Genomic DNA, 114469 nt, shown 5'->3' with positions numbered 1-114469 from the left:
TCGGGTGGGCATTTGTGAATCTAGTCGGTTTCGTGAGCGGAGTCGCTTTCATTGTATTTGCCTTCGTTGAACTGAGGCAATTGGGTGGATTGGGGCAATAAGCAGATGAAACATGTATTTTTGATAAATCGGTCTTGTGCCGCTCTACAAAAACCCTTTCGAATGAGGGCTATGTAATGCTCCGCCGTCTTCACCCCGAACAACCTGAAAGCTTTGCCTTCACCTCTGCCAACCAGCAATGGGCCGAAGCGCAGGTTACCAAGTACCCCGAGGGTCGTCAGGCCAGTGCGGTGATCCCGCTGCTGTGGCGCGCTCAGGAGCAGGAGGGATGGCTGAGCCGTCCGGCGATTGAATCCGTCGCTGACATGCTGGGCATGGCCTATATCCGCGTGCTCGAGGTTGCCTCTTTCTACTTCATGTTCCAACTGCAGCCGGTTGGATCGGTGGCGCATATTCAGGTCTGTGGCACGACCTCCTGCATGATTTGCGGGGCCGAGGATCTGATTGCGGTCTGCAAGGACAAGATCGCCGCCAAGCCGCATGAATTGTCTGCCGATGGTAAACTGAGCTGGGAAGAAGTCGAATGCCTTGGGTCCTGCGCCAATGCGCCGATGGCGCAGATCGGCAAGGATTATTATGAAGACCTGACAGCTGAAAGCTTCGGTAAGATCATCGACGATCTGGCCGCGGGCAAAGTGCCAACACCGGGCCCTCAGAACGGGCGTTACGCAGCCGAACCGCTGGGCGGGCTGACCAGCCTGACGGACCATGACGCAGGCAAACCGCAGTACAATGCCAGCGTGGCCTTGGCGACCGATCTGGGCGATACGGTCAAGCGCATCGACGGGACCGAGGTTCCGATCCTGACCCCTTGGCTGGGCAAGGATGGTAAGGCCGCGGCGACCAAGTCGGCCCCGAAACCGCCCAAAGCGCCGAAACCGGCCAAACCCGCTGCGAAGCAGGCGGAGGAGGCGAAGGTCGCCAAGGAAGCGCAACCTGAGACGCTGACTGACGCGCGGGATGGCAAGGCCGATGACCTGAAAATGCTGAAAGGCGTCGGCCCGAAACTGGAGCAGACGCTGAACGAGCTGGGTTTTTACCATTTCGACCAGATCGCCGCCTGGACGCCCGAGCATGTGGCTTGGGTCGATACACGGTTGAAGTTCAAAGGCCGGATCGAGCGCGATGGATGGATCGCACAGGCGGCTAAGCTGGCAGCGGGAGAAGAGACCGAGTTTGCCAAGCGCGCCAAGAAAGACGGTAAGTACGAAGACTGAGATGGACGCGGATAAGGAACAGGCCATCGCCCGCAAGGGCCGACATATTGGCATCGTCATTGCTGTGACGATGGCGATCTGGCTTGCCATGAACCTGTTCATCGGTCCCGCTTTGGGGCTGACGACGCGCCACGCATTGTTTTTTGACCTCGCCGCATTGGCCGGGTTCATCTATGCGGGCGTCAACATATTTCAACTCTGGCGCATGCGTCAGGAAAGCCGAAGGTAACACGCGATGCTGAAGGATCAGGACCGGATCTTTACCAACATCTACGGGATGCATGAGCGTACGCTTAAGGGCGCGCAAGCTCGCGGGCATTGGGATGGTACGGCTGGATTGATCGAAAAGGGCCGTGACTGGATTATTCAGACGATGAAGGATTCCGGTTTGCGAGGGCGCGGTGGCGCGGGTTTCCCGACCGGTTTGAAGTGGTCCTTCATGCCCAAGGAAAGCGATGGTCGCCCGGCCTATCTGGTTGTGAACGCGGACGAATCCGAGCCAGGCACCTGCAAGGACCGTGAGATCATGCGCCACGATCCGCACACGCTGATCGAAGGCTGCCTGATCGCATCCTTCGCGATGAATGCACATACCTGCTACATCTACCTGCGCGGCGAATACATTCGCGAGCGTGAGGCTCTGCAGGCCGCGATTGACGAGGCTTACGACGCCGGGCTGTTGGGCAAGAACGCCGCTGGTTCGGGCTGGGATTTCGATCTGTTCCTGCATCACGGGGCCGGGGCCTATATCTGCGGCGAGGAAACGGCTCTGCTGGAAAGCCTTGAGGGCAAAAAGGGCATGCCGCGGATGAAACCTCCGTTCCCGGCGGGCGCTGGCCTTTACGGGTGTCCGACCACAGTGAACAACGTGGAATCCATAGCCGTTGTGCCCACCATCCTACGCCGGGGCGCGGACTGGTTTGCGGGCTTTGGCCGTCAAAATAACGCAGGCACCAAGCTGTTCGCAATCTCGGGCCATGTAAACACCCCCTGTGTGGTCGAAGAGGCGATGTCGATCCCGTTTGAGCAGCTGATCGAAACCCATTGTGGCGGCATTCGCGGCGGTTGGGACAATCTGTTGGCGGTAATCCCGGGTGGCTCATCGGTTCCTTGCGTGCGCGGTGAGAACATGCGCGATGCGATCATGGATTTCGACCACCTGCGCAACGATCTGGGCTCGGGCCTTGGAACGGCGGCGGTGATCGTGATGGACAAATCCACAGACATCATCAAGGCGATCTGGCGCCTTTCGAAATTCTACAAACACGAAAGCTGCGGGCAGTGTACGCCCTGTCGCGAAGGCACGGGCTGGATGATGCGCGTGATGGACCGTCTGGTGCGCGGCGAGGCCGAGCTGGAAGAGATCGACATGCTGTTTGACGTGACCAAACAGGTCGAAGGCCACACGATCTGCGCCCTTGGTGATGCAGCGGCCTGGCCGATCCAGGGCTTGATCCGCAACTTCCGCGACGAAATCGAAGATCGCATCAAGGCCCAGAAATCGGGCCGTTCAAGCGCGATAGCAGCGGAGTAAGAAATATGGACCTATTTGCAGATTACTCTCATGCTGTTGCTTCGGTTGTGATTTTCACACTGGTCGTGTTGTTGTTGTCGCCCCTCACGGCGATGGCCAAACAAAGCAAAGGGTTGGCACCAGGTGCGACGCCTGATCAGGACTATGCCGACCGGGCCTATCGCCTGAACCGGGCCTATCTGAACGGAACAGAAACGCTGCCTGCTTTCGTCGCGGTAACAATTGCCGCGATTTTGCTGGGGGTGAGCCCGTTTTGGGTGAACCTGTTGGCTTCGGTCGCTCTGGTTGCGCGGTTGGCGATGCTGGTTGTCCATATTCGCGGAACTGGTAAGCCAAATTCGGGCATCCGTTCGATCTTTTATGTGCTGAGCTGGGCCTGCATGTTTGTGATTGGGGTCATGGCTTTGGCGGCGGCGTTTTGATGAGGAGCAAGGATAAAGTGAACTGGTCGACGGTTGGGCGCATTCGTTCAGGTACCTGCGTTGTTATTGCAGCCTTAGCGCTTGTGTCGGCCTGTGGTACGATCACAAAGTCAAGTGATCGGGTTCAGTTCGAAGGCAATTTCTTTCGTGCCAAGGCCAAACCTGTAGACAAGAAGAAGGCCCCGACTGATTTTACCGTTGTCGTGAACGGCGTCTCCCAGTCCTTGAACGGCGCGCGTGAAGCCGGGCGCTATGAGGGCACGAAGTACTGTATCGAGCAATTCGGCTCCTCCCGTATCGAATGGAAGGTCGGGCCTGATACCGAACCGGATCAGCTTCAGATCAGCGACGACAAGCTTTCTTTTGCAGGAACATGCCAGCGACCATGATCTGTGTTTTTGCATATCAGCGCATGATTAGGGGTTTGCTATCGCATAGCAGACCGTCAGGCCTTTGTTTTGGGGAACCCAAAACAAAAGGAAAGAACATGTCTGTAGCAAAATCCTTAGGTCTGGCCGTTCTGTTGACATTACCAATCGCAGCCGAAGCCAAACCTCCCCTGCGCGATGTTCATGAGATCGACAACGAGCTGTACTATATCGCCATCGCAAATGAGATTTCTGAATATTGCCCTTCGATCAGCGGTCGACGTCTCAAGGCGATCAATGTGATGTGGGGGCTGCGGTCCAAAGCCCACAAATTAGGATATTCCGACAAGGAAATCCGCGCCTATGTGGAATCGGACTCGGAAAAAGACCGGATGCGTGCCAAGGGCGAGGCCTATCTGGCGCAAAACGGAGTGTCTTATGACACACCGAACTCATTTTGCGCACTGGGGCAGTCCGAAATTCAAAGAAACAGCGCCATCGGCGTCTATCTGAGGGCGAATTGACGATGCGTTTCAGGGCAGTGCAAAAAACTCTTCTCGGCGGATTGCTTCTGCTTGTTGTGGCGGGATGTCAGACCACCGCCAGCGAGTCGCCTGAGGTGGCGGCCGCACGTGCGCCGTTCCGCACCGAAATGCCGGAAAACCTGTACAATGTTGCCTTCGCCAATGCGATGGCCGAACAAATCTCAATCGGATGCCCTTCATTGTCGATGAACCGGCCACAGATCGCGAACAGCATGAAAGCGGTGGCTGACGATCTTGAAGCCGAAGGGTATCAGGAAAGCGACTTTAAATATCTTGAACAAAATCTGCCTCGGAAACGGATTCAGGACGATGCAATCCGGTACATCCAAAGCAACGGGATCGTCATCGGTGTGCCGGAAACCATGTGTTCGGCGGGCCGACGCGAGATCGCCAAAGGCTCTGCCATTGGCACATTCCTGAAAGGGTAACGTCACAATGTCTGACCTCCGCAAGATCAATATCGACGGCCAAGAAATCGAAGTCGATGGCGCGATGACCCTGATCCAGGCTTGTGAACAAGCCGGGGTCGAGGTGCCGCGCTTTTGCTATCACGAGCGTCTGTCAATTGCCGGGAACTGCCGCATGTGCCTGGTCGAGGTTGTCGGCGGACCGCCGAAACCTGCGGCCTCTTGTGCGATGCAGGTGCGCGATCTGCGCCCCGGTCCGGAAGGGCAGCCACCGGTGGTCAAGACCAACTCGCCGATGGTCAAGAAGGCGCGCGAAGGGGTGATGGAGTTCCTGCTGATCAACCACCCTCTGGACTGTCCGATCTGTGACCAAGGCGGCGAGTGCGACCTGCAAGATCAGGCCATGGCCTATGGCGTATCGGGTTCGCGCTTCAAGGAAGCGAAGCGGGCGGTGGATGATTTGGATCTGGGGCCGCTGGTCGGCACCGCGATGACACGTTGCATCAGCTGCACCCGCTGTGTGCGCTTCACGACCGAGGTCGCCGGGATCACCCAGATGGGTCAGACCGGGCGCGGGGAAGATGCCGAAATCACCTCTTATCTGAACCAGACGCTGGAATCGAACCTTCAGGGCAATATCATCGATCTTTGCCCGGTTGGGGCACTGACCTCGAAGCCTTATGCCTTTACGGCCCGTCCTTGGGAGCTGACCAAGACCGAGAGTATCGACGTAATGGACGCTCTGGGCTCGAACATTCGCGTGGACACCAAGGGCCGAGAAGTAATGCGCTTTTTGCCGCGCAACCATGATGGCGTGAACGAGGAATGGATCAGTGACAAGACGCGGTTCGTCTGGGATGGTCTGCGCCGTCAGCGTCTGGATACGCCTTATATCCGTGAAAACGGCAAGCTGCGGCCTGCGTCCTGGCCCGAGGCGCTGACCAAGGCGGCTGAGGCGCTCAAGGGGGCTGACAAACCTGCCGGTATCATCGGCGACTTGGCCCCGGTTGAGGCCGTATTCGCCCTGAAACAGATGATCGAAGGGCAGGGTGGCGTTGTCGAATGCCGCACCGATGGGACCAAACTGCCTGCGGGCAATCGCGGTGCCTATGCCGGAACGGCCAAGATTGAAGATATCGACACCGCTGAACGCATTCTGCTGATTGGCACGAACCCTCGCGATGAAGCCCCGGTTCTGAACGCCCGTATCCGCAAGGCCTGGGCGCATGGGGCCGATGTGGCGCTGGTCGGCTCGGCTGTTGATCTGACCTATGAATATCACCATGTGGGCGATGATCGCGCGGCGTTGCAAAAAGTTGCCGACATGGGCGGCGATGACCAGATTAGGGCCAAGCGCTCTTTGGTCATTGTCGGGCAGGGCGCGCTGCAAGAAGCGGATGGCGCCGCTGTTTTGGCCGCAGCGCAAGCCATTGCCGCGAATACGGAAAGCGGTTTGATTCTTCTACACACCGCAGCCGCGCGCGTCGGTGCGATGGATGTGGATGCCACCAATGAAGGCGGCATGGAGGCGATCAGCGCGGCGGATGTCATCTATAACCTCGGCGCGGATGAAATTGAAATCAGCGACGGTGCTTTTGTGATCTACCAAGGCAGCCACGGCGACCGGGGCGCGCATCGTGCCGATGTGATCCTGCCGGGCGCGGCCTATACCGAAGAAAACGGTCTGTTCGTGAACACCGAAGGCCGCCCACAACTGGCGATGCGCGCCGGGTTCGCACCGGGCGACGCCAAGGAGAACTGGGCCATCCTGCGGGCTCTTTCCGCAGAATTGGGCGCAACGCTGCCCTACGATTCACTGGCACAGTTGCGAACGGCCTTGATCGAGGCGGTTCCACATCTGGCCCGCATCGACGAAGTGATCGAAAACGAGGTGCAGCCGCTTGAGGCTGGCGCATTGGGCGACGCGACATTCCGCAATGCGGTCAAGGATTTCTACCTGACCAACCCCATCGCCCGCGCCTCGCAACTGATGGCCGAGCTTTCGGCGCAAGCCAAAGCTCTAAAAACCGACAGGATCGCCGCAGAATGATCCGAACCGCTGACATATCCCCGACGACCCACGGTGTGAGGACCAATGGCTGACTTCTTTAACACCCCAGGCGGCATCGCCCTGATCATCCTGGCCCAAGTGCTTGCGGTTGTGGCCTTTGTGATGATCTCGCTGTTGTTCCTTGTCTATGGCGACCGCAAGATTTGGGCCGCCGTCCAAATGCGCCGAGGCCCTAACGTAGTAGGGGCTTATGGCCTGCTGCAAACGGTGGCGGATGCGCTGAAATATGTGGTGAAAGAGGTCGTGATCCCGGCGGGGGCGGATCGAACGGTATTCATCCTTGCACCACTCACGTCCTTCGTGCTGGCCATGATCGCCTGGGCGGTGATCCCGTTCAACGATGGCTGGGTCCTGTCGGATATCAACGTCGCCATTCTGTATGTTTTCGCCGTCTCCTCGTTAGAGGTTTATGGCGTGATCATGGGTGGTTGGGCGTCGAACTCAAAGTATCCGTTCCTTGGCTCACTCCGCTCTGCCGCGCAGATGATTTCTTATGAAGTTTCAATTGGCCTGATCATTATCGGCATCATCATCTCAACCGGGTCAATGAACTTTGGCGATATCGTCCGTGCGCAAGATGGTTCCTTCGGCTTCTTCAGCTGGTATTGGCTGCCGCATTTCCCGATGGTCTTCCTATTCTTCATCTCGGCGCTGGCCGAAACCAACCGCCCGCCATTCGACTTGCCCGAGGCGGAATCGGAACTGGTTGCAGGCTATCAGGTCGAATACTCGGCCACGCCTTTCCTGCTGTTCATGGCTGGAGAATACATCGCCATCTTCCTGATGTGCGCCCTGACTACGCTGCTGTTCTTTGGCGGCTGGTTGTCGCCGATCCCGGGCCTGCCCGATGGCGTGCTGTGGATGGTCGCCAAAATGGCGTTCTTCTTCTTCCTCTTCGCGATGGTCAAGGCAATCACGCCGCGCTACCGCTATGACCAGCTGATGCGGCTGGGCTGGAAAGTTTTCCTGCCCTTCTCGCTGGCTTGGGTGGTGTTCGTGGCCTTTGCGGCGAAGTTCGACTGGTTCTGGGGCGCGTTTGCCCGCTGGAGCGTAGGAGGCTGATATGACACAAATCGACTATACTCGCGCCGCCAAATACTTCCTGCTGCAAGACTTCTGGGTCGGCTTCAAACTCGGAATGAAGTACTTCTTCGCCCCCAAGGCCACCGTGAACTACCCGCACGAAAAGGGCCCTCTGTCTCCGCGTTTTCGCGGTGAACACGCCCTGCGCCGCTATCCAAATGGCGAAGAACGCTGCATCGCCTGCAAACTGTGCGAGGCGATCTGCCCGGCGCAGGCCATCACCATTGATGCCGAACCGCGCGAGGATGGCTCCCGCCGCACCACGCGCTATGACATCGACATGACCAAGTGCATCTATTGCGGCTTCTGCCAAGAGGCCTGCCCGGTCGATGCCATCGTCGAAGGCCCGAACTTCGAATTCGCCACTGAAACCCGTGAAGAGCTGTTCTACGACAAGGAAAAACTGCTGGACAACGGCGAACGCTGGGAAGCCGAGATCGCCCGCAATCTGGAAATGGACGCGCCATACCGATGACCTTGACTGATCCACAGACCAGCACCTACGCGCGCGGAAAGGCGTTGTCCGAACAGGTCAATCCCGGCATGGAGGACGCTCTGCGCGCCCGCTATGATGCGCTGGTACCGGGCCTTTCGCGCACGGTTGTGGATGTGGCCTATGGCCAATTCTATGATCGCGGAGTGGTAGACGAAAAGACCCGATTGTTGGCTACTATCGCAGCGCTGACTGCACTTGGCGGGCAGACCCGACCGCAGCTCAAGGTCAATATCGCTAGCGCGCGCGCCGTGGGCGCGTCGCGCGAGGAGATCAGCGAGATTATCTTTCAGATGACACTCTACGGTGGATTTCCGGCGATGATCAATGCAATGAACGCAGCGATCGAAGTGTTTGAGGCGGAAGAGGCGACAGATGACTGACGCTCCGACAAATCCGTTCGAGCTGATGATGAAGCAGGCTCAGGACATGGCCAAGGCGATGAACCCGGCGATGGAGAATTTCTCGCCCAAGGGGTTCGAGGCGCTGTGGCCGACCATGCCGAAAGAGGTCATGGAGATGATGTTCGGCAACACCGTCAACAAAGACGGGCTGGATGCCAAGACCCGCCTGCTGCTGACGCTGGCCGGGCTGACCTGCCAGGGCGCTCAGGCGGATGCGGCCGTGCGTCAGACCGTGCGCCACGCACTGGAGGCGGGTGCCAAGAAACAAGAGATCGTGGAAACGATCGGTCAGATGTCGGTCTTTGCCGGCATCCCGGCCATGACCCGCGCGCTGGATCTGGCGCAAGAGGTCATGGGCGACAACGAGGATGAGGATCAATGACCGTCTTTGCCTTCTATCTGTTTGCCATCAGCGCCATCACCGGCGGGCTGTTCACAGTGATCAGCCGCCAGCCGGTGCACTCGGTGCTGTGGCTGATCCTGTCCTTCCTGTCCGCGGCGGGGCTGTTCGTGCTGCTGGGGGCCGAGTTCGTGGCGATGCTGCTGATCATCGTCTATGTGGGCGCGGTCGCGGTTCTGTTCCTGTTCGTGGTGATGATGTTGGACGTGGACTTTGCCGAGCTCAAGGCCGAGATGGCGCGCTATATGCCGCTGGCCCTGCTGATCGGTCTGGTCATCCTGATGCAGTTCGTCATGGCCTTCGGCGCATGGGACAGCGCGCAGGGCGCGGCGGCCAATCTGGCGCAGCCGGTCCCGGCGGATCGCCACAACACCGAGGCGCTGGGTGTCATCCTTTATGATCAATACTTCCTTCTGTTCCAGCTGGCGGGCCTGATCCTGCTGGTGGCGATGATCGGCGCCATCGTGCTGACCCTGCGCCACCGTCAGGACATCAAGCGTCAGGACATCATCGGCCAGATGATGCGCGACCCGGCCAAAGCGATGGAGTTGAAGGATGTGAAACCGGGGCAGGGGTTGTGAGAGTACCAACCACAATATTGAGTCTTGCGCTGGTGCTTTGTGCGGGGAGCGCAATGGCGGAGTGCGGACTTCCAAACTGGTTTAGAGATGCGTTAGGACGCGCTCCGATGACCACTGGCGACTATTGCCGGTTTGAAAACGCGGGTAATTGGAGATTGACTAAGGAAGGTGGGCCTGTCACCGCATTTGGGGATTCACTAGTTGCACAAAAGCTTACCGGTTTGGGATGCGGCAAAGATGAAGAGATTTGGGTCGCCGACTGTGAGACTGGGGAAGTTGTAACTTTTTTTGGAACAACTTGTGGTGGGCCTGTCCTGACTATCCCTTCCAGCACCGTTGAGTGTTTTGATGGAGCGGACGGTCTTCTACAAATGTCTCAGTCTTCAACATTGTCGCAACTGACTAAGGCAGCGGACCAGAATGGAATAATTTCTAGGTCTGGAACTATTGCCGAGCAGTTCAAGGACTTTCCGTTAACTCGTAGGCCAAAAGCTAGCTGCGGCTGCAAACTTTACTACCCCGACTCGCCAGGAGCGAAGCTATGATCGGACTTGAACACTATCTTACGGTCGCGGCGACGCTGTTCGTCATCGGCATCTTCGGTCTCTTCCTGAACCGCAAGAACGTCATCATCCTGCTGATGAGCATCGAGTTGATGCTGCTGGCGGTGAATATCAACCTTGTGGCGTTTTCCAGCTTCCTCGGCGATCTGGTCGGGCAGGTGTTTACGCTGTTCGTGCTGACCGTTGCGGCGGCCGAGGCGGCGATTGGTCTGGCCATTCTGGTCTGCTTCTTCCGCAACCGTGGCACCATCGCGGTTGAAGACGTTAATATGATGAAGGGCTAAGAGAACTATGGAAACCACCATCCTCTTTGCCCCGCTGGTGGGTGCGCTGCTCTGCGGGTTCGGCTGGAAGTTCATCGGCGAGAAAGCCGCCATGTGGACCGCCACGGGCCTGCTGTTTCTGGCCTGTCTGCTGAGTTGGATTGTCTTCCTGACCTTCGACGGCCAGACCCAGCAAATCGAGATTCTGCGCTGGATCGAAAGCGGCTCGCTGTCGACAAGCTGGGCGATCCGTCTGGACCGCCTGACCGCGATTATGCTGATCGTGGTGACGACCGTATCGGCGCTCGTGCATCTGTATTCCTTCGGTTACATGGATCACGATCCGCAATGGCGTGAGGGCGAGAGCTACAAGCCGCGTTTCTTTGCCTATCTCTCCTTCTTCACCTTCGCGATGCTGATGCTGGTGACAGCCGATAACCTCGTGCAGATGTTCTTTGGTTGGGAGGGCGTGGGCGTCGCCTCGTATCTGCTGATCGGTTTTTATTACCGCAAGTCCAGCGCCAATGCGGCGGCCATGAAGGCGTTTATCGTCAACCGGGTGGGAGATTTCGGCTTTGCGCTGGGGATCTTCGCGATCTTCTTCCTGACCGACAGTATCAATTTCTCGGACGTTTTCGCCTCGGCCCCGACACTGGCCGAAACGCAACTGACCTTCCTCTGGGGTGAATGGAACGCGATTGAGGTGATCTGCGTGCTGCTGTTCATCGGCGCGATGGGCAAGTCGGCGCAGTTGATCCTCCACACCTGGTTGCCGGACGCAATGGAAGGCCCGACCCCTGTATCGGCCCTGATCCACGCCGCAACCATGGTCACAGCTGGCGTCTTCCTGGTCTGCCGCATGTCGCCGCTGATGGAGTTCGCACCGGGTGCAACTGCGTTCATCACTTTCCTCGGGGCCTCGACCGCGTTTTTTGCGGCGACCGTGGGATTGGTTCAGACTGATATCAAACGCGTCATCGCCTATTCGACCTGTTCGCAGCTGGGTTACATGTTCGTGGCCGCAGGCGTCGGCATGTACTCGGCGGCGATGTTCCACCTGCTGACGCATGCGTTCTTCAAGGCGCTGTTGTTCCTTGGCGCGGGTTCTGTGATCCACGCAATGCATCATGAGCAAGAGATGACGGAATACGGTGGTCTGCGGAAGAAGATTCCCTATACATTCTGGGCGATGATGATCGGCACGCTGGCCATCACCGGTGTTGGTATTCCGCTAACGACCTTTGGTTTCGCCGGGTTCTTGTCAAAAGACGCCATCATCGAAAGCGCCTTTGCTGGCGGCACAGGATACGCATTCTGGATGCTGGTGATCGCGGCGGTCTTCACCTCGTTCTACAGCTGGCGTCTGATCTTCCTGACCTTCTACGGCGCACCGCGTGGGGACAAACATACGCATGATCATGCGCATGAAAGCCCGATGGTCATGCTGGTGCCTCTGGGCGTTCTGTCGCTGGGCGCGGTTTTTGCCGGGATGCTCTGGTATAACAACTTCTTCGGCCACACCGATAAGGTGGGCAAGTTCTACGGCATTCCGGTGGCTGAGGCCTCAGCGCATGGCGACGCCCACGCAGATGAGGGTCACGCCGACGATGCACATGCTGACGACTCACATGGCGACGATGCGGGTCATGGCAAGAAAGATGATCATGGTGACCATCACTATGTGTTTGCGGGTGAGCCGGGTGAGGGTGCGTTGTACATCGCGCCCGACAACACGGTGCTGGACGATGCCCATGCAGTTCCGAAATGGGTCAAGGTCTCGCCCTTCGTGGCGATGCTGCTGGGCTTTGTCGTGGCCTATTGGTTCTACATCGTGAACACCACGCTGCCAGCCCGACTGGCCGCAAACCAGCGCCCGCTGTACCTGTTCCTGTTGAACAAATGGTACTTTGACGAAATCTACAACGCGATCTTCGTCAAACCCACCATCGCCATTGGCCGCTTCCTGTGGAGGCGCGGCGACGGCAACACAATCGATGGCTTCCTGAACGGAGTAGCAATGGGTGTTGTTCCCTTCTTCACCCGCCTCGCAGGCAAAGCGCAGACCGGGTATATCTTTACCTATGCCTTCTGGATGGTGCTGGGCATCGCGGCCCTTGTGACCTGGATGTCGATCGGCGGAGGGCAGCAGTAATGGACAATATCCTTTCCATCGTTACCTTCATCCCGGCGATTGCAGCTGGCATTCTGGCGCTGTTTCTGCATGGCGATGATGCGGCGGCACAACGGAATGCCAAGTGGATCGCCCTACTCGCGACGACCGTAACCTTCCTTGTATCCATTGGCATCTACACCGGCTTTGATCCCTCGAATACCGGCTTCCAGATGGTGGAAGAGGGTGAATGGCTGATGGGCCTGAAATACAAGATGGGTGTCGACGGGATCAGCGTTCTGTTCGTTCTACTGACCACCTTCATCATGCCGTTGACCATTCTGGCCAGTTGGAACGTGACCGACCGCGTCAAGGAATACATGGTCGCATTCCTGCTGCTGGAAACGCTGATGCTGGGCGTGTTCATGGCGCTGGATCTGGTGCTGTTCTACCTGTTCTTCGAGGCTGGCCTGATCCCGATGTTCCTGATCATTGGCATCTGGGGCGGTGCGAACCGGGTCTACGCCAGCTTCAAGTTCTTCCTTTACACCTTCCTCGGCTCGGTGCTGATGCTGGTGGCGATGGTTGCCATGTACGCAGACGCAGGCACCACGGATATCGAGGCGCTGATGACCCATCAGTTCTCGTCCGATGGGTTCAGTGTGCTGGGTGTCTATATCGTCGGCGGTATGCAGACGCTGATGTTCCTGGCGTTCTTCGCCTCCTTCGCGGTGAAGATGCCGATGTGGCCGGTGCACACATGGTTGCCGGATGCACACGTGCAGGCCCCGACAGCGGGCTCGGTCGTTCTGGCGGCGATCCTATTGAAGATGGGCGGCTATGGCTTCCTGCGGTTCAGCCTGCCGATGTTCCCGATTGGATCGGCTGTGATGACCGATCTGGTGCTCTGGATGTCAGCCATCGCGGTTGTTTACACCTCGCTTGTGGCGCTGGTGCAGGAGGATATGAAGAAGCTGATCGCCTATTCTTCGGTCGCGCATATGGGCTTTGTGACCATGGGCATCTTTGCGGCGAACCAGCAGGGTATCGATGGCGCGATCTTCCAGATGCTCAGCCACGGGTTCATCTCGGCCGCGCTCTTCCTGTGTGTTGGCGTGATCTATGACCGGATGCATACCCGTGACATCGAGGCTTACGGGGGCTTGGTCATCCGCATGCCCGCCTATGCGCTGGTCTTCATGCTGTTCACCATGGCGAATGTCGGCTTGCCGGGCACGTCCGGGTTCATCGGAGAATTCCTGACCCTGATGGGCGCTTTCCAGGTCAACACCTGGGTGACCGCAGTGGCGGCGACCGGCGTGATACTCTCGGCCGGATATGCGCTTTGGCTCTACCGTCGGGTGGTCTTCGGCGATCTGATTAAGGAAAGCCTGAAGGCGATGACCGACATGAGCTCGCGCGAGCGGTTGATCTTTGCTCCGCTGATCATCATGACCATCCTGTTGGGCGTCTACCCATCGCTGGTGACCGATGTGATCGGGCAATCCACCGCCGCGCTGATTTCGAACTATGACACGGCTCTGGCCGCGGCAGAGGCCGCGACCCAGTCGGCCGCCTCGCATTAAGGGAGCTTTGGAGACATGATCCAGGCTGATCTGACAATAATCCTGCCGGAAATTGTTCTGGCCGTGTATGCGATGGCTGCTTTGATCGGGGCCGTCTACACCACCAAAGACGGGCTGGCTCCGGTTCTGGTCTGGACAACAGCGGGCCTGATGGCGCTGCTGTCCTTCTGGATTGCCACCAATGGGGACGGTACGAATGTCGCCTTCAACGGCATGTTCATCGACGATGGGTTCTCGCGCTTTGCCAAGGTTGCGATCCTGCTCTCTGCCGCTGCTGTTCTGGTCATGAGCCAGGACTACATGGCCCGCCGCGACCTGCTGCGGTTCGAATACCCATTGCTGGTCGCATTGGCCGCTGTTGGCATGATGATGATGGTCAGCGCAGGCGATCTGATGTCGCTGTATATGGGTTTGGAGCTGCAGTCTCTGGCGCTCTACGTCGTAGCCGCACTGCGCCGCGACAGTGCGAAGTCAACCGAGGCAGGTTTGAAATACTTCGTTCTGGGCGCGCTCAGCTCAGGCCTGCTGCTGTATGGTGCGTCGCTGGTTTACGGTTTCACCGGAACAACCTTGTTCTCGGGCATCATCGGAACCGTACAGGCCGGAGAGGTCTCAATCGGTTTGCTGTTCGGTCTGATCTTCCTGATCTCGGGGCTGGCCTTCAAAGTCTCTGCCGTGCCGTTCCATATGTGGACCCCGGATGTGTACGAGGGCTCTCCGACCCCGATCACCGCCTTCTTCGCCACCGCGCCCAAAGTGGCCGCCATGGCACTGTTCGCGCGCCTGTTGCATGATGCCTTTGGCGGCATTGTGAAGGATTGGCAGCAGGTGATCGTGCTGCTGTCCGTTCTGTCAATGCTGTTGGGTGCAGTCGCGGCCATAGGTCAGCGCGACATCAAACGTCTGATGGCGTTTTCGTCGATCGCCCATATGGGCTATGCGTTGATCGGTCTGGCCGCAGGGACTGAGCTGGGCATCAAGGCTATGCTGATGTATCTGGCCATCTACGTGACCATGAATATCGGCACTTTTGCTTTCATCCTAATGATGGAGCGGGACGGAAAACCGGTCACAGATATTGATGCTCTGCGCCAGTATTCCAAACGCGAGCCCGGCAAGGCACTGGCGGTTTTGATCCTGATGTTCAGCCTTGCGGGCGTGCCGCCGATGCTGGGCTTCTTCGCCAAATTCGGTGTTTGGCAAGCGGGTGTCAGCGCGGGTCTGACCGGTTTGGTTATCGTTTCGGCGATCGCCTCGGTCATCGGGGCGTTTTATTATCTGAGGATCGTGTTCTACATGTATTTTGGCGAGGAAAACGAAGAACCGATTGAGACGCATTCGACGCCTGTTCTATGGGTGGCGCTGATGGGCTCGGCCGCTTTGATGCTGGTGGGCGTGTTCTACCAGTTCGGGGTTGAGGGTGCAGCGGCTGCCGCTGCGGCGACGCTTGTCAACTGATCCGCTCCGCTTAAGCGTGAAAGGGCTCGGTCGCATGATCGGGCCTTTTTGACATGAGCAGTTGGCCAGATGGATATGGCCTGCACATTGTGCAGGAGGTCGACAGTACCCTGAACGAGGCGGCCCGTCTGGCGCCGCAAGCTCAGGGGCCTGTTTGGATCATGGCGCATCACCAAACCGCCGCGCGCGGTAGGCGGGGTCGGGCTTGGACGCACCCAAAAGGTAATCTGGCGACGACGCTGCTGATGAGCCCTGGTGGTGAACCCGAACAGGCCGCATTGCGAAGCTTTGTGGCCGCGTTGGCGCTGTTTGATGCCTGTGTTGCGGTTACTGGTCGTGCGGCCGGCCTGGCATTGAAATGGCCCAATGACGTGTTGCTGAACGGGGGCAAACTGGCCGGTATCCTGCTGGAAAGCACAGGGCAGGGGCGCTGTGTCGAGCATCTGTCGATTGGGATTGGCGTAAACCTTGTGGATGCTCCGGGTGCGGATATGGTCGAGCCCGGCGCGGTGCGCCCCGTCTCGCTTTTGTCCGAGACCGGAGCGCAGGTTTCGCCCGAAGATTTCCTGACCGAACTTGCCGCCGCATTTGCGCGTTTTGAGGCGCAATTTATGTCCTATGGGTTCGAGCCCATCCGCACCGCATGGCTGTCCCGCGCGGCCCGCCTGGGTGAGGTCATCACGGCCCGTACCGCGACGTCCGAAACCGTGGGCACCTTTGAAACGGTAGACGCGGGGGGCAACCTTGTCCTAAACACCGCGAAAGGCCGCGTCAGCATTCCCGCGGCGGACGTGTTTTTCTGAAGGGGGCTCAGATGCTTCTGGCCATCGACTGCGGTAATACGAACACTGTGTTCTCAATCTGGGACGGCGAGAAATTCCTGTGCACGCTGCGTACCTCGACCCATCATTCGCGTACCGCTGACGCCTATTTTACCTGGTATTCGACGCTGGTGAAACATTATGGCATCGAGGCCGAGATCAGCGATGTGATCATCGCCTCGACTGTGCCGCGTGTTGTCTTCAACCTGCGTATCTTTGCGGATCGGTTCTTTGGCTGTCGTCCGCTGGTTGTTGGCAAACCCGATTGCTTGTTACCGGTGCCGCCGCGTATTGACGAAGGTACGGTCCCGGGGCCGGACCGCCTGGCCAATGCCGTTGGTGCGTTTGACCGCCATGGCGGCAATGTTGTTGTCGTGGATTTCGGCACGGCCACCAATTTCGATGTTGTGGCCGCTGATGGCGCCTATGTTGGGGGCATCATTGCACCGGGTGTGAACCTCAGCCTTGAGGCCCTGCACCAGGGCGCTGCAGCCCTGCCGCATATTGACATCACGCGCCCGGACAAGGTGATTGGTACGAATACGGTTGGCTGTATCCAATCGGGCGTGTATTGGGGATACTCCGGTCTGATCGAGGGGCTGATCGCCCGTATCAAGACCGAATACGGAATGCCGATGAAAGTCGTTGGAACCGGAGGGCTAGCGCCCTTGTTCGATCAGGCCGACGTGGGGTTCGACGCAATCGAAGATGATCTGACGATGCACGGCCTGACCGTGATCCATCGCTATAACAAGGAAAATGGCTCGACATGAGCAGCGAAAGACTGATCTACCTGCCGTTGGGCGGGGCCGGCGAAATTGGCATGAACGCCTATGTGTATGGCTATGGCGAGCCGGGCAAGGAACGCTTGATCCTGGTCGATCTGGGTGTGACCTTCCCGGATATGGACACCACACCGGGGGTGGATCTGATCCATGCCGATATCTCGTGGTTGCGGGACCGAGCCGACCGGCTTGAGGCCGTGTTCGTCACCCATGCGCATGAAGATCACGTAGGGGCCGTTGCGCATTGCTATGAGGCGCTGGGAGCGCCGATCTATGCGCGCGCTTTCACCGCCAATATCGCCCGTCGCAAGATGGAGGAGCACGGCCACCCCGAGGACGCCGTGCACACGGCTTCGGCGTGGCCTGAGCAAGTGTCGGTCGGTCCCTTCACGGTTGGGTTCCTGCCTGTCTCTCATTCGATCCCCGAAAGCGCTGCACTGGTGATCGATACACCTGCGGGTCGGATCGTGCATTCGGGCGATTTCAAACTGGATGCGAACCCGGTGGTCGGCGAGCCGTTTGATCCGGACCTGTGGGCCGAAGTCGCCAAATCGGGCGTGAAGGCGCTGGTTTGTGACAGCACCAATGTGTTTTCAACCCATGCCGGGCGCTCGGAATCCGAGGTCGGACCCGAGATCACCAAGCTGGTCGAAAGCGCCGAAAGCATGGTGGTCGCAACCACCTTTGCGTCGAACGTGGCGCGGGTGAAGACGCTGGCCGAGGCGGGGCAGAGGGCCGGGCGTTCGGTTGTTTTGCTGGGCCGCGCCATGCGTCGGATGATCGAAGCGGCGACAGAAACCGGCATTCTTTCAGACTTTCCCAAAGTGATCAGCGCCGAAGAAGCGGTGGACCTGCCGCGCCAGAATCTGATGCTGATCGTGACCGGCAGTCAGGGCGAACGCCGCGCCGCCAGTGCGCAGCTGGCACGTGGCAAGTATCGCGGGATCGAGTTGAAAGAGGGCGATTTGTTCCTGTTTTCGTCCAAGACTATCCCCGGCAATGAGCGTGGCGTGATTTTCATCATGAACCAGCTCAGCGAAAAGGGCGTTGATGTGGTGGATGACAGCTCGGGGCTCTATCACGTCTCGGGTCACGCCAACCGGCCTGATCTTGAAAAGGTGCATGCGTTGGTTGATCCACAATTCGTAGTTCCAATGCATGGGGAACACCGCCATCTACGCGAACATGCGAAGTTGGCCGAAGCTGGCGGGCGGACAGGCGTTCTGGCGGTAAACGGAACCATGCTGGACCTGACGGGCAATGCACCAAAGGTCGTGGACTATATTGAAACTGGACGCACCTATCTGGATGGCTCCGTCAAAATCGGGGCGCTGGATGGGATCGTACGTGATCGTATCCGGATGGCGTTGAATGGCCATGTGACAGTGACCGTCATACTGGATGAAGAGGGCGAACCGCTGGGTGAGCCCTGGTGCGATACCATGGGTCTGCCTGAGATTGGAACATCACGCGCGGCGCTGGTCGAGGTGCTGGAAGAAGACCTGAACCAGTTCCTGATGCGGGCCGAGGCCGGGACTTTGCGAGATGACGATAAGCTAGAAGAGGCGATGCGTCGGATCGTGCGCCAGACGGCAAAAACCGATATCGGCAAAAAGCCCGAAGTAACCGTTGTGATCAGCCGAATGAAGTAAGACGGGCGTCAGTCGACATCTGGCATTGGAACGCCTCTCAGACGAAAAAACAGGCTCGCCTCGTCATTGTTGCTGTAGAATGGCACAGATGCTGGCGGGCTGGGGTCCGCGACACGGGTTTCGATTTCGGCCAACACGACCTCGGTTATGAAGGGCAGATCCAGATCGCGGGCGCGGTTGAGTTTGACCCATTGCAGATGCGACAGCTCATCGGAGGCACGGCTAAAATCGTCCAGATCTCCTTGGATCTGATCCGCATCCACCAGAAAGAACCGCGCATCGAACCTGCGGGGCCGACCTGGTGGGGTGACGGCGCGAAACACAAACTGCAACGCATTGGCCGTTGGCAGGAAACCTGACCTGGCAAAACCGGACCAGTCTGCTGGGATCTCTCCTTGCCATTTGCCGGGTCGACCAAGGATCAGCCCGGTTTCTTCCCACAGCTCGCGGATCGCTGCGGCGGCCAGTGCCGATTGCATGCCCGGTTCGGAATGCTCGGCCAGGCGATCATGGCAGAGGGCGGGCAGGGCATCTGAAAGCGGGATGTCGGCGTCCGCCGGATCAACCGCACCACCTGGAAACACGAACTTGTTCGGCATGAACACCGCATTCTTGCCGCGCTGCCCCATCAGAATCGACGGATCAGACAGCCTGTCGCGCAACACGATGACCGTTGCGGCGTCTCGTATCGCGGTCTTGTCGATGCTCATGCGTGGGTGGTTCCGGCGGTGGGAGGCATCAGGCCTTTTCAAACCCGTTCATACGACGGGCCCATTGATAGGCCACAACAGCCCCTTTCAGCCGGGGCAACAGGTACAAGGACAGCGCCACACAAGCGATCGAGAGGCTGATCGCCATGGTCCAGGGATCCGGTCGCCAATGCACATACGAGACATGCAGAACAGGTGCCAGCAGGTGACCAACCAGCAGAATCGTCAGATAGGCCGGGCCGTCATCGGCGCGGTGATGAAACAGCTCTTGCCCGCAGTTTTCGCAGTGGTCATTCACTTTCAGATAGCTGTGCAGCAGCTTGCCTTCACCGCATTTGGGGCACTTGCAGCGAAACCCTTTGACCAGCGCGGGCCAAGTCTCGCGCTCATCTGCGGTTTCGGTCGATTTGTCGATTGTTTGGTCCATAGCAATACTCACGCGTTCGCCTTTTGCAGATATTGCGCCCGAATGGTGCGAGTTAAAAGGGGGGTGCGTCGCTTTGCGTCGATGCGCTTTTTTTCGGATCGGACACAAAAAAATTTGATCGAAGCGACGGAAATACCTGCGGGGGACGTTTGAATAGGTATGAGCAGCGGCAATGAGGCCGCGTCAACAAGGGGAAAGACCTATGAAAAACTCAAAATTCATCTCTGGGATTGTTCTCGCGGCGGTCGCGATCACCGGTACATCAACCCTGGCGGCAGGCCCCAAGGATCGTCAGCCGCCCTCGTTTCAGGAACTGGATGCAAACGGGGACGGTCAGATCACCAAGGATGAAATGACGGCCCATCGCAACGCACGGTTTGCAACCGCTGATACCGATGGCGATGGTCAACTGAGCGTCGATGAAATGCAGGCCGCAGCGCAGCAAAAAGCCAGCGACCGGGTTGCCAAGATGTTCGAAAAGCATGATGCGAACGGGGATGGTTTTCTGAGCGATGATGAGTTGCCGAAACCGCGCCGGGCTGACAAGATGTTTGACCGGATCGACGCCGATGACAGCGGCAGCATCTCGGAACAGGAATTTGCCGATGCAAAAGACAAAATGGGCCGACATCACAAGAAGCGCCAGAAAGCGGACGCCGACGATAGCTGATGCGGGATGGAGGATCTGACCTCCCACTCCCAGACCGGTTGCGGTGGCACGTCCGCCGCAACCGAGCTTGGCGACGATGCGTTGCTAAGGCGCTTTGCTGATGGCGATGCGGGCGCGGCGCGGATTTTGACCAACCGGCTTGGCCCGCGCTCCTATTCGGTCGCGTTGCGGGTGTTGGGAAACCGGGCGGAGGCTGAGGATGTCACGCAGGATGCGATGATGCGACTGTGGCAGATGGCGCCCGATTGGGTGCCCGGCCAGGCCAAGGTTTCTACATGGCTCTATCGGGTGACGCTGAACCTGTGCACAGATCTTCGGCGCAAGAAACGACCTGAGCCGTTGTCAGATGTGCCGGAGCCAGAGGATGACAAAGTCGATGTTGTCGATCAAATGCAAGACGCGGCGCGCAAGGATGCGTTGCAGGCAGCTTTGGATATGTTGCCAGATCGACAGCGGCAAGCAGTCGTGCTGCGCCATATCGAGGAATTATCCAACCCCGAGATTGCCGGGATCATGGAGATTTCGGTAGAAGCGGTTGAAAGTCTGACCGCGCGGGGGAAACGCAGTCTGGCCACGCTTCTGGCCGAACGACGAGATGAACTGGGGTACAAGAATGGCTGATAAGGATATGGAACTGGATCATCTGTTCGCCGAGGCCCGACAGCGCCGGGATGCGTTGCCGGATGATCTGGTTGTGCGGATACAGACTGACGCCGAAGCGGTTCGGCTTGAACGCCTTTCGAACCAGTCGAGGCCGACACAAGACCTCTGGTCTCGAATCACGGGCCAGCTTGGCGGATGGCAGGGCTTGGGCGGCCTGATTGCCGCAAGTGCCGCCGGGGTTTGGATCGGATTTTCAGCCCCTGCATTTCTGCCTGATCCGGCCAGCTTTCTTGGGGGGCAGGATACGGCCTATCTGGTCTCGGATCTGGGATTTGACACAAGTTTTCTGGAGGCTTCGGAATGAACGCGAAAGCCAAACCAAAGTGGCGTTGGATGCCGATTGTTCTGGTCATCTCGCTGGCCTTGAATTTGTTGGTCATTGGAATGGCCGCAGGAACCGCCTGGCGCTTGAAAGGAAGCGATCACGCCAAGGCGCCGCCGGGCTTTGGGCCTGCTCTGTATCGCGCATTGCCGAAAGGCGAGCGCAATGCCATGTGGCGGGAACTGTCTGTGCTGCACAGGAAGGGTGCCAAGGATCGGGCCGAGGATTTCGCCACCATGTCGCAAGCCTTGCGGGCTGTTCCGTTTGACCCGGCTGCGGTTGAGGTTCTACTGCAGCAACAGACCCGCTCGATGGTTGAAATTCAGGACGAGCTGAAAACTCGCTGGCTGGCCCGTGTGGCTGCGATGACGGATGCCGAACGTCAGAAATACGCCGATCGCCTGCAAGAGGTGGTCGCGCGCGGCCAGAAGGATAAAAAGAGGGGAGGCTAGGCCGCGCTTTGCCTGATCCGGACCTGGTTCCGCCCAGCCTTCTTTGCAGCATACAGCGCTTTGTCCGCCGATTTCAGAAGCCTGTCCACAGGTTCGGGCTGTGTGCCCCCGGACAGGTCTGCCGGCAACGCATGTTTAAGGCCGATGCTGATCGTGACTGAGACCGGGTGCTTGTGGTCGGGCAGGTGAAAGGGCCGGTCGCAGATACTGTCGCACAGGGCTTCGGCAAGCTTAAGCGCGCGGGCGCGCGACATGTTTGATGCGCCGATCATGAATTCCTCGCCGCCGATACGGGCGACAAAGCCTGCGTCGCCCAGCACCTGCTGCATACGCTCGGCAGCCTGCGTCAGTACCAAATCACCGCTGGCATGGCCAAAACGGTCATTAATGGTTTTGAAATGATCAAGATCGGCCAGCATCACGACAAACCCGCGCCCGGATTTGGAACATTGGCGCGCCATTTGCGCCATCGCGTGCATCCCGTAGCGGCGGTTGTGCAAGCCGGTCAGAGGATCGATCCACGAATCCGCAATCCCGCGTTTCAAAGAGGCGCGCATTTGGTCAATGCGGGTTTTGCGAGCCAACTGATTGGCAAGTCGCAGCTGAATCTCCTGCGCGCAATACCCTCCGAGGCAAACGGCATCTGCCCCGCGATCCAGCGCATCGGATGCCATGGCCGCGTTCTTGTCGGTCAGAACGCCGATCAGAACCGTATGACGCGTCGCACTGCGTGATCTGAGATCAGCCAGGATGTTCAGCCCCGATGGGTTGGTATCCAGTTCAATGATAATTGCGTCAGAGGGTGGTCCGGACAAGAGCGTCTGCAAACTTGATTGCGTGTGCCAGGCAACGGAATGCGGTGACTTATCAGAAAGGTCTTTGCACCACGAAGCGCCGGTTTGAGCGGTCAGGGACAGGATATCAACCCGCGCTTGTTTGAAAGGTGTAATGAAGGCGCTCGCTTCTTCCGCAAATCCGATGCTCTGCGTCCCGTGATTAACGCGCAGATCCTGCGTATCCGCGCGCGCGCGTAACAGGCTGCGAACGCGGGCCAGTAGCAGGGTGTCCTTGAACGGATGGGTCATAACATCATCCAGGCCGTCCTCTAGCGCGCGCAGGCGGGCGGCTTTGTCATTCTGTGGGGCAAGGGCAATCACCGGCACATCGCCCAGGTCAGGTTCGCTTAGAATCCGTTTCTTAACATCTGCCGCGGTCCCGTCCGGCAAGGATTGTGCAGTGAGCACCAGATCAGGCCGGGTCCGCCGCAAGAGCGCCCCTAGACCCTTAAGCCGTTCCCCCTGTACCACATGGTACCAGGCCGCCGTCAGCTGAACCTTCAGCATGATGCGGTTGGTTGATACCCCGTCGAGGACAAGGATGGTTCCCTGCACGGACATTGTTGCTCACCCATTGATTGCATGCGTCAACAAAGTGTTTATGAGTCTGGTTAACAAACCCTTTCCAAGATCGTTTTCAGGGCCTGTTCATGTCACTTTCCGCCGATTCCGCCGAAACTCTGGCCCTGACCGCCCTGGGGTGGCTGGTCGGAAATGAGGAGCTTTTGCCCATCTTTCTGGGCTCAACCGGCGCTGCATCCGAGGATTTGCGTGCCAGTGCGGGCGATCCGGCCTTTCTGACGTCGGTGCTGGATTTCCTGCTCATGGATGATTCGTGGATCGTGGCGTTTTGTGACGCGCATTCAATTCCCTATGACCATCCCGCCCAGGCGCGCGCTGCGCTTGCGGGTGGTGAAATCCACTGGACCTGATCCCATCTCTGCAGGAGCATCTGATGCCAATTGACGCCATTGTCTTCGACAAAGACGGTACTTTGTTCGATTTCGCCAATACCTGGGGGGCGTTTGGGCGATCTCTGGTGATGCGTCTGACCGACAATGATGAAACGCGGGCGGCTGCGCTGGGGGATGTGATCGGCTATGATCTGGCAGAAGGTCGATATGTTGAAGACAGCATCGTGATTGCCTCAACCGTCGAAGAGATTGCGGAATTCATGCTGCCTCATGTCAATGGCTTCAGCCTGGGCGGGCTCATCGACGTCATGAATGTCGAAGCCGCCGCTGCCACACAATCCCCTGCGGTGCCGCTTAAGCCGTTTCTTGACGGCCTGCGGCAATCGGGCCTGAAACTTGGGGTGGCCACAAATGACAGCGAGCATCCGGCCATGCAGCATCTGGCGTCTGTCGGAATACAGGATCATTTTGATTTTGTCGCTGGCTATGACAGCGGCCACGGCTACAAGCCAGGGCCGGGCCAATTGCTGGCCTTTGCGGCGCATGTGGGGATCGATCCATCGCGAATCGCCATGGTGGGCGACAGTTTGCATGATCTGCAGGCCGGGCGGGCTGCTGGTATGGTGACAATCGGCGTTCTGACCGGGGTTGCCACAACCGAGTCGCTGGCCCCCATGGCAGATGTGGTCTTGCCGGATATCGGGCATATCCCGGCCTGGCTGGCACAAAGCTGACGGTTCCGACGAGAGTTTCGGCGCATCGGGATTAAAAACCGACAAATTCTGTCGCAGACAGAGCGGCTGACGTCCGATCTTCGGGGCTTGCTTATGAACAAGCAACGCAGGAGTGGATGATGGACGACACCAATAGCCGCAGACGTCGGGGCGGAGGTCGCGCAGGTGCAGCGGCTCGTCGTGGCAGTGCCGTGATTGATCAGATGCCATGGAACCCGCCGGTCAATATCGACCGCCCGACCGAACCTTTGGGTCCCGAGGGCGTCGAAGCGATCCATGATGGGGCGATGCGTATCCTCGAAGAAATCGGGATCGAGTTCTACAATGAAGAAGCCATCGGCATCCTGCGTGAAGCCGGGTGCACAATTGATGGTGACAACGTGCGCATGGGCCGTGACTTCGTCATGGAGATGATCGCCAAGGCCCCCAGCCAATTCTCGATCACGCCCAGAAATCCTGACCATACAATTCAAATTGGTGGCAAGAACCTTCTGTTTGGCAATGTATCGTCCCCTCCAAACTACTGGGATATGGAGATCGGGAAGAAGGTTCCGGGCAATCGGGAAATGTGTCGAAATCTGCTGAAACTAACCCAGTATTTCAACTGTATCCACTTTGCCGGAGGGTATCCGGTTGAGCCGGTCGACCTCCATGCCAGTGTTCGGCACCTGGATGTGCTCTATGACAAGCTGACGATGACGGACAAGGCGATGCATGCCTATTCGCTGGGTAAAGAGCGGGTCGAAGATGTGATGGAGATGGTGCGGATCGCAGGTGGGCTGAGCCACGAAGAATTCGAGGCGACCCCCCGGATGTACACCAACATCAACTCGACCTCGCCACTGAAACACGACCATCCGATGATCGACGGGTGCCTGCGTCTGGCACGTCGTGGTCAGGCGATTGTCGTAACGCCCTTTACCTTGGCCGGAGCGATGGCCCCGGTCACGATGGCGGGTGCGGTGGCGCAGTCACTGGCCGAGGCTTTGTGCGCGATTGCGTTGTTCCAATATGTTCGCCCCGGTACGCCTTGTGCGATTGGAACTTTCACATCCAATGTCGACATGAAAACTGGTGCACCTGCTTTTGGGACACCGGAATACATCCGTTCAACCCAGATGACGGGGCAGATGGCCCGGTATTACAATCTGCCGATGCGCTCATCGGGTGTTTGCGCCGCCAACGTCCCGGATGGGCAATCGGTTTGGGAGACGTCGAATTCCCTTTGGGCGGCTGTGCAGTCGGGCACAAACATGGTCTATCACGCGGCAGGTTGGCTGGAAGGGGGGCTGATCGCCAGCCCCGAAAAATTCATCATGGATTGTGAGGTTCTACAGCAAATTCAACGCTATATGGATCCGCAACTTGTGGCGACCGGCCCGGATGAGATTGCGCTGGACGCCATTCGCTCGGTTGGGAATGACGGACATTTCTTTGGCATCCAGCATACCCAGGATCGCTACACCACGGCGTTTTATCAACCCTTCCTCAGCGATTGGAAAAACTACGAAGGCTGGGAGGTCGCCGGAGGCATCTGGACGGCTGAACGCGCGCATCACATGTTCAAAGAGATCATTACCAGCTTCGAACCCCCGGCTTTGGACGATGGCATCCGGGACGAACTCGCCGATTTCGTTGCTCGTCGTAAGGCCGAAGGTGGGGCGCCGACTGATTTCTAACCTTAGAACTATCGCTTTGATACTCAGTTGCATTCTCCGCAACCGGCGGTGGATTTTGGGTAATTGTTAAGATTTATCCGACCAAAGTGAGATGGAACCAAATGGGGCATCTTATGCATGGTCTGATAAATCGGGCGATCCAGTCTTTTGTTTGCGCGACCTATGGTCAATCGTGCTGGCTGCGGGTGACCGAGGTCGCGCGGCTGGGCTTTGTCGAGTTCGAGGCCATGCTGACCTATGAAGACGATGTCCTGTTTCGGGTGCTGGAGGCGCTAAGCGCTGAACTTGGCCGTCCGCAACTTGAAATACTCGAAGATGTCGGAACCTACCTGGTCTCGCATCCCAATATGGAAGGGCTGCGACGTCTGTTGCGATTTGGCGGTGTCAGTTACGTCGAATTCCTACACTCTCTGGATGATTTACCTGACCGCGTTCGCCTGGCCGTCTCGGACCTGACGCTGCCTGCGCTGGAGTTGCGAGAGATTTCGGTGACCGAATATCGACTGCTCTGCCATCCCGGTCTACCGGGCTATGCCAGCGTCATGGTCGGAGTGCTGCGCGCTATGGCGGATGACTATGGCGCATTGGTGATGCTGTCGGAAGACGGGCAACACGATAGCGCTGAGGTCATTTCGATTATGTTGGTGGAGACTGCTTTTGCAGAAGGGCGCCACTTTGATCTGGGGGCGCGAAACGGATGACAAAAACTCAGGATCTTGCGCAGCTTCTGGAAACCCTTTGTCCGATGTTCATGCTGCTGGATGATCAGGGTGTTATCGAACAGGCGGGGCCTACATTGCAAAAGCTGCGGCCGGATACGCCTATGATCGGCAAAAGCTTTCTGGACGTGTTCCAACTGATCCGGCCTCGGACCGTTACGACCCTTCCGGCGCTGATGTCCATGGCGGGTGCAAAGCTGCACCTGAAGTTCCATGATGAACCGCGCACCGCCCTGAAGGGACTGGTCGCCCCTCTGCCGGATGGTGGCGGTGCTGTGATCAACCTGTCCTTTGGGATTTCGATCCTGGATGCGGTGCGCGACTATGCCCTGACCAGCGCCGATTTCTCTGGCACCGATCTGGCCATCGAATTGCTGTATCTGGTCGAGGCAAAATCCGCCGCGATGGAGGCGTCGCGCTCGCTGAACCTGCGGTTGCAGGGGGCTATGTTGGCCGCCGAGGAACAGGCCTATACGGATACGTTGACGGGCCTGAAAAACCGCCGCGCGATGGATCATATGCTTGCGCAGCTCAGTTCGGCCAATTCGACATTCGCGTTGATGCATCTGGATTTGGATTTCTTCAAATCCGTCAATGATCGTTTGGGCCACGCGGCCGGGGATTATGTTCTACAACAGGCTGCTCGTATCATGGTCGAGGAAACCCGGTCGAACGACACGGTCGCGCGGGTTGGAGGTGATGAGTTTGTCATTATCTTCAAGGGGCTGACACAGGAAGAAATCCTGTCATCCATAGCAGACCGTCTTATCAAGCGGCTGAATGAACCGATGATGTTCGAGCAGCAAGCTTGTCGCATATCGGTCAGTATTGGAACCGCGCTGTCGACGCAGTTTGAAACGGTAAAGGCGGCGGATATTCTGCACGCCGCCGATCTGGCCCTGTATCAGGCCAAGCGAGAAGGGCGGTCACGCCATCGGTTGTATTCCAGCCTGTCACAGGCCCGCACCTGATCTGCGTTAAGCCGCTGCAAAGGCCGCGTCGAGCTTGCGGGCGATCTGGCGTTGAATGGGCGGAAGCTCTCCGACTACCGGAAGGGTTGCGCCTTTAAATCCTGCGCGTTCCAGCTCCTGTGGGACATCTTCCAGCACATGACCTCCGGTGCAGGCGAAGAAGGGCAGGCAAAGGGACTGCGCACCCGCGTCGCTTGCCGCATCTGCGATAGATGGGGGTTCTTCGACAAACCCGACTTTCAGGGATTTGAACGGCAACAGGCCACCCAGCGTTTCGGCGAACGCCAATGTCACGGCGGATGGGTTACGGCTGCGCCCCGATCCATGCGCTGCAATCACCAGATCGGTTTCTTCGGTGACCCAGCCCTTTGATGTCAAAGCCTCGCGCAGCGCGGTGCACACCAAAGTTGGAAGATCAGGATCGACGCCAAGCGGGTCCAAAATCCGAAGTCCACGGTCGCCGACGCGTTTGGGCAAGGCGCTGGTTACAAACCATCCTTTGGCCATGAACAATGGGTAGATCACCGCATCAGATGGCAGGTCGTCCATCACCGCCTCAAGCCGGCCAGGGGCTGCCAACGTTGCCGAACGCACCGATACATTCTGGGTCAGAGCGTCAACCTGAGCCGCAAACCGAGCAAGCGAGGCCTCTGCCGGATCCGGGTCTGAGGGCTGACCATGTGCAACGATAATGGCGTGCGGCATGTGTGGTTCCTTCTGTTTGCCCGATAGGTGTCGCGCCGGGCGCGTAAGTCAAGGCGGGGATTATCCCAAAAGGGTCAGCCAAAGCCAGACGGTCAAGATGGATGCGGCGGTTCCGATCAGCACAGATGACGCTGCGACCCGCTTGGCCCGGCCATACATATTGGCAAAGATATAGGCGTTGAAACCTGGCGCCATGGCTGCATTCAACACGCCCGAGCGAAACAGGTCCTGTGGCAGGCCCGTGGACACACCGAAGATCCATACCAGACTAGGATGCAGCATAAGGGAAATGCCGCAAACGTAAGCAATCGTCCTTAAATCGCCCTCGGGTTTATACTTGACCAACACGCCCCCCAGCGCAAACAAGGCTCCGGGCAGGGCCGCACGGGTCACAAGACCAAGCGCCTCATCGACCACTCGAGGTATGACAAGACCCGACAGGTTCACGATAAACCCCAACGCAATACCCAGGATGAGGGCGTTCTTGAACATTGCAGATAAAACCGAACGCGCCATGCGTATGCCGCCATGACCGCGATTTCGAACAATCTCCATCACCGTGATGCCGACGCCGTAGCAAAAGGGCGAATGGAAGGCGATGATGGCGTAGTTGCCGGTCAGGTTCTCAGGCCCATAGGCGCGTTCCGTGATGGGCAGGCCCAAAAGGACAGAATTCGAGAACAAACAGCAGAAGCCGATGGCAACGCAATCCTCCCAATCGCGCCCAAAGATCAGCCGCGCGCCGAACAGCCCGATGGTAAAGCATAGCGCAGCGGCGGAATAAAAGCTGATTAGCAGGCGGGGGTTGAAACTGGCACTCAGGTCCAGATGCGCAATGGCCAGAAACAACAGGCAGGGGATGGCAAACCCTTGCGTAAATTTCATCAAACCGTCGACATGAATTTCTTTGAAATAACCAGACCGTGTCGCGGCATAGCCCGCGCCGATGACCAGAAACACCGGAAGGATGACATCGATCAGGCTTTGAAGCATATCGCCCCCAGGCTTGGCGATATCTGGCTTGCGCGGGGCAGGGGCTTACAGTGCCTGTTCGATCACCATCCCGTCATAAGCGGGGGTGATATGGTCGGGTGTTTCGGCCTCAACCGTCGCATAGTCCAGATCGATATGCATGTTGGTCAGAACCGCGTGTTTTGGGCTCAGTCGGTCGATCCAACCCAGTGTCTTTTCCAGATGCGCATGGGTCGGGTGCGGTGTTCTACGCAGGGCGTCGATGACAAGGCAATCCAGCCCTTCCATCGCCCGCCATGCATCATCATAGATTTCCGCGACATCCGGCAGGTAGGCGAGCTTGCCCATTCGAAATCCGAGAGAGTCAATTGAGCCGTGATTGACCTTGAACGGTTCAAACGGGATCGGGCCGCCAGGACCGTCGACTTCGAAAGCGCCGTCAATGGATTTCAGATCCAGGATCGGTGGATAGGGTGAGCCTTCGGGCTGGATGAATGCATACCCAAATCGACCCAGCAGGGCGTTTTGCGTATCACCATCAGCCCAGACCGGGACGCGGGTTCGCATGTTGAAAACGATCATCCTTAGATCGTCGATCCCGTGCATATGATCCGCGTGGGAATGGGTGTAAACCACACCGTCCAACCGCCCGGTACCAGTATCCAGCAACTGGCTGCGCATATCCGGCGTGGTGTCGATCAGAACCGATGTGGTGCCATCCGGCCCATCACGCTCCACCAGCAGAGAGCAGCGGCGGCGAATGTTGCGCGGGTTCGCTGGGTCGCAATCGCCCCATTGCCCGCCAAGACGCGGCACGCCGCCTGAGGAGCCGCAGCCCAGAATGGTGCAGCGCAACAGGCTCATGCAGCGGCCTTGTACTGGCCGACCTTGGAAAACAGGCGGTTGAAGTTCAACTGAGTTTGTGCGGCGAATGCGACGTAGTCCATGCCAAACACCTCGGCCCCTTTGCGGGCTGTATGCGCGGTATAGGCGGGTTCGTTGCGCTTGCCGCGATAGGGTGGCGGGGCCAGATAGGGCGCGTCGGTTTCCACCAGAATGCGATCCACCGGAGCTGCGGCGAAGATATCGCGCAACTCCTGACTTTTGGGGAAGGCAGCGATGCCGGACATGGACAGGTAGAACCCCAAATCCAGTGCGGCGCGGGCCAGTTCAGCCGAGGATGAAAAGCAATGCATGACGCAGGAATAGGGCGCGTTTCGGTATTCCTCGGTCAGTATGCGGGCCATGTCATCATCGGCGGCACGGGCGTGGATGATCAGCGGCAGGCCCGTGCGCTGTGCGGCCTCGATATGGATGCGCAGTGATTGCTTCTGCACCTCGGCGCTGTCGGCGGTGTAGTGGTAATCCAGCCCGGTCTCGCCAATACCAACGAATTTGGGGTGCTGGGCGAGCGCGACCAGTTCATCAACTGTCGCCATCGGCTCATCCGCCACGCTCATCGGGTGGGTGCCCGCGGCGTAGAAAACCGGGGCGTGAGCCTCGGCAATGGCGCGAACCGAAGGTTCATTACGCAAACGGGTGCAGATCGTAACCATCCGGGTCACGCCTGCAGCAGCGGCATTGGCGATGATCTGGTCCAACTGCCCTTCGAAATCGGGGAAGTCCAGATGGCAATGGCTGTCGGTGATTTCGGGCGTATTGCTCATCTGCTCTGACCGGCGGTTTCCTGTATCTTGAACACCGTATCTAGAACCAAAGCGGCAGGGTCAAGGTTCACCGCCTGACCATGACGTGCGCGAGCCGTGATTGTCGCGGCAACCTCAGCCCAGCGGCGGGCCTGATGAGGCGAGGCGGACAGGCGGGCAAGTGTTTCGGCTTCGTTTGGGGCGGCTTCGGGCACGGGTGGCGCACCGGTTGCGCCCGTCAGGGCAAGGCGAGACAGGGCGACGTCGATCAGCGTTAACAACAGTTCGAACCGCTCGGCCGCGCCGCGCTGGGCGGCGGTTTCGGCCAGCTTCAAAGCGCGTTGGCGATCCATACGGGGCAAGGTGCCCAGAATGGCGATCAGTTCTGCATACAAATCCAATCCGCCTAGATTAATCAGACGCACCGCATCGCCGACCGATCCAGCGGCCAGTGCGGCCAGATGATCCGCCTGCGATGGCGGTTCTGCCCCGGTTTGGGTCAAAGCGTCCTGCATGTCCTCAGGCCCCAGAGGTGATAGGCGCAAGGTTCGGCAGCGCGACCGGATCGTAGGCAACAGGCGCGAAGGCTGGTGCGAGATCAGCAGCAGCGTGGTTCGCGCCGGCGGCTCCTCCAGCATCTTCAGCAGCGCATTTGCGGCGCTGACATTCATCTCATCAGCAGAATCGACGATGACCACGCGCCGACCGCCATCTGCCGAGGACAGGCCGAAAAACTTGCCCAGTTTGCGGATGTCGTCCACGACAATCTCGCCGCGCAATCGCCCCTGATCATTCAACGAGCGTGTGATGGCCGCCAGACCGGGTTCAGCGCCTGCTGTGATGCGATGCGAGACAGGGTGGTCAGGGTCAATTTCCAGCGTTTCGGGGGCCGCAGGCGCACCAAAAAGCCCGCCGTCATCAGCAGGAGGTGCTGCCAGCAGAAACCGTGCAATCCGCCACGCCAGTGTCGCCTTGCCAACCCCGCGCGGGCCAGTCAGAAGCCAGCCATGATGCAACCGGTCCGAGGTATAGGCGGTCAGAAATGCCTGCTCGGCGGCGTCCTGTCCGAATATTCGGGTGGTTTCGCGTGGATGCGGTGCGCCGGGGGCCTGATCTGGGGGCGGGGTGTCGTCACTCATCGTCTATCGCAAAGCTGCCATGACGATGTCTCTCACATCTTGCGCAACGCTGTCCATGTCGCGATTGCCATCGACGACGCGGAACCTGCCGGAAAACTCATCTGCCAGCGCCAGAAACCCGGCGCGCATCTGTTTTTGCAGGGCGGGGCCGAAATCTTCAAACCGCTCCTCGGTGCCTTGGCGGCCTTTGGCGCGGGACAGGCCGGTTTCCGGGTCCATATCGATCAGCAGGGTCATGTCCGGCTCGCGCCCGATCATGAGGCTGTGCAACTGATCGACAATGCCCCGCAGATCACCGCGCGAGAGGCCCTGATACATGCGGGTGCTGTCGGCAAAGCGGTCGCAGATCACCACCTTGCCATCGGCCAGCGCTGGTTCAATGGTGCGTTCTAGGTGGTCGCGGCGGGCGGCGGTGAACAGCAGAATTTCGGTTTCAGCCGACCAACGATCCGGGTCGCCTTCCAACACCAGCCTGCGGATTTCCTCAGCCCCGGGTGATCCCCCGGGTTCGCGTGTCAGGATAACTTGATGGCCCGTCTCGCGGAGATACTCGGCCAACATTCGGGCCTGAGTAGACTTGCCTGATCCGTCTATGCCTTCAAAGGTCAGGAACATCCCGCGTTGCGTCACATCGACTCCAGCGGGTTATTGATCACGTCTTTCAGAACAATGCCGCCCACTGTCATCATGCGCACCAGGAACCCGCCCAGGGGCACATCCTCGGCTGCAACCAGCGGGCGGCGAATTTCGGGCAGGCCTTCGGGTTTGATGACCAGCTCAGCCAGTTGATCGCCCTTGGCAACAGGGGCGTTGACAGGACCGTCGTAAACGACCTCTGCCTGAACATTCTGAGTGCCCAGAACCGGGAAAAGCACGTTCAGGTCGCCCTGGGGCACCAACCCCACGGTCTTCTTCTCGCCCATCCACAGCTTGGCTTCGGCTATCGGCGTTTCTTCGGTGGCAACTGTCCTCTCGACAAAATTTCGAAACGACCAGTTAACAACGGACTCAGCCTCCTCTGCCCGCTGTGCGGTGCTATCGAGACCGGTGAGGACAAAGATCACCCGGCGGTCGCCCTGTTTGGCCGACCCGACGAGGCCATAACCCGCCTCTTGCGTGTGACCGGTTTTCAGCCCGTCGGCCCCGATGTCCAGCCGCAGCAAAGGGTTCCGGTTGCGTTTGTTCGACGGTGCGCGCCCGTCAAATTCGAACTCTTCTTCTGCAAATAACGGGTAGTATTCCGGGAAGTCGCCGATCAGACGATCCGCAAGAACCGCCAGATCATGCACTGACATCATATGCCCTGCGGCGGGCCAGCCGTTTGAATTGGCAAAGTTGGAATTGTCCATGCCCATCTGCTTACCGCGTTGGGTCATGTAACGGGCAAATCCCGCCTCGGTCCCATCGGGGCTAAGCGCTTCGGCGATCACCACGCAGGCATCATTGCCCGACAACACGATAATACCGCGCAACAGGTCCTCGACCGTTACGCGATCTTGCGTGTTCAGGAACATGGTCGAGCCGCCATAGCTCATCGCGTGTTCAGATACGGGCAGAGTTTCCTGCAAAGTCAAACGCCCATCGCGCAGCGCTTCGAACGCGACATAGAGCGTCATCAGCTTCGACATTGACGCAGGCGGCAGCGGTTGATCAGCGTCTTTCGACAGCAGTACGGTTCCGGTTGTCTGATCGATCACATAGGCGGCCCGCGCCGTGGTATCAAACGCTTGTGCGGGCAGGGCCAGGACAGCCATCCCGAGGGTAAGTACGGATGTGCGAATTGCGGATAGCACGGGGCGCCTCCTGTTATCAGTTGGACACGGTGAATGCGTCGGTAAAGCCCAGATCTTTGACATCGGTTTGAATTGCCTTGCGGTCGGCGCGTGTCGCGGCAGGGCCGACCAGAACGCGCCATACGGTTTTGTCTTCGGTCTTGAGCGCGCGGACCTCGGCAGTCATACCGTTTTTGCGGATCTTTTCTGCGGCGGTATTGGCATTGGCTTCAACACTGAACGTGCCGATCTGGACATACGGTTTCGTCAGGTTCGATGCGGCAGGGGCGGCGGCTGCGGCCGCTGCCGGCGTGGCCTCGGCCGCGTCAATCGCGGCGGCTGCCCCTTCGATCGGGTCCAGCGGTGTGGCCGTTATCTCTTCGGGTTGCTTTTTCTGCCACCACTTGCGCTTGGCTGGTTTTTCAGTTGGGGCTGCAACGGGGGCGTCAGACAGTCCCGGTGCGGCGGCCCCAGCGGCTGAGGCACTGTCTACCGCAGCTTCCGCAGCCTCTTCACTGGCCGAGCCAGCCGCCGCTGCAGCAGCGCCCGCAGCGGCAGGTTCTTTCTTTTGCCACCACTTGCGCTTGGCCGGCTTTTCCGGTGCAGCAGCCTCGGTCTCTGCTTCAGGTCCAGCGGCTGCTACTTCGGTTTCTTCTTTCGGAGCCTCCGCTTCGGGTTTCTGTTCTTCGGCGGGCGGCGCCTCTTTGGGTTCTTCCCGGCGCAAGGCCACAACACTCACGCGCGTTGGCGCACCGGCCAGCATTCCAAGCTTTTCTGCCGCAGCAGAGGAGACCTGCAAGGCAGGCCCAGGCAAGTTCGCCGGTCGCCGGAACAACGCGCCCGTGACGCTTTTGTTGTTCGCGGTGTTCTTGATCAAAACGCGTTCAGGCTGGTTGACATCGGGATGCGCCACCCAGATGCCGCCTAGCGAAGGCCGCCCATCCCAAAGTCCGGCTTCAGTCAAAGAAAACACATCGGGCGCTTCAACGTCACGCTGCGAGCTGTTGGTTACCTGAGGTACAAGTTCGATTGTCGAATTGTCAGCGCTGTCGCTCTTGGGTTTTGCGGAACCGTCCTGAGATTGAAGAACCTCGTCACACCCGGACAAAACTGTGAAAGTCACGGCCAAAACAGCCAGTCCTCGCGGTTTTGCGCGTGTCTGCGTCGCTCGCTTCATCATTTATTCCCTTGCCTGAAAGGGCTTCATTATTTCTAGCCCCACCGAACGACCGGTTCTGAGCGCCAGTCTGCTACGATCTTAAGGCCAGATCATAACGTGGCTGAAGGGCCAAGGAAAGGCTGCTGCGCAGGCTTGAGCAAGATTTCCCGATTTCGGCTTGCCTCTGATCTCAGTTGGGCTTAGACCGGGCCCCCGACGGGGAGGTGGCAGAGTGGTCGAATGCGGCGGTCTTGAAAACCGTTGAACGTGAGAGCGTTCCCAGGGTTCGAATCCCTGTCTCCCCGCCACTCATACCTGTCTCACTTCAGTTGTGTTTTCTGACCCGAAATTTTGCCGCAATTCCCGCGCGTTGGCGCATGCGCTTTCAATCAGAGACGAAGCAAACCGTACATTCAGAGGACAATTCAGGCGCAAGTCTCAGTGTCGCATTTTGGTGGGGTCGCTTTGGGCTGGATTTCCCTGATAAGCGGCAATTTACAGGGAATTTTCGCAAACCGGGACTGATTTCCGTCATTTCTCCTATCAGAACTGTATGTTTTTCAGAGGTTTATGCTGCAAATTCCCTAAAAGGTGGAACAGGGAATTTTATCGCGGGAACAGGGAGTTGTTCCGCCGGATCAGGGAGGGTGAGCCCTTTATCAGGGACGCAGGATCTGGAGATGTTAGAAGCCGAACAGGCGTTCCTGTTCGATCCAGTCAAGTGGGTGGGTCACGCTGACCAGACGCTTGAGTGTGAGTTCGGGCGGCTGAGTGCCGTCGAGAATCGCGGCTTGAATCTTCGGAGAGAGAAATGCGAGCTGAGCACGGGTGCGGATGAAGGCGCCGGGGACGCTTTCGCAGCGTGCGATCTCCATAAGTTGAATTCCGGCTTTTAGATCGCGTGCCCAGCCATGGGCGCGGATCAGCATGGACCGGAGGTGGGGATCAGGTTGGGGTGCCATATCTCCGGCGATGACCTTGGCCTCGACGCCGCGGCGGCGCAGATCGAAAGATGTGGTGATGTGTGTGAGATCTGGGTGCAGATGATCGACCGCGATGCCAAGTGCGCTTGCCAGGGTTTTGGGGTTCAATTCGAGGTCAATGTGTCCTCGTGCGATTCCGCCACTGGCCAGAATATCAGCGCCGACCTGACAGCCTTGGCCTAGAAGCCGGGTTACTAAATCCGCAACTGAAGTCTGAACCGCTTCCGCTGACCCGGCTTCCGGCTGCGCCAGAACTCGATGCGTGATTGCGGCGTCTTGCAGATGTCTGACGATGACATCGATGACCGCGTTTTCGAGCGCAGGGCCGGGCAGTCGCCAGCCAGAGATATCCTTACCACCCGAGATCAGTCTGTTGGAGATATAGTAGCGCAACCGTCGGCCTTTGCGGGTGGTGTGGGTCGGCGTCAACCGATCACCAGTTTCGTCATGCAGCAGACCGGTGAGCCAGGCCCCGGGGTCAGTGGAGTGTTGGCGCGCATCGGAGTCGCCGCGTGCCCGCGAGCGGTTGGAGGCCTGTCGCATTTTTTCCTGCACCCGGTCCCAGATGTCCTGATCGATGATCGCCGGATGTTGTCCGTCCCAGATCTTATCCTTGTGGCGGATTTTTCCGAGATAGACCGGATTGCGCAGCAGGTAATAGATTTGACCCCGTGACAGCGGACAATCCCCCTTCACACTGCCATCTGTCCGAACAAACCGTTTTGACCGCAGCCCTTCTGCCGTTGCCCGTTCTTCTACTTTGCGCAGGCAACCCAGCTCGTCATAAAGCCCAAAGAGATGCCGGACCGTTCTGGCCTCCTGTTCATTTATCACCAGCGTTCTTGCTTTTGGATCGGGGTGGCGGTCATAGCCGAGAGGCAGGTTGCCACCCATCCAAAGCCCCTTTTTCTTGGAAGCTGCAATCTTGTCACGAATACGTTCAGCGGTGACTTCCCGTTCGAACTGAGCAAAGGACAACAGTACATTCAGGGTTAACCGACCCATGGACGAAGAAGTATTGAAGGCCTGCGTGACGGACACAAAGGAACACTCGACCTGTTCGAGCCGTTCGACGAGCTTGGAGAAGTCGGGAAGCGATCGGGTCAGCCGGTCGATCTTGTAGACAACAACCATGTCGATACGTCCGGCATCGATCTCTTCAAGCAGGCGCTGAGGGCAAGGTTTATCTGCCTGCAGATGCACCCTGGCTGCCGGTGTTCAAACGAGAGCTTCAATCCTTTCCACGCGGACGCAACGACGATCAGGTCGACAGCTTTGCCCACTTTGTGAACTGGTCCAAGGGAGTGGGGTTCTATCGGGCGCTAGGCCATGATCATCAGATAAACATCGAACGTCGCGAGCGCCGTCGCGAGCGGATCAGACGGCGGTAGAACCTCAGCGTCAAGCTTGAAAACTCGTTGAATAGTTCTGGGAGGGCCGATGTCGGACCAATCCTGAGAGCGGCCCCAATGACCGCTCGCAACCACAAACCGGTCTAATCGCTAATGCCGTCGGATGACGGCTTTGAGCCCAACCCCGTCATTGTGAATTTGTGCTGCGCGCGCTCGCAGCACGAAAATTGCTGCAGGCGCACAGTTTTTGCCTCTGCGCGTCGGTAGAGTTAGCCGCCATTCGATCATGGCGCAGAGAAGATTGTGTCGGTAATGCACAGTTCGCGAGACCGTCCTGCCTTTACGCAGTTGGTGTTCAATGTCTGCATTGGGAAAGTGGCAACTTAAGGAATACTTGGACACTTAAAGATCGTTTCGAAACACGCGTTGACCTTGCCCCGCTGTAGGCTCCTGAGGATCAAAGAACCTTCCAAAGGAAATCAGCGGCCTGATCTGAAGCATCCCCTACGATAGCAGGATCATCGTAGATGTCAGTTTGACCTTTAGAAAACAGTGATGCTCTTTGTTTTTCGCCTGGAACCGCCCTGAAAAACTTGTCCGCCCACGCAGGGTTCAACGCATTTGGGCCGTGTAATTGCAGGAATGGCAAGCGTAGGTCAGGTGCTGCATTTTGAACATCAAACTGCAAAAAATGCTCTCGCGACATCACGGCAAAAGCGTTCGCATAGTTCGGATGTGCGGCTCTCTCCGCATAGTAATCATATGTCGATTGCAAGGTCATCGCAGCATCTTGCTCCAGCGACACCGCTGGGATCATCGTGACTTCTCCGGTGGCTTCGTATTCTTCGCGGGCTTTGCGTCCTTGCTCGATCCGGTCGTGAAAACCTTGTGGGTCTGCGGCCATCATCGCGGGGACGTCCCGGTAATATCCGGCGATGGCGACGAATGCCCTGACATCAGAGCGGGCTTTGATCGCATGAGCGAGGTATCCGGACCCCAGGCAAATTCCGACGGCTACGAGCCGCCCTTCGTCAACTTCAGGCTGTTCAGCCAAGGCATCGATGGCTGCGTTTAGGTCCTCTATTTTGTGCGGATAGAATTCATATTGGCGGGGTTGACCGCCGCTTTGGCCATAGTGTCGATGATCGATGGCAAGTGCTGAAAACCCTCGATCGGCCAAAGCAGCAGCATAGGTGCCGGTCACCTGTTCCTTGACCGAAGTCATCGGCCCGCCGGTTACGACAGCAGGAAAAGGTCCATCTCCGTTCGGCAGGTGCAAATCGCCCACAAGCGTGTCGCCCGCGACCTCGAATTCAATGCGACGGATCGGCATTAGTGTCGGTGATAGAAGAACGCTGCATTCGTTTCTCCACCCTGCCCAAGTGCCAGTTCGATATTGAGATGCGCTATCCCCTCCAGGTACCGGGCTGCTGCGAGCTTTGTGATCGTAACCGGATCAAAGCCCATATCTGCCGCGATCTGAGCGACTGTAGCCACGGCATCAGTCTTGTCGCCTGCAACAAAGGCCGTCACGGGTTTTCCGTCCCAACCTTGCTCGGCATGCTCCATTACGTCCGCAAAAATCGTATTGAAGGCTTTGACCACGATTGTGTCTGGTACCATTCCGGTAACAGCTTCAGCAGCCGAGATGCCGCTGTCCAAAACCAAGGGGGACCAATCATCGTTCAGAGGGTTGGTCGCATCGATTAATATCTTTTGTTTCAGGACATCCGACAGAGGTGCAAGGACCTCCTCAACCACAGCATAGTGTACCGCCAAGATGATGATGTCTCCGCCCGCCGCAGCATCTCGGAATGTTACGGGCCCGCTTCTCCGACCCACAACAACTTCATGCCCGGCTTTCTCTGCCAAGGCTGCCAGTTTTTGACCGACATTTCCGCCGCCTAAGATTCCGATTTTCACAACACGCTCCACAGTAAGGTTGACCGTTCGATTGACATCGGACATCAGGTTACCATCGTCAATTAGGTACCCAGGGGTAAGTATGGAACAAGTTCACCCAAACGCGTTCATTGCCGACTGTCCGACACGAGAGATACTGTCCCGCCTGGCGGAAAAATGGACGATGCTGACCTTGGCCGCTTTGTCAGAGGACCGAATGCGGTTTGGGGACCTTCACCGACGGATTGAAGGCGTCTCCCAAAAGATGCTGACCAAGACCTTGCGGAAACTGGAAGAGGACGGACTTGTACACCGAGAGGTCTTTGACGAAATGCCGCTTCGCGTTGAGTACGAACTGACCGAATTGGGTCAGGATATTGCACGGCTTGTTGTAAACCTAAAAACTTGGCTGGAAGATAGCTTGGATCGTATCGAGGCCGCTTCCAAGTAAGTCTGTTGAGGACCATTCTGTCCAACGCATGGTGCGCGGGAATGGTCGACGCAGATCCTCGAACACAGCCTTGAGCCAACCTTGATAGGTTCCGCCCGACCAAGCACCTAATCTGACAAAGCGGACATTCCCATCAAGCAGAGTCAGGCGGAATGGGCCGCCCTTTTGCATGTGTTCAGGATTACACCGATCATGGTTGGAATGATCACGACTTTTTATCCCTTCCGTCGGGAAATCGGGTGATCAACCAAGAGCGAACTCTAACCAGTCGAGACACCTCCGAGCTGACACGTTGCGCCGCTTTTTCCGAGTGGTGCTAAGTATGTGCGGCACATAGGACCGCACTATTGGCGTATTTGGAACTGGTTTAAGTCGCCTTACAGAACTACTTGCCAAGCACGTCTATCCCCGCCTAGACGATATTTCCTGAAGATGTTCGTATGCCGCGCGGAAACGGATTTTTGCCGCGTTGAAAGCCTCTGTCATATTACTGTCCTGAAGCACCCGCTCACCGATTCTGGGAGGTTTGAGGATGTCCTCTGGCGACGCTCCGGATCCAGCGATCATTGCAAGTCGAGCTGCCCCAAGTGCGGCACCGAACTCACCATCCTGCGGCAACTCTATGGGCACATCCAGAACGGTTGCGATCAGTTTTACCCAGTACCGTGATTGCGCTCCACCGCCGATGCCGATCAGACGGTCTATGCGGGCTCCAGTCTGCACCAGCGCATCATACGAGTCGCTCAAACCGTAGGCGACACCTTCGAGCACCGCACAGGTAAGGTCGTTCTGGTCGGTATCCTTTCCCAGCCCGGTAAAGCTGCCGCGAATGCTGGCGTCGTTATGGGGTGTGCGTTCTCCGGACAGGTAGGGGTAGAACTGCACGCGACCGGGCGTACACAAAGTGTCGCCCAGATTGCGCGTCAGGTCGGATGGAGTCTTGCCAGTGATCTGACCCAGCCAGTTTAGGCTGTCTGTTGCCGACAACATGACACCCATCTGGTACCAGCGATCAGGAACTGCGTGGCAGAACGTGTGCAGTGCGGAATCAGGGGCAGGGTAGTAACCATCCCGCGCAGCCAAAAGAACGCCTGAGGTTCCGAGAGACAGAAAGCCATCAGCCTCATTCAAAGCCCCTAGGCCACAGGCAGCTGCCGCATTATCTCCCGCACCACCCGCAACAACGACGCTGCCACTGACGCCCCAGTTTGCCGCTAAATCGGGCCGTAAGGTGCCTGCTGGCTGGCATCCTTCGACAAGCCGCGGCATCTGTGTTTCGCTCATCTGCCCGGCGGTCAACAAGGTGTCGGACCACGCGCGGCCCGACACGTCCAGCCAGGATGTTCCGGCACTGTCCGACATATCGGCGACATAGTCGCCGGTCAGGTAGTAGTTCAAATAAGCCGCAGGAAGCAGGACCTTGGCCACGCGGGCGAAACTTTCAGGCTCATGAGCCTTGACCCAGAGCAGTTTGGGCGCCGTGAAACCGGGAAACACGATGTTGCCTGAAATCTCACGAACGCCGGGCATGGCATCCAGATGCTGTGCCTCAATATCCGAGCGCGTGTCATTCCACAGAATGCAAGGCCGGATCACGTCGCCTGCAGAATCCAGCAGAGTTGCGCCATGCATATGTCCTGCGACGCTGACAGCGCGGAGGTCGGTAAACTCGGAGTGACTACCGCGCAATTCGCCAACCGCCATTTCAAGCGCCGTGATCCAATCCGCCGGGTTCTGTTCGCTCCAACCGGGGTGTTTGTGTTCAGATGAGTAAGACTGCTCAGCAGATCCGATCACGCTGCCATCTTCTGCCAGTAGCAGGGCGCGAAGCCCGGATGTTCCCAGATCAATGCCAAGGTAGCTCATGCCACGTTGCCTCCCATTGGTGCCTGTAAATCGTTTACTTTTTTTGCCCGCTACCTGAATAGGGCGGGCGCAAGTGATTCATAGGATGATATGATCAGATCAGCTCCTTGCTGACGAAGAAACTCGCCATGCTGGTCTTCAATACCACGTAGATGCGCCCCACCCACAAATCCGGCACAATACATGTTAGCCGTCTTGGCAGCGCGCACGCCATAAGGTGAGTCTTCGATCACAAGGCATTTTCTGGGGGGAACACCGACCTGAGCAGCGGCGTATAGAAACAAGTCTGGTGCTGGTTTGCCGTGTTCAACCTGCTCGGCGCTGAAGATGTTATCAAACAACGCGGTCATCTGCATCGCCGTCAGGGCAACACTGATCCGTTCGAACGTCCCGCTGGAGGCGATGCAATACGGAAGGTTCAACGTAGTCAACACTCCCAAAAAATCTTTGACATCAGCAATAGGTGAGAGTTCCCGCTTGAAACGTCGGAACAACTTGGCCTGCCATGTATGCGCAAAACCTCTGGCAGAGGTTGTGCTGTGCTCAGTAACAAAAGCTTCAATTGTCGAGAGAGATTTGCCCAGAAATAGGCTTCGGACCTCTTGTGCCTGCAGGTCGATACCATACTCTGTCAGAGTTTCTTTTAATGTGGACAGCGAGATGATCTCGCTATCGGCAATAACTCCATCAAAATCAAAAATAATCAGATCGAACGCCTCAAGCGATATAGGAGGCTGCGCATCCGGCTTGGAACCCTTGGCGTTGTCGCCTGCCATCGCGCGCACCGTTACAATGCGCGCCCGTCGGCACTAAATTGATGCAGTCGATTTTCGGGGACTCGAACACCTACGGTTTGACCAACAGGTGTATCGTCGTCACCGCCGACGCGCGCTACGATCTCGCTATTGTCAGGGAGTGTGAGGTATAGCAAGCTCTCGCCTCCCAGCTGTTCCTTGACCCTGACCGTGGCGTCGGTATTGCCCGCGTCTTGTTGCACCAGCTCAAGATGTTCGGGGCGGCAGCCGACGAAAGCCGCCTCCGGCTTGATGGTCAATCCGCTCACTGTGTTACTGGGCGCAAACACATTCATGGCCGGGGAACCGATAAACTCGGCAACAAAGCGTGATCGGGGTGAATGATACAATTCCATCGGAGTTCCAACCTGCTCGACGCGTCCGCCATTCAAAACAACGATTTTGTCGGCCATTGTCATGGCTTCAACCTGGTCATGGGTCACATAGATCATCGTTGCGGCGAGTTGTTTGTGCAGGCCTTCCAGCTCGACCCGCATCTGCACCCGCAGTTTTGCGTCCAGATTGGACAGCGGCTCGTCAAACAGGAAGACCTTTGGATTTTTGACGATGGCCCGACCAATGGCCACACGCTGGCGCTGACCACCCGACAGCTGTGAGGGCTTGCGATCAAGATAGTCTTCCAGCTGTAGGATACGGGCTGCTTCGGCGATCCGTTCCTGCCGCAAGGCAGGCGCAAATCCGTTGACTTTCATGCCGAAATCCATGTTCTCGCGCACGCTCATGTGCGGGTAGAGGGCATAGGACTGGAACACCATCGCTAGCTCACGGTCGGCAGGTTCAGCATGCGTCACGTCCAGCCCGTCAATCTCGATACGCCCCGAGTCGGCACCCTCCAATCCAGCCAGTGTTCGCAAAAGGGTTGATTTGCCACAACCCGATGGCCCTACGAATACAACAAACTCCCCGTCCCTGATGTCCAGACTAACATCGAACAGCGCCTGTGTTTCACCGTAAAATTTGTCGAGCCCTTCAATTCTGATGCCAGCCAAGGCAACCCCTCCCCAACGGCGAACGCTGCGGTCCGCAAATTATCTTTTGTTTATCAGTAGAAACAAATGTATTGACTTTCAAGTCGGAAAAATACTTTTGTATGAACTAGTATGCAAAAGAATTTTGAACTGGGAGGAGACCTGAGAATGAAAACTCTTAGAAACTTGCTGGGTACCGCAGCCGTCGCCAGCATCATCGCGACCGGTGCGGCCGTTGCAGATGATGACTGGAGCCTAAAAAAGGCTGCCGAACCCTATGCGGGCACAACCATTGACGTCGTGTTCCTGCTGCGCCCGGGGTATGAGGCGATCGAAGCCATGCTGCCCGAGTTCGAAGCGGAAACGGGAATAAAGGTAAACGTCATCAAGCATCCCTATGAGAACGCTCTGGGTGAACAGGTGCGGGATTTTGTGGCTGGCGGTGATCTGGATATTGCACTGATTGACCTTGTTTGGATAGGCAACTTTGCAGAGAACGATTGGATCATTCCGTTAGCGGATGTGCAGGCAAAGTTCCCTGACGCAGTTGATCCAGATCTGGATATCGATGACTTTTTTCCTCTGGTGCTGAATGCCTTTGGTGGCTGGAACGACACGCTGTATGGGCTGCCGTTCGACAACTATTCAGGCCTGATGTTCTATAATCGCTGCATGCTGGAAGAAGCCGGGTTCGACGGCCCACCGGAAACTTGGCAAGAGCTGAAGGACACATATGGCCCGGCGCTGACAAAAGACGGAAAATACGCCTTTGCGCTGCAGTCCAAGCGGAATGAAACCCAGTCTGCTGACAGCTTTGCACGGATGCTGTGGCCCTTTGGCGGTTCGTTCCTAGACGATGAATTCAAGTCCAATCTGATGAGTGACGAAAGCCAGGCAGGACTAAAGTTCCGTCAGGAACTGATGGAATACATGCCTGACGGTATCGTGGCATATGACCATGCCGAAACCGTGAATGGGTTCAGTCAAGGCGACATCGCAATGATCACCGAATGGTCGGCCTTCTATTCGTCGGTCGTCTCGCCCGAGACATCGAAAGTGGCGGATTGCGTTGAAATCGCACCCGAGCCCACAGGCCCTGCGGGCCGCAAGCCAGCACTTGGCGGGTTCTCTCTGGCAGTAGCTTCGCAAGCAGACGAAGCCGAACAAGCGGCAGCCTATTTGTTCATCCAGTGGGCAACCTCGAAAGCCAACGCGCGGGAATACCTTGAGCGCGGTGGTGTTCCGGCCCGTCAGTCTGTCTATCAGGAAGACGGTTTGGAAGACTTCAAGTTTGTGCCCGCACTGGTCGAGAGCTGGCAAGACGGCGTGCCGGAATTCCGCCCCCGTTTCGCGGAGTGGCCCGAGATCACCGAGATCGTTCAGGAATGGGGCACCAAAATGATGCTGGGTGAGGTTTCGACCGAGGAAGGTGCACAAGAGATCGGCACCCGGATGGAGGCCGTCCTGGACGCAGCCGGATACTACTCTGGCGACAAACCGCTGGCACAGTGAAACAAAGAAGCGGGGGCGCATATTTGGCGCCCCTGCACCCTGTTCGAGAGGGTCAGCTGGAGGACGGACATGCGCGGCCAAGTACCCCGCAGAACAATACTTGCATTCATCGGTCCAGCGGTCATCGGTCTTGCCGCGGTGGGCATCGCGCCATTGCTTTACGCGGCTTGGACTTCAGCGCATTTCTACAACCTTACAAAACTGAAGCGGGTCGAATTCATAGGTTTTGAAAACTATTGGACCGTTCTGACGGATGAAGTGTTCTGGCAGGCGATGGGCCGCACGTTTTTCTTGCTGGGTACGGCCCTGCCGCTGCAAATCGCACTCGGTCTGGGCATTGCGTTGGTGTTGCATCAACCTGGTCTGACACTGGTAAAAACAATGGCGCGCCTAAGCCTCGTTCTACCGATGGCCACGACCTACGCGGTTGTGGGCCTGCTGGGTCAGGTGATGTTCAACCAGAAGTTTGGCGTAGTGAACCAGCTTTTGGGCGGGGCCGACATAAACTGGATCGGCGATCCCCAGAATGCTTTTGCCATGATTGTGTTCTGGGACGTCTGGCAATGGACACCGTTTGTAGCGCTGGTTCTTCTGGCAGGTCTGACCATGGTGCCGGGCGAAGTGGAAGAGGCCGCGCGCCTGGAAACCAAGTCCAAATGGATTGTTCTGCGCTATGTGCAACTGCCCTTTCTGGTGCCGGGTCTGGTTGCGGTGCTGATCCTGCGAACAGCGGATACTTTGAAACTGTTCGACATGGTGTTCACGCTGACACGTGGCGGGCCGGGATCGTCGACCGAGTTCATTTCGCTTATGATCCAACGGGTCGGTTTTCGCGGCTTCGATCAGGGGCTGGCCTCGGCGCAGGCCATTATCCTGCTGATAATCACCATTGTACTGGCGCAAATCTACATCCGCGTCTTCTACAAAGAGGTCTGAGCCATGATGACGACCCGCTCATACTGGTCTCAGATTGCCTTGCTGGCTTTGATCATTCTGGTCTGTGTCTTCCCGTTTTACTGGATGGTCACGACTTCCCTAAAAACGCAGGTGGTAGCGCTTGAAGCGCCCCCCGTGTGGCTATTCGAACCGACACTGGCCAACTATCGTGAGGCCCTGTTCGAAGACGGGGTACTACGTACACTGATAAATTCGCTGATCATTGCTATCTCTACGACGTTGCTGGCGCTAGTTCTGGGCGTTCCTGCCGCCTTTGCGCTGGCCAGGTTCGAGTTTCGCGGAAAAAAAGACCTTTGGTTCTGGTTCATTACCAATCGGATGGTTTCCCCCATTGTTCTGGCTCTTCCGTTCTTTCTGATCGCCCGTAACCTGTCGCTGCTGGATAAACACATCACGCTGATCCTGATCTACCTGACCTTCAACTTGCCGATCGTAATATGGATCGTGACAGATCAATTCAGAGGCATACCCTATGATCTGGACGAGGCCGCACGGCTGGAAGGGGCCTCGCAGTTTACCATCATGCGTAAAATCTGCCTGCCATTGGCCATGCCTGGTGTAGCCGTATCGGCGATCTTTTCTTTCATATTCTCGTGGAACGAACTGATGTTCGGTCTGATCTTGACCAGAACCGAAGCCAAAACGGCCCCCGCAATGGCCGTGTCTTTCATGGAAGGCTACAATTTGCCGTACGGTAAGATCATGGCCACATCGACGCTGATCGTGATCCCGGTTCTTATCTTCGCGCTCATCGCCTCCAAGCAATTGGTGCGTGGCCTGACGATGGGAGCCGTGAAATGAAGTCTTCGACCACTCCCTTTCCCGTTTCGTTGCGTTAGAACGAAACCAAAAGGAAAGGACACCCATGTCACGCTATATCAAACTTGACCAGATCGATCCGGAAGAACAGCTATTGGTGCGGCTGTGCTGGGCCTGCGAGGTCGAGGGCATGACACAGGCCGACGCGGCCGAGCGGTTTGGAACAACGCGGCTGCGTGTAAACAAAGCGCTCAGCGAGGCGCGGCGGCGTGGCATTTTGCGTGTCAGTGTGGATTCCGTTTTTGCGGCAGCGGCGCAATTTGAATGGGAGCTTGAGCGGCAGTTCAAACTGACCCGCGCAGTTGTGGTGCCTTCGCCCGAGGACCGTGTGTCAGTCACCCCGCTGGTTGCTGCGGGGCTGGGTGCGCATTTGGGCGAAGTCTTGAGCGACCCGAACCTGACTCATTTTGGCATGTCCTGGGGCAACACTTTGAACCTCGCGACGCGCCACATGCAGCCGCTCGACCGTCCTGATCTTGAGATCGTGTCGATCATGGGCGGCGTCTCGCGCGGATCGGACGTGAACGGGTACGAGATCACAACGCGGCTGGCTGATTTATGCAACGCCGAACACAGCTTTTTCACCGCGCCGCTTTATGCGGGTAGCCCGGAGAGTCAGGCACTGTTCATGGATCAGGACGTGATCCGGGATATGCTGGAAAAGATTCGATCTTGCGGTGCAATTGCGCTGGCTACGGGGGATCTGGAGAGTTCGCTGCTGGTGCGTGATGCCTTGCCAAACCGGGTCGATCCGGCCGATCTGATCGCCAAAGGCGGAGTAGGTGATATCACCGGGCACATCTTGAATGCGGATGGTGAGCTGATTGATCATCCGTTGAACCAATGTGTCATTGGCCTGTCGCTGGATGAGATGGCCGAAATAGACAATGTCATTCTGGCCGCTGGTGGCCTTCATAAAACGCCGATCATTGCTGCGGCCCTGAAGCGCGGTTTTGTCGACACGCTTGTTACGGATGAGAACACGGCAGCCGCTTTGCTTGAAACCAACAGAACATAAGGGAGGTGTAGGATGGCCAAAGCTCTGGTTCTGGAAAAAGCCCGCAGCCTTGCGCTGCGCGAGATTGAGCTGGCCAAGACATTGGGCCCTGAGGATGTCCGCGTCGCGATAGATACGGTTGGGGTGTGCGGCAGCGATGTTCACTACTACACCCATGGCAAGATTGGGCCCTTTGTCGTGAACGCGCCTATGGTGCTAGGACACGAGGCTGCAGGTGTGATTACCGAGGTCGGGTCAGACGTAACGGACATCGGTGTCGGTGATCGGGTCTGTATGGAGCCCGGCATTCCCAACACCCGGTCCAAGGCCGCAAAGCTTGGTGCCTACAATGTGGACCCATCTGTGCAGTTTTGGGCCACGCCTCCGGTGCATGGCTGCCTGACCCCCTCGGTCGTACATCCTGCGGCGTTCACCTATCGCTTGCCCGACCACATCAGCTTTGCCGAAGGGGCAATGGTCGAACCCTTTGCAATTGGCATGCAGGCAGCAACCAAAGCGCAGATCAAACCGGGTGATGTGGCGCTTGTCACCGGTGCAGGGCCAATTGGCATAATGGTGGCTCTGGCCGCGCTGGCCGGTGGTTGCGCCAAGGTCTATATCTCTGACCTGGTTGAGGAAAAGCTGTCGGTTGCTGCACAATATGACAATATCGAACCTGTTTTGATCGGACGCGATGACCCCTCAGCCGTTGTGCGCGACGCGACCGAAGGATGGGGCGCGGATGTGGTTTTCGAATGTGCCGGCGCCGCCACCTCAATTCAAAACGCTCTCGATGCCGTAGCCCCTGCGGGCTGTGTAGTCTGGGTAGGCATGCCGGTCGATCCTGTGCCGGTCGACATTGTTCTGGCTCAGTCCAAGGAAATCAGGATGGAGACGGTGTTTCGCTATGCCAATATGTATGACCGGGCCATAGCATTGCTTGGGTCGGGTAAAGTGGATGTGAAACCTCTGATCTCTGAAACATTTGACTTTGAGAACAGCATCGAAGCGTTCGACCGTGCAGTTGAGGCGCGACCAACAGATGTCAAAATCCAGATTCGGTTGGACCGAACATGACCGACGTTTTGGACAATTTGGCCGAACAGGTCCTGTCTGAACTACGACCGGGCTTGTCCGGTCACGTTTTGAAACAGATCGCGCCTTTATCTGAGGCTCTTGCCAATTCACGGCAGATCCTTTGCTACGGTGTCGGTCGCGAGGGCCTGATGATGAAGGCGCTCGCGATGCGGTTGTTTCACTTGGGCTGTGACGCCCATGTGGTCGGCGACATGACGGCGCCACCGGTCGGGGCATCGGACATCCTGCTTGTCAGCGCAGGACCAGGGCATTTTTCGACTGTGGCGGCGTTGGTGGGCGTTGCGCGGGAGGCCGGTGCCAAAGTTGTCTGCATCACTGCAGAACCCGAGGGTGCCGTGCCACAGGCTGTGGATCTGACCGTTCACCTTCCCGCGCAAACCATGGCCGCAGACCAAGGTCCCGATGCCACGTCTGTGCTGCCGATGGGGTCGCTCTATGAGGTGCTCATGCTCCTGTTCTTCGAGCTTCTTGTGCTGGACCTGCGCGACAGGATGGCCGTCACGCCCGAGGATATGCGCGCCAATCACACGAATTTGGAATAGCTCATGCCCTGGGAAACCCGTTTCAGTTTGAAGGGAAAGAAAGCGCTGATCACCGGTGCATCTTCAGGGATTGGAACCTCAATTGCACAGGTTTTTGCGGATGCAGGAGCGGACATCGCGGCGCATGGCCGCGACAAGGACCGGCTTGCGCAATTGGGAACTGAGGTTCAAGCATTGGGGCGAGATTTTGCAGCAATAACCGGAGACTTGGCTGATGCCGAAGAAACGGCCTTGGTCGCAGCCAGGGCATTGGAGGTTTTTGGACGGGTCGATATTCTCGTAAACTCTGCCGGAATTGCCCTGACCGGGCCGGTTGTTGACTATGATCTGACGGATTGGCAGCGCACTTTGGCGGTAAATCTAACAGCGCCCTTTATCCTATCCCGCGCGGTACTGCCTGGCATGATGGAACGGCGACAGGGCAAGATCATCAACATTTCATCGCAGACGGGCGTTATTGCCTTAGCCGATCACGCGGCCTACGCCACCTCCAAGGGGGCGCTCAATTCTCTGACGAAATCGCTCATGACCGAAGCGGCGCCGTACAACGTTCAGGTCAACGCGATCTGCCCAACCGTCGTGCTAACCGAAATGGGGAAAGAGCTGTGGTCGGCGCCGGAAAAGAAAGATCCGTTTATCGAGAGAACGCCTTTGGGCCGTTTTGGCGAACCTGTCGAGATCGCAGATATGGCCCTATATCTGGCTGCCCCCGCATCCGATCTGGTGAACGGTGCGATCATGATGATCGAAGGGGGGTATTCAAGCATATGATGCGTTTTGCAAACCAACCCTCTGGGTTTGGGGTTGGCCCGTCGATCTGTTTTCGGCACTGCGGAGACTTCCCGGAAGGTGAGGAAAAACGGTACAGTTTGATGTAGAGGAGGCAACTGAATGGTTGATCTGGCGGGCAAGGTGATCGCGATAACGGGCGCTGCGTCGGGGATTGGGCTGGCTTGTGCCAAAGAGTGTATCGCGGCAGGGGCCACGGTTGCTTTGGTTGATCGGAATGAAGCGGCACTAAAGACAGTTTGCGATGACTTGGGGGACGACGCTTTTTCAATCGTTACAGACGTTGCGAGTCCTGACAGCGTGGACCAGATGCTGCCAGAAATCCTCGGAAAAGCGGGGCGTCTGGACGCGTTCCACGCCAATGCTGGCGCTTACATTGGTGGGGACGTTCTGGAAGGCGATCCGGATGCGTGGGATCGTGTTTTGAACCTCAACATAAATGCGGCGTTTCGCTCGGTGCAGGCGGTTTTGCCATATCTGGCCAAACAGGGGTCGGGTGATATCATCATGACCAGTTCCATCGCAGGTGTCATTCCCGTCGTGTGGGAGCCCATCTATACAGCCTCAAAACATGCGGTGCAGGCCTTCACCCACTCTGTCAGACGGCAGGTTGCCAAGCATGGTGTGCGGGTTGGCGCTGTTTTGCCAGGTCCTGTAGTGACCGCTTTGCTGGATGACTGGCCGAAGGAAAAAATGGAACAAGCATTGGCCGAGGGGAGTCTGATGCAACCCAAAGAAGTGGCCGATTGCGTGGTTTTCATGCTCAGCCGCCCCGCGAATGTCACGATCCGGGATCTTGTCATCCTGCCAAACGCGGTGGACCTATGAGCTGTTTTGTAGGCGTAGACGTTGGGACCGGCAGTGCCAGGGCGGGTGTTTTCGACAGCAACGGCACATTGTTTGCCAGCCGAAAGCAAGACATTCAAATGTGGCGCGACACCGGCGATATAGCCGAGCAGTCTTCGACAGACATCTGGCAGGCTGTGTGTGCCTGTGTTCGAGGCGCGGTTGAGGAGAGTGGAATCGAGGCCTCGCAGGTCAAAGGTGTTGGTTTCGATGCGGCGTGTTCAATGGTCGTCCTGGACCAGACCATGCAACCGCTGAGCATCAGCGCCTCGGGTAAGGCCGAGCGCAACGTAATCGTTTGGATGGACCACCGGGCCAAGGATCAGGCCGAGCGTATCAATGGACTGGGCCACCCCGTTTTGGACTATGTTGGCGGGCGGATTTCTCCTGAGATGCAGACGCCCAAGCTGCTGTGGATTAAAGAGAATATGCCGGACTCCTTCCGCAGCGCCGGCCAATTCTTTGACCTGCCGGATTATTTGACATGGGCCGCAACAGGGTCACTGGATCGCTCCGCTTGTACGGTGACATGCAAATGGACTTACCTGGCACATGAACGTCGGTGGGATGACAGTTATTTCAACCAGATTGGTCTGTCAGAATTGCCATCTGAGGAGTATGCCCGTATCGGGCAGGAGATCGTGGCCCCCGGGACACCTCTGGCACAGGGATTGACCGCTCAAGCCGCATCGAGCATGGGGTTGCTTGAAGGTACACCCGTTGGCGCGGGTTTGATTGATGCTCATGCCGGGGGTATCGGCACCGTAGGCGCTAATCCCGAAACAGGACCCGAGTCGACGATGGCCTATGTATTCGGAACGTCCGCCTGCACGATGTCGACTTCAAAGACTGCGCACAAGGTTCCGGGTGTGTGGGGGCCATACTATTCGGCCATGGTGCCGGGAATGTGGTTGTCAGAAGGGGGGCAATCCACGGCCGGGGAAGCGATCGCGCACCTAATCACGAGCCATCCATCAAGCAGCGACGCAACCTCCCTCGCGCAAGCAAAGGGCATGTCGCTGCAATCGTTTCTTTTGCGCGAGGTCGAACGGCGCGTGTCAGATGCAAGCGATGCGGTCCGACTGGCAGGGTCCCGGATAATTGTCCCGGATTTTCTGGGCAACCGGGCACCTTATGCCGACCCGGACGCAACCGGAATCGTTTCTGGCCTAACGCTGGCAAATGATAGCGATGACCTCATTGCAACCTATGTCGCTGCAGTGCTTGGGGTAGGTTATGGGATGCGCCAGATTATGGAGGCGCAAGCCGCACATGGTGTTCATCCTTCGACCGTCGCGATTAGTGGTGGAGCAGGGGAAAGCGCCACGATCAAGCAACTTTTGGCAGATGCTAGCGGCGCTCCTGTTCTATCGACAACTTCACCTGAGCCGGTTCTGTTGGGTGCAGCCATGCTAGGTGCTGTGGCAAGCCAGCCAGAAACGTCTCTTGAGGAGGCAATGGCGAGGATGTCGTCAGAAAAGGATCGGTTCTCACCAAAATCTGGCGTGACCGCACAACTACATGATGCCCGTTACGAGGCTTTTAAGGGTCTGCAAGACGTTGAACGGCGTCTACGTCAGGAATTGGCAGCACCTTAAGGGCTAAGTACATCGCGTTCCGGAAATAGTTTTTGAACTTCTTCGGCACAGCATTTGAGCCCAAACGGCGAACTGGGAACTATTCGCTAAATCTGTGACGAGGAGGCGGTGTCGCAGCCTGTTTTGTCAGATATGACAATTGGCGCAATCTGGATGATTTCAGGTTCATGGGGTGGTTCACCATCAATAATCCTGAACATCGTGTCCACCATCGCCGAGACATCCTGTCGAACGGAGAACAGATTCTGCGCCATATACTGAGCAAACGGATCCCAATCAAAGCTTCCAAACAGAATTGTGTCTAGTGCGGCCCTGTCATTCTGCGCCAACCAATCAAATACACCCTCCAACGATATCGTCGAGTTTACGAACATCGCAGTCGGCATTCGGCCCGTTTCTTTCAACTTTGCGGCAAATGCGGCCTTAGACTTGGCGGCTGCGTAGCCGCAGGCCAGTATGTTCTCGTCCAAAGGTCTAGCCCCTGCGTCCGAGACCGCATCACGGAAACCGCGTATTCTTTCGCTTGTGTTGTGATCGGTCGGGCGGCCGCCCAGGAACAGAAACTCGTTCTGCCAATCCCGACCTTTTGCTTGCGCATGTTTTATCAGGGCTGCAGTCAATCTATATGCGCCTGTGTAGTTGTCGGAAATGATAGAAGTCGCTACTGTACCGGGCAGATCAAGGTTGATCGTTGGAACGCCCTGCGCCTTGCAAATCCGGGCGATGGTATCGGGGTCAGAGGCACCGGCACAGACGATCCGGTCTACATTGTACGACAGCATCTGCTTGACCGTCGCAAGTTCCAGCTCTGGTTCACGATGTGTGCAAGAGGTCATGGGCAAAAGCCCTCTGGCACGGGCCGCCATTTCGAAACGTTCGGCGATCGCGCCGAAGTAACGGTTGTCGTACATCGGAATAATCATGCCAATCATGCTTGACCTGACGCTGCGAAGGGCGCGGGCCTGCATATTGGGTGCATAGCCCATTTCGTTTGCGATTTGCTGAATCGTCTTGGCGCGCTTTTCACTGATGCGTCGATTGCGCCATGAGCCGTTCAGAACAGCACCAACAGTACTGGCCGAGGTGCCAGCCCGGTCGGCGATGTCGTAAATCGTGACCTGTTTCTTAGTCTCGGTTGTCGACACCGAAGATTCCCCTTTGACAAGATTAGTGTGTTCCATATAGCCTTTGCACCATCGATTGCGCAACAAAGAACAACCGATGGTGCAGTTTGATTTTTGCTGTGCGCTGTCTTTTCGGCGCTGGCCAACCTGGGAGGAAACTATGAAACTTAGACCGATACTCGCAGCCTCAGTCTGCGCTTTTGCTCTTGGTGCAACCAATGTCGCTGCTGAGACTACTATGGGAATCGTCGTCAAAATTGGAGGGATCCCTTGGTTCAACGCTATGGAAGAAGGAATCAAGGAACGTGCCGGTGAGCTGGGTGTCAGCGCCGAGATGATCGGACCGACCTCAGCCGACCCGGCCCTTCAGGTTCGTGCGATTGAAGATCTCATTGCGAAGGGTGTGGATGTCATCGGCGTGGTGCCCAACGATGAGGCGGCGCTTGAACCCGTGTTGCAGAAGGCCATGGACGCCGGGATCAAAGTGATCGCGCACGAAGGGCCCGGGTTGAACAACGTGGATTGGAACTTCGAACTGGCTTCTGCAGATGGATTCGGTGAAGCGCATGCCAAGCTTCTTTGTGAGAAAACCGAAGAGCCGGGTACTTATGCCGTTTACGTGGGTTCACTGACTGTACCGCTTCACAACGCTTGGGCGGATGCCGGCATCGCATGGCTGGCTGAGAACTGCTCTGACAAGTTGCAGCCGGTGGGTGATCGTTATGGCGTTGCAGAAAGTGTTGATGACAGCCGTTCAACCGCACTTGACCTGATCGCAGCCAATCCTGATTTGCGTGGCTTCCTTGCCTTTGGCAGCCAAGGTCCGATCGGGGCAGGGCGCGCGATCGAGGAACGTCGCTTGGGCGGCAAGGTCCATGTGCTTGGGCCGTTCTCACCCGGTCAGGGCCAGAAGCTGCTGAAAGAAGATGTCATTTCTGGCGGGTTCATGTGGAACCCAGCTGAGGCGGGCCGCGTGTTTGTCACTTTAGGCGACATGCTGGTGAACGGCGAAGAAATCTCGGAAGGAACCGAGATCGAGGGATTGGGTGTTGTCAGTCCGGATGCCGCAACCCGCAACATCATCACCGATAACCTCTTGGAGATTAACAAGAGCACTGTTGACGAGCTGGCTGCCAAGGGGCTCTGATACGATTTAATGTTGATTTGGAGCTCCGCGCATCGCGGATCTCCATTCAGACTAAGAACACACATGAAAACTGATCCAGACAAAGCCCCGGCGCTGAGGCTTCGAAACGTCTCGAAAACCTTCGGCGGCGTAAAGGCGCTGCAATCCGTTGATTTCGAAGTGCGTTCGGGAGAGGTGCATTGCCTTGCCGGAGAAAACGGTTGTGGCAAGTCCACACTGATCAAGCTTGTTACTGGTGTGTATACAGCTGACCCTGGCGCGGAATTGCAACTGTTTGGTCAGCCAGTTGACACGATTTCCCCGACGAAAGCCCGAGCGTTGGGGATCGCGGTTATTTGGCAGGATCTTGCGCTATTTCCGCATATGACCGTCGCGGAAAACATCGCTTTTGATGAGATGGTTGGACTGGTGCCGCGCCTGACGTTCGGACGTCGCTATAAGACCCGCGTACAGGCAGTGCTTGATCGCCTGAAGGTGCCGTTGAACCTGGATACACGACTGGGTGATTTGCCAATTGCGCAACGTCAGATCGTTGCGATTGCGCGGGCGTTAATGGGCGACGCACGTCTGGTGTTTATGGATGAGCCGACGGCGTCGCTAACCCAAAGCGAAACGGATTCATTGCTAGAGGTCGTTCGCACGCTGTCCTCACAAGGTATTGCTGTCGTCTTCGTCAGCCACCGATTGGCAGAAGTGATCGACATTTCAGAGCGGGTCACAGTCCTGCGCGATGGCAAGCTTGTCGGCGTCTATCCGACCGAGGGTATGACGCAATCCCGTCTTGGCGAGCTTATGACCGGGGCGCTTTTGGAGAACACGGTCAGCGCTCAGGACCGTTCTCAGGCGGAGCCGGTTCTGGAAACCGTTGGGTTAAGTCGGCACGAAGAGTTCTACGATGTTTCCCTTACCATCCGGCGTGGTGAAGTTCTGGGTTTGACGGGCTTGATCGGAGCCGGCCGCACGGAACTGGCCCTTGCACTAATTGGTATGAAACCACCCGATGCGGGTGAAATCCGGATGGAAGGGTCGTCTGTTCGATTTGCCTCGATCCGCGACTCTATCGCGCGCGGTGTCGCTTATGTTTCGGAAGACAGGCTGTCCTTGGGGCTTATCCAGCCGCAATCAATCGCGGATAACACGTCTATTTCAGTGCTTGATCGCATTCTCAATGGGTTCGGATTGCTATCCCCCAAACGCCAAACCGATCTTGTTTGTCACTGGATCGATGAACTTGCCGTCAAGATTGGGCAGCCGGAGGATGCTGTCTCGACGCTGTCAGGCGGCAACCAGCAACGGGTTGTACTGGCAAAATGGCTGGCAACCGAGCCGCGGCTTTTGATCCTCGACAGCCCAACCGTTGGTGTGGATGTCGGGGCCCGGGCGGGCATCTTTCGCATCGTACGACATTTGGCCAAAGAAGGGCTGGCGATCCTCTTGATCTCGGACGAGGTGACCGAAGCGATGTTCAATGCGGATCGTGTGCTGCATATGGCGGATGGGCGTATTGTGGGCGAATACGATCCACGGGCGACCAGCGTTCCCGAACTTGAGGCACGTATCTATGCGTGACTTCTTTCGTGATCATCCCGTCGAGGCGCGCCTCAGTGTTGTGTTGCTTTTGATGATCATTGGTTTGTCGCTTGGTACGGACACCTTCCTGACGTTGGGCAACATCACGTCGTTGTTGAACAATAACGCGGTGAACCTGATCTGGGCGGTTGGCCTGCTGGTCGTCCTGATTGCTGGTGGCATCGATATTTCTTTCGCGGTCGCGGCTTCGGTCGTTCAGTATGTGGCCGCGCAGGTTTTCATGGGCATAGGGGGCGGAAACTGGGCGGTGGGTTTTTTGGTCGCGGGTCTGCTTGGGATCGGTCTTGGAATGATCAACGCCCTTCTGATCCACGGGTTTCGGGTGATTTCTATTGTTATCACCATTGCCACCTTCAACGCGTTCTTTGGGTTGCTGATGTTCTTCACGAAAGGTCGAAACATCTACAACCTGCCGGATTGGTGGACTGATCGTATCTTCATCTTTGAACGACAAGCTTCGGATGGAACCTGGTCGGAACTGAATCTTTCAGTTGCCGTCATGATCGGCTGCGTCGTCGCGACTTGGGGCCTCATCCGTCTGACCACACTGGGCCGCCAGCTTTATGCATTTGGCGACAACCCCGAGGGAGCAAGGCGCGCGGGCGTGAATATCTGGCAGATGCAAATTGTCGCCTTTGGATGGTGCGGTATGATGGCCGGCATAGGGGGGCTGATGCAGGTGAACATTGCCCAAGAAGTTGTTCCAAATGCGCTATACGGTCGAGAACTGGACGTGCTGGCTGCCGTGGTCCTCGGTGGGGCTCGACTTGGTGGTGGGCGAGGCACTGTTCTTGGGTGCATTCTTGGGGTGATGTTTGTCGCGATTACGCAGAACGGTCTGAACCTTGTTGGAATCTCGCCCTTTGCATTCCAAATGATCATCGGCGCGGCGATCCTGCTGGCTATCTCATCATCGAACCTGAGTTTTGGGCGGCTCCCACGCGATACCACAGCTGTCGCAAAGGTGGGAACAACATGAGCTTGCGCGAGAAATTGAACGCGGCATTTGGTGCGGAAACCTTGCCCCTTCTTGTCTTTCTCGGCTTGGTTTTTCTGACGTTTTCCTTCGCTACCCCTTTGTTTCTAACAGGTGCCAACCTGCGCTCGATGGCGTTTCAGATGCCGGTCTTGGGGTTGCTGACACTGGCAATGCTTGTGCCGATTCTTTCGGGTGGGCTGAACCTTGCCATCATCTTTCAAGCCAACATTTCGGGTCTCGCACTGGCTTGGGTTTTGATACAATTCGGAGGGCCTGATGCTGGACTGGGGGCTTTCGTGCTGGGTGTGGTGCTTGCCTTACTGGCGGGTGCTGCTTCGGGCGCTGTCATGGGCGTCGTCGTGGCTTATGTCGGTGCACATCCCATTCTGGTATCGCTTGCCATGATGATCTTCCTTCGCGGGTTGGGTGAGTTCCTAACCCGTGGAGGAGACATATCGGGATTTCCAGAGTACATGAACGTACTGGGCCACGGCAGCGTTATGGGCGTTCCAGTTCCGATGATCGTCTTTCTGGTGGCCGCGCTCATGTGGCATATCATGCTGAGACGATCACGACACGGGTTCTCGGTCTACATGATCGGTTCGAATATCCAGGCGTCTGAATATTCCGGCCTGCATACGCGCCGGACACTTGTCTTGATCTACGCGATTTCGGGCGTGATATGCGCCGTTGCCGGGATTTTGATGGCGGCGCGATTCAATTCTGTCCGAGTTGGCCATGGCGAGGCCCTACTGCTGGTGACAGTGCTGGCTTGTTTCCTGGGCGGTATCGATCCATTTGGCGGGTTTGGGCGTGTTCTACCGGTGGTTCTGGCCTTGATTATCCTGCAAGCACTTTCATCAGGTCTGAACCTGATCGGTGCCAACCAGCATTTGTCCACCGCTGTCTGGGGATTGTTTCTGATTGGCGTGATGGCGCTGCGCTGGGTTGGTGAGCGGTGGCGAGACAAACGACGAAGAGGGACATGATCATGGAAGGTTTCGGCGTACATACCAGCATGTGGACCATGCATTGGGATCGTGATGGGGCCGCGCGGACGATACCCGCTGCGGCTGCCTACCAGATGGATTTCATCGAGATTGCCTTGCTGGATACCGGCGTTGTGGATGCAGCTCACACGCGCGACTTGCTCGAAAAACACGAAATGCGAGCAGTCTGCTCGCTCGGACTGCCTGAAAAAAACTGGGCATCAGTTAATCCAGACGGCGCAATCGAGCACCTTGTCGACGCTATGAACATGGCCAGTAAGATGGGTGCCGAAGCCCTTTCCGGCGTCACATATGGCGGCATCGGAGAACGCACAGGGGTCCCACCCACGCAGGCAGAATACGATAATATTGCTCAGGCTTTGGAGGGGGCCGCGAAACATGCCAAGACCCTTGGGATCGCCTTTGGTATCGAGCCGGTAAATCGTTACGAAAACCATTTGATCAATACAGGTTGGCAGGCGGTCGACATGATCGAAAAGGTGGGGGCCGACAACATCTTCATCCATCTCGACACGTATCACATGAATATCGAAGAAAAGGGCGCGGGCAACGGTATCCTCGATGCACGAGAACACTTGCGCTACATTCATTTGTCGGAAAGCGACCGCGGCACACCGGGCGAGGGGACCTGTGACTGGGACGAAATCTACGCCACTCTAGCCGCGATCGGCTTCAAGGGGGGGCTTGCGATGGAAAGTTTCATCAACATGCCCCCTCAGATTGGGTACGGTCTTGCTGTGTGGCGGCCTGTTGCCCCTTCCTTCGAAGACGTTATGGACAAGGGGTTGCCGTTCCTCAGGAACAAAGCGGCCCAGTACCGCCTCATATGATGACAGCAGCAGATTCAGTTGGGGATGCAAGAGGCGGTGTAATTGCTGACGTGCTAAGCTTTTGACCGGAAAAGGTGATATCGCTGTTATCGATGTTGGCAAGACCAACATCGAGCTTTGGGTTGCCAGCAAAGACGGCACTTTGCTCGAGAGTCGGTCGACCCCTAACTCGGTTCTGGACGGTCAGACCTGGCGATACCATGACTTGGAAGGCACTTCGATCTGGTTGATCACAACGCTTGCAGAGCTTTGCAAGCGGTACCCAATCTGGACGATTGTTCCGGTCGGGCATGGGTCAGGCGGGGTACTTGTGGGCTCGGACCCAGACGGAGCCGGTGCGGGACAAGCCTTGCCGATGATCGATTATGAGCAGGCATGCCCTGCTGACATTGATGCAGAATATCGCAAAAAAGCGGGAACCTTCGAGGATCGCGGTAGCCCGGTGATGATGGCCTCCACGCATGCAGCGCGTCAGTTGCTTTGGATGGAACGCATATACCCGGCAGAGTTTTGCAACGCTCGGCACTTTCTGAACATCGCGCAATTTTGGGGTTGGTGGCTGACCGGAGTCGCGGCCTCTGAATACTCGGCAATGGGGGCGCAGTCGCATCTGTGGAATGTACCGCAGCGACGGTGGACGCCGATTGTTCTGGAGCAAGGTTGGGAAACACTTATGCCAGAATTCAAGGCGGCCTGGAACCCTCTCGGACCGGTGCGTGAGGACCTTGTGCAGCGATTTGACTTACCTCAGGACATGGTGGTGTTGACCGGAGCACATGACTCCACGGCCAACTTTTTCCGCTATCTGGCCGCGCAGGTTAAAGATTTTGCACTGGTTTCTACGGGAACCTGGGTTGTCGCTTTGTCACGTGAGGTTGAAACCAGAAAACTTGATCAGTCACTTGGCACCACGATTAACGCAGATATGGATGGCAACCCGATCGGTGGGGCACTGACGATGGGTGGGCGAGAGTTTTCCACCATTGCCGGAGCAGATACAATCAATGAAGTTGCCGAACAAAAGGTCGTGGCGCATCTGATCGAACGGGGCACGATGGCCATGCCGAGTTTTGGTGACAATGACGGGCAGTTTCCCGGCTCAGCCAGACGAGGTCATATTGTCGGTGCTCCTCCAGAAAACCAAGCTGAGCGCGCGGCGCTTGCGGTTCTGCATTCTGCATTGCTGACAGTCACCTGCACTGATGTCTTGGACGGAGGCTCAACGCTCATCTTGGATGGCACGTTTCTGAAGGACCCAATGTACGCGCAAATCGTCGCGGCCTTGCGTCCGGGCCTTCGCACAGAAGCGTCGCATGAAACTCATGGTGTTGTCGCAGGTGCGTTGCAACTCGCACGCAGGGCGTCGGGTAGCCCATCGACGCCTCTGACGCTTGAACCGGTCGTACCCATTGTACTGCCGGGCCTGACGGAATACGCGACGCAATGGCGCGAGGCCGCAAATCGACAAGGAGGCCAATCTTATGACTGAACAAGATCTACGCGAGCGTATGGTTGAGACATGTTTGAAAATGAACTCCACGGGGATTAATCAGGGCACGGCCGGAAATCTGTCGGTCCGTTTCGAGGATGGGTTCCTGATAACACCGTCGTCTTTGCCCTATGACAAGATGATTCCCGACGATTTGGTGGAAATGGATTTCGAAGGCACCTATGTCGGGCGCAGGCCATCATCTGAATGGCGTTTCCATCGGGATATTCTGAAAGCCCGCCCGGATATCGATGTCGTGTTGCATTGCCACTCGGTTTACGCGACGACACTTGCCTGCCATCACCGACAGATTCCGGCTTTCCACTATATGGTCGGAGTGGCTGGCGGAACGACCATCCCTTGTGCCGAATATGCCACCTTTGGAACGCAAGAGCTGTCTGAGGCGGTGCTGGATGCGCTCAAAAGCAGAACGGCGTGTCTGCTGGCTCAACACGGGCAGATCGCGATCGGCAAGACATTGGACAAGGCTCTTTGGTTGGCGACAGAGGTCGAGACTTTGTCGCGACTTTATGTGCAGGCGCTACCGCTTGGGGAACCGCCGGTTTTGTCGAATGAAGAAATGTCACGTGTGATCGATCAGATGCACCGAATGGACTATGGCGTTGGACCAGAGCCTGAAGGCAGCAACGACATCGCACTACCACGCGGCTAGTGTTTGCGGACATCATTGTAGCGCCCTTGTGAGAAGGACTTCATTTGTGACGTGTAGGGGGCTTTCTTAGCCTACGTATGTAAGAATACAGTCGGTATCTAGGATACCGATACCAGGTCAGCCCGTCCTTGGTTCAAAAAGCGGCGCGCCCACTATGGCTCTGCTCGGAAGGCACCGAGGGCACTGGGCAGCAGGCGCAGCACCATACCGCGATCAAGGCCGTGCGGATTGTGGCTCGCGGAACCAGACAATGATTGTTGGGTCTTGTCAGAAGAACTTTGGTTGAGCGGGGCAGGGGTGTTGCGTAGCTTTTGCCCATGACCAACCCTGCTTCTTTCAAAAACTTCAAAACCAGTCCCAAGATCATTCGCCTTGCGGTGATGCTGTACATTCGTTTCCCGCTCTCGCTTCGGAATGTCGAAGATCTGTTGCACGAGCGAGGCATCGACGTGAGTCACGAAACTGTCCGGTATTGGTGGAACAGGTTTGGCCCGGTGTTTGCCGTTGAGATCAGACGGAAGCGTGTTCAGAAGCTACGCGCATTTTCGAAATGGAAGTGGCACATGGATGAGGTTTTCGTGAAGGTAAATGGCAAGCGTCATTATCTTTGGCGGGCTGTTGATCACAAAGGCGAGGTGCTGGAAGCCTTTGTCACCAAACGCCGAAACCAAGCTGCATCACTGAAATTTCTCAGGAAACTGATGAAGCGACACGGCAAAGCGGAAAACGTCGTCACGGATCGCTTCGCATCGTACCGGGCTGCTCTCAGAGAAATGGGCGCGCTGGAAAACAGCTGACAGGAACGTGGCTCAACAACCGCGTCGAGAACTCGCACCTGCCGTTTCGACGACGCGAACGCGCGATGCAACGGTTCAGGCGCATGCGAAGTTTACAGAAATTCGCCTCTGTCCATTCCTCTGTCTACAACCACTTCAATCAGGAAAGATCGCTAGCCAGCCGAGACACCTTCAAGCTGATCCGCGCCGCCGCTCTTGCCGAGTGGCGTCAACTTTGTTCCGGATAGGTTCGCGGTTTCCGCGGCAAACTGAGACTGGTTCGAATTCGTCTGACAGCACCGCCACCCATACCCGTCTAACTTCAGTTGTGCTTTCTGACCCGGAATTGTGCCGCAATTCCCGCGAGTTGACGCATGTGCTTTCAATCAGAGACGGAGCAGACTGTACATTCATAGGACAATTCAGGCGCGGGTCTCAGTGTCGCATTATAGCGAGGTCGCTTTGGGCCAGATTTCCCTGATACCCGGCAATTTACAGGGAATTTTCTTTAGATGGGTTTAGAACTTAGAGTTTCACATGTCAGAACTGTATGTTTTTCAGAGGCTTATAATGCAGATTCCCTAAAAGGTGGAACAGGGAAATTTCTCGCGCTAACAGGGAATTGGTCCGCCGGATCAGGGTGGGCGAAACCTGCTTCAGGGACGCAGGATCTGGAGCTATCAAAAGCCGAACAGGCGTTCCTGTTCGGTCCAGTCAAATGGGTGGGTCACGCTGACCAGACGCTTGAGTGTGAGTTCGGGCGGCTGTGTGCCGTCGAGAATCGCAGCCTGAATCTTCGGGGAGAGAAAGGCGAGATGGGCGCGGGTGCGGATGAAGGCGCCGGGGACGCTCTCACGGCGTGCGATCTCCATCAGTTGAACTCCGGCTTTTAGATCGCGCGCCCAGCCATGGGCGCGGATCAGCATGGACCGGAGGTGGGGATCAGGTTGGGGTGCCATATCTCCGGCGATGACCTTGACCTCGACGCCGCGCCGTCGCAGATCGAAGGGTGCGGTGATGTGTTTGAAATCTGGGTGCAGATTATCAGCAGCAATGCCAAGCGCGCTTGCCAGGGTTCGATGGTTCAATTCGAGGTCTGAAGCACAGGAAACGCTCTCTCATGCCGTGGACCCAGGAAACGCTCAGCTCGACACCGCCAATTGAGCGGACCGGAGGGAAACTGCTGACGCGTTAGTCGGCGCCTCTCATCGGAATGGGCGCATCAGGGTCTGGATGGAAGAGGCGCTGCACAAACCACGTCACGACAGCCAGTCCGACGCCAATCAGATCGGTCAAAAGCCCCCCAGATATCAGGAACAGTGCGGCGATGATCAGGAGGCCGCGGATGAACCAGGCTGAGCGCGCCCCGACGAACCACCCCTGCACGCCGCTGGACAGCAGGAACACACCGATGACGGCCGTCACACCTGCGCGTAGGATTTCGAGCGTCGTGCCATCCATCAGGAGCGCCGAGTTGTAGAAGAACATGAACGGCACAATGAAAGCGGCGATGCCGATCTTGAACGAGGCTACCGAGGTTTCTATTGGGTTGGCACCAGATATCCCTGCGGCCGCATAACTGGCCAGTGCAACGGGAGGGGTGATCGCGGAGAGAACCGCGAAGTAGAACACGAAGAAGTGCGCCGTGAGCTGGGGGATACCAAGTTGCACAAGGCCAGGTGCAACCACGCTTGCTGCGACGGCATAGGCCGCGGTCGTGGGCATACCCATACCGAGCAGGATTGCAATGCACATCGCAAAGAACAAAGCCAGAAGCTGGGACGCAGCGGCAAGATCAAGGAGGACCGCAGAGAAACGCGCGCCGACCCCTGTGAGGCTGATGACGCCGACAATTATTCCTGCGCAAGCGCAGACCGCGATGATTTGGATCGACATGACGCCCGCGAGTTCGAACGCCTTAAGTATCGAGCGCAACCCCATACGGTATGGGGTCAGCCAACTGACGACCACTGCCGCAACGGTGGCGAGCGTCCCGGCGCGGATGACTGAGTAGCCAAGGAAGAGCGCATAGATAAGGATGATGATCGGGATGAATAGATAGACCTGACGGACCATCTTGTTAAATTTGGGCAGCTCATCCTCGCGCATGCCGCGCATACCGAGTTTCGCAGCCTCAAAATCAACCATGAGGTAGACGGAGACGAAATAGAGCACCGCTGGGATGATCGCCGCGATCGCGATCTCCTGATACGGGATACCCGTGATCTCAGCCATGATGAACGCACCCGCACCCATGATCGGTGGCATGATCTGCCCCCCTGTTGAGGCTGCCGCTTCGACTGCGCCAGCGGTCTTCTTATGGTAGCCGACCTTCTTCATTAGCGGGATCGTGAGCGACCCGGTCGCCACCACGTTGCCTGCCGAAGTGCCGTTGATCATGCCCATGAGACCAGAGGCAAAAATGGCAACTTTCGCGGGACCGCCCCGCGCGCGCCCCGCCGCGGCAAAGGCAAAGTTGACGAAGTAGTCGCCCACTTTGGAGGCCTGCAGGAACGCAGCAAAGATAATGAAAAGGATGATGTAGGTCGAGGAAACCGCTGTCGTTGGCCCAAGAATACCGGCATCGGAATAGACATGGCCGAAGAACCGCTGCCAGCTATAGGCGTTTTCCACTGCGAGGATGCCGGGCAACAGGTGGGCAGTGAAGGTGTAGATCAGGAAAACGCCCGTAATGATCACAAGCGCAAGACCAGTCACGCGGCGGGTCAATTCCATGACAAGCGCAGCGCCCGCAGTGGCGGCAAAGGCCACACCAATTGGTACTTCTGCCGTGCCCACCGAATTGCGAGCGGCAGTGGAGTAGACCACGACCAGATAGGCGGCAACGATCAGACCGCAAAGAGCCAAAACAATGTCGGACAGAGCGAAACGATCGCGCTCCACTCGATCGATCCAACCAATAACAATCGCTGCAAAGGTTGCCACGAGAAGTGGCACACCGAATTGCCAAATCTCAGCTTCGAAGATGCCTTCATAACTGGGAAACGCACCAAGGCGTTCGCTGCCTTCAGGCAGAGACATCCAAATCACGCGTCCTCCAACTTCGGCCGCGTCGCCTGAGCTCAGGAAATTGGCGAAGCCAATAACAGTATATGCTGACCAAGCAACCGGGATGAGCAGGGCGGCAGAGACCATTTGCAAGCCCGATCCACGTGCAACAAAGCCTGCACCAAATTGCCCAGAGGCGAACAGCAAGAACCCAAGCGCCAGGGCTCCGCCTATGTGGAGGATGCGGAAATTCCATGTCTCCAGTGGGAATTGCGGCAAGAACCATAGTCTCTCGGACCACGTTGTGCGCACTGCTCGCGCCTTACGCGTTAGAGCGGCGGCTTGGTCCCGTGCTGTATCTAGTGCGGTGATGCTGATGGCTATGTCGTCCGCGTTTTCAGCCGTTGACATAGTCTCATCTGCGAGCGCCTTGAGGCGGCGCACCGAATTCCCTTCGAACGCCTCTCCGGCCGCGCCAAGCGTTGCACGTAAATCGGAAAACGCCGCATCGGCGGCTGCATCGGCGCGCTCTGCTTGAATTGTCGTAGGCAAAGCAATGAGGTTCGACAACGAAACGCCGTTCAAGGCGATCATGTGCAGCGCGGCATAAATCGTGGCCACCGCAGCGACGATGAAAAGACTACGGCCTTCAAACAGACGACGGTTTCCTTCGATGGGCTCTTCGTCCACCCCATCTGCAATCAGGTGGTCGTCATCTTTTGCCGCGTCTTTCTGCGTCATCGTTCTGTGCTCCGCGTGTCCGTATGCCCGCAAAGTAACCGCGCCCTGAAAAGAGCGCGGATTCGTTTGTTTAGACTTGCCTCAGTAGCAAAAGTACCTAACCGCCGTGGACCATATCCGCCGGGATGTCAGCGCCCGCGTTTTCCATGAACCACTTTGCGGCACCGGGATGCCATTTCATCACACTGTTGCGGTCCCAGAACTCAGGCAGCGTCGAACGTGCCGCCTTGTGCGTGGCGACCATCCGTTCGTTGTCGGACATGACTGCATTCACGACCTCGAAAACGAAGCTTTCGGGGAGATCGCAATTTGCGATTGCGAAGTTCCACATCGATACGGAACGCGCCGGTGCATCGAGAGTTGTGTAAGTGTCGGCTGCGATATCGAACTGTGCCACCGGGAAAGCAGCGGTGATATTTGCCTGCTCCTCTTCGGTGAACTCGATGATGTTTACATCGGTTTGCACTTCGAGCTGCGACACGGCAGGGACAGGAACGCCAGCGGCAAAGGCGATCACGTCAAGCAGACCGTCCTGCAACTGTCCACCCAAATCAGACCAACCACCATTGCGGCGTTCAAAATCCACACCCAGCTCTTCCATCATACGCGGGAAGTAGGTGTCTGATGTCGATCCTGCCGGACCAAAGCCGATTTTCGCTCCGGCTGGAATGTCAGCGACGCTTTCGATGCCTGAAGACGACAGTGCGGTGATCGAGAACGGCGTCTGGTACATCGGGAACATGGCGCACGCGTTGGTCATTTGAAGACCCGGCGCGATTGGGTTGTTTCCAGCAATGGACTCGGCGGCGGGCCCCATAGTGGTCATGCCGAATGCCAGATCGCCCGCATGAACAAGCGACATGTTTTGCATGGGTCCACCGGTGACTTCCGCACCGCCAGCAACGCCGGTCGCCTCAGAAACGATGCCGCCCCAACCGGAGCCGTATCCGAAATATGTGCCACCCTGGGAGCCGGTCCCGATGGTGAAGCTTTCCGGCCAACCTGTGCGGTCCTGCGCCGAAACGTTGCCTGCAGCCGCCAACGTGATCGTCGCTACAACTGCAGCGGCCGTCGTATGTCTAATATTCATGTATTTCCTCCCGAGATCTGAACTCATGCAGCTGCAACGGTGCTCAAGCCGCATGTTTCGAATTGTGCAGAAGTTTTAATACGTCTGTTTTGCTTGACACCAGCACCTAGGATGCATCGGAGGTTATACAAATTATTGATATAATGCGCCTCAAGCGGTCCGTGAAAGCTCCAGCAAATTCTCTTGAAGAACTCGCAAGAAGGCGTCACGAGATTCATGTCGCGTTTCTTTGAGCCAAACTGCTGACAACGCAAGGCTCTGTTTTGCAATATCCGTCGACCCGTTCAAAGTAACAAAACTGACGCCCCCAACCGCCAGGCGCGAGGCCCACTTGGGAACAACTGCGAGTCCGACGCCTGTGCTGACTAGGCTGACGATCGTTTGTTTTTCTTCGGCGATTTGGGCGATCCGGGCTGTGTATCCTGCCTCGAGCAACAACTTTATCGTCAAATCGTGGCTATGCGGCCGCGAGCCGCGATCCGGAACAATCAATGGCTCATCGGCAAGGTCCGTCACGCTCACAGCTTTGCGTTTTGCGAGGCGATGATCCTCTGGCATGGCGACAACCGTTGTTTCCGAAAAAAGAGGCAAAAAATCGAGCCGACTGTCCGGCGCGTCCGGGGGACGCACGATCGCTATGTCCAAGCGGCCCGATAGCAGTCTCGGCAAAAGACGAATTGTTTTTTGCTCTAAGAGCTCAACGTCGATCTCGGGATAAGTTTCATGGACTTTCGGGAGCAGTTGCGGCATCAGCCCAGCAGCGGCACTGTCAATTGCGCCGATCCGGAGAATTCTCGATTTTCCGTGAGTGCCTTCACGAAAAGTGCGCTCCATCTGATCAGCTTGCTCCACCAAGTCGCGGGCCTGAGCGACGAACTCGCGCCCTGCATCCGTCAACGCTACATGTCGCGTTGTTCTGACAAGAAGTTGTCCACCGAGCCCCTCTTCCAAAAGTTTGATATGCCTGCCGAACGAGGCTGGGAGCATGCCAAGTTTCTGGGCGGCTCGGCCGAAATGCTGTGTCTCGGCCACGGCAATCAAACATCGAAGTTGGCGCAGTTCCATCTGGGTCTCATTATATCAATTTTTTATATGATACAGCTACGATTGCTTGTGGTCCAACAAACAAAGATACACTCAACTTCAACGCTTCTCACAGCGTTCCGAATGACGAAGCGTCTAAAGGGGAGTGATATGAAGACGTACAGAATCGCCGCTATTCCCGCTGATGGGATTGGACCGGAAGTCATTGCGGCGGGTGTCCAAGCCCTTGAAGCGCTTTCCAAGCGGGATGGCAACTTCCAGCTTGAGTTTGCCCATTTTGATTGGGGTTCGGAACGCTACAAGCGCGACGGCGCGTTGATGCCCGAAGATGGGACGGAGACGCTCAAAGCCTTTGACGCGATCTTTTTCGGTGCAGTTGGCGCGCCTGATGTTCCCGATCACTTGACGCTCTGGGGTTTGCGGTTGCCGATTTGCCAAGGCTTTGATCAATACGCAAACGTACGCCCAACCCGCATTTTACCTGGCATCCAGGCCCCTTTGGCGAATGTCGGGCCAGGGGATCTAGATTGGGTGATCGTGCGCGAAAACTCCGAAGGCGAGTATGCCGGGATGGGGGGGCGCGCGCATCGAGGCCTTCCGGAAGAGGTTGGAACAGAGGTCGCAGTTTTCACACGAGTCGGTGTCACCCGCATTATGCGTTATGCGTTCAAACTGGCCCAGTCACGCCCCCGAAAGCTGCTCACAGTGGTGACCAAATCTAATGCTCAGCGCCATGGTATGGTCATGTGGGACGAGATCGCTGAGGAAGTATCAAAAGACTTTCCTGATGTAACTTGGGACAAGATGCTTGTGGACGCGATGACCGTGCGGATGGTGAAATCACCTCAAGGCTTGGACACAATTGTCGCTACGAACTTGCATGCCGACATATTGTCCGATCTTGCAGGTGCACTGGCCGGGTCTTTAGGGGTTGCCCCAACGGCCAACATCGATCCGGAGCGGCGGTACCCTTCCATGTTTGAACCGATCCATGGATCTGCATTCGACATCACTGGTAAAGGCATTGCCAATCCTGTGGCAACATTCTGGACAGGAGCACAGATGCTCGAACATCTTGGTGAAACGGATGCAGCGCAAAGGCTCATGCGGGCCGTGGAGAAAGTGTGTTTGGACGGTGTCATGACACCTGATGTCGGCGGCCGATCCAATACACAAGAAGTGACGGACGCTGTCTGCGACGCAATTAGGGGCGATAATATTTAGTGCGAGTTCCACCAAGATACGTTGAACTCTGCACTATGTCTAGATTTCTGACAAATATTGCGCCGCTCAGCCCTATTCACTGATGTTCGACCAGAATCTGCCTTCTGTCTTTGGCGCAGATGGCGCGCCTTTAGCCCTTCTTCCCAAAGCCTCACGGCAAACCCCGCTTCGATGACCGGCGTGTGTTGAGTGGAATAATCTATATCAATCGCAATGGCTGAAGGTGGCGCGAAGCGCCGAGTGAATACGGCCCACACAAGACGCCCTACAACCGCTGGAAACGATGGAGCGACAAGGGCGTCTTCGCCCGAATGATGGAGGGTCTGGCTGCCGAGCAAGGCGAGGAGCAGACTATGATGATCGACGCTACGTATCTAAAAGCTCACCGAACAGCGGTCAGCATAGGCGTGAAAAAGGGGAGCGTGGACGCCTGATTAGTCTAACCAATGGCGGCATGAACACCAAGCTGCACGCCATTTGCGACAGCCAGGGCCGACCGCTCAACTTGTTGGTCACCGCCGGTCAGGTCAGCGACTATATCGGCGCGCGGGCATTGTTGAGCAGCCTGCCGGAAGTCGATCGGCTTCTCGGTGATCGTAGTTGTGACGCCGACTGTTTCAGAGAAGCGTTGAAAGACAGAGGGATACGCGCCGGCATCCCTGGCCGGAAACAGCGGAAGAAACCAGTGAAGTACGACAAGCGTCGCTACAAGAGGCGCAACCGCATCGAGGTCATGTTCGGAAGGCTTAAGGATTGGCGGCGCGTAGCGACCCGATACGACAGCTGCCCGAAGGTCTTCCTATCAGCCGTCGCCCTCGCTACGCTCGTTATCTACTGGCTTTGAGTCCTGACCCTAGTAGTTGCTGATGCCGGGTGCAGTGAATGACCGCATTGAGCCTAAAACCAATGTTGTTTGATAGTAGTCGATTATCCTTTCGTCCCGAAGCCCGGTCCGCGTACGCTCGGGACGGCAACCCAGTCAGGTCGCTGGCGTTGGCGGGAGCCAGCGTTGGGGTTCTCGATACTGTGCAGTTTGTGAGCGCTTTAGCAGTGACCCAATGAATCAACACCGGTTAGTGTCGTTTGAACAACGCTCAGCGCTTTTCCAGTGGCTAAGATCATTTGCGGCAAGATCATCCATTCCAGCATCCAAGCTGCTCCAGACCGCTCTTGCTCGTGCACTAGTGCTTGGTGGATACCAGACAATTGTGTGGCGTTGAAGCGAGCGAGTGTTTCAAGCAGTTCGGCCTGCACGGGGTTCTGTTTGTGGGGCATGGCGGATGAACCTCCACCCCCGACGAGCTTGATTTCCGAGATGCCTTGCTGCGACATCAAGGCAAAGTCTTTTCCGATCTTGCCCAAGGACCCTGTTGTCAGGGACAACCAATTCGCAAACTCAGCAATTGTGCTTCGGTCCGTGTGCCAGCAGTTTGCGGGATTTGTTAGGCTAAGTTCATTCGCCATGTAAGCCGCAATTCTGTCTCCATCTAAGCCAAATGCCTTGCGATCACCGACCGGCCCGCCAAGCTGAAGGCTAAGCAGGGAGGACTTAAGTTGACCCAAACGAGACAAGTTCTGCGACAGCGGACGCCTCCAACTGCCCAACCTGTCCTTGACGGAAATGGGAAGTGCGGCTTGCATCCGCGTGCGACCCATAAGGGCGTTGTCGCCATGGTCTGTGATGAGTTGATCAATAGCTTGGATCGTCTGCCTGAGCCGCGACTGCATTAAATCACAAATCGGCTTGAGGCCCAGAACAAACGCCGTGTCGACTACGTCCTGCGATGTCATGCCATTGTGCAAGGCTGAATGGTATTCTTCGGAAAGCGTTTCACGTATTTGTTTCACCAAAGAGGGTAGAACCACGCCATCTTTTTGTGTGCCTGCGGCCAATTTGGGCAAATCGGGCGAAAACGCCGCAAGTGACGCAAGGACTGCGTCCACCGCCTGAGGCTCGGCTTGTCCAACATGCCCAAGCGCGCGCGCGTAGGCGGCCTCGACGGCAAGCATATATTTCAGCACTGTTTCGGCAGACAGCAGCGTTTCCACTTCGGCGTCGCCAAACAGACCGCCAAGCCAAGGATGGGAAAAAACATCAGGCATAGTGGGCGGTCTTTCTAGTTATTTTTGACGATCGAATGATTACACGATCTGGGGCGTTTTCAACCCCAGCATTTCACGGGCCTGTTGCCATGTTGCGACGGAGCGTTCGTACTTGTCACAGAGTTCTGCGGCACGTTTAACTAGTGCAGCATTCGACGGGGCAAGTGTATCGCGATCAAGGCGAACATTGTCTTCAAGACCCGTACGTGTATGCCCACCTGCCGCGATGGACCATTCATTCACGACGATCTGATTTGCCCCAATTCCTGCGGCACACCATTCAGCGTCGGGCGCACGGTCGGTCATGATCTTGACATAAAAATCAAAGACTTCTTTGTCGACCGGCATCGCGTTTTTTACACCCATGACAAACTGAACGTAGAGTTTGCCGGGCAAAGCGCCGGTTTTGTTCATATGAATGGCCTGCAGGATGTGGCTTAGATCAAAGGCTTCGATTTCCGGGGTGACCTCGTATTTGTGCATCTCTGATGATAGCCAGGCGACCAGATCAGGACTGTTGGGATAAATACGTGTCGGAAAGTTGACCGAGCCAACCGACAAGGACGCCATATCTGGACGCAGGGGCAGCATTCCGCCGCGTTCTTTTTCGGCACCTGAGCGGCCACCTGTCGAAAACTGGATGATCATGCCGGGGCAATGCTTTTCTAGCCCTTCTTTGAGACGCGCAAATTTTTCCGTGTCCGACGTGGTTGTCTGATCGTCGTTACGCACATGTGCATGGGCAATAGTTGCCCCCGCCTCAAAAGCTTCGTACGTGCTTTCGATCTGCTCTTCCACGGTGATTGGAACAGCCGGGTTGTTTTCCTTACGTGGCAGAGAGCCGGTGATGGCGCAGCAGATGATGCAGGGCTTGGTCATGATGGGCTTTCACTTTGGGTGCCCGCCAACCCATGGCTGGCGGATAAATCAGTCAGACGTCGAAGAAAACGGTTTCGTCTTCACCTTGCAGCTTGATGTCAAATCGATAGATGATCTGGCCATCACGTTCACTACGTTTGGCCAACAGGGTGGCACGGCGACGTTCCCATTCGATTACGTTGAGTACAGGATCTTCAGCATTGGCCTCAGCCTCATCTTCAAAATAGATGCGAGTATTCAGACCGACATTGATCCCGCGTGCAACCACCCACAGGTTGATATGGGGTGCCTGCTGTCCAACGTTGCGAGCGCGTGTCCGGCCCGGTTTGACCGTGTCAAAGGCCCATTCACCAGTTTCAAAATCGGTTATGACACGCCCCCATCCTCGAAAGCCGTCTTCGACGTCTCCTTCGTCTTCCGGGTGGGCGTAAACCCCGTCGGCATTGGCTTGCCAAGCTTCCAGCAAAACGTCTTTGATCGGGGAGCCGGTGCCATCGATCACGACACCTTCGATGCGGATGCGTTCCCCTTTGGCATTGGGGCCGGCGATGTCCCACCCTAGTTCTTGCTTGTAGATGTCAAACCCAGCAGCGCCCGGTGCCAGTCCAATATGGACGTAAGGGCCCGCGGTTTGAGACGGGGTCTCTTTCAGATAATTCAGTTCCTGAGGCATCAGTTCCCCTCCAGACGGTTTTCAAACAGGGTTGATCGGCGTCCACGAAGGATGATGTCGAACTTGTAGGCAATGGTATCAAGCGGGATGGTTGAGTTCATATCCAGCACGGCAACCAATTGCTCGATCGCATTCGGGTCGTGAATGGTGTTCACGATCGGGCATTTCGGGATCAGTGGATCACCTTCAAAGTAACACTGTGTGATCAGGCGTTGCGCGAAACCGCTGCCGAAGATCGACATATGGATATGCGCGGGGCGCCAGCTGTTCACCCAGTTGCGCCAGGGATATGCCCCGGGTTTCACCGTTCGGAAATAGTAGTAGCCATCTTGGTCCGTAATCGTGCGGCCACATCCCCCGAAATTTGGGTCGATCGGCGCCAGATAAGTATCTTTTTTGTGTCGATAGCGGCCACCCGCATTTGCCTGCCACATCTCGACTAGCGTATTCGGAACAGGGCGTCCGTTCTCATCCAGAACCCGGCCATGAAGGATTATCCGTTCACCAATCGCGCTTGCACCGGGTTGGGCGTAGTTGTAGATCAGGTCGGCATCCAACGGATCGACGTCATTGTGACCAAAGACCGGACCGGTGATTTCACTGACCGAATTCTGCAAGGAAATCAGCGAATATTGCGGTGAGCGCGCGACGCTGGTTTTATAATCCTTGGTGTAAGCGGGCGGGTGCCATTCTCGGTCTCTTTGGTAGAATTCGCCAGGCTTGTTCATCGGCGGTTCGCCTCCTTGGGCTGGGATGTTCAGCGCGTTTCCCAGTGTTATTCGTTTTCCATCTCTTGGTAAGTCTGTTTGGCAAGCTTCAGGGCATGATTGGCGCGCGGAACTCCAGCATAGATCGCGACATGCTGAAACGCTTCCAGAACATCCTGCTTGCTTGTCCCGGTCCGGGCCGTCGCGCGGATATGCATAGGTATTTCCTCAAAATTCCCTAGTGCTGCCAGCAAGGCGAGCGTCAGCATCGACCGTTCGCGATCACTGATACCGTCCGAAGCCCAAACGGTGCCCCATGCGCCTTCGGTGATCAAAGCTTGGAAGGGCTGGTCAAATTCGGTCTTGCCGTTTTCGACGTGATCAACATGCGTATCTCCAAGGATACTGCGGCGTACGGCCATACCTTTTTCGAAACGGTCGCTCATAGGCATGTCTCCTTCAGGAATGTGGTCAGGTGACCGGCAAAGGCCCCGGGTTGTTCCACGCAAGGCAGATGACCAGCGTTTTCGATTTCGACAAAACGGGAATCTGGCACAAGCTGCGTCATTGCGCGGACAAGCTCAGAAGGGCTGGCCCCATCTTCTCTGCCACCAATTCCCAGCACCGGCACCCGCAGTGTCGATGTTGACTCCGACAAATCCGTTTCGGCGATCGCGGCGCAGCAGCCGATATACCCTTCAACCGGCGTTCCAATCAGCATATTGCGCCAAGCCTCTGCTTCCGCAGTTGCAAGGAAATCCGATGCAAACCAGCGGTTGAGAATGGCATCGGCAAGGCTTTCGGTCCCGCTCATGCGGATGGCGCTGATACGATCCTGCCACATTTGGGCTTCGCCCATTTTGGTGGCTGTGTTCGATAGAACCAGTGCCTTGATCCTCTGAGGTCTTTGCGCTGCAAGGGATTGGCCTATCATACCACCGATAGACAGCCCGACAAACACACAGGTCGAGACTTCCAGATAGTCCAGCAATGCAGCTGTGTCATCCGTCAGATCCGCCATGCTGTATGGGGCTGGTGGGCAACTAGACAAGCCATGTCCGCGCTTGTCAAATCGTATGATCCGCAGACCATTCGGAAGACGCGACACGATCTTGTCCCAAAGACGCAAATCTGTACCCAACGAGTTTGCAAAGACAATGGGAAAACCATCTGGATCCCCATCCTCTTTCCAGTGCAAGCGCACAGTATTGAGGTCAGCCATTAACATCAGTATGGCAGTCCAACATAGTTCTGGGCAAAGACTGACTGGGCCTCGCGATTATCACGCAAGAAATTGACATCTGCCTGCTGCATTTTCAGGTCAAACGCGTTCTGCTTTGGGAAACGATGCAACAGATTTGTCGTGGACCAACTGAACCGTTCGGCTTTCCAGATGCGGGCAAGGGCTTTTTCCGAGTATCTGTCAATGCCATCGCTCTCGCCATCTTCGTAGAATTGACGCAATCCGTTGTAGAGGTAGTGAATATCGCTAGCGGCCGTGTTCAACCCTTTGGCGCCTGTTGGAGGTACGATATGAGCGGCATCGCCGCACAAAAACAAACGTCCCCAGCGCATCGGTTCAGTAACGAAAGACCGAAGGGGCGCGATGGATTTTTCGATCGAGTCTCCGGTCACGAGTTGATCAGCGAATTCATCCGGTATGCGACGCTTTAGTTCCTCCCAAAACGCAGTGTCCGTCCAATCATCGGGCGAATCCGAAAGCGAGCACTGAATGTAGTATCGGCTGAGGTTCTCGTTACGCATCGAGCACAGTGCGAAGCCGCGATCAGAACCAGAATAGATCAATTCTTCATGCACAGGAGGGGTTTCCGACAAAACGCCGAGCCAGCCAAAAGGATATAGTTTTTCGTACTCCTTGCGGACGGTTAGGGGGATGGTCTGGCGGCTGACTCCGTGGAACCCGTCACACCCCGCGATAAAATCGCAATCAAGCCGGTGTTCTGTGCCCTCAACTGAATAGGTCACATAAGGCGCTTCACCATCGGCATTATGGATACCGACGTTTTCAGAATTGAAGACAATTTTGCCATCCATCGCCTCGCGTGCGTCATACAGGTCGCGAGTTACCTCGGTCTGGCCGTACACGACGACATGTTTCCCGGTCAGTTCACTAAAGTTGATACCAAACTGCGTGTCTTCGTATGTGATGACCGTTCCATCATGAATGAAACTTTCCTTTTCCATCCGATCGGATACACCCGCCTCGCGCATCAGGTCTACAAAGCCTGTTTCAAGAATACCTGCGCGAATGCGACCTAGGACATAGTCCTTGGTCTTCCGTTCAAGCACCACAGATTCGATCCCTTTGCGGTGCAGCAACTGGCTGAGCAAAAGGCCAGACGGACCCCCTCCGATGATGGCGACCTGAGTGCGCATGAGCTCCTCCTCTTTCCCTGCTGAAACACATCTTGATTGCCAAGGATTGCAATGTAAAATGAAGATACGTTCGGTTTGGTTGTCGAAAGAGGAAAGTAAGTGATCGACAGGCGCATCAAGTTTCGCCACATTCAGTGTTTTGTTCAGATTTGTCGGGAACAAAGCCTCAAAGTTGCGGCCGAGAAACTGTTTCTGACCCAGCCAGCCATTTCAAAGACGCTGAAAGAGCTGGAAGAGATTATGGGTGCCACCCTGCTGGTGCGGAACCGATCAGGTGTGTCCCTAACAAGGCAGGGAGAGGTCTTTCTTCATTTCGCCGAAATGTCACTTGCAGCGATTCAGCAGGGTTTTACGGGCGTTGAACAGGTTGGGGCGCAGGGGAAAACACGATTGTCAGTCGGTGCGTTGCCTTCGGTCGCCGCGCGCCTGATGCCGGATGTAGCGACAGAATTTGCAGAACTGGCGCCGCAGACAAGTCTGCGAATTATGGACGGCCCACATGGATATCTGGTTGAAAGATTGCGGCTGGGAGATTTGGATCTTGTGATTGGCCGCTTGGGTCAGGCTGACACGATGCAGGGAATTTCGTTTACGCAGCTCTATGAAGAGAGGGTAGAATTTGTCGTCCGCGCCGGGCACCCGTTGTTGTCCAATCCCGATGTAAAACGTATTGGCGAGTGGCAAGTTATCTATCCCCCAGAAGGTTCTGCTATACGATCTCTGGTAGATCGGTTCCTTATTGCCCATGGTGTCGGCGAGATTGAGCAGCGTCTGGAGACCGTTTCGGGGGCCTTTGGGCGTGTTTACACACGCAGGACGGATGCGGTTTGGGTTATCTCGGCAGGGGTCGTAGCTAACGAAATCGCGGATGGCCACATGGTTGCTTTGCCTTTCGAAACATCCATTACGCGCGGCCCTGTGGGGTTGATGCATCGGCCGGATGACATTCTGTCTCCGCAGGCTCAGGTGTTCAGCCTTGCAGTAAACAACGTGCTGGATCGGTTAGGGTTGAAATCGAGTTAGCAGGGAACCTGGGCGCCCTCTGCAATGGTCGGAGGCGCATCATTCAATGCATCCCGCGCAAAACCAGCAGCGGCCTTGTATTTGGCCATGAATGTAGCACGTTCGTCCGCTGGGATAACGTCGTCGATGCTATCGAAGTCTCCCCCACAGCGGTCATTGACTATGTTCAACAGCCCAAAAGGCCCGGCCCCACGATTGCGTAGGATCAATTGGGAAACAGGTTCGCACAGTGTTTTGTTATAGTCTGCAAGCGCGTCCAGGTTCAGGCCATGCTCCAAGAATTTTGCGCCAAGCGTTCGCGCATCAATGATGGCTTGGCTGGCCCCGTTCGAGCCGGTCGGATACATCGCGTGTGCTGCATCACCCATCAAGGCAACCGGACCGTCCACCCAGCTTGGGATAGGATCGCGATCGATCATCGGGTTTTCGTATGTGGCATCTGCATTGCGTATCAGTTCGGGCACGTCGAGCCAGTCATATCTCCATCTGTCAAAGTGATGGGCGAAATCCTCGGTGCCTACCTGTCTGAACCATCCGGTGGTCTCGTGGTCAGTAGGATCATCATATGTGACTTCGGCAATCCAGTTGATCAGGGCCATCCCGGTTTTGGGATCAGGATGCGAGATCGGGTATATCACCATCCGGTGCTTATGCGTGCCAAGCCCAACAAAGGATGAGCCCGTTCGTATGGGTTGCGCCAAGGTCGTCCCGCGCCACATGATGGCCCCGCCCCAATGGATCGGAGGTTGTTCGGGGTGCATCTGAGCCCGAATTGCTGAATGGATACCGTCTGCACCGATCAAAACGGTTCCGGTTTCCCGGATTTCTCCGGCATCGGTCTTCAGTATGGCCGTGACGCTTCCATCCGGGTTGATCTCGTATCCTGTGGCCCGTGCGCCCAGACGAACATACGCGGCCCCAGCGCGTTCAACAAAACAGCGATACAGGGCCATGTGGAACTCGCCACGATGAACGGCGTATTGGGGCCAATGGTACCCCGCATAGGTTCCACGGGGTTCGGCGTAGATCTCTTGTCCTTTAAGACCCAATAGCGCCCATTCTTGTGCGGGGACTCCAAACCGATCAAGATCTTCTGGTGCAATCCCAAGGTCAAAAAGCTCACGCACCGCGTTGGGTTGTAGATTGATTCCGACGCCCAACGGTTTCAATGTGCGTACGCTTTCAAACACCACACATTCCACCCCGATCTGATGCAGGGTCAGCGCAAGAGAGAGTCCTCCAATTCCGCCGCCAGCGATGAGTACGCGTCGATCAGTCATGCTGCGTTAGCCTTTTCTGAGGAGTCATCTGGTGAAAGCGTTTAGTTCCGCTGTTTATCGGTGCCAAACGTCAACCGCAGATCCGCGCGATCCGTTCCGGTTCAGGATGGTGCTCTGCAGCGATACACAAACGGGCACGCAGACAGGCCAGTAAGGTTTCGGTGGTCGCCTGCATGAATGAATGGGCAAGTCCGGATGGATCACTTCTAGACAGCTCTGCGCGGCCCTGTCGCCAGATTTCATAAGTTAAAGTGATTTTGGAAGATTGCCATCTAGCGCTCTCTTTCTCAACAAATGCTTCAAAGGCATCACCTGCCGGTCCTTGGGCGAGTCGTGTCGCCAGCATGCGCGCATGTATTCCGTTGGCCCCCTCATAGATTGTCGTGACCCGTGCATCGCGATAGGTCTGTTCGATCCGATACTCGCGCAGATAGCCATAACCCCCTAAAACCTGCATTCCCAGTTCTGCAGCGCGCGTACCTGCCTCGGTGCAATAGACCTTGGTAACGGGCGTCAAAAACTCGACCAGGTCAGGATTGCTGCCATCTTCCAGCGTGACGAAGGCAAGATGCGCCATTGCCCGACCGCTGATTGCCAGCCAGTCAATTTCGTCCAGCATGCGGCGCACGTCTGCATGTTGCTCCAATGTGACCTCAGCCCCGTCTGAACCCCGCCCCTGAATGCGTTCGGCTGCATAGTTGCTGGCTATGTCATAGGCGCGCGCGGCATGGGCAACCCCCTGCAGGGCAACATCTGCGCGGGCATGGTTCATCATCGTGAACATTGCCGTCAGGCCCTGACCTTCTTGCCCGATCAACTCAGCCTGCGCCTCGTCGAACGCCAACTGACAGGTGGGAGAGGCGTGAAGCCCCATTTTCTCTTCAATCCGGGTCACGCTGACCGCATTTCGGCTGCCATCGGGCAGGGTGCAGGGGCAAAGAAACAGCGATAAGCCTTTGACACCATCATTAGAGGTGCGTGCAAGAACCAGATGTAGAATCCGCTTGCTGATGTTCTGATCCCCGCCCGAAATAAAGATCTTCTCGCCCGTGATGGACCAGCATTCGTTACTCTGTTCCGCTTTGCATCTTACGCGTGAAAGATCAGATCCCGCACCAGGTTCGGTCAGACACATCGTCGCCAGCGTTTCCCCGGAGGCAAGCGGCGGCAGGTGGCGGTTTTTCTGATCTTCGGTGCCAAAGCGCAGCAGCGTTCGCGCCGCGCCGGGGACAAGACCCGTCACCATCTGCATGCTGTGATTGGCGCCGGAAAAGATCTCGGACGTGATCGCGTGCATCAGCGCGTCCATGCCCTGACCGCCATAGGATTCGGGCACAGTCAACGACGGCCAACCCTGTTCTGCATAAGCGGCGTAGGCGGCACCAAATCCATCGGGCATCGAGACGCGACCGTTGCGCAGCGCGCATCCCTGCATATCACCGGGTTCGTCCAAGGGCGCAATTTCGCCTTCGGCGAAAGCTGCGAAATGCCCCCCGATCTCGGAGGCAAATTCGCTATCCCAGTTAGCCAAGGCGCCTGCCTCGGCAATGTGGTTGAGCGAAAACATAATGTCTTCAAGAGGGGCCTGGTACGGTTTCATTCAGTGTCTCCAATACGGAAGAACGTCAGGTATCATTCGTTCTAGGATGGGACCGGTGCTGCTGTTCCCATCTTCTTGATTTCGGTGGCTTAGGGCGGGTTAGCAAACCCGGTGATAGGCGATTTCCGCGGCATGAGACAGGCGGATTCCAGCGCAGATGAACAGGGTATTGTTCACCCAGCGGTATCGTTCGTCGCCGGTTTCCAGACGAGCAGCGGTACGCATGTAATACTGCGCAGGGTCCACATCTTCACCCTTGGCAAGGCGGTCCATGACTTCGGCTGGTCCGTGCCGCGTGCCGATGTTGACGATTTCGATTACAGCGCCGTCTCTGGTGCGCAGGGCATATCGCGTGTCCAAATGGGTTGCGCCGTCTTCGAATATCGTTTGCCAGTCAGCGCCGAGGTTTAGAACGTCACCTGTAATGTCAGGTCCCAGCGCCGCACCCCCAACAATTGGGATGATGCGGCGTTGACCAGCCCGTCCCTGCCCAAGCGAAAGGGGTGAGGACAGCTCGACCCGAAGGGTAAAGCTATATTCGAGAGTAGGGACGGGGATCTGCATTAGTCCATCAGCCCTAGCAGGCGTGCGGCATTGTTCTTGATAATGTCCTCGCGCAGGTGGTTCTTGATATCGATTGCTTCGAAATCAGCCAACCAGCGTTCCGGCGTGATCATTGGCCAGTCCGAGCCGAACAGCACCTTTTTCCTGAGGATCGAATTGCAATACCGCACGAGGAGCGGGGGGAAGTATTTTGGCGACCAGCCCGACAGGTCGACATAAACGTTGGGCTTGTGCTGCGCGACTGAAAGCGCCTCTTCCTGCCAAGGGAAGGACGGGTGCGCCATAATGATCTTCATGTCCGGGAAGTCGACGGCAACATCGTCAAGAAACATGGGGTGCGAGAATTTCAGGCGCATCCCATTGCCTCCAGGCATGCCGCTGCCGACACCGGTCTGTCCAGTGTGGAACAGGCCAATGCAACCATGCTCTGCCAACAAATCATAAAACGGATATGCCATACGGTCATTGGGATAAAAGCCCTGCATCGTCGGATGAAATTTGAACCCCTTGACGCCGTGGTCTTCGATCAAACGGCGGGCTTCGCGCACTGCCATTTTGCCTTTCCAGGGATCAATTGATGCAAAGGGGATCAGGATATCGCTGTTGCGGCTTACCTGCTCAAGCACTTCGTCATTCGAAAAGCGGCGATAGCCGGTTTCGCGTTCGGCATCGACCGGAAAGATCACCGCTGCAACGTTCTGCGCGCGAAAATGAGCTGCCGTTTCATCAATGGTCGGTTGCACGATCTTGGCGTTGAAGTATTTCGCCATGGCCGCTTGCAGGTCATCATAGCCATCGTCGCTGTGGCACCCGCAAGGTTCTTCGGCATGCGTATGAATATCGATTGCGCGGACTTTGGAGATATCAACCATATCCGTGTTCCTTTCTTAGATCGAAACAGTCACTGGATCGGCATTGTCGTACAGCCGTTCCAACAGGTCTTTGCGTCTTGTAAGCACCTTTCGGAAATTGAGGTTTCCCTTGGCCGTCATCTCGCCTTCGGGCATCGAAGCGGGCTCACTAAGAACGATCGCGCGCGAGATCAGCGTCGAACTGCCCGAGATTTCCCGCGCCCGTTCAGCAAGACGGCGATGGATTTCCCCTTGCAGCAATTTGCAGACATAGGCGCCATCCTGGTCTTTCACATCAAACCCTTCGCGTTTCAGCTCAGCCACGTCTGGGAAAATCATCACGCCGATCTGATCCCGGTCGGCTCCAGTTATCACCAGATCGGTCGCCAGCGGCGCAAGGCAGGTCAGCATATCCATACGCAACTGGGCTGCACGGACCCATGTACCGGTCAACAGTTTGAAGTCTTCTGAAATGCGGCCGTCAAACTTCATGCCTTTGTTGACGTCATTCTTGTCGATGAACTGCATTGCGTCGCCAGTGATAAAGAAACCTTCTTCGTCAAAAGCGTCTTTGGTCTTGTCAGGTGCTTTAAAATACCCCGGCATCAGGTTCGGGCCTTTGACCCGCATTTCACAACGCATGTCTTCATCGGGGATAAGTTTGAGCGTCACACCGTTCATGGGCACGCCAACAATGCCCGACCGATCGATCGGTTCGCTTTGCATCATAGTGGCGGGGGCCGTTTCGGTTAGCCCCCAGGACGATGTCATCAGGGGAATTTCACCCTTGACCTCCATGGCCATGCTCTCGAAGCCCGTCCAGATTTCCTGTGGAAGAGACGCGCCAGCGTAGAATACAAGATCGAGGTCCTGGAAAAAGCGTTTGCGGAGATCGGTATCGTTCTGCAGCGCGCCCAGCAACATGGAATACCCGACAGGGACGTTAAAGCTGAGTGTACCTGTTACCATCGACAGGTTTTCAAGCGTGCGGTCGAACAGGCCTTTGACCGGTTTGCCATCGTCGATATAAAAGCTGCCCCCATTGGCGAGCATCATGTTGAAGTTGTGTGATCCGCCAAACACATGGTTCCATGGCAGCCAATCGACAACGCGCGGCGGCCGGGTGCGCAAAAAGGGTAGGGCGTCTGCCAACATAGTCTGGTTGACGCACATCATACGTTGGGTGGTCATGACGCCTTTGGGTGCCGAGGTTGATCCACTGGTCATCAGAATCTTGGCTACACTTTCAGGGCCAACTTTGGCGTAGGCGGCTTCCAGATCAACGCTTGCATCACCCTTCAGCAGCTCCTCGAACGGAGTCACATTGGGTTTTTGTCCCGTGCGCGAGGCGATAATCTCGATACCGTCGAGCGCATCCAGAGCCAATGCTTCGCCATATTGATCCGCATCGATGGCATACGCCATCTTTGGGCCCACCAGTTCGATCGCGTGTCGCAGTCGACCATGTGCTCCGTGGATCAGTGAATATTGTTCGGCCACCGGCGCTGTAGGTATGCCCACATATTGTGCTGCCAATGACAGCAGCCCGTGGTCAACACCGTTGCCCGACATGATGATAATCGGGGTGTCAGGACCCATGCCGCGCGCCAGCAATGCGCTGGCGATTGCGCGAACTTTTTGCAAGGTGCTCGCATAGCTTTCCTCGCGCCAGCCTGCGCCGCTGCGTTCTGCGATGAAGGTGCGGTCCGGTACCTTCTTTGCCCAGTCCTGCAGCCAGACGCCGGTCTTCTCAACAACCGGGCCCAATGCATAGTTGGAACGCAGCAGGATGGTGCCGTCGGGCCGGTCTTCGCGAGCAACCGAGTGGGCCAGAAACTCTGAGGTGCGTTTCAATTTCCTGTCTCCTATCTGGATTTCTCGATCGCTTTCATCGCGGTCAAAACAGTGTCGAGTGTGTCTTGATCGATTCCGCGCAGCAGCTGTTTTTCATGTGCAGAAACTGCGGCAACTGCCTTGTTGTAAAGCTGCCGACCGGCCAGCGTCGCCTTGAGAGCGTAGGCGCGGCGGTCGGTCGGCACGCGGTCGCGCACGATCAACTCGCGGCGTTCCAGCTCGTCGATGATGACCACAAGGTTTGGGCGTTCGATGTCCATCGCATCAGCCAGCTGAGACTGGCGCAGGCCAGGGTTGTCGACGATCATAACCAGCGCGGTGTAGGTCAACATACGCAGATCAAAGGGCTTTAGCGTTCGGGTTAGATCGTTTTGGACAACGTTGAAGGCACGTTTCATGTGGTAGCCGATAAAGCCACGCAACGTGCTATCGTCGACGTCTATGACTTCAGCGGCTTCAGTTGTGGAAGATACAGTTTTTTTCATCGTCCTACCTGAAGTTTGGGGCGCGCTTTTCAAGGAAAGCGTTTAAGCCCTCCTGTGCGTCGGGAGTGGTTTGTGAGAGGGCAGCGGCAAGAGATTCTGTGTACAGCCCATCGGCCTGAGACATGTCGTTGATCCGGGAGATCGATTGAACCATCAGATAGTTTGACAAGGGGGCGTTGCGGGAAATCTTACCGGCCAGTGTTCGCGCCAACTCCATCGCCGTTCCATCTGCGACTGAGTAATGCGCAAGGCCCAATGAAAGCCCTTCGTCCGCACCGTATTTGCGACCGGTGAGCATCATCTCGGTCATGCGATCCGGTCCTAACAGGCGACCAACGCGCGCCGTGGCGCCACCGCCAACAAAGATACCACGCCGACCCTCGGGAAGCTGAAAAATGGTGGATGCTTCTGCAATTCTAACATGCGTAGACGCGGCCATCTCCAAGCCGCCACCGATGACAGCGCCGAACATTGCCGAGACTGTGATCAGCCCCCCAAACTGGATCTTCTCCATGACTGTATGCCAGTGGCGCGAATGATGCAGGTTGTCTTCGGCGGAGCGGTGGACATGCTCGGACAAATCCAGACCCGAACAATAGTGGCCCTCCACGCCAGTCAGGATAACAACGCGAACATCTGCGGGTGGATCGAAGTAGAAGGCTTGTAGCGCCTCCAAAAGCTCTTCGCACATTGCATTGCGTTTGCCCGGACGATTCATGGTCAAAGTCGCGATCGGGCCTTCGACCTGGATATCGAGAATGGGTTCAGACATAGGGGGCTCCTTAACGAGGCGGCAGACGCACTGCACCATCCAGACGTATTGTGGTTCCGTTCAAGAAAGGATTTTCAACGATTTGTTCGGCCAGCAACGCGAATTCATCGGGTTCACCAAGACGGGCTGGAAAGGGAATGTTCGCAGTGATTTTTGCTGCAATATCCTCGGGCAGACCCTCCATCATCGGCGTGTGGAATAATCCTGGTGCTATCGCCATGACGCGAATGCCGTTTTGGGCAAACTCGCGTGCAGCGGGCAGACACATCGAGGCAATCGCGCCTTTCGACGCTGCATAGGCTGCTTGGCCCAATTGACCATCTTGCCATGCAACCGAGGCCGTATTGATGATCACGCCACGTTCGCCGTCGGATAGCGGTTCCAAATCGAGCATGCGTTTGGCCGCATAGCTCATGACGTTATAGGTGCCGAACAGGTTCACGCGCAGGGTTTTCTCAAAGACATCGAATGAGAGTTTCCCTTCACGCCCAACTATGCGTGCGGCCATGCCAACACCGGCACAACTGACTGCGATGCGAGGCGCAGAGCCTAGGGTCCCAGTGACTGTGTCAAATGAAGCGGCAACTGCAGCTTCATCGGCAACATCCGTTTGTACGGCAACACCATCAATCTCCTGCGCGACCTGGCGAGCCGCTTCGATGTTGAAATCCAGGATGGCAACCTTTGCGCCCTGGGAAGCAAAGCGACGCGCGGTGGCTGCTCCCAGACCGCTACCACCCCCGGTGACCAGAGCAACATTTCCGCTTAAGTGCATAAGGGAACCTCCATTTTTGTATGATCAATCATTGTTTTGTCTCATATCTATTTTTTTGGATAGACGGCGCACCGTTTACTAAGTTGTTTCGTTTATGGAATTAGAAAGAGCGTGATGGCGGGGAAAAGCACCAAAATGATGACCCGGACAATGTCAGAAGTGACGAACCACATTACAGCCTTGTAGGTTTCAACCATTGGGGTGCTGCGATCCATTGCGTTGATGATAAAGAGGTTCATCCCAACTGGAGGCGTGATTAGTCCGACCTCCACAACAATTAGAACCAATATCCCAAACCAAATGGCGACATGTTCGGGACTCATTCCAAAATCTAGAACGCTGATGACCGGAAAGAAGATCGGGATCGTCAGCAGAATCATTGAAAGGCTATCCATTAGGCAGCCAAAGACCAGGTAGAACGCTAGGATCAAGGTTAGTACCATCCACGGGCTCAGACCCAGGCCAACTACCCAATTGGAAAGCTCCTGAGGCACCTGAGTCAACGCAAGGAAGCTGTTGTAAAGGCCCGCGCCTAACACAATGAAAAAGATCATTGCGGTGCTGGTTGCCGTAGCAATGATGCTTTCCACAAAGACTTTCCAGTTCAAATTGCCCGAGACCAGAGCGATCAACCCTGTACCCGCAGCCCCTACTGCAGCGCCTTCTGTGGGTGTAAACCAACCCAGATAGATTCCCCCCACCACAAGGCCGAACACCAAAAGTACAGGCCATACATCCAAAAGCGCGCGCATGCGCTCTGCATATGGGATGGCCTCACGCGTTCCAGCAGCGTCAGGGTACAGCCGGACGTAAATTGAGATTGTGATTATATAACCGATCGCGGCCAGAATGCCTGGTACAAAGGCTGCAAGGAACAGCTTTGCGATGTTTTGTTCGGTCAGTATTGCGTAGATTACAAGGATCACTGATGGCGGGATGAGAATCCCCAGGGTACCACCGGCCGCCAGCGTCGCAGTCGAGAAACCACCAGAATAACCATACTGACGAAGCTCTGGTAAGGCGACCCGGCTCATGGTTGCTGCTGTCGCCAGCGATGATCCGCAAATTGCACCAAATCCGGCGCATGCACCGACTGCGGCCATCGCAACGCCACCCTTGCGATGCCCAAGCCAGCTTTCGGCCGCTTTGAATAGGGCCGACGACATGCCGGAAAGGGTGGCAAATTGGCCCATCAACAAAAACATCGGGATGATGGTCAGCGAGTAACTGGAGAACGTCGAATAGGTTTCGGTCTTTAGCTTGGCCATGAACATATTGGTTCCGCCCATAGCAAAAAAAAGTCCGCCGATACCGCATAGAAACATCGCAAGGCCAATCGGCGCGCGCAGAAAAATCATAGTCAGAAGGATTGGAAAGGACAGGTAGCCCAACTCAAGCATGCTCAATGCACTGCCTCCCCGGCATAAGGCAGTATGTGACGCCCGGTAACCAATTCAACGACTCGCGCGATGGCGCAGTAGATGGCAACCATTGAGGCGACGACAGCAGCGAGGAAGCTCAGCCCATAGGCCCACCACACCGGGAATTGCAAAAGGAAGGTGGTTTCACCGTAGGCCATCTTGCTTTCCATTCCGACGTACAAACGCCATGTTATAAGAACGATCACGGCTGTGAGGACCAATTCCCAGAAGGTAACTAGGGCCTTGTTTGCTTTGATTGGAAGTGCGTTTGTGAATACATCGACCGTCGCGTGGCTGCTGTAGAGCTGGCATATCGGCAAAAAAGCAAAGATCGAAAAGGCGACACCGGCCTCCACTAGCTCAAAGTCCCCGTTTAGTGGACCAACACCTGTCGCAATTAGTGCACTGGCAGCAGAGTCAGAGATGGATTTCAAAAACTCTGAATGACCAAGCGTATTCAGCCCGCGTCCGATGACGCTGACGCATGTCAACACGACTAACAGGGTTAGGACCAGTCCACCTGTGATGGCCATGAAGCGCGCAAAGCGTTCCACCAATCTCTGCATGTTGATCTCCGGATAAGTATCCCCAGAGCTTTAGATCGCTCTGGGGAGGAAGTCGCTTAGTTCGAGTGTTGCTCGATCAGTTCAAGCGCTCGGGAACGGAGGCCAGTACCGTCCATTCCTTTTTCGTCCATTTCGGCAATCCAGGCATCAGTGGTGGGCTGCGCGGCAGCTTTCCACTCGGCAACCTGTTCTGGCGACAACGTTATTATATTATTGCCGCGATCCACGGCCTGCTGTCGTGGGCCTTCGTCGTCCATTTGCATTTGTTTGCCAGCAAATGCCGAGAACTCAAGGCCAGAGTTTGCATCAATGATTGCTTTCAGGTCGTCAGGCAGAGCATCCCAGCGGTCCTTGTTCATCGCGAAGATGAAGGTCGTTGTGTAAAGCGAGTCATCGCCAAAGGTGGTGTGGTTGTCGACCAGCTCATTCACTTTTAGGGCACCGGTGACCTCCCAAGGGATGACTGTGGCGTCGATTACCCCTTTGGACAGTGCTTCAGGAACCGCTGGGACGGGCATGCCGACCGGCGTCGCTCCCAGCGAGCCAAACATACCATTGGTCACGCGCGTCGGTGCGCGAAGTTTGACACCATTTAAGTCTCCTACACTTTCAATTGGCTTCTTTGAGTGGATCAAACCTGGTCCATGTACCCAGAGACCAAGAACCTTCAATTGCTTGAAGTCTTCATCCATCATCGTCTCTTCCGCTAATTCCCAATACGCACGGGACATGGCTTCGGCATTTGTCATGGTAAAAGGCAGCTCAAATACCTCGGTGCGCGGGAATCGACCCGGCGTGTATCCCGCAACAGTCCAGACGATGTCCGCCACTCCGTCGATGGCCTGATCAATCAGTTCAGGGGGTTTCCCGCCGAGCTGCATGGCCGGGAAGCGCTGGATTTCGATGCGCCCGTCGGATTCGGCTTCGATCTTATCCGCCCAGACATCGAGAATGTTTTTGGGAACATTTGCCTGCGCGGGCAGGAATTGATGCATGCGCAAAGTAACGTCTGCCGCGAATGCACTCGTGGTCATGGCGCTAAAGGCAATTGCAGCTACCGCAGTCTTGAGAATGGTTCTGCGAGTGTTCTTCATGGTCTCCTCCCTTGATGACCTCAAAGCCGTTGTGTCATCGACAGCAATTGGCCTCTATAATGGTTATATCGCATAATAATATGCGTCTATATTTTCATTTTTTCATTTTTTCGTTTCTTGCAGTTGGCATTGGCTGGGATGCAGTGTGTCTGATTCTTGCGCGAATCAATAACAGTGCATTGCTTTTTGTATGGCTTTTAGGCGCCGGGTGAGCCGGTACTAAATCTGCTTAGATCTCCACCAACCCTCGCAGACAGCAAGCTATGCCCGCAATATGAACTCCTCCAGAAAGCAGTTTGCCTGTACATTCCCAAAAGGTAAATTGATGATTTATAGGTTATGGTTTCCAATTTTGGAAACTATACCGCGGTTTTCCAAGGGGTGATCGGGATTTAAAGCTGGTTCGCTAAGTGCAGCATCAGCATCAATTTGGCGATCTAGGCCTTATCTTCTCGCAGGGCGGTTTCAATCAACTTTAGAAGTACACCACGGCTTACGTCATCCAGCCCGTCCAAAATGTCATTTTGAAGATTGCTTACGACTGGAAGCGCCTTTTGAAAAAGCTCATGGCCTGCTTCTGTCAGTCGCACTTCGCGTGCACGTCGGTCTACGGTGCTTACTGTGCGTACTACCAATCCCTTCTTCTCAAGCCGATCGATAACGCCTCCGATGGTGGCGCGATCATAAGCAATGAGAGTCGCGATCTGAGCCTGATCTAATCCGGGTACTGAGCGAATGGCGTCCATTGCTGAAAACTGGACAGGCGTTAGATCCAACCCTTCTTGTTGAAGTTTGGACGCAAAAACCTGTGTGGACTTCTGGTGCAAACGCCGGATCAGGTGTCCGGCCATGCGAGTCGCTTTCATAGAGGCCTCAAAGGTTGGGTCTTCTGGTTTCGGCAGTCTCCTGCAGAAATATGCAGGATGCAATAAGATATGTATGCATATTGTTTTTGCATTTTTTATTTAATAAGTATACATACTACTTTGGACTTTCGTTCGATGTGCACAGTAAGGGGGATGACGATGCAATTTTACCTGGACGGCTTTCGTGGTGGTGACCCAGACATAAAAAATGCGTCGCTCAGGCGGCGAGACCGGTCAGAGCACGCTCCGCTACCCGAAAAGGTTGATGTTCTTATCGCTGGAACCGGACCTGCAGGATTGTGCCTATCGGCGCAGCTGTCGCAGTTTCCCGAAATCGAAACCATGATCGTGGAACGTGATCCGTGTAATATCAACAAAGGTAAAGCCGACGGCATCAATGTCCGCACCATGGAAATGTTTCAGGCCTTTGGAATTGCCGAGACAATCAAGCGAGAAAGTTACTGGGTCAATCAAACCAGCTTCTGGATGCCTGATCCTGAGAGGCCAGAAAACATCATGCGCATTGGGCGTGTTCAGGACGTGGCGGATGACTCGTCGGAAATGCCCCATATCTTGATAAATCAAGCGCGCTTGCATCAGTTGTTTTTGAATGTGATGGCAAATTCGCCTTCCCGATTGGCACCAGACTACAGCTGGTCTGTAAAAGACGTGCAAATCGATACGAGCATCGATGACTACCCGGTTACCGTCACGCTTGAAGATACGGGTGTAGATTGGGGGCAAACCCGCAAGGTGCGCGCAAAATACGTTGTCGGCTGTGATGGAGCGCGATCCAACGTGCGCCGTGCCATAGGTGGGAAACTAAACGGTGATGCGGCGCATCAAGCCTGGGGTGTTATGGATATACTGGCGAATACGGACTTTCCGGATGTGCGTCAGAAATGTTTGATCACTTCAGCGAGTGAGGGAAACATACTCATCCTACCGCGCGAAGGTGGTTATCTTTTCCGCATGTATGTCGAGTTGGAAAAGTTGCGAGAAGATGAGCGGGTGGCCGAACGAGGATTTGATGAAGCAGACATGATCGCGGCGGCCAATCGGATAATGAACCCTTACACAGTCGATGTGAAAGAAGTCGTCTGGTGGTCCATATATGAGATTGGCCATCGTATAACCGACCGGTTTGATGATGTCCCCGAGAGCGAAGCTGTAACGCGAACCCCACGTGTCTTTACCGCTGGGGACGCGTGCCACACTCATAGCCCCAAAGCAGGTCAGGGGATGAATGTGTCAATGCAAGATGCTTTCAATCTTGGCTGGAAGCTGGCGCATGTGTTGCAGGGGCGTTGTTCTCCCAGCTTGCTGCATTCCTATTCCGCCGAACGTTGGGTCGAAGCAAAGCGATTGGTTGAAACCGACCACGCATGGGCCCGCATCATGTCAGCACCACCTGGTCAAAGTGAGCTCGACGACGGTGATGAGCCTCGTTTTGTTCGGGCCTTCAAAGAGAACCTTGAGTTCACGGGTGGTCTGGCTGTGATATATGACCAATCCAAGCTTATCGGAGCACCGACCCATCAAGCTCTTGCAGCGGGTCAGGTGATTGGAAAAAGGTTCCATTCTGCTCCAGTGGTGCGGGTGTCGGATGCCAAACAAATGCAACTGGGTCACGTTGCATTGGCGGATGGCCGGTGGCGGATCTATGCGTTCGCTGGCCGCGATCACGAGCCCATCTACCAACTTGCCGAATGGATGGAGCAGAACGAGAATTCGCCTGTCACGAAAAACATCCGACCGGAAGAATGCGCCGATGCCCTAATCGACCTGCGCGTGGTATTTCAGGAAACCTTTGACCAACTTACCTACGAGGAAATGCCATCGCAGCTTAAGCCTAAAAAAGGCAAACTTGGGTTGCAGGATCACGAGAAAGTTTTTTGTGTCGATCACAAAGGGCAGGGTGACATCTACGAAATGCGCGCGATCAATCGCGTTGATGGGTGCACTATAATCGTGCGTCCCGACCAATATGTCGCCAATGTCCTACCTCTAGCAGATTGGGACTCTCTAGCTCGTTTCTTTGAAGAGATTTACGGTTAGACACCACGCAATAGAGGACTGTCGATACGGCGACAAGCAGTTGTCTCCACGCTCGCCCTGACGCCCAGAGGGCTAAGTGTTTTCACCTCGGATTGCATCACAGACCGCGTCTGTCACTTGTGGGGTCGTTGCGTTCCCTCCTACATCTGGTGTCAAAATGCCATCTGCACAGACTTTTTCGACGGCGCGCATCGGGCGGCATGCTGCGCTGGGCTCACCCAGATGGTCGAGCATTCGCGATGCGGTCCAGAATGTGGCTACTGGGTTCGCGATTCCTTTACCGGTGATGTCAAACGCTGACCCATGGATCGGTTCGAAAATGGAGGGATAGCGACGCTCTGGGTCAATGTTAGCTTTGAGCTCTAACCGAGCGGCCACGAAACTCTTGAACAAGAAATTCGATAAAGGCGCGCGGGTCTTGTCAGAAGAACTTTGCTTGAGCGGGGCAGGGCGGTTGCATAGCATTTAGGAATGACCAAACCTGCCTCCTTCAAATACTTCAAAACCAGCCCCGAAATCATCCGCCTTGCGGTGATGTTGTACATCCGATTTCCACTCTCGCTTCGGAATGTCGAAGATCTCCTGCATGAACGTGGGATCGATGTAAGCCATGAGACAGTCCGCTATTGGTGGAATAGGTTCGGCCCGATGTTCGCCGCTGAGATCAGACGGAAGCGTGTGCAGCAACTCCGAACCTTTTCAAAATGGAAGTGGCACGTGGACGAGGTCTTTGTGAAAGTGAATGGCAAACGGCATTATCTTTGGCGCGCTGTTGATCACGAATGCGAGGTGCTGAAAGCCGTTGTCACCAAACGCCGAAACAAAGCTGCAGCACTGAAATTACTCAAGAAATTGATGAAGCGGCACGGTTGCGCCGAAGAGATCGTCACAGATCGCTTCGCTTCCTACAAGGCAGCGCTCAGAGAAATGGGCGCGCTCGATAAACAACAGACGGGCAGGTGGCTCAACAACCGCGTCGAGAATTCGCACCTCCCGTTTCGACGACGCGAACGCGCGATGCAACGTTTCAAACGCATGCGAAGTTTGCAGAAATTCGCCGCCGTCCATTCCTCCGTCTACAACCACTTCAACCAGGAAAGATCGCTCACCAGCTGAGACATCTTCAAGCTGACACGCACCGCCGCTCTTAGCGAGTGGCGTCAACTTTGTTCCGGATAGGTTCGCGGTTTCCGCGGCAAACTGAGACTGGTTCGAATTCGTCTGACAGCACCGCCACTCATCTCGCTGCCCCTGATGTATCCGGGTACCATAACCGGTTGTTTCGGCGGATTGCTTAGCTCCAGGACCTGACGGATACGACGACTCGACCGTTTGGGCCGTCATCCAGTTCGACGCCAAGCGCTTCGCCGACATTCACCATTCCCAGACCCGTCTTGGCAAGGGTATTCAGGTGCAAAAAACAGTCCTGAGGATCATCAAACACATTAACAAAACCGTATTGCTTTTTCCTGCAGAACCATTTGACCCGCGCAGGCAGGTAGGTTCCACCTTCGCGTTCGCAGGTCCCCTCGGGCAGGATATCAGGCACAGTTTCAGCATGCAGTCCAAGGATTTCGACGATCTGCATACCTTTGGTCGTGCGCCGCGCCAGCGCTTTGATTTCGCACCCGGGCGCGATGGAGGTCTGGCCAAATTCGTTGAGTGTGTTCTGATGAAGAAGCGCGTCTTTGCCAGTCTCGTCGCAAGTGGCAAACCCATATCCATTTTCTGCGGCAAACCATTTCAAGGTACCTGAGAACTGAACCAGGGACGTATCCCCGAGCGTCGCGCCATCCATAACGATTTAACCTTTGAACTTCACTTCATTAACCAGCAACTCTTCTTATTGAATGTGGTATTAATAAGTCATGTTTTAGATGACTTTTGGCAAACGAAAAGTTAACGCCCTAAGTCTCCGGGGCTGTGAACGCGATGTGCCCGTATGAGCTAACCCGCGACAATCATTTGGCGCTGAACGCCTAAGCCTTCGACACCAAGTTCAAGGATGTCTCCGGGTTTCAGGTAGACGGGTGGATTTTGTCCCATACCAACACCGGGAGGCGTGCCGGTTGAAATCACATTCCCCGGTTGCAGCGACATGAACTGAGACAGGTGAGACACCACCGCCGCCACGCCAAAATGCATCGTTCGGGTTGAACCATCCTGATACCTGTGGCCGTTCACCTCAAGATAGATCGATAGGTTTTGCGAGTCTGTAACCTCATCCCGGGTTACCAGCCATGGGCCGATGGGGCCAAAGGTGTCGGCTGATTTACCCTTGGTCCATTGGCCCGAGCGGTGCAGCTGAAAGTCACGTTCAGATACGTCGTTGACCACGCAATATCCGGCGACATAGTCCAACGCGTCTGCTTCCGAGACATATTTGGCTTCTTTGCCGATCACTACACCCAGTTCGACTTCCCAATCGGTTTTGGTCGAACCGCGCGGGATCTCGACCGGGTCATTGGGCCCTGAGATGGCCGAAGTCGCTTTGAAAAAGATCACCGGTTCCGCGGGCAGATCCATCCCGCTTTCCGCCGCGTGATCGGCATAGTTCAGGCCGATGCAGATGAATTTGCCAACCTGGCCGACGCAGGCCCCAATACGCGGATTGCCAGTAACAACCGGCAGAGTTGATATGTCCAGCGCGCGCAGCCGGTCGAGCGAGGCATCGCCCAGAATCTCACCCGTTACATCACCGACTATGAAAGACAGGTCCCGAATGGCACCGCCGTCATCCAGCATCCCGGGTTTTTCTGCGCCCTTTGGGCCGTAGCGAAGCAATTTCATAGTTTGCGGATATCCTGATTGGTGATGGTGCCGAGCGTGGCTTTCGAAACCTGCAGCCAGTAGGTTTTGGGGTCAACCGCTCTATGCGCTCTAGAAACTCATAGGCTGAGGGGGGAGATTCCTCCCGCAAAAGCCGCAAGGATTGGTGCGGCGAGCGCGATGCCCGCACGCATGAAATCGCCGGGCCCATCTGAGAGACCATGTGTGGATCGCCAGTCATCGACATCGAAGTCATCCTCTGCGTCGTCTGCCTGCCGGGCCGCAATGGCCAGTTGTGTCACCCGACCATCCAGGATCAGTGCCACCGGCAGATAGAAGCTGAGCATCAGCAGACAGAAATAGGTTCCGGTGAACAAAGCCGATGCCGTGACCAAAGAGCTGAATGCGGCCTTTTCGGACTCTGCAATGACAGGTAAGGGCCAGTACATCCAGCTTGAAGCAAAGAACATCCCGAAGGTCAGGATCAGGCTGGACAAATACAGCTGTTGTTTCATCTGGCGGATGCTACGGGCCAGGCTGGCGGCCGTATCTTCGAGATCGTCGCCGCCACCAGATGACAGGCACAAGATCATCCCGGCAATCAGCGCGCCTACTGCCAGACCGGCCAGTGCGGTGACAATATCCATCACGCGCCGGAAGAGTGAGAAGACGGGGATATCCCCACAGGTGCCCAGGGCCCAGAGATCATTGGGTCCGTCGCAGCCCGGCAACGTGCCTTTGGACAGAGCCATTTCAAATAGCTCTTTTCCGACTTGCCCATAAATCTGCGGGGGCGTGTTCGTCATGTGCTGCTGAATGACCGGGATCATCGCAAGGCAGAAAACCGTAGTAACGGTCAGAATTGCGGCCAGCCTGGTAGCGCGTTCCGTCGGTCGCCTCAGGTTGCGTACCAAGACGGCGACCGGAAGAACAGCCAGAGCGGCAAAGAACCATGACGCCGCAAGAAACCGATACCGGCCAACTGTTTCCAACCAATCCTGATCCGCGATAAGAATGCCAACAGACAGGTTCAGGTCTTTTGGCAGCATGTGTGTCTGGATCAACTCATGGATCAGAAACACGCAAATCGGCAGCGCGACGATCGAAAAGTAATGCAGTTCTACGCGACGTTCGGACACGAGGGCGCCCCCCTTGCGTGAAAATTGTCTAAAAAACAGAGCATAGCATGGAATGAGGCTGGTTTCACGGTGTGGGTGGATGTTGGCCGCGTAGTGCCCGCATCCGTGTTGCCCGGCCAAACCGCGATGGATGGCGGTTTTTAGCCAATAGAAGCGAGGGATGTGATAAGATCAAGCGCAAGAGATGTTTTGGTGGGGCCATGATTAACCCAGTTCAGAACTATCACTACAACCAACAGCGCCGCGCCGGACCCCGGCCTTTGTTATGCTACAGCCCGTCGACCAGCCTGTATTTCGGGACCGAAGGTAAGGTTTCAAGCTGTTGTTATAATCGTGAACCGCTGGGCCGATATCCGGATCAATCCATCCGCGAAATCTGGCAGGGGCGTCCAAGGCAAACCTTGTGCCAGCGCGTGGCGCAGGGTGATCTGGGTGGCGGGTGCAATGGGTGCGGGTCGCAGATTGAAACCGGGAACTACGGCGCTGTTGTCGCACAGCATTTTGATCGCTGGAGCGTTGATCCCGATCACCCGACCTCGTTTTCGTTCGAACTCCACAATGCATGCAATCTGGAATGCATCATGTGCAACGGGGAACTGTCTTCGCGTATCCGTCGCTACCGCGAGCTGCGCCCGGCGATGCCGCAGGCTTATGGGGGCGAATTTGTTGAGGAGTTAGAGGATTTTATCCCGCATCTTGAAGGTACAACCTTTTATGGTGGCGAGCCCTTTGTAATGCGGCTTTATTATCAAATCTGGGAGAGGCTGATCGCCCTGAACCCAGAGTGTGAGATTACCATTCAGACCAATGCAAGCCTGCTGCCGGATCAGGCCTTGTCGGTTCTGGAGCGGGGAAATGTGCATATTGGTATCTCGCTCGACTCTGTCCGGCGTGAAACCTATTGCTCGATCCGCCGCAACGCGGATTTTGATGAAGTGATTAAGAACACCCGCTGGCTGGCCGAGTATTCGCGGCACCATCAGCGCCCGTTTGGCATATCGGCCTGTATCATGACGGTGAACTGGCAGGAACTGGCAGACCTGTTGGCTTTTGCCGACGACCTGGGTGCGGTTTTGTATTTCAACACTGTGTGGGAGCCCGAGCACTTGTCGCTGGCCTATGCCCCCCCCACCATGATCCTGCGAGTGATTGATCTGTACCGCAGACTTGCCGTCGAAAGGGGATTGCGCGGACCTATGGATGTGGCGAGGACTGTGACATCGACCAATCTGGCCGGATACATCGCCTTGCTGGGCACCTGGTATCAGGCTGCAATTCACCGCCAAAGCGAAGAGAAATTGGCGAAACTCAAGAGTTTGGTGTAGACTGGCGACAAGAATGACCGAAGCGAAACCGCAGCACTAAAGGGGCTGAGATGGCTAAGGCAACCCGCAAACAACCCGCAAAACGCGCGCGCGCGAAGGCGAAACCAGCGGCGCCAGAGCCGCAGCCAGAACCCGTTGAGCCGGTTCAGGAGGTATATGAGAACAGGGCCAGCTCTACCAGCGGGCAAGATACGCCCCATGGCCTTGGCAAACAGGCCGAATTGCAGGCCGCGATGGAAGAAAGCTATCGCCAGTTGCAGTCCATCTACACCGCTTTCACGCAACAATACACGGATGCCGGGACCCAGTATCAACACCTGACGGAACAGGGCTATGTTCCAGAAATGGCCGATTTGTACAAAGAGTTCACCGAGACGCGCGGAGCCGAGATCGCGCAGGAAGGTTTGCAGCTTGCGATCCGCTATGCGGCGTCGGCTCAGGTGCTGTCCAAGCGCTATACGGATGAGTTGTTTCAGTTTCTCAACAGTCGGGGCATGAGCCGTTACGCAGCCGAAGGCGCGACGGCCCCGCAGGCGGCAATCACATTGTCCGGGCCTGCGGGCAATACGCTTTCAGCCAGTTTTGAGGTCGAGAACAGCACGGCGGTTAGCGTCAGTCCGCGCGTGTCAACAACGCCGGTTCTGGATGAAGATGGCGTTGCAATCGAAGGGGCCATGATCGATGTGATCCCGGACCTGATCAATTTGGCACCGGGTCAAAAGCAATTGGTGAAGGTGATGGTGCCTGTCGACGCTGATCTGTACCGCGCCGGGCATTGCTATTCGTCGGCGCTGGTCATCATTGGATTAGGACAGGCGCGTAATCAATTAATAACGCTGGAAATTGATATCAGTTGATCGGGCGTTTCAAACGCCATATCCGATAGCTCCATTCACCGGATTTCATGGACTCGTAGACCGCTGATCCAGGGGCTGCCAGGAAATTACTCATCTCCTGATCACCTCCGAACGCGCCTAGGCGCGAGGCCGCGATTTCATCGCAGGACAGCAGCACGTTCTGCGTGATGTCGCGCTCGTCTTCGAGGTTAAAACCGAGGTCCTTCAACAGTTCGAGACATTGGTTGAGTTTTCCCAAAGGCAGAAGGTCGGTGTACAGAAACGCCCCGCCGGGTTTGAGGACCCGCATGACTGAGGCGTAGAAACGCTGGATCGCGGGATAGGTGTGCGAACTTTCGATATTGGTTACCGCGTCGAACTGTCCATCATCGAATGGCAGGTTTTCGGCATCACCCTGTACAAAATTCAAACGCGAATCTGTATGCGTTTTGCGGCAAAACTCGATTGCGGCGCCGGACAGGTCCAACCCGGTGACAACGGCGGGATCGAAGAACTCAACCAATGTGCGGGCGGTGCCGCCGCGCCCGCAGCCCACATCCAGAACCGACGACCCATCGATCGGGTGGGCCCCGATGACCTCAAGCGCCAGTTTGACTGAGTTCCGGTTCATCATCTTATCGTTCAGGGGAACATCGGACGCCTCGGGCGCTCCGTTCGGCGTGTAGCCATAGTTCAGAAAATGCGCGAAGGTTCCGAAGCCTGAACTGTCAAGCTGCTTGGTGACATCGTCATACATGTCCTGAAAGCTTTTCTTTGCGCCTTCCAGGTTCAGATCGGGCTCTGGCAGCGGCGGTGGTACAACCTCCTCAGCGGTCGGATTTTTGGTGGATGTCCCCATATTGGCTTCGATAATCGGGGCAAGCCCCGCAATGGTCGGCGTGTCGAAGATCTGGCCAACCTCGGGGTTGTAGCCAAACCTCTCTTCGATCCGCATGGTCATCTCAATGGCGAGCAGGGAATGTCCGCCCAACTCGAAAAACTTGTCATGGATGCCGACCGGGGATAGGCCCAGCAGGTCTTCCCAAATCCCCGCAAGGATGATTTCCATGTCCGTTTTCGGCGCTTCGAACGGGTTGCTGAGGTTGGGGCGACTGTGACCTGTTGCCGTGGCCTCCGCAGTTTTGGGAGTGGCGGTGAACTCGACCCATTCTGCAAGCCGTGTGTTCAGCGGTGTGGTCGATATGGCGATCTGATCGGTATGCAACGCAGATAGTCGGTTCAGCGCTTCAATCCCATCTGCGGGAGAGATTGCATCTTCCCCATGCGTCTGATCGGCAAAGGCCCATTGATCCCAGTTGACGCTGATCCAGCGCGTTGGTGTCGGCTGCGACGCGGCAAATGTGTCCAGCATTTGATTTGCCACCGCGTAGTAGCCAAGGTTCAACCCACCCAGAACAGCCGACAGGGATGAGCCCAGCAGGATAAAATCCGGGGCGTGGTCCTGCAAGACATGCGCAAGCGCGCGGGCACCGTTGATCTTTGGTGCGATCTGGCTGCTCAGGTCTTTGGTCGCCAGATCACTGAGTTTGCCAAACCCGCTGCCGACATTTCCTGCCATGTGAAAGACGCCGTCTATGGGGCCGAAGGCGTTGGTGGCCTGCGACAAGGCCACCTGCAGGGCGTTTGCGTCACAGACGTCTGTCTTCAGAATCAACAGATCTGTCTTTCGATCCAAATCCAGCAACCTGCGCGCCAGCATTGCCGTTTTATCGAACTCATTGGGATCGGCGGCCAGCGCTTCCCATTCGGATTTCGCAGGCGCGCCCGAGCGGGACAGAAGCACCAGCTTGGCCCTGTAGCGCTCCGCCAACATATCAGCCATCGCCAGTCCGATATTGCCTAAACCGCCGGTGATGACATAGACGCCGCCGGGCTTGAAAAGACCCGAGGTTTCGACCGGCTCCAGTGGTTGCGCCTGATAGCTGAGGCGATGCCGTTTCCCGTTGATATATGCAACCGAAGGAACAAACTGTTGCGCCTGCATCTCGTTCAAAAGCCAGTCTGCAAGGCGGTCCGCAGATGGCTTACTTCGATCGCTTTCCGCGATGTCGACCGAGGTGACGCGCAGCGAGGGAACCTCCTGTCCCAACACCTTCGCCAGCGCAAGGGTGGCCGAGCTTTCCACCCCCATCGTCTTGTCGGACCGTCCGGGCTGCGCCTGTGCAGTCACCGAAATCATCCGAAGCTTGGCAAGCCCACTGGCTTTGGTGACAGCCATGGCCGCATTCTGCATCGCAACCACGTTGGCCTCGGCGTCCTCAAGCGCGAGAGGCCACAGGTAAACGATGTGCGAAATAGGGTTGTTATCGTCTCGGATCGCACTGGCAAGCCGGGTGAAATGTTCTGAAGTGGTTGGATCGACCGAGAATGCGCCATCCTTGCGTCGCATGAATCGTGATGAGGATGTGACGGTGGTTACGGCGATGCCCTTGTCGCTAAGCGTTTTCTGCAAGGTTCGGGCCGCCGGGCTTTTGTCGCTGAAAACCAGCACGCGCACAACTTTGGACAGGTCTTCGATGTCCGTAATCGGAGCGTCTTCCCACTTTGGCACATATCCCCAATCGACCATCGCCTTGCGTGTTGCCGCGGCGTCCACGCTGGGGTCCTCCGCGCCGCCAACCCAATAGCTATCCCGCTCAAACGGGTAGAGGGGCACCGGGACTTTGCATCGGGTCTCTTCGGCGTAGTATCGGTGCCAATCGATCTCGGCCCCATGCGCCCAAAGCTGACCCAGCGTATCGGTCACCAAATTAGCCTCAACCTGCGGGCCGGGCTTGCTGTCCATTGAGGGCAGGGCGACCGAACCGCTCCCACTCAGTTGCAACCCGGCAAGGTTGGTCAGAGACCTGCCTGGACCTACCTCAAGGAAAATCGCATCAGGCTGGCTCAGCCCGGCTTTGACGCAGTCGGCAAACCGCACCGCGCTGCGCAGATGCATCGCCCAATAGGCCGGATCAGTCGCCGAGGTTTTGGTTAGGACGGTGCCGGTGAGGTTCGAATAGGTGTCGATCTGCGGTGCGCGCAATTGAATGCCTTCGAACGCAGTGATGAAGTCGTCTAAAATCGGATCCATCATCGCCGAATGGAAGGCGTGCGAGGTGCGCAGAAGCGTGGCTTTGACCTTCTGGTTTTCCAGCCGCTTTGCCAGCCGTTTGATCGCGGGGCCTGGTCCGGCAACAACTGTCATTCCGGGGGCGTTCACGGCGGCGATAGCTATGTCATCTGGCAGTAGCGGGCGCAGATAGGTTTCCTCTTTCGGAACGGCGAGCATCGCGCCCGGCTTGCATGACGCCATCAGCGCCCCGCGCCGCGCCACCAGCGTTGCCGCGTCCTTCAATGTCATCACCCCGGACAATGTCGCCGCAACGTATTCGCCGATGCTGTGCCCGATCATGGCCCTGGGTCTTACACCCCAAGATATCCAAAGTTGCGCTAAGGCGTATTCGACAGCAAACAATGCGGGCTGTGTGAATTGGGTCTGCTTCAGCTGTTCGGCCGCGTGTTCCCGGTCAGCCTTCTTTGGAAACACGATAGGTTTGATGTCCAGCCCGCTGTCATCCCGAAAGGCGCGGCAGCAACGGTCGAAGGCTTTGCGGAACACAGGTTCTGACAGATATAGACCCTTGCCCATATCCGGGTATTGCGCGCCTTGGCCCGAGAACATGAAAATGACGGGCCGATCCTCACCACTCGATTCGATGGTGCGCACCTTGTCGCTGTTATTCGCCAACAAGGCCAATGCACTGCCTGCGGGGTTTTCAGCGTCTACGCGCACGTAACGCCGATGCGCAAACCGGGTGCGGCTTGTCTGTGTCGTGTAGGCGATATCGGCTAGTTCAGACGGTCCCGCAGACATGATGTGGCGTGCATGCGACAGCGCCAACCGGTCCAGCGCTGCCTCGTTGCGGGCGGACATGACGATCAGCTGCTGTCTACGTCCCGGCCCGGATGGGGCCTGTTTCGGAGGTTCTTCTAGCAAGATATGGGCGTTGGTTCCGCCAACTCCAAACGAGCTGACACCGGCGCGGCGCGGTCCGTCTCTTGCCACCACCTCAGTCATGTTGCGGTTGACGAAAAAAGGACTTGCAGGGAAATCGATACCGGGGGCCGGGACGTTAAAATGCGGGTTCGGGGGGATCGTGCCGGTCTCGGTCACCAACGCCGCCTTGATCAACCCGGTTACGCCTGCGGCGCAACTCAGATGTCCGACATTGGCTTTGACCGAACCAATGGCGCAGAACTGCGTATCCTCGGTGGATTTGCGGAATACGCGCGATAGCGCCGCGACCTCGATTGGGTCTCCCAGCATGGTGGCAGTTCCATGCGCCTCGACATAGCCGACCGAGCGGGGAGGGATGCCTGCCATCTCGAAGGCGGCTTCAATCGCGCGTGCCTGACCATCGGCACTGGGCGCGGCATAGCTGACCTTGTTGGACCCGTCGTTGTTGTGGCCAAACCCCCGGATCACGGCGCGTATGCGGTCTCCGTCGCGCAGGGCCTTATCTAGCCGTTTGAGCACGACCAACCCAACGCCGCTGCCCACGATGGTTCCCTGCGCCGCCGCATCAAAGGGACGGCACTGACCGTCTGGGGACAGGATGCCACCGGCTGCAAACAAATAGCCGCGCCGCTGCGGAACCTTGACTGTAACTCCACCGGCCAGGGCGATGTCGCAGCTTTCCTCCAGCAGGCTCTGGCAGGCCAGACAAGTCGCAACCAGCGAGGTCGAGCAGGACGTTTGAACCGTGATCGCCGGGCCCGTCAGGTTCAGCTTATAGGCCACCTGCGTGGCCATGTAGTCCTTGTCATTGGTGATCATCAACTGCATGCCGTCCAGAAAGCCCAGACTGTCAAGGTTACGGTTGATCAGGTACAGATAGCCCGACAGTTCACAGCCGCCGAAGACGCCGATATCGCCTTTGTAGCGGTCGGGCACATAGCCTGCATCCTCAAGCGCATGCCAGGCGCATTCCAGAAACAGGCGGTGCTGCGGGTCGGTCAGTTCCGCGTCGCGTGGGCTGAACCCAAAGAATTCGGCATCAAACTTGTCGACGTCGTCCAACAGGGTGGCCTTGTTGACGTAGTTCGGCAGCTCGTGCAGCTCTTTCGGGACCTGTGCGCCCTCCATCTGTTCGGGCGTCAGCGTCGTGACGGCTTCGTGACCGGCCAGCAGGTTTTGCCACAACTCATCAACACTGGCCGCGCCGGGAAAGCGGCCCTGCATGCCGATGATGGCAATCGACGCGTCATCCGGCGCGATGGAGGTCCTTTGCGTGTTCATTCAGGGTGTCATCAACATAGTCGAATAGGGTGTCTGAGAAATCCGGGTTGGAAAAAGGAAAGAAATGATCGCCCGCAAACAGGCGGCATTCAAACCGGCTGCGGGTGCGGTTCCGCCAGCCCAGAATGCTGCCGAAGGGCACCTGAGGGTCATTGTCCGAGCCGACAGCGAAGATCGGGCAGGGCAGCGGAGGATGCTTGCTGACGTGGTCAGCCTCATAGGTTTCGAGCAGCGCAAAATCGGCGCGCAAGGCGGGCAGCATGCGATCCATCAGATCGGTATTGGCTAGTACTTCGGGCGGCGTGCCATTGATGGCTTCAATCTCGGCCAGAAACGCGGGTCGAGGCAGACCAGATATCTTGCGGTCGCGTTGTGCCATCTGCGGGGCAGGGCCTGCGACGATCAACAGATTGGGGGGCTGCTTGTTGTCCGTCAACGCGCGGGCGACTTCATAGGCCAGAAGGGCGCCGAAACTATGGCCGAAGATGGCAAAGGGCCGGTCGGTCAAAGGCTGAAGACGCGTCATAATCGACTCGATCAGATCAGGCCAGTTCTGCACCGGCGATTGATCCATAAGCTGCCCGCGTCCTGGAAGCGTGACGGCCCGCACATCCAGAACCGGCGCAAATCCGCTCATCCAGTCGTGAAAGCGCTCACCAGCGCCACCTGCATGCGGAAAACAGATCAACCGACCCGAAAGCCCGGCATGGGTAGGGTTCTGCGGAGTCAATGCGATTTCTACACTCACAGCGTCTGTCACCTCTGGTGATACCCATATGCGCGGCGCGCACCCAACCACTGATCTGGCCCAATCATAGCATGAAATTGCCGCTTTGACCCTGCCTTGCTGGGCCAGCCCAGGTTCTGGCGTGAACCGAGGGGCAAAATATGCTACCCTAGCGATACTTTTTGCACAGTTTTCGTGCCAAACGCTTACTCAGGTGCAGCCAGCACCGGATTGGATTTGGAGGTGACTATGCCAGGCGGCGGCAAAGGTGGCGGTGGCAGAAGCACCGTAAACGTCAATAACGGGCCCATTAACATCGACTCTGACACCGACGCGGATGTCACAATCAATGGCTTGGATGATATCGGCGTCACGCTGAATGGCGGGCAACGCCCGATCCGGACCGAGACCAAGCTCGAAGGCGGCGATCCGTTCAAGACGGAAAGCGTTCAGGATCTGAAGATTTCGGAACCCATAGTCAGCGAAAACACCACTGATCTGACGCTTGAGATCAAACCTCTATCGGTTGATCTGAAACCCGTGGCGCTGGATCTGTGTACGACCGTCAATTACGGCAAGCTTCCAACCGGGATCATCCGGCAGCCGTATCATCACCATATCGGCGTAACCTATATGGGCGTCGAATATTACGGCGTGACCTATAGCGGCGAAAGCAAGCAGGTCTACGAAGAACTGCCCTTCCGCCCCTCGGTTCAGCTGCCGGCGCAAAGCACGGCCCCTTCGGGTGGCGCACCTGCGGCAAAACCGGGCCCATCTTCGGGCGGCGTGAAAATCCACATCAAATAGGGGCGCGACATGGCGACGGCTGCAAAGAAAAAGACCCCAGATGTCTCACTTCTAAAGCCGCTTGTTCTGGTAGGCGCACCCAGTGCGCTGCACGGTACCTTGGCGTTGTCGAACACAGGTACTGAACGCAAAGCCCTTCGGGACTTGACGCTGACGGAGGTTGAACCCAAGACGCGGGGTGCCAAGGCCCAGCCAGTGCTCTCAGCAGATTTGCCGCGGGTCAAACTTCGTGCGGGGGCGAGTAAATCTGTTCCGGTCATAGCAACACTAAACCCATCAACTCCGCCGGGCGTCTACAAGATGTCCCTGCCGGTTGATGGCACAGACCATCCGGTCGAGGTGATCGTTACCGAGGTTGTGGATTTCGAAATCACACCGGATGACGTGTTTCTGGTCGGTAAACCGGGGGCCAAGATCAAAAAACTGATGGTGTTCCGAAATCACGGCAACATTCCGATAGACGTCCCCGCAATCGGTGCGATCCAACTGGATCTGGACCTGCTGCACTGCCGTGCACAGCGCGAGATGCTCAAGAAACTGCGCGATACGGACCGGACCTTGGATGACGTGATGCGTGCCATGTCGCTGAGCTATGATGCGGAGTTGGAAAGCTTCACTCCGCTGAAGGTCAAGAACGATGCTGTGACCGTTGGCGCGGGAGAGACGGTATCGCAACTTTGGGAATTCACGATACCGGGCACCATTCCAAAAGGCGTCGATGCCACGGCGATGATCCGGGTTTCGTCTGAAACCGTGACAGTACACATCTTGGCGGTTTGAACGCGGCGCCCGGAATAAGGAGGCAAGACCATGCAAAGGACGATCACAGGACATTCCGGCGAGTACGGAAAAAAGGCCGAAGTCTTTTACGGGTACTGTTATAAGACGCAGGGTATGCGCATGATGGATTTGGACGACTACTTAGGCAATTTGCGGGAAGGATATGTTCAGCTTCAGGCCTACACGCAGGGATACTATTGGGCGCCGGATGGCCGGTATTCGGGCGTTCCTATGGGGAAAGGCTGCGGCTGCGATTGCGATACCAAGTCTTATGACAGTTGTTGCGATTGCTGCATCTGTGAAGGTGATGTGCTGATCGAAGCCCGCTGTTCGGAACGCCGGGTGATTTCTCTGACTTTCGCTAATGATACACGCCGCACGCGCGAGGTGACGCTATCGCTGAGCAGTTTCACCACCGCCAGTGGGCACGATCTGGGGTGGACAGCCGCCCTGTCCGACACAAAGTTCGAGCTTGGCCCCTGCGAAGAAAGGGTGGTGCAGTTGGTGGTCAATGTCGATTGCGCAGCCTTCCATAAAAACGGTGCCTCTGGATCCGCGGCAGCAGGGCGTGGCGACAAGACCAAGGAAAGACATCTGGATGTTGATCGATGCGAAGTGGCATATGCCAGGGTCAGTGCGGATGGCTGTATCTCTCGCCCTGTTCTGGTTGCTGTTGCCGTCTTGCCGAACCATTGCGACAGCTATGTCGCTGCATGTAAGTGCGGGTGCTGCTAGGCGGTTATTGTTGGCACCGCAAACGCCGCTTGCCCGTTCGCAAGGCGAAGCTGCGCGCGTATTTCGAAAAAATCGTAGGTCTGTTTGGATAAAGTAAAAACTTGCCGATTCGGGCTATGTCGACCTTGAAGCGCGATAGCTTCGCATGTTTGACTTTTGGAACATGTGTTTTGCTCACAATCAAACGCTAACAATCTGAGAACGCACATGTTGTCAACAGAATAAGCGCGCGCGCCGGGACGCCCCGAAAGACTGCGCGCTACATGTCCAACATGGAGAGACCTGATGAACAAAATTTCGATGCTACTGGGTGGCGCATCTGCAGTGGTCGCTTTGCCCGCATTTGCGGCCGACATTGTGATCGGCGTTCCGAACTGGGCCTCGGTCAACGCAACGGCGCATATCCTTGAGGTTGTGATCGAAGAAAACCTGGGGCTGGATGTCGAGCTTCAGAACGGAACGAACCCGATCGTGTTTGAGGCGATGGACAGTGGGTCCATGCATGTCCACCCTGAGGTTTGGATGCCAAACCAGCAAAACCTGCACGACACGTACGTAAAGGACAACGGCACGGTCGTAATGAACCAGAACCCGGTTCAGGCTGAACAAGGTATGTGCGTACCGACCTACATTGCCGAACAGTATGAGATCAAATCAATTGATGATCTAAGCGATCCGGACAAGATGGCCATTTTTGACACCGATGGGAACGGAACCCCGGAAGTATGGATTGGCGCGCCTGGCTGGGCTTCAACCGTGGTTGAGAAGATTCGTGCTAAGTCATATGGCTATGATCAAATCTTCGACCTGACTGAGTATGAAGAAACGATTGCCTACGCAAACCTCGCCAACGCCACCAAGGCGGGCGATCCTTGGATCGGCTTCTGCTACAGCCCGCACTATATCTTTGTGACGCAAGAGTTGACCGTTCTGGAAGAGCCGCCCCATGATCCGGCAACCTGGACCATCGTGCAGCCCACGGATGATCCCGATTGGCTGGCTAAGTCTGAGGCGTCCTCGGCTTGGAATGGTGCGACCCTGCACCTGCACTATGCTAAGGAGTTGGAAGAGGCCTATCCCGAAGTTGCGGCTCTGTTTGCTAACTACCAGATGCAGGGCGATGACCTGAGCGCGATGGGCAAGGCGCTGGCCGTGGACAATGTCGAAGCCGCAGATTTCGCGCGCCAATGGGTGTCAGATAACGAGGACACCGTGATCGGCTGGTTGACCAACTAAGCCACACATATCCGGGCCGTTGCGAAAAATCGCAGCGGCCCGTTTCCTATCTGCCTGGCGCAACGACGCCTTCATGGGGGGCAAATGGACGAATCTGTCGTAAAACTTGAAAATGTCTGGAAAATTTTCGGCAATCGCGCTGCCGAGGCCATGGATGCCGTTCTGAAAGAAGGGCTGACCAAGGCTCAGGTTCTGGAACAATATGGCTGTGTTGTTGGTGTACAGGATGCCAGTTTCGAAGTCTCGCGAGGTGAGATATTTTGTATCATGGGTCTGTCTGGTTCAGGCAAATCCACTCTGGTCCGGCATGTGAATCGCCTGATCGAGCCCACCGCGGGCAAGATCGAAATTCTGGGTAAGGATGTTTCCGCCATTTCCGAGAACGAATTGCGCCGCATCCGGGCGCAACAGATCGGGATGGTGTTCCAGCATATGGCGCTGATGCCACACCGGTCAGTGCGCGACAACGTTGCCTATCCGCTGGAAATCCGCAAAGTGTCCAAGTCCAAGCGCTGGGCGGTATCGGATCACGCACTGGGTCTTGTGGACTTGACCGGGTACGAAGACCGCCTGCCCAAAGAACTGTCAGGCGGGATGCAGCAGCGTGTGGGGATTGCAAGGGCGCTTGCCTCGGACCCTGAAATTCTGCTGATGGACGAACCTTTCTCGGCCCTCGATCCGCTGATCCGGTTGCAGTTGCAAGATCAGTTCAAGGCGCTTGTGGCGCAGTTGAAGAAGACAACGCTGTTCATCACGCATGACCTGGACGAGGCCATTCGCATTGGACACAGGATCGCCATCATGAAAGATGGTGTGATCGTTCAGATCGGCACCCCGGAAGATATCGTGATGAACCCGGCAGACGATTATGTGCGCGAGTTTGTGCAAGGCATCTCGAAACTGAAACTGGTCAAGGCGCATTCAATCATGGAGCCGGTCGCCAGCTATTCGGGGTCGCTGGATGGTGCCCCCCGCGCGGATGAAGGCGCAGATCTCGATCAACTGATTGATCTGGCCGTCAACACAGAGATGCCGGTGGTCATCACAGACGCAGGTGCAGACGTGGGTGTTGTAACCAAACCGCGCCTGCTGCGCGGAATTCAGGGGGGCAAAAATGACTGATGCAGCCATGGAAATGAAAGTCACCGCCGCCTCGGATATCGAAGTCGATCGCGAGGCGCTGGATCAATCGATCCACGAATTCGCAGGACCGAATGGCGACTACTATGTCAATGCGTTTCACAAGATCCATGACGCAACCAGCCCTGTCCCGAACACGTTCAACCTTTGGGCTGCCGTTCTAGGGCCATTCTGGTCGGCCTCGCGGGCCATCTGGGGTATGTTCTGGACCTTTCTGATCCTTGAAATCATCGCCTGGGTTCAGATCGGACGCGGTGCCTGGGGAAATCCCGGCGCGGATTTTGCTGATCGGGCCGCGCGCCAACAGGAACGCGCGAACGAGTTGTTGGGCCGGGCCGCTGAAGCGACCGCGCAAGCAGATATCGACCGGTTCACAAAACTGGCTGAAAACATCCAGAAGGCCGCAGATACCAGCCTTGAACGCGCGCTCGCCGCGCAGTCTGAGGCGACGGGTATCCTGTTGACCGGGCTTCTGATGCTGCTTGTTTTCAAGGTGGTGCAGGGGTTCTATGCTGATCGTATTTACGAAAAGCAGTATTCCAACTGGCGGATCAATCCGGGCAATGTTGAAAGCGGGCGCTCGACCCGAAATATCGTGATGGGGGCGATCCTGATCGCGGCTATCGGTCCGCTGATCGTCTACAAGTTCACGGTAAATGCATCGCTGCCTTTGCTGGATGCTTTCCCCGAGAAGGAAGTCTCTGCAGTCTTCTTGGGTGAGGGCGGAGGCACCTTGTTCTCAGCGCTTGCCAGTTGGATGGAGGCGCGGATAGATGCCGCCGCCGCCGCTGGGGGCGATGTGTTTGATGGGATCGTTGCGGGGGTCCGCTCGGTTCTGGATGCGCTGACCATTGCGCTGATCGGATCACCCTGGCCGGTGGTCATGCTGGTCATCTGCGTGACCGCGTGGCGCGCGGCTGGCCCTCGGGTCGCGATCTTCACGGCTGCGTCCTTGGCGTATATCGCACTGCTGGGATATTGGGATGTGGCGATGGAGACGGTTGCTCTGGTGGGTGCAGCGGTGATCCTGTGCGTCGTGTTCGGCATTCCGCTTGGCATTTGGTTCGGCAAGTCTCAGCGCGCCTATCGCGCAGCCGAGCCGGTGTTGGACCTGATGCAGACATTGCCTGCTTTCGTCTACTTGATCCCGATTATCGCGTTCTTCGGTACGGGTAACCCACCCGGTATTCTGGCCACGATCATCTTTGGCATGCCCCCCGTGATCCGCCTGACAGCGCTGGGGATGCGCGGGGTGCCTGACAGTATCAAAGAGGCTGCGGTCGCCTTTGGTGCGTCGAAATGGCAGCTGTTGAAGGATGTGGAGATTCCACTGGCCTTGCCTTCGATCATGACCGGTGTGAACCAGACCATTCTGATGTGTCTGTCGATGGTGGTGATCATCTCGCTCATCGGCGGTGGCGGTCTGGGCAAGGAAATCCTTGAAGCGCTGCAATACGCGGCCAAGGGTCCGGGTCTGCTGGGCGGCTTTGCCATCCTGTTCTGCGCCATGGTTATTGATCGGATCGTACAGGGCGCCTTCCGGCGAGAAGACGAGAAAATCTGAACATGCGCGCCCCCCGGTTCCCGCCGGGGGCGTTTTTCTGTGAGGGAGAGCGAAATGGTGGATCGTTACGAACAATCCATGATGGACAATCTGTATTGGTGGGGCGTGCCGACGCTGTTTCGCTGCCCCAATATTGGCCCCGAAGGTCAGGACATCGCCCTGGCTGGCGTACCTCATTCGACAGGCAATGGCACAACCGAGCGGGATCAGCATCTGGGTCCACGCGCGCTGCGCCATGTCTCGGCCGTACAGCGCAGAGTTCATTCTCTGTTTCAGATCGACCCGTGGACCAGTGCGAAGATCGCAGACGTAGGCGATGTGCCCTTTCCCCGCGCCAATGACAACGAAGCCTGTATCGAGCAGATCACCAGGTTCTACAAAGATATTGACGCCGCAGGTGCGCGCCCGGTTTCCATTGGCGGCGATCACTCGATCACCGGTGGCATTGTTCAGGCGCTGGGCTGTGGCAATCTGGCAGGCGGCGAGCCGGTTAGCTTTCTGCATCTCGATGCCCACACGGATGTGTTCACCAAAGTGGATCACTTCCTCGGCGCCAAGAAATCAGCGGCGCATTGGGGCGCGTATCTGGCCGACCAAGGGCAGGTTGACCCAAGCCGATCTATGCAAATCGGCCTGCGGGGACATCCGCGCAGTCTGGACTGGCTTCAGCCGTCTTATGACTATGGCTACAACATCGTCACAATGCGCGAATTTCGCCAACGCGGCCTCGCCGATGTGGTGTCGCAAACGCGCGAGGTTTTGGGTGACCGCCCGGTCTATATCACGTTCGATCTGGATTGCCTCGATCCGACTGTTGCGCCCGCTGTGTCCAATCTGGAACCCGGCGAGAAGGGTTTTGATATTGATGAAGCCGTGGGCATACTGCACGCTGCGCGCGGTCTGAATATCATCGGCGGCGACGTGGTCTGCATGATGCCCACCAAAGATAGCCCGAACAACATCACCGCGCTGACAGCGGCGGCGGTGATGTTCGAGATGATTTCGATGATTGCCGAAAACGTCAGTTAGCGGCGCGCGTCCACGGCCTGTGCCAGTACACAGAGCAATTCGAACATCAGCGAAATCCCCAACCACGAGGTGCCTCCGTTCGGATCGAACGGGGGGGCGACCTCGACCAAATCCGCGCCCATAAGGTTCACGCCGGAAATCTGGCGAATAACCTGTTGCGCCTGAAAGCTGTTGGGGCCGCCGATTTCCGGCGTGCCGGTGCCAGGCGCATAAGTCGGATCGACAAAGTCGATGTCATAGGTGCAGTAGGTTGGTGCAGTGCCGACAATCTGTCGAACCTCGGCCATGACATCGTCGATGCCACGGTCGAACAGCTCTTCGATGCGAATGATGCGAATACCCTGCGCCTCGCCCCATTCGATATCCTCGGTGTTGTAGGCGGTGCCGCGAATGCCGATCTGCACAAAGCGTTTAGGATCGACCAGACCCTCCTCGACCGCGCGGCGGAAAGGGGTGCCGTGGGTGAATTTGTGACCGCCGAAATAGGTATCGAACAGGTCGGTGTGACTGTCGAACTGGATCAGACCCAGCGGGCCGGACGATGCCAAGGCGCGCAGGACGGGCAGGGTGGTCAGGTGATCCCCACCAGCGGTAAGCGGGGTGATGCCATCTGCCACCAGACGACTGTAGAAGCTGGTCACGCGATCCAGCGTGTCGTCAATGTCCACCGGGTTGGGCGCAACATCGCCCAGATCGGCGCAGTTCACCAAGGAAAACGGGCTGACGCCGGTGACCGGGTTCATGGCGCGGATCATGGTGGAATAGTCGCGCAATTGCCGGGGACCATGCCGCGCGCCGGGCCGGTTTGTCGTGCCGCCATCCCAAGGGATGCCGACCAGTGCCAGATCGACGTCTTTGAACCGCTCGTGTTCGGGTGTCAGGTTCGGCAGGCGCATGAAGGTTGGAACACCCGCAAAGCGGGCAAGCTCCATCGCTGATACCGGCTGAAAAAACGCGTCTGCCATGGTGACCCCTTGATCCTTATCTTCCTGCGAGCCTAACCGGCTGGCGGCGTGCCGCCAATCGATTGTTTGGAGTTAGTAGAGAATGTGAAACCGTTTGCGGATCTCTGCGTCCTGCTCGGGCGTCAGATAGGCCGGGCGGTGCGTTTGAAGGGTTTCGATCGCCTGTTCGCGGGCGTTGGTCCAGGCGTCCTTTGCACCGTCTTCTTGCCATGTGCGCGGCTCGGTTCGGTCTGCAAGGGCAGGGTAGAAATAGTCCCGCTCCATCGCCTCATAAGTATGAGAACTGCCAAGAAAATGACCGTCGCCCAGAACCGACTGGCAGATCGCCTCGAAGCCAAGGTTTTCTTCGGTGACCTCGATCCCCCGCAGCGCGCGATAGGTGTGAGAGTGCATTTCGTTGTCCAGCACAAAGGCTTCAAAACTCGCGCCCAGCAGCGATGCGGTCATGCCTGAGCTTTCATAGATCAGATTGCCGCCCGCCAAAGCCGCCGCCAATGAGGTCATGCCCTTCTCGACACCATATTGCGCGTCAATCGCCTTCGCATCGGTCATCGAGGCTGCAACGCCCGAGGGCAGGCCCAGCCAATTGATGATCTGGGCCGAGGCGGCGTTCAGGATGGCAGTCTCGCCGCTGCCGCCCGCAAAGGCCCCAGTCCGTAGGTCGACGATGAAGGGCCAGTTTGAAAACACCATGGGAAAGCCGGGCTGGATCGTGTTGACCATCACAAGACTGGCCAGGGTTTCCGCCAGCGATTGCGCCAGAAACCCGGCCAGCGTAGCGGGTGCGGTTGCCCCGGCCTGTGCGGCAGTGATGCAGGACATCGGGATGTTGTGACGGACGCATTCATAGACAACGTCTACCGCATCTTCACCATATCGCAGCGGAGAGATCACGGGGCTGATATGTGCCTTCAGGAACGGTCGTTTGGAAAACGCACCGGGGCCTCCTGCTGCGATATCCAATAGCGAGACAATCGGGGCCACATGCTCGGCCAGAGTGAACGAGGTCGCGACGGGTTTCGTGGTGTTTTTGACCAGCGCATAAGCGGTGTTCACGTCCAGATCGAACACATCAGGCACATCCGTTGCCACGCAGCATCGGGTGAACCAACTGACATTGGCCAGTGTGTCCTGTAGCCGGGTGAAATCATGCAGGTCGGCAAGGGTTGAGGGGCGATAAACACCGCTCTCAAGGTCCAGCGTCTGAACCGCAGCGCCTCCGGTTCCAAAAAACACCCGATCGCCACCGACTTCGATCGAGCGGGCCTCGTCCCGCCCATGTAGGGTGAAGGTTTTGGCGGCTGTGCCGATTGCGTTTTCAACCATGCTGCGCGGAAACCGAACGCGGTCTTGTTCAGCCTCCAATGCGCCCGCCGCCAATAGATCCCTGCGCAGCCGATCCGGAACTTCGCCCATTCCGAGTGTTTCCAACAGGCGAAGCGCGGTGTCATAAATCCGGGAAATCTCGCCCTCGGTCAGTGGTTTGTAATACCCCCCAACCTGACCAGGAGCGCAGGGGTCAACCTCGGGCTTGGCTGCCCGTTGCGCATGGCGGGCCTTGCGACCACTTCTTCTGTTTCCGTCCGATGCCATGCGGGGGCGTTCCTTTGTCTTATCTGGACCCACCGTAAAACTCACATATTGTTTCCCGCAAAACCAGAAATCAGCCTTTTGAAATCTAAAACCATAGTTTCGATTTTTTCAAACTCGCAAAACCTGCGTTGCTGATAGGCTGGGTTTGTCGCCACCATCTGAAAGACGCAGGAGGGAGCGCGCGATGAAATCACGCACAAAAGTCGTAGTGATCGGAGGGGGGATCGCCGGATGTTCCACCCTGTACCACCTGACGCAGGAAGGCTGGAGCGATGTGGTTCTGGTCGAGCGGGATGAGCTGACCTCGGGCACCACCTGGCATTCTGCCGCGCAGGTGACGAATTTCGGCATGAACCAGACGATGGTCGGGCTGAAATCCCATTCGATCCGTTTGTACAAGGAATTGGCCGACGATCCGGATTATCCGATCAACTACCACCACGGCGATGGAGGCATTCGGCTGGCCAATACCGAAGCGCAAATGCAAGGCTATCGCCATTTCGCTTCTATGGCGCGGGGCATGGATGTGCATTTCGAAGTGATCGATGCCGAAGAATGCGCCCGTAGACATCCTCTTATCTCGACCGACAATCTGATTGGCGGGCTATGGGATCCGCTGGATGGTGACATCGATCCGGCGCAACTGTGTCAGGCTCTGGCACGGCGCGCCCGCAAGGCGGGGGCCGAGGTCTATCGGCATACACCGGTGACGGGGCTGGTCCAGCACAGTGATGACACCTGGACCGTTCAGACGGAACATGGCGATATCGACTGCGACATCGTCGTGAATGCCTGCGGCTATCGCGTGAATGAAGTCGGCGCGATGATGGGGGTTCATCATCCGGTTTCGTCCATGGAACACCAATATTTCCTGACCGAAGAGATCGCGGCCATTCGCGATGCAGGCCACCGGATGCCGCTGCTCAGATGCCCTATCAGCGACTACTATTGCCGTCAGGAAAAGAACGGCTTGCTGGTTGGGTTCTATGAACAGGATTGCAAAACTTGGGGCATGGACGG

General features: G+C 56.6%; 109 protein-coding genes, 1 tRNA gene and 3 pseudogenes (1 of these 113 running past the window's edge). 63 read left to right on the top strand and 50 right to left on the bottom strand.

The genetic code is table 11. From position 1 onward, the window contains the following. Nucleotides 1–176: 176 nt before the first annotated feature. The 20 genes from nuoE to AC2FFE_RS02770 all read left to right on the top strand — a co-directional run bounded on the left by nuoE (nt 177) and on the right by AC2FFE_RS02770 (nt 18823). Nucleotides 177–1277 carry an NADH-quinone oxidoreductase subunit NuoE gene (nuoE, locus tag AC2FFE_RS02865; RefSeq protein WP_496845783.1) on the top strand — a complete coding sequence of 367 codons (1101 nt, stop codon included), beginning with the start codon at nt 177–179 and terminating at the stop codon, nt 1275–1277. 1 nt (nt 1278) lies between these two features. Next, nucleotides 1279–1506 (top strand): DUF5337 domain-containing protein, encoded by a 228-nt coding sequence (locus AC2FFE_RS02860; protein WP_480827643.1) that lies wholly within the window; start codon nt 1279–1281, stop codon nt 1504–1506. A 6-nt stretch (nt 1507–1512) separates the two neighbouring features. Next, nucleotides 1513–2811, top strand: a complete 1299-nt coding sequence (gene nuoF, locus AC2FFE_RS02855; RefSeq protein WP_496845782.1) for an NADH-quinone oxidoreductase subunit NuoF — start codon at nt 1513–1515, stop codon at nt 2809–2811. A gap of 5 nt (nt 2812–2816) precedes the next feature. Next, entirely contained in the window at nt 2817–3233 is a 417-nt protein-coding gene (locus AC2FFE_RS02850) for an MAPEG family protein (RefSeq protein WP_496819294.1), read from the top strand. Further along, nucleotides 3233–3622 (top strand): hypothetical protein, encoded by a 390-nt coding sequence (locus AC2FFE_RS02845; RefSeq protein WP_496819293.1) that lies wholly within the window; start codon nt 3233–3235, stop codon nt 3620–3622. Before AC2FFE_RS02850 ends, AC2FFE_RS02845 begins: the two co-directional genes overlap by 1 nt. Nucleotides 3623–3720: 98 nt before the next feature. After that, nucleotides 3721–4125: a DUF5333 domain-containing protein gene (locus AC2FFE_RS02840; RefSeq protein WP_480827639.1), complete on the top strand. Its 405-nt coding sequence runs from the start codon at nt 3721–3723 to the stop codon at nt 4123–4125. Nucleotides 4126–4142: 17 nt separating this feature from the next. Further along, complete coding sequence (locus AC2FFE_RS02835) at nt 4143–4574, top strand: DUF5333 family protein (RefSeq protein WP_496819292.1); 432 nt, start codon at nt 4143–4145, stop codon at nt 4572–4574. Nucleotides 4575–4581: 7 nt separating this feature from the next. Then, on the top strand, nt 4582–6603 hold the full coding sequence (nuoG, locus tag AC2FFE_RS02830; protein ID WP_496845781.1) for an NADH-quinone oxidoreductase subunit NuoG: 2022 nt from the start codon (nt 4582–4584) through the stop codon (nt 6601–6603). A 45-nt stretch (nt 6604–6648) separates the two neighbouring features. After that, entirely contained in the window at nt 6649–7686 is a 1038-nt protein-coding gene (gene nuoH / locus AC2FFE_RS02825) for an NADH-quinone oxidoreductase subunit NuoH (RefSeq protein WP_496845780.1), read from the top strand. A 1-nt stretch (nt 7687) separates the two neighbouring features. Continuing rightward, the gene (gene nuoI / locus AC2FFE_RS02820) at nt 7688–8182 is read left to right on the top strand and encodes an NADH-quinone oxidoreductase subunit NuoI (RefSeq protein ID WP_353008116.1); all 495 of its coding nucleotides are present in this window, start codon (nt 7688–7690) and stop codon (nt 8180–8182) included. Then, nucleotides 8179–8583 (top strand): carboxymuconolactone decarboxylase family protein, encoded by a 405-nt coding sequence (locus AC2FFE_RS02815; RefSeq protein WP_496845779.1) that lies wholly within the window; start codon nt 8179–8181, stop codon nt 8581–8583. The genes nuoI and AC2FFE_RS02815 overlap by 4 nt, the downstream gene beginning before the upstream one ends. Continuing rightward, entirely contained in the window at nt 8576–8986 is a 411-nt protein-coding gene (locus AC2FFE_RS02810; RefSeq protein ID WP_496845778.1) for a carboxymuconolactone decarboxylase family protein, read from the top strand. Before AC2FFE_RS02815 ends, AC2FFE_RS02810 begins: the two co-directional genes overlap by 8 nt. Next, nucleotides 8983–9585, top strand: a complete 603-nt coding sequence (locus AC2FFE_RS02805) for an NADH-quinone oxidoreductase subunit J (RefSeq protein ID WP_039534292.1) — start codon at nt 8983–8985, stop codon at nt 9583–9585. The genes AC2FFE_RS02810 and AC2FFE_RS02805 overlap by 4 nt, the downstream gene beginning before the upstream one ends. Before the next feature lie 541 nt (nt 9586–10126). Next, nucleotides 10127–10432, top strand: a complete 306-nt coding sequence (gene nuoK / locus AC2FFE_RS02800; RefSeq protein WP_005984024.1) for an NADH-quinone oxidoreductase subunit NuoK — start codon at nt 10127–10129, stop codon at nt 10430–10432. Nucleotides 10433–10439: 7 nt separating this feature from the next. Further along, on the top strand, nt 10440–12563 hold the full coding sequence (gene nuoL, locus AC2FFE_RS02795; protein WP_496819286.1) for an NADH-quinone oxidoreductase subunit L: 2124 nt from the start codon (nt 10440–10442) through the stop codon (nt 12561–12563). Next, a complete protein-coding gene (locus AC2FFE_RS02790) occupies nt 12563–14107 on the top strand; it encodes an NADH-quinone oxidoreductase subunit M (RefSeq protein WP_496845777.1) in 1545 nt (514 codons plus the stop codon). Before nuoL ends, AC2FFE_RS02790 begins: the two co-directional genes overlap by 1 nt. A gap of 15 nt (nt 14108–14122) precedes the next feature. Further along, entirely contained in the window at nt 14123–15565 is a 1443-nt protein-coding gene (gene nuoN, locus AC2FFE_RS02785) for an NADH-quinone oxidoreductase subunit NuoN (RefSeq protein WP_496819284.1), read from the top strand. A gap of 53 nt (nt 15566–15618) precedes the next feature. Then, nucleotides 15619–16368 (top strand): biotin--[acetyl-CoA-carboxylase] ligase, encoded by a 750-nt coding sequence (locus AC2FFE_RS02780; protein WP_496819283.1) that lies wholly within the window; start codon nt 15619–15621, stop codon nt 16366–16368. Nucleotides 16369–16379: 11 nt separating this feature from the next. Continuing rightward, complete coding sequence (locus AC2FFE_RS02775; protein WP_480547779.1) at nt 16380–17159, top strand: type III pantothenate kinase; 780 nt, start codon at nt 16380–16382, stop codon at nt 17157–17159. Continuing rightward, on the top strand, nt 17156–18823 hold the full coding sequence (locus AC2FFE_RS02770) for a ribonuclease J (protein WP_496845776.1): 1668 nt from the start codon (nt 17156–17158) through the stop codon (nt 18821–18823). The genes AC2FFE_RS02775 and AC2FFE_RS02770 overlap by 4 nt, the downstream gene beginning before the upstream one ends. A gap of 8 nt (nt 18824–18831) precedes the next feature. Here AC2FFE_RS02770 and AC2FFE_RS02765 read toward each other — a convergent pair whose 3' ends face one another. Beyond that, nucleotides 18832–19533 (bottom strand): NUDIX hydrolase, encoded by a 702-nt coding sequence (locus AC2FFE_RS02765; protein WP_496845775.1) that lies wholly within the window; start codon nt 19531–19533, stop codon nt 18832–18834. Between the two features lie 28 nt (nt 19534–19561). Beyond that, entirely contained in the window at nt 19562–19960 is a 399-nt protein-coding gene (locus tag AC2FFE_RS02760; RefSeq protein WP_496819279.1) for a DUF983 domain-containing protein, read from the bottom strand. Between the two features lie 202 nt (nt 19961–20162). Between AC2FFE_RS02760 and AC2FFE_RS02755 the strand changes: the two genes are divergently transcribed. From AC2FFE_RS02755 to AC2FFE_RS02740, 4 genes are read left to right on the top strand one after another with little or no spacing between them, the layout of a single operon-like run. Then, nucleotides 20163–20630: an EF-hand domain-containing protein gene (locus AC2FFE_RS02755; RefSeq protein WP_496819278.1), complete on the top strand. Its 468-nt coding sequence runs from the start codon at nt 20163–20165 to the stop codon at nt 20628–20630. Between the two features lie 6 nt (nt 20631–20636). Then, entirely contained in the window at nt 20637–21251 is a 615-nt protein-coding gene (locus tag AC2FFE_RS02750) for an RNA polymerase sigma factor (protein ID WP_496845774.1), read from the top strand. Then, complete coding sequence (locus AC2FFE_RS02745; protein WP_496845773.1) at nt 21244–21597, top strand: hypothetical protein; 354 nt, start codon at nt 21244–21246, stop codon at nt 21595–21597. The genes AC2FFE_RS02750 and AC2FFE_RS02745 overlap by 8 nt, the downstream gene beginning before the upstream one ends. Then, on the top strand, nt 21594–22067 hold the full coding sequence (locus tag AC2FFE_RS02740; protein WP_496819275.1) for a periplasmic heavy metal sensor: 474 nt from the start codon (nt 21594–21596) through the stop codon (nt 22065–22067). The genes AC2FFE_RS02745 and AC2FFE_RS02740 overlap by 4 nt, the downstream gene beginning before the upstream one ends. Here the strand turns inward: AC2FFE_RS02740 and AC2FFE_RS02735 are convergent. Next, nucleotides 22064–23464: a diguanylate cyclase gene (locus tag AC2FFE_RS02735; RefSeq protein ID WP_496819274.1), complete on the bottom strand. Its 1401-nt coding sequence runs from the start codon at nt 23462–23464 to the stop codon at nt 22064–22066. The genes AC2FFE_RS02740 and AC2FFE_RS02735 overlap by 4 nt on opposite strands. A gap of 89 nt (nt 23465–23553) precedes the next feature. On the opposite strand from AC2FFE_RS02735, the gene AC2FFE_RS02730 reads away from it, so the two are divergent. From AC2FFE_RS02730 to AC2FFE_RS02710, 5 genes are all read left to right on the top strand, one after another. Continuing rightward, on the top strand, nt 23554–23835 hold the full coding sequence (locus tag AC2FFE_RS02730; RefSeq protein ID WP_496819273.1) for a DUF3572 domain-containing protein: 282 nt from the start codon (nt 23554–23556) through the stop codon (nt 23833–23835). A 23-nt stretch (nt 23836–23858) separates the two neighbouring features. Beyond that, nucleotides 23859–24551: an HAD family hydrolase gene (locus tag AC2FFE_RS02725; RefSeq protein ID WP_496819272.1), complete on the top strand. Its 693-nt coding sequence runs from the start codon at nt 23859–23861 to the stop codon at nt 24549–24551. A 119-nt stretch (nt 24552–24670) separates the two neighbouring features. Further along, on the top strand, nt 24671–26230 hold the full coding sequence (locus tag AC2FFE_RS02720; RefSeq protein WP_496845772.1) for a trimethylamine methyltransferase family protein: 1560 nt from the start codon (nt 24671–24673) through the stop codon (nt 26228–26230). Nucleotides 26231–26343: 113 nt separating this feature from the next. After that, a complete protein-coding gene (locus AC2FFE_RS02715) occupies nt 26344–26931 on the top strand; it encodes a heme NO-binding domain-containing protein (protein WP_496845771.1) in 588 nt (195 codons plus the stop codon). After that, a complete protein-coding gene (locus tag AC2FFE_RS02710) occupies nt 26928–27920 on the top strand; it encodes a GGDEF domain-containing protein (protein WP_496845770.1) in 993 nt (330 codons plus the stop codon). Before AC2FFE_RS02715 ends, AC2FFE_RS02710 begins: the two co-directional genes overlap by 4 nt. A 6-nt stretch (nt 27921–27926) precedes the next feature. Here AC2FFE_RS02710 and AC2FFE_RS02705 read toward each other — a convergent pair whose 3' ends face one another. Genes AC2FFE_RS02705 through AC2FFE_RS02670 form a run of 8 tightly spaced genes read right to left on the bottom strand, consistent with a single transcriptional unit; the run spans nt 27927 to nt 35331 of the window. Further along, entirely contained in the window at nt 27927–28625 is a 699-nt protein-coding gene (locus AC2FFE_RS02705; RefSeq protein WP_496845769.1) for a CbiX/SirB N-terminal domain-containing protein, read from the bottom strand. Nucleotides 28626–28685: 60 nt separating this feature from the next. Continuing rightward, the gene (locus AC2FFE_RS02700; protein ID WP_496845768.1) at nt 28686–29618 is read right to left on the bottom strand and encodes an AEC family transporter; all 933 of its coding nucleotides are present in this window, start codon (nt 29616–29618) and stop codon (nt 28686–28688) included. Between the two features lie 45 nt (nt 29619–29663). Then, nucleotides 29664–30461 carry an MBL fold metallo-hydrolase gene (locus AC2FFE_RS02695; RefSeq protein WP_496845767.1) on the bottom strand — a complete coding sequence of 266 codons (798 nt, stop codon included), beginning with the start codon at nt 30459–30461 and terminating at the stop codon, nt 29664–29666. Further along, nucleotides 30458–31264 carry a TatD family hydrolase gene (locus AC2FFE_RS02690; protein ID WP_496845766.1) on the bottom strand — a complete coding sequence of 269 codons (807 nt, stop codon included), beginning with the start codon at nt 31262–31264 and terminating at the stop codon, nt 30458–30460. The genes AC2FFE_RS02695 and AC2FFE_RS02690 overlap by 4 nt, the downstream gene beginning before the upstream one ends. After that, the gene (locus AC2FFE_RS02685) at nt 31261–32382 is read right to left on the bottom strand and encodes a DNA polymerase III subunit delta' (RefSeq protein ID WP_496819264.1); all 1122 of its coding nucleotides are present in this window, start codon (nt 32380–32382) and stop codon (nt 31261–31263) included. The genes AC2FFE_RS02690 and AC2FFE_RS02685 overlap by 4 nt, the downstream gene beginning before the upstream one ends. 3 nt (nt 32383–32385) lie before the next feature. Then, on the bottom strand, nt 32386–32997 hold the full coding sequence (gene tmk / locus AC2FFE_RS02680; protein WP_496819555.1) for a dTMP kinase: 612 nt from the start codon (nt 32995–32997) through the stop codon (nt 32386–32388). Nucleotides 32998–33008: 11 nt separating this feature from the next. Then, nucleotides 33009–34136: a D-alanyl-D-alanine carboxypeptidase family protein gene (locus tag AC2FFE_RS02675; RefSeq protein ID WP_496845890.1), complete on the bottom strand. Its 1128-nt coding sequence runs from the start codon at nt 34134–34136 to the stop codon at nt 33009–33011. A gap of 55 nt (nt 34137–34191) precedes the next feature. Next, on the bottom strand, nt 34192–35331 hold the full coding sequence (locus AC2FFE_RS02670) for an SPOR domain-containing protein (RefSeq protein ID WP_496845765.1): 1140 nt from the start codon (nt 35329–35331) through the stop codon (nt 34192–34194). A gap of 200 nt (nt 35332–35531) precedes the next feature. Here AC2FFE_RS02670 and AC2FFE_RS02665 point away from each other — a divergent pair. Continuing rightward, nucleotides 35532–35621, top strand: a tRNA-Ser gene (locus tag AC2FFE_RS02665). Between the two features lie 375 nt (nt 35622–35996). On the opposite strand, the gene AC2FFE_RS02660 is transcribed toward AC2FFE_RS02665, so the two are convergent. The 3 genes from AC2FFE_RS02660 to AC2FFE_RS02650 form a co-directional block, all read right to left on the bottom strand. Beyond that, nucleotides 35997–37499, bottom strand: coding sequence for a recombinase family protein (locus tag AC2FFE_RS02660; protein ID WP_496845764.1), 1503 nt, complete (start codon nt 37497–37499; stop codon nt 35997–35999). Nucleotides 37500–38105: 606 nt separating this feature from the next. Continuing rightward, on the bottom strand, nt 38106–38981 hold the full coding sequence (locus AC2FFE_RS02655; protein ID WP_496845763.1) for an alpha/beta hydrolase: 876 nt from the start codon (nt 38979–38981) through the stop codon (nt 38106–38108). Beyond that, complete coding sequence (locus tag AC2FFE_RS02650; RefSeq protein WP_496845762.1) at nt 38981–39616, bottom strand: NADPH-dependent F420 reductase; 636 nt, start codon at nt 39614–39616, stop codon at nt 38981–38983. Before AC2FFE_RS02650 ends, AC2FFE_RS02655 begins: the two co-directional genes overlap by 1 nt. 37 nt (nt 39617–39653) lie before the next feature. On the opposite strand from AC2FFE_RS02650, the gene AC2FFE_RS02645 reads away from it, so the two are divergent. Continuing rightward, nucleotides 39654–40001, top strand: coding sequence for a winged helix-turn-helix transcriptional regulator (locus tag AC2FFE_RS02645; RefSeq protein WP_496845761.1), 348 nt, complete (start codon nt 39654–39656; stop codon nt 39999–40001). 402 nt (nt 40002–40403) lie between these two features. On the opposite strand, the gene xylB is transcribed toward AC2FFE_RS02645, so the two are convergent. The 3 genes from xylB to AC2FFE_RS02630 are packed head-to-tail and all read right to left on the bottom strand — an operon-like array spanning nt 40404 to nt 43671. After that, nucleotides 40404–41867, bottom strand: a complete 1464-nt coding sequence (gene xylB / locus AC2FFE_RS02640; protein ID WP_496821127.1) for a xylulokinase — start codon at nt 41865–41867, stop codon at nt 40404–40406. 50 nt (nt 41868–41917) lie between these two features. Next, on the bottom strand, nt 41918–42643 hold the full coding sequence (locus AC2FFE_RS02635; RefSeq protein ID WP_496845760.1) for an HAD family hydrolase: 726 nt from the start codon (nt 42641–42643) through the stop codon (nt 41918–41920). A gap of 11 nt (nt 42644–42654) precedes the next feature. Continuing rightward, entirely contained in the window at nt 42655–43671 is a 1017-nt protein-coding gene (locus AC2FFE_RS02630; protein WP_496845759.1) for an ABC transporter ATP-binding protein, read from the bottom strand. 147 nt (nt 43672–43818) lie between these two features. Here AC2FFE_RS02630 and AC2FFE_RS02625 point away from each other — a divergent pair, with 147 nt between their 5' ends. From AC2FFE_RS02625 to AC2FFE_RS02585, 9 genes are all read left to right on the top strand, one after another. Continuing rightward, on the top strand, nt 43819–45162 hold the full coding sequence (locus tag AC2FFE_RS02625; protein ID WP_496821130.1) for an ABC transporter substrate-binding protein: 1344 nt from the start codon (nt 43819–43821) through the stop codon (nt 45160–45162). A gap of 69 nt (nt 45163–45231) precedes the next feature. Beyond that, a complete protein-coding gene (locus AC2FFE_RS02620) occupies nt 45232–46098 on the top strand; it encodes a carbohydrate ABC transporter permease (protein WP_496821131.1) in 867 nt (288 codons plus the stop codon). 3 nt (nt 46099–46101) lie between these two features. After that, on the top strand, nt 46102–46920 hold the full coding sequence (locus AC2FFE_RS02615; RefSeq protein WP_496821132.1) for a carbohydrate ABC transporter permease: 819 nt from the start codon (nt 46102–46104) through the stop codon (nt 46918–46920). A gap of 64 nt (nt 46921–46984) precedes the next feature. Continuing rightward, a complete protein-coding gene (locus AC2FFE_RS02610) occupies nt 46985–47956 on the top strand; it encodes a sugar-binding transcriptional regulator (RefSeq protein ID WP_496821133.1) in 972 nt (323 codons plus the stop codon). Nucleotides 47957–47968: 12 nt separating this feature from the next. Next, complete coding sequence (locus AC2FFE_RS02605) at nt 47969–49012, top strand: NAD(P)-dependent alcohol dehydrogenase (RefSeq protein ID WP_496821134.1); 1044 nt, start codon at nt 47969–47971, stop codon at nt 49010–49012. Then, complete coding sequence (locus AC2FFE_RS02600; RefSeq protein WP_496845758.1) at nt 49009–49575, top strand: SIS domain-containing protein; 567 nt, start codon at nt 49009–49011, stop codon at nt 49573–49575. The genes AC2FFE_RS02605 and AC2FFE_RS02600 overlap by 4 nt, the downstream gene beginning before the upstream one ends. 3 nt (nt 49576–49578) lie before the next feature. Then, a complete protein-coding gene (locus tag AC2FFE_RS02595; protein WP_496834480.1) occupies nt 49579–50346 on the top strand; it encodes an SDR family NAD(P)-dependent oxidoreductase in 768 nt (255 codons plus the stop codon). Nucleotides 50347–50466: 120 nt separating this feature from the next. Continuing rightward, nucleotides 50467–51192, top strand: coding sequence for an SDR family oxidoreductase (locus AC2FFE_RS02590; RefSeq protein WP_480543854.1), 726 nt, complete (start codon nt 50467–50469; stop codon nt 51190–51192). Next, nucleotides 51189–52808, top strand: a complete 1620-nt coding sequence (locus AC2FFE_RS02585) for an FGGY-family carbohydrate kinase (protein WP_496821137.1) — start codon at nt 51189–51191, stop codon at nt 52806–52808. Before AC2FFE_RS02590 ends, AC2FFE_RS02585 begins: the two co-directional genes overlap by 4 nt. Nucleotides 52809–52894: 86 nt before the next feature. On the opposite strand, the gene AC2FFE_RS02580 is transcribed toward AC2FFE_RS02585, so the two are convergent. Further along, the gene (locus tag AC2FFE_RS02580) at nt 52895–53953 is read right to left on the bottom strand and encodes a LacI family DNA-binding transcriptional regulator (protein ID WP_480543852.1); all 1059 of its coding nucleotides are present in this window, start codon (nt 53951–53953) and stop codon (nt 52895–52897) included. Between the two features lie 139 nt (nt 53954–54092). Here AC2FFE_RS02580 and AC2FFE_RS02575 point away from each other — a divergent pair, with 139 nt between their 5' ends. From AC2FFE_RS02575 to AC2FFE_RS02545, 7 genes are all read left to right on the top strand, one after another. Then, on the top strand, nt 54093–55079 hold the full coding sequence (locus AC2FFE_RS02575) for a substrate-binding domain-containing protein (RefSeq protein ID WP_480548201.1): 987 nt from the start codon (nt 54093–54095) through the stop codon (nt 55077–55079). Between the two features lie 63 nt (nt 55080–55142). Beyond that, the gene (locus AC2FFE_RS02570) at nt 55143–56648 is read left to right on the top strand and encodes a sugar ABC transporter ATP-binding protein (RefSeq protein ID WP_496821138.1); all 1506 of its coding nucleotides are present in this window, start codon (nt 55143–55145) and stop codon (nt 56646–56648) included. Next, nucleotides 56641–57648, top strand: coding sequence for an ABC transporter permease (locus AC2FFE_RS02565; protein WP_496821139.1), 1008 nt, complete (start codon nt 56641–56643; stop codon nt 57646–57648). Before AC2FFE_RS02570 ends, AC2FFE_RS02565 begins: the two co-directional genes overlap by 8 nt. Continuing rightward, the gene (locus tag AC2FFE_RS02560; protein WP_496821140.1) at nt 57645–58637 is read left to right on the top strand and encodes an ABC transporter permease; all 993 of its coding nucleotides are present in this window, start codon (nt 57645–57647) and stop codon (nt 58635–58637) included. Before AC2FFE_RS02565 ends, AC2FFE_RS02560 begins: the two co-directional genes overlap by 4 nt. A 2-nt stretch (nt 58638–58639) precedes the next feature. Continuing rightward, on the top strand, nt 58640–59488 hold the full coding sequence (locus AC2FFE_RS02555) for a sugar phosphate isomerase/epimerase family protein (protein ID WP_496845757.1): 849 nt from the start codon (nt 58640–58642) through the stop codon (nt 59486–59488). Nucleotides 59489–59549: 61 nt separating this feature from the next. Continuing rightward, nucleotides 59550–60977, top strand: a complete 1428-nt coding sequence (locus AC2FFE_RS02550; RefSeq protein WP_496845756.1) for an FGGY family carbohydrate kinase — start codon at nt 59550–59552, stop codon at nt 60975–60977. Continuing rightward, nucleotides 60970–61650, top strand: a complete 681-nt coding sequence (locus AC2FFE_RS02545) for a class II aldolase/adducin family protein (RefSeq protein WP_496845755.1) — start codon at nt 60970–60972, stop codon at nt 61648–61650. The genes AC2FFE_RS02550 and AC2FFE_RS02545 overlap by 8 nt, the downstream gene beginning before the upstream one ends. A 152-nt stretch (nt 61651–61802) precedes the next feature. On the opposite strand, the gene AC2FFE_RS02540 is transcribed toward AC2FFE_RS02545, so the two are convergent. After that, nucleotides 61803–62108, bottom strand: coding sequence for a hypothetical protein (locus AC2FFE_RS02540; RefSeq protein WP_496845899.1), 306 nt, complete (start codon nt 62106–62108; stop codon nt 61803–61805). On the opposite strand from AC2FFE_RS02540, the pseudogene AC2FFE_RS02535 reads away from it, so the two are divergent. Further along, nucleotides 62031–62674, top strand: a pseudogene (locus AC2FFE_RS02535) (IS6 family transposase). The gene AC2FFE_RS02540 and the pseudogene AC2FFE_RS02535 sit on opposite strands and share 78 nt — an antisense overlap. A 432-nt stretch (nt 62675–63106) precedes the next feature. Here the strand turns inward: AC2FFE_RS02535 and AC2FFE_RS02530 are convergent. The 4 genes from AC2FFE_RS02530 to AC2FFE_RS02515 form a co-directional block, all read right to left on the bottom strand. Next, complete coding sequence (locus AC2FFE_RS02530; protein ID WP_496818767.1) at nt 63107–63514, bottom strand: hypothetical protein; 408 nt, start codon at nt 63512–63514, stop codon at nt 63107–63109. Nucleotides 63515–63617: 103 nt separating this feature from the next. Then, a complete protein-coding gene (locus AC2FFE_RS02525; RefSeq protein WP_496845754.1) occupies nt 63618–66176 on the bottom strand; it encodes a TRAP transporter permease in 2559 nt (852 codons plus the stop codon). A 97-nt stretch (nt 66177–66273) separates the two neighbouring features. Beyond that, nucleotides 66274–67266, bottom strand: a complete 993-nt coding sequence (locus tag AC2FFE_RS02520; RefSeq protein WP_496818765.1) for a TAXI family TRAP transporter solute-binding subunit — start codon at nt 67264–67266, stop codon at nt 66274–66276. 150 nt (nt 67267–67416) lie between these two features. Then, the gene (locus tag AC2FFE_RS02515) at nt 67417–68331 is read right to left on the bottom strand and encodes a LysR family transcriptional regulator (protein WP_496818764.1); all 915 of its coding nucleotides are present in this window, start codon (nt 68329–68331) and stop codon (nt 67417–67419) included. A 129-nt stretch (nt 68332–68460) separates the two neighbouring features. Between AC2FFE_RS02515 and AC2FFE_RS02510 the strand changes: the two genes are divergently transcribed. Further along, the gene (locus tag AC2FFE_RS02510; RefSeq protein WP_171669730.1) at nt 68461–69534 is read left to right on the top strand and encodes a tartrate dehydrogenase; all 1074 of its coding nucleotides are present in this window, start codon (nt 68461–68463) and stop codon (nt 69532–69534) included. 119 nt (nt 69535–69653) lie between these two features. After that, nucleotides 69654–70378, top strand: a pseudogene (locus AC2FFE_RS02505) (IS5 family transposase). 200 nt (nt 70379–70578) lie between these two features. Here the strand turns inward: AC2FFE_RS02505 and AC2FFE_RS02500 are convergent. From AC2FFE_RS02500 to pobA, 7 genes are read right to left on the bottom strand one after another with little or no spacing between them, the layout of a single operon-like run. Further along, entirely contained in the window at nt 70579–71637 is a 1059-nt protein-coding gene (locus tag AC2FFE_RS02500; protein WP_496818762.1) for a 3-carboxy-cis,cis-muconate cycloisomerase, read from the bottom strand. Nucleotides 71638–71676: 39 nt separating this feature from the next. After that, nucleotides 71677–72516, bottom strand: a complete 840-nt coding sequence (locus AC2FFE_RS02495) for a 3-oxoadipate:acetyl-CoA acetyltransferase (RefSeq protein WP_496845753.1) — start codon at nt 72514–72516, stop codon at nt 71677–71679. Between the two features lie 52 nt (nt 72517–72568). Next, nucleotides 72569–73189, bottom strand: a complete 621-nt coding sequence (gene pcaG / locus AC2FFE_RS02490) for a protocatechuate 3,4-dioxygenase subunit alpha (RefSeq protein WP_496818760.1) — start codon at nt 73187–73189, stop codon at nt 72569–72571. Beyond that, nucleotides 73189–73917, bottom strand: a complete 729-nt coding sequence (pcaH, locus tag AC2FFE_RS02485) for a protocatechuate 3,4-dioxygenase subunit beta (RefSeq protein WP_496818759.1) — start codon at nt 73915–73917, stop codon at nt 73189–73191. Before pcaH ends, pcaG begins: the two co-directional genes overlap by 1 nt. A 47-nt stretch (nt 73918–73964) precedes the next feature. After that, nucleotides 73965–74342 (bottom strand): 4-carboxymuconolactone decarboxylase, encoded by a 378-nt coding sequence (pcaC, locus tag AC2FFE_RS02480; RefSeq protein WP_171669725.1) that lies wholly within the window; start codon nt 74340–74342, stop codon nt 73965–73967. Then, nucleotides 74339–75124, bottom strand: a complete 786-nt coding sequence (gene pcaD / locus AC2FFE_RS02475; protein WP_496818758.1) for a 3-oxoadipate enol-lactonase — start codon at nt 75122–75124, stop codon at nt 74339–74341. The genes pcaC and pcaD overlap by 4 nt, the downstream gene beginning before the upstream one ends. Then, entirely contained in the window at nt 75124–76293 is a 1170-nt protein-coding gene (gene pobA, locus AC2FFE_RS02470) for a 4-hydroxybenzoate 3-monooxygenase (RefSeq protein WP_496818757.1), read from the bottom strand. Before pobA ends, pcaD begins: the two co-directional genes overlap by 1 nt. Before the next feature lie 99 nt (nt 76294–76392). Here pobA and pcaQ point away from each other — a divergent pair, with 99 nt between their 5' ends. Then, on the top strand, nt 76393–77316 hold the full coding sequence (gene pcaQ, locus AC2FFE_RS02465) for a pca operon transcription factor PcaQ (RefSeq protein ID WP_171669722.1): 924 nt from the start codon (nt 76393–76395) through the stop codon (nt 77314–77316). On the opposite strand, the gene AC2FFE_RS02460 is transcribed toward pcaQ, so the two are convergent. The 12 genes from AC2FFE_RS02460 to AC2FFE_RS02405 form a co-directional block, all read right to left on the bottom strand. Beyond that, on the bottom strand, nt 77313–78596 hold the full coding sequence (locus AC2FFE_RS02460; protein WP_496845752.1) for a flavin-dependent oxidoreductase: 1284 nt from the start codon (nt 78594–78596) through the stop codon (nt 77313–77315). The two genes, pcaQ and AC2FFE_RS02460, sit on opposite strands and share 4 nt — an antisense overlap. A gap of 70 nt (nt 78597–78666) precedes the next feature. Continuing rightward, nucleotides 78667–80196 carry an acyl-CoA dehydrogenase family protein gene (locus AC2FFE_RS02455; RefSeq protein ID WP_496845751.1) on the bottom strand — a complete coding sequence of 510 codons (1530 nt, stop codon included), beginning with the start codon at nt 80194–80196 and terminating at the stop codon, nt 78667–78669. A 99-nt stretch (nt 80197–80295) separates the two neighbouring features. Continuing rightward, a complete protein-coding gene (locus AC2FFE_RS02450) occupies nt 80296–80760 on the bottom strand; it encodes a DUF3237 domain-containing protein (RefSeq protein ID WP_496845750.1) in 465 nt (154 codons plus the stop codon). After that, entirely contained in the window at nt 80760–81632 is an 873-nt protein-coding gene (locus AC2FFE_RS02445; protein ID WP_496845749.1) for an amidohydrolase family protein, read from the bottom strand. The genes AC2FFE_RS02450 and AC2FFE_RS02445 overlap by 1 nt, the downstream gene beginning before the upstream one ends. A gap of 15 nt (nt 81633–81647) precedes the next feature. Continuing rightward, entirely contained in the window at nt 81648–83465 is a 1818-nt protein-coding gene (locus AC2FFE_RS02440) for a feruloyl-CoA synthase (protein ID WP_496845748.1), read from the bottom strand. 11 nt (nt 83466–83476) lie between these two features. Then, the gene (locus AC2FFE_RS02435) at nt 83477–83950 is read right to left on the bottom strand and encodes a MarR family winged helix-turn-helix transcriptional regulator (protein WP_171669716.1); all 474 of its coding nucleotides are present in this window, start codon (nt 83948–83950) and stop codon (nt 83477–83479) included. Between the two features lie 4 nt (nt 83951–83954). Continuing rightward, nucleotides 83955–84722 (bottom strand): crotonase/enoyl-CoA hydratase family protein, encoded by a 768-nt coding sequence (locus AC2FFE_RS02430; RefSeq protein ID WP_475195700.1) that lies wholly within the window; start codon nt 84720–84722, stop codon nt 83955–83957. A 10-nt stretch (nt 84723–84732) separates the two neighbouring features. After that, nucleotides 84733–85497 (bottom strand): SDR family NAD(P)-dependent oxidoreductase, encoded by a 765-nt coding sequence (locus tag AC2FFE_RS02425; RefSeq protein ID WP_496845747.1) that lies wholly within the window; start codon nt 85495–85497, stop codon nt 84733–84735. A 92-nt stretch (nt 85498–85589) separates the two neighbouring features. Further along, the gene (locus tag AC2FFE_RS02420; protein ID WP_496818749.1) at nt 85590–86903 is read right to left on the bottom strand and encodes a TRAP transporter large permease; all 1314 of its coding nucleotides are present in this window, start codon (nt 86901–86903) and stop codon (nt 85590–85592) included. After that, the gene (locus AC2FFE_RS02415) at nt 86900–87484 is read right to left on the bottom strand and encodes a TRAP transporter small permease (RefSeq protein ID WP_496818748.1); all 585 of its coding nucleotides are present in this window, start codon (nt 87482–87484) and stop codon (nt 86900–86902) included. The genes AC2FFE_RS02420 and AC2FFE_RS02415 overlap by 4 nt, the downstream gene beginning before the upstream one ends. Before the next feature lie 56 nt (nt 87485–87540). Beyond that, a complete protein-coding gene (locus AC2FFE_RS02410; RefSeq protein WP_496845746.1) occupies nt 87541–88578 on the bottom strand; it encodes a TRAP transporter substrate-binding protein in 1038 nt (345 codons plus the stop codon). A 437-nt stretch (nt 88579–89015) separates the two neighbouring features. Continuing rightward, nucleotides 89016–89444, bottom strand: a complete 429-nt coding sequence (locus AC2FFE_RS02405) for a MarR family winged helix-turn-helix transcriptional regulator (RefSeq protein WP_496818746.1) — start codon at nt 89442–89444, stop codon at nt 89016–89018. A 159-nt stretch (nt 89445–89603) separates the two neighbouring features. On the opposite strand from AC2FFE_RS02405, the gene AC2FFE_RS02400 reads away from it, so the two are divergent. Beyond that, nucleotides 89604–91502, top strand: coding sequence for an FAD-dependent monooxygenase (locus tag AC2FFE_RS02400; protein WP_496818781.1), 1899 nt, complete (start codon nt 89604–89606; stop codon nt 91500–91502). Nucleotides 91503–91574: 72 nt separating this feature from the next. Here the strand turns inward: AC2FFE_RS02400 and AC2FFE_RS02395 are convergent, their stop codons facing one another. After that, nucleotides 91575–91967 carry an isocitrate/isopropylmalate family dehydrogenase gene (locus tag AC2FFE_RS02395; RefSeq protein WP_496818745.1) on the bottom strand — a complete coding sequence of 131 codons (393 nt, stop codon included), beginning with the start codon at nt 91965–91967 and terminating at the stop codon, nt 91575–91577. A 6-nt stretch (nt 91968–91973) separates the two neighbouring features. On the opposite strand from AC2FFE_RS02395, the pseudogene AC2FFE_RS02390 reads away from it, so the two are divergent. Beyond that, nucleotides 91974–92615, top strand: a pseudogene (locus AC2FFE_RS02390) (IS6 family transposase); the annotation flags it as partial. 181 nt (nt 92616–92796) lie between these two features. Here the strand turns inward: AC2FFE_RS02390 and AC2FFE_RS02385 are convergent. The 3 genes from AC2FFE_RS02385 to AC2FFE_RS02375 all read right to left on the bottom strand — a co-directional run bounded on the left by AC2FFE_RS02385 (nt 92797) and on the right by AC2FFE_RS02375 (nt 95410). Further along, nucleotides 92797–93300, bottom strand: coding sequence for a cold shock domain-containing protein (locus AC2FFE_RS02385; RefSeq protein ID WP_496818743.1), 504 nt, complete (start codon nt 93298–93300; stop codon nt 92797–92799). A gap of 149 nt (nt 93301–93449) precedes the next feature. Next, nucleotides 93450–94292, bottom strand: coding sequence for a fumarylacetoacetate hydrolase family protein (locus AC2FFE_RS02380; protein WP_496845745.1), 843 nt, complete (start codon nt 94290–94292; stop codon nt 93450–93452). Nucleotides 94293–94390: 98 nt separating this feature from the next. After that, entirely contained in the window at nt 94391–95410 is a 1020-nt protein-coding gene (locus tag AC2FFE_RS02375; protein ID WP_496845744.1) for a hypothetical protein, read from the bottom strand. A 200-nt stretch (nt 95411–95610) separates the two neighbouring features. On the opposite strand from AC2FFE_RS02375, the gene AC2FFE_RS02370 reads away from it, so the two are divergent. Continuing rightward, nucleotides 95611–96735: a radical SAM protein gene (locus AC2FFE_RS02370; RefSeq protein WP_496845743.1), complete on the top strand. Its 1125-nt coding sequence runs from the start codon at nt 95611–95613 to the stop codon at nt 96733–96735. 50 nt (nt 96736–96785) lie between these two features. Then, the gene (locus AC2FFE_RS02365) at nt 96786–97592 is read left to right on the top strand and encodes a hypothetical protein (RefSeq protein ID WP_496845742.1); all 807 of its coding nucleotides are present in this window, start codon (nt 96786–96788) and stop codon (nt 97590–97592) included. On the opposite strand, the gene AC2FFE_RS02360 is transcribed toward AC2FFE_RS02365, so the two are convergent. Together AC2FFE_RS02360 and AC2FFE_RS02355 are read right to left on the bottom strand one after the other, a co-directional pair. Further along, a complete protein-coding gene (locus AC2FFE_RS02360) occupies nt 97585–102873 on the bottom strand; it encodes a beta-ketoacyl synthase N-terminal-like domain-containing protein (RefSeq protein WP_496845741.1) in 5289 nt (1762 codons plus the stop codon). The two genes, AC2FFE_RS02365 and AC2FFE_RS02360, sit on opposite strands and share 8 nt — an antisense overlap. Then, nucleotides 102839–103621, bottom strand: a complete 783-nt coding sequence (locus tag AC2FFE_RS02355) for a thioesterase II family protein (protein ID WP_496845740.1) — start codon at nt 103619–103621, stop codon at nt 102839–102841. The genes AC2FFE_RS02360 and AC2FFE_RS02355 overlap by 35 nt, the downstream gene beginning before the upstream one ends. Before the next feature lie 228 nt (nt 103622–103849). Here AC2FFE_RS02355 and AC2FFE_RS02350 point away from each other — a divergent pair, with 228 nt between their 5' ends. The 7 genes from AC2FFE_RS02350 (at nt 103850) to AC2FFE_RS02320 (ending at nt 110891) form a co-directional block, all read left to right on the top strand. Further along, entirely contained in the window at nt 103850–104407 is a 558-nt protein-coding gene (locus AC2FFE_RS02350; RefSeq protein ID WP_496818736.1) for a hypothetical protein, read from the top strand. A 9-nt stretch (nt 104408–104416) separates the two neighbouring features. Further along, complete coding sequence (locus AC2FFE_RS02345) at nt 104417–105187, top strand: COG1470 family protein (protein WP_496845739.1); 771 nt, start codon at nt 104417–104419, stop codon at nt 105185–105187. A gap of 30 nt (nt 105188–105217) precedes the next feature. Then, nucleotides 105218–105922 (top strand): hypothetical protein, encoded by a 705-nt coding sequence (locus tag AC2FFE_RS02340; protein ID WP_496818734.1) that lies wholly within the window; start codon nt 105218–105220, stop codon nt 105920–105922. A 285-nt stretch (nt 105923–106207) separates the two neighbouring features. Continuing rightward, nucleotides 106208–107158 carry an ABC transporter substrate-binding protein gene (locus tag AC2FFE_RS02335; protein WP_480827618.1) on the top strand — a complete coding sequence of 317 codons (951 nt, stop codon included), beginning with the start codon at nt 106208–106210 and terminating at the stop codon, nt 107156–107158. An 84-nt stretch (nt 107159–107242) separates the two neighbouring features. Next, nucleotides 107243–108280 carry a quaternary amine ABC transporter ATP-binding protein gene (locus AC2FFE_RS02330; RefSeq protein WP_353008051.1) on the top strand — a complete coding sequence of 346 codons (1038 nt, stop codon included), beginning with the start codon at nt 107243–107245 and terminating at the stop codon, nt 108278–108280. Continuing rightward, a complete protein-coding gene (locus AC2FFE_RS02325; RefSeq protein ID WP_496818733.1) occupies nt 108273–109862 on the top strand; it encodes an ABC transporter permease in 1590 nt (529 codons plus the stop codon). The genes AC2FFE_RS02330 and AC2FFE_RS02325 overlap by 8 nt, the downstream gene beginning before the upstream one ends. A gap of 54 nt (nt 109863–109916) precedes the next feature. Further along, the gene (locus tag AC2FFE_RS02320) at nt 109917–110891 is read left to right on the top strand and encodes an arginase family protein (RefSeq protein ID WP_496818732.1); all 975 of its coding nucleotides are present in this window, start codon (nt 109917–109919) and stop codon (nt 110889–110891) included. Here AC2FFE_RS02320 and speB read toward each other — a convergent pair. Beyond that, nucleotides 110888–111856 (bottom strand): agmatinase, encoded by a 969-nt coding sequence (gene speB / locus AC2FFE_RS02315; RefSeq protein ID WP_496845738.1) that lies wholly within the window; start codon nt 111854–111856, stop codon nt 110888–110890. The two genes, AC2FFE_RS02320 and speB, sit on opposite strands and share 4 nt — an antisense overlap. Nucleotides 111857–111928: 72 nt before the next feature. Further along, nucleotides 111929–113449 (bottom strand): trimethylamine methyltransferase family protein, encoded by a 1521-nt coding sequence (locus tag AC2FFE_RS02310; RefSeq protein ID WP_496845737.1) that lies wholly within the window; start codon nt 113447–113449, stop codon nt 111929–111931. 184 nt (nt 113450–113633) lie between these two features. Between AC2FFE_RS02310 and AC2FFE_RS02305 the strand changes: the two genes are divergently transcribed. Further along, nucleotides 113634–114469: the 5' portion of a GcvT family protein gene (locus AC2FFE_RS02305; protein WP_496845736.1), read on the top strand. 1600 nt of this gene lie beyond the right edge of the window; the window shows 836 of its 2436 coding nt (coding positions 1–836); its start codon is at nt 113634–113636; the stop codon falls past the right edge of the window.

The sequence above is a fragment of the Ruegeria sp. YTSA168 genome, assembly GCF_059610045.1.
This window is presented reverse-complemented; position numbering and strand designations above follow the sequence as displayed.

Bases quoted from the DNA above. Each gene is read 5' to 3' on its own strand.
- pobA (WP_496818757.1), bottom strand. From the start codon at position 76,293: ATGCGCACTCAGGTCGCCATCATCGGAGGGGGTCCGTCTGGCCTTTTG.
- xylB (WP_496821127.1), bottom strand. From the start codon at position 41,867: ATGAGCTACCTTGGCATTGATCTGGGAACATCCGGGCTTCGCGCCCTG.
- pcaH (WP_496818759.1), bottom strand. From the start codon at position 73,917: ATGAACAAGCCTGGCGAATTCTACCAAAGAGACCGAGAATGGCACCCG.
- AC2FFE_RS02460 (WP_496845752.1), bottom strand. From the start codon at position 78,596: ATGACTGATCGACGCGTACTCATCGCTGGCGGCGGAATTGGAGGACTC.
- speB (WP_496845738.1), bottom strand. From the start codon at position 111,856: ATGGCAGACGCGTTTTTTCAGCCGGTATCAGCGATGGAGCTTGCCCGC.
- AC2FFE_RS02565 (WP_496821139.1), top strand. From the start codon at position 56,641: ATGCGTGACTTCTTTCGTGATCATCCCGTCGAGGCGCGCCTCAGTGTT.
- AC2FFE_RS02625 (WP_496821130.1), top strand. From the start codon at position 43,819: ATGAAAACTCTTAGAAACTTGCTGGGTACCGCAGCCGTCGCCAGCATC.
- AC2FFE_RS02815 (WP_496845779.1), top strand. From the start codon at position 8,179: ATGACCTTGACTGATCCACAGACCAGCACCTACGCGCGCGGAAAGGCG.
- AC2FFE_RS02435 (WP_171669716.1), bottom strand. From the start codon at position 83,950: ATGAAAAAAACTGTATCTTCCACAACTGAAGCCGCTGAAGTCATAGAC.
- AC2FFE_RS02860 (WP_480827643.1), top strand. From the start codon at position 1,279: ATGGACGCGGATAAGGAACAGGCCATCGCCCGCAAGGGCCGACATATT.
- AC2FFE_RS02610 (WP_496821133.1), top strand. From the start codon at position 46,985: ATGTCACGCTATATCAAACTTGACCAGATCGATCCGGAAGAACAGCTA.
- AC2FFE_RS02710 (WP_496845770.1), top strand. From the start codon at position 26,928: ATGACAAAAACTCAGGATCTTGCGCAGCTTCTGGAAACCCTTTGTCCG.
- AC2FFE_RS02805 (WP_039534292.1), top strand. From the start codon at position 8,983: ATGACCGTCTTTGCCTTCTATCTGTTTGCCATCAGCGCCATCACCGGC.
- AC2FFE_RS02310 (WP_496845737.1), bottom strand. From the start codon at position 113,449: ATGGCATCGGACGGAAACAGAAGAAGTGGTCGCAAGGCCCGCCATGCG.
- AC2FFE_RS02345 (WP_496845739.1), top strand. From the start codon at position 104,417: ATGGCGACGGCTGCAAAGAAAAAGACCCCAGATGTCTCACTTCTAAAG.
- AC2FFE_RS02515 (WP_496818764.1), bottom strand. From the start codon at position 68,331: ATGGAACTGCGCCAACTTCGATGTTTGATTGCCGTGGCCGAGACACAG.
- AC2FFE_RS02415 (WP_496818748.1), bottom strand. From the start codon at position 87,484: ATGCAGAGATTGGTGGAACGCTTTGCGCGCTTCATGGCCATCACAGGT.
- AC2FFE_RS02350 (WP_496818736.1), top strand. From the start codon at position 103,850: ATGCCAGGCGGCGGCAAAGGTGGCGGTGGCAGAAGCACCGTAAACGTC.
- AC2FFE_RS02690 (WP_496845766.1), bottom strand. From the start codon at position 31,264: ATGAGCAATACGCCCGAAATCACCGACAGCCATTGCCATCTGGACTTC.
- AC2FFE_RS02380 (WP_496845745.1), bottom strand. From the start codon at position 94,292: ATGAAATTGCTTCGCTACGGCCCAAAGGGCGCAGAAAAACCCGGGATG.
- nuoI (WP_353008116.1), top strand. From the start codon at position 7,688: ATGACACAAATCGACTATACTCGCGCCGCCAAATACTTCCTGCTGCAA.
- AC2FFE_RS02775 (WP_480547779.1), top strand. From the start codon at position 16,380: ATGCTTCTGGCCATCGACTGCGGTAATACGAACACTGTGTTCTCAATC.
- AC2FFE_RS02445 (WP_496845749.1), bottom strand. From the start codon at position 81,632: ATGGTTGATATCTCCAAAGTCCGCGCAATCGATATTCATACGCATGCC.
- AC2FFE_RS02715 (WP_496845771.1), top strand. From the start codon at position 26,344: ATGCATGGTCTGATAAATCGGGCGATCCAGTCTTTTGTTTGCGCGACC.
- AC2FFE_RS02670 (WP_496845765.1), bottom strand. From the start codon at position 35,331: ATGAAGCGAGCGACGCAGACACGCGCAAAACCGCGAGGACTGGCTGTT.
- nuoF (WP_496845782.1), top strand. From the start codon at position 1,513: ATGCTGAAGGATCAGGACCGGATCTTTACCAACATCTACGGGATGCAT.
- AC2FFE_RS02325 (WP_496818733.1), top strand. From the start codon at position 108,273: ATGACTGATGCAGCCATGGAAATGAAAGTCACCGCCGCCTCGGATATC.
- AC2FFE_RS02810 (WP_496845778.1), top strand. From the start codon at position 8,576: ATGACTGACGCTCCGACAAATCCGTTCGAGCTGATGATGAAGCAGGCT.
- AC2FFE_RS02500 (WP_496818762.1), bottom strand. From the start codon at position 71,637: ATGCCTGATGTTTTTTCCCATCCTTGGCTTGGCGGTCTGTTTGGCGAC.
- AC2FFE_RS02720 (WP_496845772.1), top strand. From the start codon at position 24,671: ATGGACGACACCAATAGCCGCAGACGTCGGGGCGGAGGTCGCGCAGGT.
- AC2FFE_RS02845 (WP_496819293.1), top strand. From the start codon at position 3,233: ATGAGGAGCAAGGATAAAGTGAACTGGTCGACGGTTGGGCGCATTCGT.
- AC2FFE_RS02595 (WP_496834480.1), top strand. From the start codon at position 49,579: ATGCCCTGGGAAACCCGTTTCAGTTTGAAGGGAAAGAAAGCGCTGATC.
- AC2FFE_RS02705 (WP_496845769.1), bottom strand. From the start codon at position 28,625: ATGCCGCACGCCATTATCGTTGCACATGGTCAGCCCTCAGACCCGGAT.
- AC2FFE_RS02385 (WP_496818743.1), bottom strand. From the start codon at position 93,300: ATGGATGGCGCGACGCTCGGGGATACGTCCCTGGTTCAGTTCTCAGGT.
- AC2FFE_RS02425 (WP_496845747.1), bottom strand. From the start codon at position 85,497: ATGCACTTAAGCGGAAATGTTGCTCTGGTCACCGGGGGTGGTAGCGGT.
- AC2FFE_RS02685 (WP_496819264.1), bottom strand. From the start codon at position 32,382: ATGAGTGACGACACCCCGCCCCCAGATCAGGCCCCCGGCGCACCGCAT.
- AC2FFE_RS02675 (WP_496845890.1), bottom strand. From the start codon at position 34,136: ATGGCTGTCCTGGCCCTGCCCGCACAAGCGTTTGATACCACGGCGCGG.
- AC2FFE_RS02650 (WP_496845762.1), bottom strand. From the start codon at position 39,616: ATGTCCGATGTCAATCGAACGGTCAACCTTACTGTGGAGCGTGTTGTG.
- AC2FFE_RS02695 (WP_496845767.1), bottom strand. From the start codon at position 30,461: ATGAGCCTGTTGCGCTGCACCATTCTGGGCTGCGGCTCCTCAGGCGGC.
- AC2FFE_RS02615 (WP_496821132.1), top strand. From the start codon at position 46,102: ATGATGACGACCCGCTCATACTGGTCTCAGATTGCCTTGCTGGCTTTG.
- AC2FFE_RS02585 (WP_496821137.1), top strand. From the start codon at position 51,189: ATGAGCTGTTTTGTAGGCGTAGACGTTGGGACCGGCAGTGCCAGGGCG.
- AC2FFE_RS02405 (WP_496818746.1), bottom strand. From the start codon at position 89,444: ATGAAAGCGACTCGCATGGCCGGACACCTGATCCGGCGTTTGCACCAG.
- AC2FFE_RS02570 (WP_496821138.1), top strand. From the start codon at position 55,143: ATGAAAACTGATCCAGACAAAGCCCCGGCGCTGAGGCTTCGAAACGTC.
- AC2FFE_RS02760 (WP_496819279.1), bottom strand. From the start codon at position 19,960: ATGGACCAAACAATCGACAAATCGACCGAAACCGCAGATGAGCGCGAG.
- AC2FFE_RS02725 (WP_496819272.1), top strand. From the start codon at position 23,859: ATGCCAATTGACGCCATTGTCTTCGACAAAGACGGTACTTTGTTCGAT.
- AC2FFE_RS02755 (WP_496819278.1), top strand. From the start codon at position 20,163: ATGAAAAACTCAAAATTCATCTCTGGGATTGTTCTCGCGGCGGTCGCG.
- AC2FFE_RS02365 (WP_496845742.1), top strand. From the start codon at position 96,786: ATGGCTAAGGCAACCCGCAAACAACCCGCAAAACGCGCGCGCGCGAAG.
- AC2FFE_RS02850 (WP_496819294.1), top strand. From the start codon at position 2,817: ATGGACCTATTTGCAGATTACTCTCATGCTGTTGCTTCGGTTGTGATT.
- AC2FFE_RS02400 (WP_496818781.1), top strand. From the start codon at position 89,604: ATGCAATTTTACCTGGACGGCTTTCGTGGTGGTGACCCAGACATAAAA.
- AC2FFE_RS02455 (WP_496845751.1), bottom strand. From the start codon at position 80,196: ATGAAACCGTACCAGGCCCCTCTTGAAGACATTATGTTTTCGCTCAAC.
- AC2FFE_RS02410 (WP_496845746.1), bottom strand. From the start codon at position 88,578: ATGAAGAACACTCGCAGAACCATTCTCAAGACTGCGGTAGCTGCAATT.
- nuoN (WP_496819284.1), top strand. From the start codon at position 14,123: ATGATCCAGGCTGATCTGACAATAATCCTGCCGGAAATTGTTCTGGCC.
- AC2FFE_RS02510 (WP_171669730.1), top strand. From the start codon at position 68,461: ATGAAGACGTACAGAATCGCCGCTATTCCCGCTGATGGGATTGGACCG.
- AC2FFE_RS02765 (WP_496845775.1), bottom strand. From the start codon at position 19,533: ATGAGCATCGACAAGACCGCGATACGAGACGCCGCAACGGTCATCGTG.
- pcaD (WP_496818758.1), bottom strand. From the start codon at position 75,124: ATGTTAATGGCTGACCTCAATACTGTGCGCTTGCACTGGAAAGAGGAT.
- AC2FFE_RS02605 (WP_496821134.1), top strand. From the start codon at position 47,969: ATGGCCAAAGCTCTGGTTCTGGAAAAAGCCCGCAGCCTTGCGCTGCGC.
- AC2FFE_RS02750 (WP_496845774.1), top strand. From the start codon at position 20,637: ATGGAGGATCTGACCTCCCACTCCCAGACCGGTTGCGGTGGCACGTCC.
- AC2FFE_RS02560 (WP_496821140.1), top strand. From the start codon at position 57,645: ATGAGCTTGCGCGAGAAATTGAACGCGGCATTTGGTGCGGAAACCTTG.
- nuoE (WP_496845783.1), top strand. From the start codon at position 177: ATGCTCCGCCGTCTTCACCCCGAACAACCTGAAAGCTTTGCCTTCACC.
- tmk (WP_496819555.1), bottom strand. From the start codon at position 32,997: ATGTTCCTGACCTTTGAAGGCATAGACGGATCAGGCAAGTCTACTCAG.
- AC2FFE_RS02655 (WP_496845763.1), bottom strand. From the start codon at position 38,981: ATGCCGATCCGTCGCATTGAATTCGAGGTCGCGGGCGACACGCTTGTG.
- AC2FFE_RS02700 (WP_496845768.1), bottom strand. From the start codon at position 29,618: ATGCTTCAAAGCCTGATCGATGTCATCCTTCCGGTGTTTCTGGTCATC.
- AC2FFE_RS02840 (WP_480827639.1), top strand. From the start codon at position 3,721: ATGTCTGTAGCAAAATCCTTAGGTCTGGCCGTTCTGTTGACATTACCA.
- AC2FFE_RS02545 (WP_496845755.1), top strand. From the start codon at position 60,970: ATGACTGAACAAGATCTACGCGAGCGTATGGTTGAGACATGTTTGAAA.
- AC2FFE_RS02790 (WP_496845777.1), top strand. From the start codon at position 12,563: ATGGACAATATCCTTTCCATCGTTACCTTCATCCCGGCGATTGCAGCT.
- AC2FFE_RS02770 (WP_496845776.1), top strand. From the start codon at position 17,156: ATGAGCAGCGAAAGACTGATCTACCTGCCGTTGGGCGGGGCCGGCGAA.
- AC2FFE_RS02330 (WP_353008051.1), top strand. From the start codon at position 107,243: ATGGACGAATCTGTCGTAAAACTTGAAAATGTCTGGAAAATTTTCGGC.
- AC2FFE_RS02340 (WP_496818734.1), top strand. From the start codon at position 105,218: ATGCAAAGGACGATCACAGGACATTCCGGCGAGTACGGAAAAAAGGCC.
- AC2FFE_RS02745 (WP_496845773.1), top strand. From the start codon at position 21,244: ATGGCTGATAAGGATATGGAACTGGATCATCTGTTCGCCGAGGCCCGA.
- AC2FFE_RS02395 (WP_496818745.1), bottom strand. From the start codon at position 91,967: ATGCTATGCAACCGCCCTGCCCCGCTCAAGCAAAGTTCTTCTGACAAG.
- AC2FFE_RS02620 (WP_496821131.1), top strand. From the start codon at position 45,232: ATGCGCGGCCAAGTACCCCGCAGAACAATACTTGCATTCATCGGTCCA.
- nuoH (WP_496845780.1), top strand. From the start codon at position 6,649: ATGGCTGACTTCTTTAACACCCCAGGCGGCATCGCCCTGATCATCCTG.
- AC2FFE_RS02555 (WP_496845757.1), top strand. From the start codon at position 58,640: ATGGAAGGTTTCGGCGTACATACCAGCATGTGGACCATGCATTGGGAT.
- pcaG (WP_496818760.1), bottom strand. From the start codon at position 73,189: ATGCCTCAGGAACTGAATTATCTGAAAGAGACCCCGTCTCAAACCGCG.
- nuoG (WP_496845781.1), top strand. From the start codon at position 4,582: ATGTCTGACCTCCGCAAGATCAATATCGACGGCCAAGAAATCGAAGTC.
- AC2FFE_RS02450 (WP_496845750.1), bottom strand. From the start codon at position 80,760: ATGCAGATCCCCGTCCCTACTCTCGAATATAGCTTTACCCTTCGGGTC.
- AC2FFE_RS02525 (WP_496845754.1), bottom strand. From the start codon at position 66,176: ATGACGCAGAAAGACGCGGCAAAAGATGACGACCACCTGATTGCAGAT.
- AC2FFE_RS02735 (WP_496819274.1), bottom strand. From the start codon at position 23,464: ATGTCCGTGCAGGGAACCATCCTTGTCCTCGACGGGGTATCAACCAAC.
- AC2FFE_RS02590 (WP_480543854.1), top strand. From the start codon at position 50,467: ATGGTTGATCTGGCGGGCAAGGTGATCGCGATAACGGGCGCTGCGTCG.
- AC2FFE_RS02495 (WP_496845753.1), bottom strand. From the start codon at position 72,516: ATGACCAAGCCCTGCATCATCTGCTGCGCCATCACCGGCTCTCTGCCA.
- AC2FFE_RS02645 (WP_496845761.1), top strand. From the start codon at position 39,654: ATGGAACAAGTTCACCCAAACGCGTTCATTGCCGACTGTCCGACACGA.
- AC2FFE_RS02780 (WP_496819283.1), top strand. From the start codon at position 15,619: ATGAGCAGTTGGCCAGATGGATATGGCCTGCACATTGTGCAGGAGGTC.
- AC2FFE_RS02520 (WP_496818765.1), bottom strand. From the start codon at position 67,266: ATGAATATTAGACATACGACGGCCGCTGCAGTTGTAGCGACGATCACG.
- AC2FFE_RS02430 (WP_475195700.1), bottom strand. From the start codon at position 84,722: ATGTCTGAACCCATTCTCGATATCCAGGTCGAAGGCCCGATCGCGACT.
- AC2FFE_RS02335 (WP_480827618.1), top strand. From the start codon at position 106,208: ATGAACAAAATTTCGATGCTACTGGGTGGCGCATCTGCAGTGGTCGCT.
- AC2FFE_RS02635 (WP_496845760.1), bottom strand. From the start codon at position 42,643: ATGGCAGGCGACAACGCCAAGGGTTCCAAGCCGGATGCGCAGCCTCCT.
- AC2FFE_RS02740 (WP_496819275.1), top strand. From the start codon at position 21,594: ATGAACGCGAAAGCCAAACCAAAGTGGCGTTGGATGCCGATTGTTCTG.
- AC2FFE_RS02730 (WP_496819273.1), top strand. From the start codon at position 23,554: ATGTCACTTTCCGCCGATTCCGCCGAAACTCTGGCCCTGACCGCCCTG.
- nuoK (WP_005984024.1), top strand. From the start codon at position 10,127: ATGATCGGACTTGAACACTATCTTACGGTCGCGGCGACGCTGTTCGTC.
- AC2FFE_RS02360 (WP_496845741.1), bottom strand. From the start codon at position 102,873: ATGAACACGCAAAGGACCTCCATCGCGCCGGATGACGCGTCGATTGCC.
- AC2FFE_RS02370 (WP_496845743.1), top strand. From the start codon at position 95,611: ATGATTAACCCAGTTCAGAACTATCACTACAACCAACAGCGCCGCGCC.
- pcaC (WP_171669725.1), bottom strand. From the start codon at position 74,342: ATGAGCGACCGTTTCGAAAAAGGTATGGCCGTACGCCGCAGTATCCTT.
- AC2FFE_RS02575 (WP_480548201.1), top strand. From the start codon at position 54,093: ATGAAACTTAGACCGATACTCGCAGCCTCAGTCTGCGCTTTTGCTCTT.
- nuoL (WP_496819286.1), top strand. From the start codon at position 10,440: ATGGAAACCACCATCCTCTTTGCCCCGCTGGTGGGTGCGCTGCTCTGC.
- AC2FFE_RS02600 (WP_496845758.1), top strand. From the start codon at position 49,009: ATGACCGACGTTTTGGACAATTTGGCCGAACAGGTCCTGTCTGAACTA.
- AC2FFE_RS02320 (WP_496818732.1), top strand. From the start codon at position 109,917: ATGGTGGATCGTTACGAACAATCCATGATGGACAATCTGTATTGGTGG.